This is a genomic window from Pirellulales bacterium (assembly GCA_036267355.1).
GTDB lineage: Bacteria > Planctomycetota > Planctomycetia > Pirellulales > DATAWG01 > DATAWG01.
In genome coordinates, this window is record DATAWG010000028.1 from 1 (window position 1) to 115,343 (window position 115,343).

A 115,343-nucleotide genomic window follows, 5' to 3' on the forward strand; every position below is an offset into this window, starting at 1 on the left:
TCATGAGCCTGATCCACACCTGCGAACTCGGCAAAGCCAATCCGTTCGACTACCTCACGCAACTCAATCGGCATGCGGTCGTAGCGGGCCAGAACCCGCGGAATTGGATGCCGTGGAACTACCGGGAAACGTTGGCGGGAATGGGAAGTGAAAATGGCCAAACGGCGTCCGAAGAATGTTGCCAAGTCGACCGATGCTGCGCAGCGGCTCCGTACAGCGCTGGCAAAACGCACGAAAGACGACCTGATTGACGTCCTTGTGGAGGGGCGGGCAAGGATCGCGACATTCTCCGCCGCCTTGCCGCGCGCATCGAGTTGGAAGCCTCGCCCAAAGAGCTCGTTGCGGCGACGCGCCAAGCGATCGCCGGCGCGACCGACTTCGACGAGCGAGACATCAACCGCAACTTCAGCTACGACTACGCAGCCTACAGCAAAGTGAAGCGCAATTTAGGCCGCATGATCGCCCTCGGAGAGTTTCGTCTGGCGAGGGAACTTTCGCTGGAGTTGATGAAGGCTGGCAGCTATCAGGTCGAGATGAGCGACGAGGGAATGATGACCGACGATATTCAGGAATGCTTGATGCCTGTTCTTCGAGCCCTCAAAAAGTGCGACCTGCCGTCGGACAAGGTAGTGGCTTGGTGCGAGGCGATGAAGAAGAGTGACCGCGTAGGATTCATCTGCCAAGGGCAACTTCAATCGCTGCACGACCGCTTCAAGAAATAGCGGCCGCAATAACCTGCGATTGACGCCGTTGGCGACCTCGCTGTCTCCGCGTGGTCCAAGTCCGCGCCACAATTACACCGCGGACGTACGGCCCCGCCGCCCCGTGACCGATTTTTCACGCTTGCCGGAAGGACACCGTTAGTTGATATTCGACTTGTCGGGAAGAGCCGAACGCCATGTCGAGAAAACGGCAGTAGTCCGCGTGCGACGATCGTGCAGAGCCTTCCACGATGTTCGACGCGATGGAAACGGCAGACCGGCGCAACTGCGAAGTCAAACCGAATTGCTCATCCTCCGGAAAGTTCTTTGTAGCGCGGTAATATAGATAGCGCCAGCGAGTGGGCCAGTTCAAACGCGCGAAGTTTCCGATGATCTCTCATACGCGAGATTCTGCCATCGTCTGCTTCGTACCTCAAGCCTTCAGTCTGTAGCCTGTAGCCTTACTCCAGCCACCGCTTGTTCGTGAAGCTCCACCACACGGTGCGGCGCAGCGATTCGTCGAAGCTGATCTTGAATTCGAAACCCATCGCGCTCAGCTTCGTGTCGCGAAGGGCGTAGCGTAGGTCGTGGCCGGGGCGGCTGGAATGGAAGTCGATCAATTCGTAGTTGAGCGGTTTGCCGAGAATGTCGGCAATGGCCTGGGCCATTTCGAGATTGTTCAATTCCTGATGGCCGACGATGTTGTATTTTTCCCGCTTGTGGCCATGCTCGCAGAGAAATAGCACGACGTCGGAAACATTGCGTGCATGGATATAGTGCCGGCTGCCGGGAGCGCCTTCCTTGCTGCAATGGATCAGCAGCTTTTCGCCCTGCAAAACTCGCTTGATGCACATCGGCACGAATTTTTCCGGATGCTGCCGTTCGCCGAAAACGTTCATCGAGTGCGTCGTGATGACGGGCAGGCCGTAGGTGTTGGCGAAGGCGAGGCCGAGCTCTTCGGCGCCGGCTTTCGTGGCCGAGTAGGGATTGGTTGCGTCGTAGCGATCCCATTCGCTGTAGAACGTGCCGTGCGGGGCCGGGCCGAACACCTCGTCGGTCGAAAAATTGATCAGCTTATCGAGCGAATCGATATCCCGGGCGTAGCACAGCAAATTGCCGGTGCCGACGACGTTGTCGTACACGAAGGCCATCGGATCGGAGATGCTGCGATCGACATGCGAGGCTGCCGCGAGGTGGAAAATATATTTGATCGGCCCGATCGCCGACGCGATTTGGCTGTTCACGGCCGCCTTCAAATCGTGCCATACGAACTGAAATCGTTTTTTGTAGTCGGGCGTGCCGTCGAGAATTTCGGTCAGACGATTGAGATTGCCCGAGGTGTCGAGCCGGTCGAGACAGACGATATGCCAATCGGTGTTCTTGAAAAGGTGTTCGATGAGATGATGGCCGATGAAGCCGGCTCCGCCGGTGACCAGGGCTCGGGTCATTGCTTGTATTCGCTCCGCAGAAGGGACATGAGGATCGAGTCTTCGTACATTCCATTTCGGAAAACCCGCTGCCGCAGCCGGCCATCGACGCGGAATCCAAGCCGCTCATAAACATGCTGCGCGCGGGTGTTGGATTCGAGCACCTCGAGATAAACCAGGTGCATGTTCAATTGACGGAACAGATAGTCGAGCAGCCAGGCATACACTTTTTTCGACAGCCCTTTGCCGCGCTGGTCGGGCACGAGATCGAGGCCCACCGCGCAATTGCGGCTCACCGCGTCGATGCGGTCAATTCGCACCAGGCCGATGAATGGGCCGAGTTCGGCGGGCGTGGTGGGTGAGTTCGTCCACGGGAACACGGAGTATCGCTTCGACGTGGCAGGCAAGTGGTGGAGCCAGTCTTCCGTTTGGGCTTCGTTGTATTGGTTCGGATCGTGGAGGTGCAAAAGAGTCGCCGGGTCGTTGCGCAGCGCGACAATCGCCGGCACGTCGGCCAGTTCGCTCGGCTTGATCCAAAGTTCCATCACACATGTCCTCGAGTTGCGTTCGGCATTCCATGCGGTTGCAAACGCACCGAAATAGGAGCCGATCTCGCGGTGCGCCGATTCACCAACCCTGCCGCACGGCGTCGACAACGTGTTGTCGATCCTCGTCCGTAAGCCACCAACCGACCGGCAAGCAAATCATCGCATCGGCAACTCGGTCGAGTTGCGGAAGCGGTGATTGGAATTCTGCGAGCGCGCCGTATTTGTCGTTACGCGTATGCACCTGGTTCACTTGCAGGCCGCGAGCAATCATTGCCTCGACAAACGCGGGCCGATCGGCGACGAGCACCGTGAACAACCAATACGAACTGTCGCAATCCGGCCGCCGCTCGAGCAGTGTCAGTCCCGGCGTGCCTTGAAATTGATCGTAATAATAATGGGCGTTGTTTTTCTGCTTGGCGACAAGCGCGGCGACATGCGGATAATTGGCCAAACCTAGGCTCGCCGCCAGATCGTTCATGTGAAACTTGAATCCCCACTCGGGAATATCCTGCGCGCTGCGGAAATCGAGCTTGTTGTCGCGATCAAGGCCAAACCATCGCGCCATTCGGGCGCCGCGCCACATCGTGCCGGGCGGCGTGATCAGCAATCCGCCGTCGCCCGTGGTCAGCGATTTAATGGCTTGAAAACTGAATGCCGCGAAATGTTCTTCGCAAGTGCTACCGACGAGCCGTCCTCGGAATCTCGATTCCCACGCATGGGCACAATCTTCGACGACGATCAGGTCTTGCCCGAATCGCCGGCGATATTCGGCGGTTAGTAGCGCCATGCGATCGTAATCGATCGGGTAGCCGCCCCAATGCACAAATAGCAGAACGCGAGTTTCACGGCTGAGCTTTCGCGCAGCGTCATCGAGGTCGATATTCAGCGTGCCGGGATCGACATCCACCCAGCGGATTGCGAAGCGATTGGCGACGGCGGGAAAATTCGTCGCGGCGCAAGTCATGGGCGACGACAAAATCTCCGTGCTGTCGCTTAAGCCATATTCGCGTTTGATTAAATGCAGCGCGAGATGAATGGCCGAGGTGCATGAATTGACCGTCACCATGCGCGGGTTGCCGAAGTGAAGAGCGAGCAATTGCTCGAACTGATCGACTTGCGGTCCTTGGGCGATGTAGCCGGAACACAGTGTCTTCGAGACTGCCTGTTGGGCCTCGGGGGCCACGAAAACCTTGAACAATGGAATCATGTTTGCCGGGCCTGATGGAGGATCTTTCGCACCACTGCCAGATCGGCCTCGGCTTCGCGGTGTGCGGCCTCTTCGCCCACTGTGGGCAAATGAATATGCAGCTTCATGTGGAGATGAATGCCCCATAAGTGATCGTCGAGGAAGTAGGCGTCGGTGCTGGCTTTGGTCAGGCGGTCGGGGCAGATATCGCTGAGCTGCCGGCGGCTGTGGCGAAACGGCGTCGGCCCGCCATAGGCCGGAAGCGCGATGTCGTGCGGCTGATCGGCATAGCGGGTGTAAATATGAAAGCCGGTGTCGGCCATGATGTCGGTCCGGGACGAATCGGGAAGAAAGTTGAACCGCGCGATGTCGACTTTTTTCGTGTCGACAAACATGCAAAAGGCGCAGGGAAAATCCTGCCGCCTCCGCTTGTTCGGATCGATGGCATAGGGAGCGCCAAAGAAGGCCAGGCCGCGGCGGTCGATATAGTCGAGCACTTCGGCAATCGGCGGCACGATGAAAAAATCGGGATCCATAAACGCGGCGAAACGCGTGCGAATGTGTGGCAGCGCGAGGTTAAGACCCATGGCATGATGATAACTCACCGCCTTGATTGCCGGATTTCCGGCCGGAATCGACGTCGGGCGACTCGCCCCAGGGACCACGCTGAATTGCGGCAAATCTTCGACCGGGCCGTTCTGAACCACGAGCCAGCGAAATCGGTCGCCCGGCCGACGTGTCAGTTCGTCGTTCATCGCCAAGTGAAAGCGGCTGTGGTAGGAAACCGAGCAAAGCGTGAGGTCCTCGGTCATGGGAAAATCCGGGGGAATGGAACGCGGACGCGGCGCGGGCGAGCGTAACCGGAAAAATTGCGCGGGTTGCGAAACAACGATGGCTTTCCGGCCGCGAATATTGAACGATTTCGGCGGTCGCGACAAGTTCAGCCGAAAGCGGTCGGAAATTTTGGCGACCCGATACATCTTGCCTGGCCATCCAAGCCCCTAGAGTTCCCGATTTCTTTCTCATCTTGCCGAGACTTTTTCTCTTTTGCAGTCGGCCATCCGACCGATTGTAGGCTGTATGAACTATCCGAGCGGTTTTAACGACCTCGGACGCAAGAGTTAGCATAATTGCCCGCCGTTTTGGCGGTTTGGAATCGTCGGCGGATCAATGGAAGCGGCTCGCGAGAGCCGCATAATTTCGACCGGCCGCGATAGCAATTGGGCTAGAACGAGCGCGTGTTTGCAGGGAGGCCACCATGTTCATTCAAACGACACGCTTTGGACGCCTGGAAATCGCACCTCACGACGTGCTGATTTTTCCGGCCGGGATTCCCGGTTTGGAAGACTGCCGCGAATGGGTGTTGCTGGCTGATGCAAGCAACGACGCCCTTGGTTGGCTGCAATGCACGACGCGGCGGGAAGTCGCATTTGCGGTCGTCAGTCCGCGGCGATTTGTCGCTGGCTATCAGATCCGGCTCGCACGGAGCGAATTGGCTCCGTTGGAGTTGAACGACGTGCGGGATGCCCAGGTGCTGGTGATCGTCGGGAAGAATGAACGTGGCATTACGCTGAATCTCAAGGCGCCGCTGGTGATTCATCTCGCACGGCGTCTGGGGCGGCAGGTCGTCGCTAACGGAGATCAGCCGATCCAACACGAGTTGGGGTCGCCGGCAATTGCCGAGCGTCCGCGATTGAAGACGGCCGGCTGAGGATGTCAGCGCCGCTGTTTTTTGCAAAAGGAAAAGTTCCGCTGCCCGCTTGAGGACGGATGGCTCGAGCGGAATTGGTTTGTATTGCGAATCTTCGATTTGGACAATTTGCCGCCGCTGTCGAAATCGGCGGGGAAATCGCCCGCATTTGGACGGCTTGAAAGTTTGTAATCGCGGCAATCGGTCTTGATGCCGGTTGCCGGAACGTACTTGGATTTTATCCGGATCATCGCCGCTTCACACGGCCGGCCGATCGCCCAAATCGGCCTCTGATAGGAACAAGGAAGGAGCCAGAGATGCTTGTTTTGTCGAGGCAACGCGACGAAAGCATCATGATCGGTGACAATATCGTCATTACGATTGTCGATATTCGCGGAGACAAGGTTCGCTTGGGGATCAACGCCCCGGCCGAAATTCCGGTCCACCGCCAGGAAGTCTACGAGGCGATCCAGAGGGAAAATCTGCGGTCGAGCCGGCTCGACCCGCGCGATGCCCAGGCGCTTGGCAAACCCGGCGCTCCGAGGCCCCCATCGGCGCCCAAGCCGTAGGCTCGGTTGATCGTGAACCAGCATGCGGCGAAACACGTAGCGGATCGGCGCATAGCTCGGTTATTGCCGGCGACCGCACGAAGCACGCGCGTCGCCGCAAATCGGGTCGTGGCGCGTTTTCCGTTCCGACATGGTTCACTAGGGCCCCTGGGCGGCGCGAAACCACGGCAACTTTGTCGGCAATTCCGGAAAAACGCCGGCCAAGACCATGGTTGTAGGCAAAATGCTGGTTGTTTTGCTCGCAACGGCAGTCAATGGATGCCGAAGAAACAAAACAGCGGACACAATGTGGAAGTTGCTCAAATTACCTAAAGCTCCCACTTACACCGGTCGATACTTCCCCTAGGGATTGCTAGCGCGACGGAGGTCGCCGCAGCCGGTGGCGTTGGTTTGCCGGCGCAGTTTTGGGCAATGCCGCCCCGGGAAGGGCGGAACGGGACGCCCGGTGGAGACCATGCGTCGAGTGATATTGGTGCGGGCCGCGGACAGGGGAGTATCCCCCGAGCCGGGACACCGCTGAGTGCGCCGCCGCGCCGCGGTGGTCGTGGGCAAATTTTCTAACCATTCAATGGGTGTCAGGCATGTCCCGGATCAACACGAATATCAGTTCACTACTCGCGCAGACGGCGTTGGCCAATTCACAAACCCAGTTGCAAACCTCCCTCACTCAGTTGAGCACCGGTTTCCAGATCAACACCGGCGCCGACAACCCGGCCGGTTTGATCGCCAGCCAAGTGTTGCAAACCAACATCACCGGGGCGAATGCCGCCATCACCAACAGCCAGACGGCCGACGAATTGATCGCCACGGCCGATAGCGCCTTGGGCCAGATCAGCTCGCTCTTGGACTCGATCAATGGGCTGGTGTCGAACTCCGCCAACACGGGTGCTGAAAGCGCCTCGGAAATCGCGGCCAATCAACTCCAAGTCGACTCTTCGCTCCAAGCCATCGATCAGATCTCGCAAACCACGTCGTTCGGCGGCGAGAACATTTTGAACGGCAGCCTCAACTTCCTCACCAGCTCGGCCGGCAATGCCCTCACCACGGCCACCGGCACGTTTGGCACCCAAGCCGCCAACGCCGAAGCGACCGGCAACTTCGCCGCCTCGCCCGACGCGTCGCTCACCCTGACCGGCACGGCGACGGGCGGCGGTGCAGTGACCTTTACCGCCGCGACCCCCGGTACGGCGAACGGCTACAGCATCCAATACACCTTCGCGTCAGCCGGCCCGACGTCCGCGTCGATCGACACTAGCGCGAAAACCGTGACGATCAATGTTGCCAGCGGCGCCACCGCGGCAAGCGTCGTCGCCGCCGTCGCCGCCAGCACGGCAACCTCTGCCGTGTTCAATGCAGCCTCCGCGAGCTCGGGCGCGATTTTCACTTCGACCGCCGCCAACGGGGCAGCCGTCAGCGGCACAACCGCCGGCGCCGGAACTGCCACGATCGTCCTCTCGGCAACCAATGCCGGCACGGCCTATAACGGTGTCAACGTCACGATCACGCAGAACGCTACATCGGCCGGCGCCATCACGGCGACCTATACGACCAGCAGCAAGACGCTGACCTTGAGCACGGTCGCTTCGACGACGGCGAACCAGATCATCAACAAGATCAACGCCACCGGCCTGTTCAGCGCCAGCACCACGAGCGACGGCACCAGCACGCTGGCCGCCGCGACGTTCAGCGGCGTGACCTCGGAAGGGGCCCAGTCGAACCAGATTCAGATCACCGCCGTCAACGGCGGCACGGCCTACAACGGCGTCAACGTCGTGCTCACCAGCGGTGCGGCCGCCGGGCACGAAACGGCCAGCTACACCACCAGCACCAAAACGTTGACCATCGCAACGAATGCCAACTCCACCACGAGCGACTTGGTGACCGCGATCAACAACACCGGCTTGTTCACCGCCAAACCGACCGTCGCCGGAGCAACCGGCTCGTACGCGTTGGGCGCGACTTCGGCGGTGACAGCGGGCGGGGCGTCGGCCGGTGCCGCGATCAGCAACTTGCAGATCAACCAGGCCAATTTCGGCACGCAAACGTCGCTGGCGGTGAACGTCGATGTAACCCAGCAGGCCAAGCAAGCCGCGCTGGTCTACTCCGGCGGGGCCCTTGCTTCCGCCACGGTGCTTCAGCTCGGCGGCGACAACGGCTATCAGGTGCTCAACTTCGCGGCCGGAACCACGATCAGCCAGATCGAATCGGCCGTCAATCAGTCGAGCGATTCGACGGGCGTCAGTGCGTCGGTCAACGGTTCGCAGCTCACGCTGAGTTCGACCGACTACGGTTCGAATTCATTCGTGTCGGCCCAGGCCTTGAGCGGTTCGTTCGCCACGCACACGATCAGCGGCAACACCCATACCGATGCCACTTACACCACCGGTGTGGATACCGCTGGCACGATCAATGGACAAGAAGCGACCGGCAACGGACTGAGCCTGTCGCTCAACAGCACCGACCTGAACGTCAGTTTCAACGTCAACTCGAGCCTGGCCAGCAACACCTCGTTCAGCTTCGACATCACGGGCGGCGGAGCCAACTTCCAGTTGGGACCGAACGTCGTGTCGGCCGAACAGATTCGGCTGGGCATCCCCAGCGTCAGCTCCGCCAACTTGGGCGGCACCTCCGGCAGCCTTTATACCCTTCAGTCCGGTGGAGCAAACGCCTTGGCGACCAATCCCGACACCGCGTCGGCGATCGTGCAACAGGCCATCAATCAAGTGGCCGACCTGCGAGGTCGGTTGGGTGCGTTCCAGTCCGATACGCTCCAAACCAACATCAACGCTCTCACCAACACGGTCAACAACCTGACCTCGGCCCAGAGCAACATCCAGGACACGAACTTCGCCACCGCAACGGCGAACCTGACGCGTGCTCAAATCCTGGTGCAATCGGGCACGTCGGTCTTGCAAATTGCCAACCAACAGCCGCAGCAAGTGCTCGCCCTGCTGAAGGGCGCCGGCGGCTAATAACCGCGGCGGCTTGAGACAAGGCGGCTTACGATAAATTGCCGGTCCGCCCTTCCTTCGGAATGGGCGGACCGGTTCGTTTTGGCAGCCGGTTTTTCGAGGCGAAACCGCAAGCGAGGGTTGCCGCAAAGCGGAGAACGAAGCTCGCTTGCGGTTTCGCGCATTCGCTCCAGTCAAACCGGCGGCCCAACGCCGCGGTAGCTCATATCGAGCACGTCGATCGGATGCGCGATCCACAACCGCTCGTTTTGCCGGCGAGCTTCACGGTCAATTTGCAGCAGGCAGCCGGCATTGGCGGTGAGGACGGCGCGAGCGCCGGTTTTCAAGACATTGGCCAGCTTGCGCCGGCTCAATCGGTCCGACAGTTCCGGCTCGGTCAGATTGTAGGTGCCGGCGGCGCCACAGCAAATTTCGGTTTCCGGCAAGTCTTTCAACACCAGCCCCGGCACCTGCGCCAGAAGGCGCCGCGGCGCTTGGCGGATTTTCTGAGCATGCGCTAAATGACACGCGTCGTGATACGTCGCCACAAGCCCGATTCGCCCGGTTGGAGGCACGATGCCGAGTTGGTCGAGAAACTCGTGAATATCTTGCACCTTGGCGGCGAACGCAGTCCGGTCGATTTGGCGATCGTCGTGCCAGTGATGGCCGTAATCTTTCAGCATTGCCCCGCATCCCGCCACGTTAACCACGATGGCATCGATCTGTTGAAAATCGAAGGCCGTAAGATTCGCATCTGCAAATTCACGCGCCGGTTCGCTCGCTCCGGCATGGAAATGGATCGCCCCGCAACAAGCCTGATTTCGCGGCACGAGCACATCACAGCCATTTTTTTGCAGCACGCGAGCCGTGGCCCAATGCGTGTGGCGAAACATGGTGTCGGCCACGCAGCCGGTGAATAGCGCCACCCGTGCCCGCCGCTTACCCTCGGCGGGCAGAAATTCCGGAAGCCGACGGGCCGGCTTTCGCAGCCGCGGAAGCATGCCGGTGAGCCGTTGCAAAGGCTGAGGAAGGAGCTTTAGCAAGCCGGTCTTTTCGGCTAGCGCGATCAATCCCAATTGCTGCGCAATCCGGGCCGGCCGCAAGAGCCGTCGCATCCGGTCGGGATACGGAAACACTCCAAACAGAATCCTGCGACGGAACCAATCGCCGCCTGCCGACGGTTCTAACCTTTCGTGTTTGTCACCGGAAACATCCGGTTCAGCCGGCGCCGCCCCTGAGAGGTGTTCCGCGGACAATTGCTCCATTGCCACGCGGAAAGGCTCGATCAACCGGCCGTATTGCACGCCCGATGGACAAGCCGTCTCACAAGCCCGGCAATCGAGACACAAATCGAGGTGCCGGCGAACCGACGCCGTCAATTCCAAGCGACCGTCGGTCACCGCCCGCATCAAATAGATACGTCCGCGCGGACTATCGTTTTCATCACCGAGTTCGAGATACGTTGGGCAAGCGGACGTGCACAATCCGCAATGCACGCAATCCAGAAATCGCCGATAATCGATTCCTTCGCCCGGATTCGTGGGCTTGGAACTCCGTAGGTCAAGCTTTCCAGCCTGACTTGCCGGCCGTATCTCGGTCAATGCTCCAACGGCGCCGCTCAAGGGTTCCGGGGCGCTACTCGAAGGTTTTACCGCACTGCTCATAGCGATACCGTCAGGCTCAAAAGCCCGGCCTACGAATAAACAAATCTTCCCGGATTCAACAAATTCTTCGGATCGAATTGCCGATGGACGGCTTCCATCAGCATAGCAGCCTGGGCGGGGCGGCCCCAGACGGCCTGCCGAGTCAATTCGCTCACTTGCGAACACGACAAGATCACGGCGCTGCCGCCGACTTGCTGCGCTGCCGGCTGCAATCGGCCGATCCAAAGCCGCGAAATCCCGCCGCTGGGAAACGACGGCATTCGCACCACGATGACGCCGTTGCCGGCGTGGGCCTGCACCGAGCAGTCGGGCTGAATTTCGCCGGCCAGCCGAATCATCTCGATCGTCCGGCTAGCCGGCACGTTGATCTTTGCCACCAAACCAGCATTGGGGACTGGCTCGTTTTGCGGTGCCTTGGGAGCAAAATGTGGCTGTCCCCCTTCGCGCGCGGCCGGAAACTCCCGCAGCCGCTTCCACAGCGACTCGGCCCGCTCGGGTGGCAACACATGCGCCGCCACACCGAACGCCCGCCATTCGTCGGCCAGCGTCGCCGTCATCGATTGCACTTCGACCGCTGTTCCTTCGAGCGCGATGACCAGTTGACCAAACCCGCTGCCAGTTTGTGCCGGTTCGATTGGCTCGAGCGCCGGCTCGTCCTCCCACGCCGGTCCGGCAAGAAGCTCGATGGCCGTGGGGCTGGTGCGCGATGCAACCAATCCAGCCAGTAGCTGTTCGGCCTGCTCGTGATCGCGCAATCGGCAGGCCACGAGTGCCGAACTTTCGGGAAGCGGCTTCACCTTCAGCGTCGCCTGCGTGATGACGCCGATGGTACCCAAAGATCCGACGAGCAGCTTGCAAAAATCGTAGCCTGCGACATTTTTGACGACTCGCCCGCCCCCTTTGAATTCCATTCCGCGGCCGTCCACCACCGAGATGCCGATCACGTAGTCGCGGATCGTGCCATGCCCGTAACGCAAGGGGCCGGAAGCGTTCGTCGCGATGACGCCGCCGAGCGTCGCTCGTTCGGCCTGCGGCACGTCGACCGGCAGGCGTTGCCGCTGCTCGGCCAGCGCGGCGGCAAGGACCGACATCTTGATGCCGGCTTCGACCGTGATCGTCATATCCCTGGCGGGATAGTCTACGATTCGATCGAGCCGGGCGAGCGAGAGCCCCAAGCCGGGCGCTCGCGCCGGCAAGCCGTAATCCAGGCTTGTGCCGCCGCCGATCGGATAGAGTGGTGTGCCATCGGCGGACGCCTGCCGCAGCGCGCCGGCCAGCGCCGCTGAATCGGGCGGCGCGACTGTTCCGGTCAATGGCAAAAGCTCGCTGGCGGTGTGGCTCATCGGTCGGCCTGCGGTTTTTTATAGCGCCGCCCGGCGACCGGGACGGATTTGTTCCATGCCGCAGCCGCCGGCCGTCGGCAACATTTTGCATGGGTTCAGGCGGTTTTCGGGATTGAACGCAGTCCGCAAGTGCTCCATCGCGGCAAGATCATCGGCGGTAAACATTTTTGCCATGTAGCGAATTTTTTCCACGCCGATCCCATGCTCGCCGGTGACGCTGCCGCCGCAGTGGATACACTCATCCAGAATTTCGCCGCTGGCTTGAAGCACTCGCTCGATCGCCCCCGGCTCGCGCTCATCGTAAAGAATGATCGGGTGAATATTGCCGTCGCCGGCATGAAACACGTTTACGATCCGCACGCGATGTTTCTCGCCAATCGCAAGAATGCGCCGCAAGATATGAGGCAATTTGGTCCGCGGCACCACACCGTCTTGCGTGCAATAGTTCGGGCTCAACCGGCCGATCGCGCCGAAGGCTTGCTTGCGGCTCTTCCACAATAATTGCCGCTCGGTTGCATCGGCCGCGAACTGCACATTGCGGGCACCGCACTGCCGGCACAACTCGGCCACGACGTCGCGCTGCGCGTCCAGGCCCGCCTCAAGCCCATCCACTTCGATCAGCAGCACGGCCTGCGCATCGAGCGGAAAACCGAAATGATACGCCTGTTCAACCGCTGCGATGATCCCCTGATCCATCATTTCGATGGCTGCCGGAATGATCCCCGCGCCGATGATTTGGCTGATCGTGTCGGTGGCTTCATCGATCGTATCGTACACGGCCAGCATCGTCCGGCAGCCCTGGGGATTGCGGGTGAGGCGGACCCAGATTTTGGCAACAATCGCGAGCGTCCCTTCGCTGCCGACCAACGCGCCGACCAGATCGAGTCCGGGTGAGTCTTCTGCCGGACCGCCGCACTGGATCACGCGCCCGTCGGCCAAGACGGCCTCGAGCCCCAGCACGTGGTTGACCGTCACGCCATATTTCAGCGTATGCGGACCGCCAGAATTGGTCGCCACGTTGCCGCCGATCGTGCATGCCCCTTGGCTCGATGGATCGGGCGCGTAGTGGTAGCCGGTTCCAGCGAGCGCTTGATTCAGCCAGGCGTTCACCACGCCGGGCTCGACCACGGCATAGCGATCGCGGAGATTGATCTCCAAGATGCGTTTCATGCGCGTCAGCACGATCATCAGGCCGCCGCCGACCGGCAGGCAACCGCCCGCCAGACTCGTGCCGGCCCCGCGCGGCACGATCGGGATTTCGTACCTCGCCGCCGCCCGCACCACGCGAGCGACTTCGTCGGTCGAACGCGGAAACGCCGCAATATCGGGCGAATTCTTTTCGATCTGATATCCGTCGCACTCGAAAACGAGCAAGTCCGATCCGGCATGCAACACGCCGCTCTGCCCGACGATTGCGCGCAGTTCGTCGGCAAGCGAAGCAAGAGTCGTGGGAGATCGCATGACCGGCACCGGGGAAGGCGTGACTCATAGATTATAGAGTCACACGGCGATGCCGCCAGCGGTGGAGCGATGCGAATCGGTGCCGGTGGTCCTACCAGATTTCCGGCACGAATGTCTGGTCGTTGATTGGCGGACGGACGTAGTGGCCTTGGCGAGGCCGCGGCGGCAGCTTGGCCGGCGTCGGCGTTAGGTCTTTGTAGGGGATCATGCTCAGCAAATGCGCAATGCAATTGAGCCGAGCACATTTTTTCGAATCTGCCTTGACGACATACCAGGCGGCTTGTTTGATGTCGGTGTGGGCGAACATCGCGTCCTTGGCCATCGAATATTCGATCCATTTCGCCCGCGATTCGACATCCATCGGGCTGAGCTTCCAACTGCGCGTCGGGTCCTTCATGCGCTTTTGGAATCGCCGCTCCTGCTCCTCATCGCTGACCGAGAACCAGTATTTGATCAATATGATTCCCGATCGGCAGAGCATCCGCTCGAATTCGGGACACGAGCGGAGGAACTCTTGATACTCGCCGTCGCTACAGAATCCCATCACGCGTTCGACGCCGGCGCGGTTGTACCAACTGCGGTCGAAGAGGACCATTTCGCCGGCGGCGGGAAGGTGCGGCACGTAGCGCTGGAAATACCAGCTCGACTTTTCGCGTTCCGTGGGCGTGCCCAGCGCGACAACCCGGCAGATACGGGGATTCAAACTTTCGGTGATGCGCTTGATGACCCCGCCTTTTCCGGCAGCGTCGCGTCCCTCGAAAATCACGACCACTTTCAAGCGCTCGTGCTTGATCCATTCTTGAAGTTTCACCAACTCGATCTGCAGCCGGGCAAGTTCCTTTTCGTAGACCTTTGTGTCGACTTTGTGCGGCTTGAGCCGGATATCGCTGGTGCCGAACGTGTCGTCGTCGTTCGGCCTTCCGTCATCACCGTCGGCCGATGGATCGCGATCGAGCAAGCCAACCTGCGAATTGGCGTTGGCGCCTTCGCCCGCGTGTTTGCCTTTCTTGTGTTGCTTATGCTTTCCCTTTTTCTGCTTCTTGTGCTTCTTGGCGTCAGTGATTTTTGCGATGTGTTCGGCAATTACGTCCATGGATTCACACTCTCTATGTTTTGAGCGATTGGCCGCGCGTGAAATCGACCGTGGCGAATGGGCTGGGTCGTCAAGGGGCGGAAAAAGCCGATTGCAAACAGTTGGTGGTCCGCCAGGTTGGCAGCCTATTCGAACGCGCGGGGTTGGCCGGTCGACTCCAATACGGCATCCCACAAATCGCCATGCGGATCGACCGTGTTTCGCTGGCGGATGGCAAGCTGCATGGGAACGTGCACGAATCGCCCGTGCCATCGGCCGACGAGCATCTCCGTCCGTCCGCACATCGCGGCGTGCACGGCGCCATGCGCCAAGCGGATGCAATAGCCGCTGTCGTAGGCGTTTGCCGGAACGCTTCGGATGGCGTAGCTGGGGTCGATATATTTTAGGTTTAGTTCGAGGCCCCGGCCGGCGAAATCTTCGGTGATCCGCTGTTTCAAAAGCAATCCCACGTCGTGCAATCGCGGATTGCCGGAAGCATCGGTTTGGCTGCTCGCCGAGCCGCACAACTCCTGCCCGGCTCCCTCGGCCGCGACGATCACGGCATGCCCGCGCTGCTCGATTCTTTTCCGCAGCGCCGCGAGCAGGCCGCGTTCTCCGTCGAGGCGAAATGGCACCTCGGGAATGAGCACGAAATCGGCATCGTTGATCGGCAGCGAGGCATAGCAGGCGATGAAGCCGGATTGCCGGCCCATCAGCTTTACCAGCCCGACGCCGTTCGGGGCCGACTTGGCTTCGACGTGCGCGATGCGAATTACCTTGGCCGCTTCGGAAAACGCGGTTTGAAAGCCGAAACTATGGTCGATGTACATGATGTCGTTGTCGATCGTCTTCGGGATTCCGACGACCGCGATTTTCTCGCCGCGGTTGGCGATCTCGGCGGCGATATTGATCGCGCCCCGGATCGTGCCATCGCCGCCGATGATGAACACGATGTTGGTGCACATCCGTTCGAGGCAATCGACCACCTCGGCGGCATCTTGCTGCCCGCGCGACGTGCCCAGCACCGTTCCGCCCGAGTCGTTGATATCGCTGACGCTCTCGGGCGTAAGATCCAAGACGCTGCGGCCATATCGTGCCACGAAGCCCTGGAAACCGTTGGAAAACCCATGGATTCGTCGCACGCCGTAATGAAACCATAGTTCCATCACCAGTGCCCGAATCACATCATTGATACCTGGGCAAAGGCCGCCGCAGGTGACGATTCCGACTCGCGTTTTCGAGGCGTCGAAAAAAATCTTCTTTCGCGGTCCCGCCGGCTCGAAAGAGGGCAGGTTGTCGATTCCGCAGCGCCGCTCGAGCAGCACTGAAACCTTATCGTCGAACAATACTCGGTCCGACTCGTCGACGTTGTGCATCGTCGGCCCACGGCCATTCAGGCGTTCCGCCAGCGGCGAATCGATCCGGCACGGGCCCAGCGATTTTACGACTAAATCTTGCGGTTCGACCACGACCATAGCTCCACCGAAAGCGCCGGCACGATGGAAACACTCTTCCGCCTTTTGCGCACCGAACCGGAAACGGCTTGGCAAACGACATGCCATCGCTGTTCGCGGACGCCGCCGACCGCAACCGGCCGCTCGATACGAAACGCTACGAGCCGGCATTCCCCGGGAAAAATCGGGATTCGGCCACGACGAATCGTCGTGTTTATTGAACCGCGTTGGCTCGCTTATTGGTCGGAGGGGCAACCGTGGCGCTGGGCCTTGTTCCTTTCGCGTGCATCGAATGCCGCAACATGTGGCAAGCCGCGATGCGAGGAGAACGTCCCACGAAGCAAAACCAATCGAAAATAGCGGCGATTGGCCTGCTTTCCCGCCATCGGCACGCCGCATGCCAAAGCGGCATGTGAATTGCCTTTACGCCGCCACGGCGGAGCTTTCTGGGCGGCGATACGCGCGCCCCCTTGCGCTCACGCCCATCCCCCTCTGGAATCGTCGCATCGAGAAGGCCCTTCAATCTATGAGCACCAATGTCATTCCGGCGGACGGATCGCTTCTTTGGACTCCCGAGGAAATCAACCACCTGGTGTCGCATAACGGCACTCCGGCAAAGACGCTCGACAACATCGTGCAAATGATTCAGCACCGGTTCGAAACCGATGTATGCTCGGTCTATCTGCTCGAGCCGGACCGGGCAAATCTTGTCCTCGCCGCGACGGTGGGATTGCGGCCCGACAGCGTCGGCCGGGTGCGGATGCGATTGGACGAAGGGCTGGCCGGGCTGGTCGCCGAGCAGTTCAAGCCGCTCATGGTGGAAGATGCCGCCCGGCATCCGCGATTCAAATACTTCCGCGAATCGGGCGAGGACCAGTACCGCTCGTTCTTGGGCGTGCCGCTGGTCGACCGCGGGCTGTTGCAGGGCGTACTGATCGTGCAAACCGCCGAATCGCGCACATTCTCGGAAGAAGAAATGCAGTTGATGGTCGACGCCGGAGCCCAACTCGGGCCGCTCATCAGCGAAACGCGGATGCTCGAGCAGTTCGTCGCTCCGTCGTACCACCGCTTGTGGGCCTTGGCGCGAAACCTTTGGTGGAGTTGGGACCATGAATCCGCGACGCTGTTTCGCGATCTCGATCCCGTGCGCTGGCGGCAGGTGGATCACAATCCGATCGCTCTGTTGGAAGGCATGTCGATCGAGATGCTCGAGCAGCGGGCTTCGCAATTGGTGCTCCACAGCCGCATCAACTACACGTTTCGCCGGATGCAGGAATATTTGAATTCGACAAAAACCTGGGGCGCTCGCCATGCCGGAGTTCTTTGGGCTCGCCCCGTGGCGTATTTCTCGGCCGAGTTCGGGCTGCATGAATCGGTGCCGATTTATTCCGGCGGCCTGGGGATCTTGTCCGGCGACCATATCAAGAGCGCGTCGGATTTGGGAATTCCGCTGATCGGCGTCGGGCTCTACTACAACCAAGGCTATTTCCGCCAGCGGCTCGATATCGAAGGCTGGCAGCAAGAAGACTATCTCCATGTGAACGACGCGATGTTGCCGGTGCAGCCGGCCATGGGCAAGGACGGGCAACCAGTGCTCGTGCGGATTCAAACGCGCTCGGCGGAGATCACCGCGCGAGTAATGCGTGTGTCGGTCGGCCGAAATGCACTACTCCTGCTCGATTCCGATGTCGACGGCAACCAACCAGAGGACCGCGAACTCACAAGCCGGCTTTACGGCGGCGATAATCGCGTGCGCATCCGCCAGGAGTTGCTGCTCGGAGTCGGCGGCGTGCGAGCGCTGCGGGCGATGGGGATTTCGCCCGGCGTGGTGCATCTCAACGAAGGGCACAGCGCCTTTGCCTCACTAGAATTGGTCCGCCAGCGGATGGCCGAAGAGGGGTTGCGGCTCGACGAGGCGATCCGTCGCGTCGCCTGCCAGACCGTTTTTACCACGCACACCCCCGTTCCTGCGGGGCACGACCGCTTTTCGGCCCATCTGATCGACGAGCATCTCGGCCCGATCCGCGACGCCATGGGGATGGCCCACGATCATCTGATGGCCCTGGGCCGCGTCGATCCCTATAACCCGGGCGAGGATTTTTGCATGACCGTCTTGGCGCTCAAGCTTTCGCGCCGGGCCAATGCCGTTTCTTCGCTGCATGGGCAAGTCTCGCGAAGCATGTGGACCGGTCTGTGGAGCAATCGGCCGGAGGAGGAAGTGCCGATCGGGCACATCACCAACGGCGTGCACGTGCCCACTTGGCTCGCGCCGCAGATGCGGCAGGTCTATGATCGCCATCTCGGTTCCGATTGGCCGGTGCGAGCGAGCGAGGCCTCTTTGTGGGACACGATCGACACGATCGACGACGGCGAACTGTGGGAGACGCATCAGGCGCTCAAAGCACGTTTATTGAACTTCGTCCGCCGCCTTGCCGTGCGCCAGGCCGAACGGCGCGGCGAAGGGGAAGAAGCCCTCGCCCAGTTGCGGCGTGCGCTCAGCTACGATGCCCTAACGATCGGCTTCGCCCGCCGCTTCGCCACATACAAACGGGCGACTCTGATTTTCGAAGATATCGAACGGATCGCGGCGCTCGTGAACGATCCGCAAATGCCGATTCAATTCGTTTTCGCCGGCAAGGCGCATCCCCATGACGGACCCGGCAAGAAGCTACTGCAATACATCGCCCGGCTGACGCGCGACGCTCGCTTCCTCGGCAAAGTGGTGTTCGTCGAAGATTATGACATCAACGTCGGCCGGCATTTCGTGCAAGGCGTCGACGTATGGCTCAACAATCCGCGGCGACCGCTCGAGGCCTCGGGCACGAGCGGCGAAAAAGTCGTGCTCAACGGTGGATTGAATCTTTCGATTCTCGACGGCTGGTGGGCCGAGGCCTACGACGGCTCGAACGGTTTCGCGATCGGCGGCGGCGAAACGCACACCGTCACCGACGTTCACGACTCGCGCGATCAGGCGGCCCTGCTCTCGACGCTCACGAATGAAGTGATTCCGCTCTATTATCGCCGCGACCGCGATGGCATTCCCCGGGCCTGGATCAAACGCATGAAGCGCGCCATTCGCACGATGGGCTGGCGCTTCAGCGCCGACCGCATGGTGATCGACTACGTGCTCAAAAGCTACATCCCCGCCGCCGGCGGCACCAGCAGCGACATGACGCGGATGTAGGCATCCCCGAGCCCGCAGCAAGGATGGAACGTGTTTTCGTCCTTGCTAGCGCGGCGGGCTCGGCGGCCCCGCGGGATTTGCGAGCAATTCGATCTCGCGCACATATTCCTCCGGGAGGCCGTGTTCGTTCGCGCCCGACAGGATTATCTGCAAATACCAGTCGCTCGGGCGGCGGCCTTCGACCATGAACCGCTCGCCGCCGACGTATACTTGAGCCTGCAATTGCTCGCCCGCCGCCGTCTGGACCTCGACCACTTCGCGTGAATAGCAGCCGTCGGACACGCATTCGTACTCGTCGAGCGCTGCCAGCGCCGCTGGCGCGCATCGGTAAACAACGCCCCACACGACGCCGCCCGGAGTTGGCATGATATTCGCATACGTCTCGACGCCGTCCGTATCCGTGTTGTTGAAGACCAGGCGGAAGTCTTTCAACTGGGCAACACTTGCGTCGCGGATCGGTCCTGTGCGCCTCTGCATCCGCTCCATCGATAGGTTGCTCCCGTAGGCGAAATACCATCGATCGGCGGTTGTCATGCGATCTCCTTGTCGGTCGTAGAGCCTTTAACCTACCGCCCGCCACCAATTCCTCAAGCCTTTCATCGAGACACGTGCGACTATGTTGATCCGAGTTGGCTCCGAAATCGTATTCACCTATCCCGCCCCCACGGCCGTGCTCTTGATGCTTCATACGCATCCGTCGCGAGCGCCGACCATCCGCAAGCCGGAGCATTTGGAAATCGATCCCTACGTGCCGGTTGAAGAATATTTTGACTCCTATGGGAATCGTTGCTGTCGGGCGGTCGTGCCGGCCGGGCGCGTTGTCTATCGCAACGGCGCGATCGTGGAAGACTCGGGGCTGCATGATTTGCAAGTTCCCACGGCGAGACAAATCGCCGTCGAAGATCTGCCGTTCGACACATTGCGGTTTCTGCTGGCGAGCCGCTATTGCGAAGTCGATAGCGAGTTGAAAGACATGGCATGGCAGTTTTTCGGGCAGATCACACCAGGTTGGCCGCGCGTGCAGGCAATTTGCGATTTTGTTCACCAGCACATCCGTTTCGATTATCAGCAGGCGCGATCGAGCCGGACAGCGCTGGAAGCGTATCGCGAGCGAACCGGTGTCTGCCGCGACTTCACACATTTGGCGATCACCCTTTGCCGTTGCTTGAATATCCCGGCCCGATATTGCACGGGCTATTTGGGCGACATCGGCGTGCCGGTGATGCCCTATCCGATGGACTTCAGCGCTTGGTTCGAAGCCTATTTGGGCGGCAATTGGCATGCGTTCGATCCGCGCAATCATATTCCGCGGATCGGACGAATCTTGATGGCCCGCGGCCGCGACGCCGCGGACGTTGCCATCACGACCACGTTCGGGCCCAATCAACTTCAAACTTTCCAGGTCTGGACCGACGAAGTTTCGGAAGTGCCGGCATATGCGCAATGACCCCTGTGAAGCCCGCAGTTCGGATCGAGCGCCGTAGCCCGAAGCGTTGGCGAGGACGACCGGCGACAGCCCGCGACGTTCGCTGCCACTTACGCGGATCGATTTCGCGTGCTAGCAGCGGTTCTGTATCCGTTCAGACATTCGTCATTGGTGCTTCGTCATACATATAGACATTTGGTCATTCGTATTTCCCTGCTGCCGTTGCGTGAATTGCCGAAATCTTGTATTCTTCCGCGCCGAATGGAGGCGTCGGTCAGGCTTTCTAGCCTGACATTTGCGGCCGGCCACGTCAGTCTAGAAAGCCTGACGCAAGGGTGGCGCGATTCAGGGAGGAATCTGTATGCGATATTTTGCCGGGATGGCGTGGGCGGCGGCGATTTCTATTGCGATTTTATGGGGCGTGTCGGCCAACTCGGCGCCGCCGCCGGATCCGGTGCCCGACACCTCATCCGCTGCCGCACTGTCGCCGCGATCGGCGCCCACGTCCCCGTCCGTTTCAACTCCGAGGACGGCGTTGCCGGGTTCGCCATCGAGTTCGACGGCGGCCGCGGCCCCGAAAACCGCGATTCACGAAGCGCAATGGATCTGGTCGCCCGCCGCCGATGAGCATCCAAAGTCGAGCGTGCCGCTGGGCACTTGCTATTTCCGCCGCAGCTTTGAGATGACGCAGCCCGAGGCGGGCGAAGTGCAAATCACCGCCGACGAATCGTATGAATTGTATGTCAACGGCCGAAAGGTCGGCGAAGGCCACAACTGGCACGTGATGGATGTCCACGATATCACGCGCTTTCTAAAGGCCGGCCACAATACGATTGCCGTGCTGGCCAACAAGACCGACTTTGGGCCGGCCGGATTGGCCGCTCGCGTGTTGGTCAAAAGCGCCGGCGACACCTGGGTGTCGTATCTGACCGGTTCGTCGTGGAAGACGAGCCAGAAGGAATTCGTCGGCTGGGCACAAACGCGATTCAACGAAACGCAGTGGCTGCCGGCCCGCGAAATCGGGCAATTTGGTGTCGTCAAGCCGTGGCTCGACGAAATGCAATTGGCGCATGGACTGGGAAGCCGGTTCAAGATCAGCGAAGAATTTCGCGTCGAGGCGGTCGTCTCATCGCAAGACACCGGCTCGTTGATCGCGATGGCGTTTAACGAATTCGGCGATATTTTGGCATCCCGTGAAGGGGGCCCGCTGCTGATCGTTCGGCCGGCGAAGGCGGGCCTGCCGCCGAGCAAAGTGTCGGTGTATTGCGATCAGGTGAAAAGCATCCAGGGAATCTTGCCATTGAACGGGCAAGTGTTCGTCGTCGGCGCGGGTCCGCAAGGAACCGGTTTGTATCGCATTTCCGAACCCGGAACCGCTCCGCTGGCGACGCCGCCCAATGAGACCAACCCCACGGCCGCCGCGCCCAATGCGCCGGCGCCGACCGCGGCCGCCCCAGCTACGCTGCCCGTGGATAAGCCATCTGGCGCAACTAGCGCGCCGTCTCCGGCCGCATCGATTCCATCGTCGTCGCGCAGGGGCCCTTCGAGTCCGTCCGCGCAAAATAGCCGACCGCATTCCGATAGCGGAGTGATTCTGGCCTCTGCGGTGGTGGAAGCGACAGACGAAGAGCCGGCCGCGGCAAACATAAGCGAACTGAAGCCACTCAAAGAATTGCCCGACGACAATCACGAGAAATTGGTCGCGCCGCCACACAAGGCTACCGTCGTTCGAGCCAAACAAGTCGATCTCGTGCTGAAATTCACCGGTGAAATGGCCGAACATGGTCCGCATGCGCCGGTGCTCGGGCCCGATGGGTTGATTTATGTCTTGATGGGCGACCACAGCAAGCCGGTTCATGCCGACGATCCGGCCAGCCCCTATCATCATCCGTATGAGGGCGATCTGATCTCGCCGCGCTACGAGGATCCGAACGGCTATGGCGTCGGCGTCAAAGCGCCCGGCGGAAGGATCATTCGCACGGATGCCTCGGGCAGCTTCTTCGAAACCTTTGCGGCCGGCTTCCGCAATCCCTATGGCTTCGCCTTCACGCGCACCGGCGAATTGATTACGCACGAGTCCGACATGGAATGGGACGTCGGCGAGCCGTGGTATCGGCCGACGCGATTGCTGCACGTCGTGGCCGGCGGCGACTACGGCTGGCGCAGCGGCTGGGGTGCCTGGCCAACTTATTTCTACGACAGTCTGCCATCGATCGGCGAAACGGGTCGCAGCTCTCCCACGGCCGTCGTGGCCTACAACCACATGATGTTTCCCCGCCGGTTCCAAAACACGCTGTTTGTCGGCGATTGGTCGCGCGGGCGGATTCTCAATGTTCGGCTTAAGCCGTCCGGGGCGAGCTACACCGCCGAGAGCAGTGTGTTTCTTGAAGGCAAACCACTGAATGTGACCTACCTGGCGATCGGGCCCGACGGAGCACTTTATTTCTGCACCGGCGGGCGCGACACGGAAGGCGGCATCTACCGCATCGTCTGGAACGGGAAAGTGCCGGAATCCGCGCTGCCGGTCCGCGAAGGAATGCGCGCGGCGATCCAGCAACCACAACTCGATAGCGCTTGGGCTCGGCAGCGCGTTGCCGTCATCAAGCAAAAACTCGGCGCGGCGTGGGATGCTGAGTTGCCCACGATCGCCAATAACGACAAAAACCGGCCTGAAAGCCGCTGCCGGGCGCTCGAGCTGATGCAATTGCTTGGGCCCTTTCCCGGCTCGGCAGAGTTGCTGCGCCTGTCGCGCGATCCCGACGATTCGGTTCGGGCGAAAGCCGTGTATCTGATGGGCATCCATGCCGATGAAGCCACCGGAGCTCGGCTTGTCGAACTTTTGCGCGACCCGAATCCGCTTGTGCAGCGAGTGGCCTGCGAGTCGCTGGTGCGCGCCGGCCAGCGAGCGACGTGGGCCGATCTCGTGCCGCTTTTGGTGTCGCAAGATCGATATGTCAGCTACGCGGCAACCCGAGCGCTCGAGCAGATTCCGAAGGAAGGCTGGCAAGCCGCGGCGTTGGCGGCCAAGAACCAGCGGCTGTTTCTCCAAGGCGCGTTGGCCCTCGTAGTAATGGACCCCGATCGAGCCACAGTCGACGCGATATTGGCCCGCGTTCAGAAGACTCTGGACGGCTATGTCACCGATCCCGATTTCCTCGATCTGCTGCGATTGACCGAACTCGCGTTGGAGCGCGGCAAGCTCATGCCGAGCGATGTGCCCACGCTCGGCGCGCGGCTTGCCAACGAATATCCCGCGGGCGATCGCGTGATGAATCGCGAATTGATTCGGCTGATGGCATTTTTAAAAGAACCGTCGGCCAACGCGCGGATGATTCAGCAGTTGCAAGATCCGGATCTGCCGGCGGAAGAAAAGCTGCATCTCGCGCTCATGGCCCGGTTCATTCCAAACTGGACTACGTCGCAGAAATTCGCGCTGTTGAAATTCTACGAATCGGCCCGTTCGCTGCCCGGCGGCCATAGCTTTACGGGCTATGTCGAAAACGTCTCGCGCGATTTCTTCGTCAGCCTCACCGACGACGAGCGAGCCCAAGTGCTCACGCAAGGAACCAAATGGCCCAGTTCGGCATTATCGGTGCTCGCGAAATTGCCCGACGACCCCGGCGCCGAAACGCTGGCCCAGCTTCAATCGCTCGATCGCAATTTGGAATCGATGAGCGGCGAGCCCGTGCGCCGGCTGCGAATCGGGATCGTCGCCGTTCTTGGGCACAGCGGCAATGCGGCCGCGCAGGCTTATTTGCGAGAGCTCTACGATCGCGATCCGGAGCGGCGCGGATTCATCGCCATGTCGCTCGCCGAGCATCCCAATGGCGACAATTGGCCGGTGCTTGTTAAGTCGTTGTCGATCGTCGAAGGCGCATTTGCCCAGCAGGTGCTCTTGAAATTGGCCTCGGTGGATCGTAAGCCCCAGGGTTCGGAACCGATGCGGCAGGCGATTCTCTGCGGACTAAAGCTCGGCGACAACGGCGGCAAACTGGCCGTGCCGCTCCTGGAGCGTTGGGCCGGCAAGAAGCTCAGCTTCGCCGAGGACAAATGGGACACGGCGCTCGCCGCCTGGCAAGCATGGTTCGCCTCGAAGTATCCCGATCAGCCCGAGGCGAAGCTGCCGCAGGATTCGAACGCCAATCGCTGGACGATGGAAGAATTGCTTAGCTACCTGTCGTCGCCGGAAGGATCGGCCGGCGATGCTCAGCAAGGGGCCACCGTGTTCGAAAAAGCGAATTGCGTCAAATGCCATCGCTTCGGCGAACGAGGCGAAGGCGTCGGGCCGGATCTGACGAATGTCAGCCGCCGGTTTCAGAAAAAAGAAATCCTCGAATCGATTCTCTTTCCGTCGCAAGTGATTTCCGATCAATACGCCAGCAAAACGATCGTGCTCACCGATGGCCGCATCATTTGGGGCCTCGCCTCGACCCAGCCCGACGGTTCGATCGTCGTGTTGCAATCGAATACTCAACGGATCACGATCGCCAAGGACGAGGTCGACGAGATTCGCGCGTCGAAAAAATCGGCGATGCCCGAGGGCCTGATGAACGCCCTGACGCTCGAAGAAATCGCCGACCTGTTCGCGTATCTAGAACAATCCCCCGACGCGAAAATCAGCAACCGCCGCACGCAAGCGGAGCGATAAGCCACCGATTCGGTTCCGACCGCCGCAGTTTTTTTCGTAGTCCAGGCGTTTTACGCCTGGGTCGCCGTGCCAAAAAGAGTTTGCGCTTTCAGCCCCGTTTCACGGGGCTTACCCCCGCCGGGCTTCACCCATCGGATGTTGAAATCGCGCGGTCGGCGATTGGCTAAAGCCGCGGATCGAGAAGCCCGCTAGAAGCGGGCTGAAATCGGCGTTGTGGCGATTCGCGAACCCAGCCGTGAACGGCTGGGCTACGCAAAAAAATGCGCGTCGGGCCGCGACAGTTTCGCGGCCGCCTTAGCTGAGCAGCCCGCGAACGACGTTGCCATACACGTCCGTCAGCCGGAAGTTGCGGCCTTCGTGGAGGTAGGTCAGTTTCGTGTGGTCGAGGCCCATGCAGTGCAGGATCGTGGCTTGGAGATCGTGCACGTGCACCTTGTCTTCCGCGACATGATAGCCCAGGTCGTCGGTCGAGCCGTAGGTGAAGCCGCGCTTGACGCCGCCGCCGGCCATCCAGATCGAAAAGCAGTGCGGATGATGATCGCGGCCCAAGAATTTTGATCCGCCGCGGGCTTCGTTCATCGGCGTGCGGCCGAATTCGCCTCCCCACACGATCAGCGTGCTATCCAGCAGGCCTCGTTGCTTCAAATCCTGCACCAACGCGGCGCTTGCGCGATCGGTTTGCCGGCAGCGCTCGGGAAGCGAATGGATGATGTCGTCGCCGGGGTTCGTGCCGTGGCTGTCCCAACCCCAATGGTAGAGCTGGACGAATCGCGTCCCACGCTCGACAAGCCGCCGGGCCAGCAGGCAATTGTTCGCGAACGACACCCTGCCCGGCTCCGTGCCATAGAGCTCGTGGATGTGGGCCGGCTCGCGGCGGATGTCCATCAACTCGGGCACCGAGCTTTGCATGCGGTAGGCCAGCTCGTATTGCTGGATGCGGGTAAGCGTTTCAGGGTCGCCGATCTCGGCCAATTGCATGCGGTTCAGATCGCCGAGCGCATCGAGCGAACGGCGGCGGCGCTCGGCATCCATGCCCGGCGGGTTCGACACATACAGCACCGGATCGCCTTGCGAGCGGAATTGCACTCCCTGATAAACGCTCGGCAGAAAGCCGCTTCCCCAAAGCGACGTGCCGCCATCGGGCCCGTTCGGCCCGGAGAGCAGCACGACGAAGCCGGGCAAATTCTGATTCTCCGTGCCCAAGCCATACGTGAGCCACGAGCCCATGCTGGGCCGGCCGATCGTCGCCGAACCGGTGTTCAAAAAAATCTGGGCCGGGGCATGGTTGAATTGATCCGTGACCATCGAGCGGACGACCGTGATATCGTCGGCCACTTTCGCCAAGTGCGGCAGCAATTCGGAAAGCTCGACCCCGCCGCTGCCGTGCTTCGTGAATTTGTACGGCGTGCCGAGCATCTTGGGCACGCCGCGGATGAACGCGAACCGCTCCTTCTTGTAGAGCGATTCGGGGCACAATTGCCCGTTCAATTCGATCAGCTTGGGCTTGTAGTCGAATAGCTCCGGCTGCGACGGAGCGCCGGCCATGTGCAGGTAAATGACGTGTTTGGCCTTGGCCGGAAAATGCGGCGGCTTCGGCGCGAGCGGATCGGCGGGCAGTTGTGGAACCGGCGGCGGCTCGGCAAACAAGCGATCATTGGCCAGCGCGGCCAAAGCCAATGTGCCGATGCCGGCGCCGCTGCGCTGAAAGAAATAGCGGCGCGTGATGGCCTTAAGTTGCTCGATATGCGGGTCCATTTTTCGCTCGGTCTTTCAACTCATGTTCAGCGTTTCGTCCAAATTCAAGAGCACATTGGCGACGACAGTCCAGGCGGCGAGTTCGGCGCTGCTGGCCGCAGAGCTTGCGGTGGCGGCTGAGCCGGCCATTTCGCGCGCCGCCTTTGGATCCTTTGCAAAACGCTCGACCTCCGCTCGATACAGCGACAACAGGCGATCGAGTTCGGCTGAGGTCGGTCGGCGAGCGAGCGTGAGCCGGAAACCGTATGTCGCTTCGGCCGCCGGATCGTTCGAAATCTTCGCCATTCGCGCGGCGAGCGCTTGTGCCGCTTCGATGTAGACCGGATCGTTCAACACCGTGAGCGCTTGCAACGGCGTGTTGGTTCGCGGCCGGCGCACGGTGCACACTTCGCGGCTCGGCGCGTCGAAGCTCATGAACGATGGATACGGACTCGTCCGCTTCCAAAACGTGTACAACCCGCGCCGATAGCGATCTTCGCCGTTGCTCGTCGACCAACGATCGCCGCTGTAGGGCGAATTCCAAATCCCGTCGGGCATCGGCGGCATCACGCTCGGCCCGCCGATCTTCGGGCTCAATAATCCCGACACGGCCAGCGCTTGATCGCGGACCATCTCGGCCTCGAGCCGCACCCGCGGTCCGCGCGCCAAAAGCCGGTTCTGCGGATCGCGGGCAAACAACTCGGGAGATACGCGCGGCGATTGCCGGTACGTGGCCGAGGTGACAATCAGCCGGTGCATCGCTTTCATATCCCAACCGCGGCGGACGAACTCCGTCGCCAGCCAATCGAGCAATTCGGGATGCGAGGGAGGGTCGCCTTTGGTGCCGAAGTCTTCCACCGTGGCCACGATGCCGGTGCCGAAATGGGCCGCCCACATGCGATTTATTGTCACCCGGGCCGCCAGCGGATTGCCGGGCCCGACGAGCCAGCGGGCGAGATCGAGGCGGGTCAAGTGCGCGGAGAGAGGGCGCGCGGGGAGGGGGACAGGCACATTTTTCTCACCGGGCATCGAAAAATGAGCCAGTCCCCGAGCGCTGATCGAACCAATTGCGGCGGGAACGCCCGGCTCGACTTCCTCGCCCGGATTCAGAAAACTTCCGCCGACGAACACATGCGTTTTTCGCGGCGCCGGCAATTCCTGCATCACGAGCGTGGTCACTCGCTCGGCTGCGATTTTCTTTCGTAGCGCGGCAATGCGATTTCGAGCCGGATTCAATTCGGGCGCGATCGAACGGTAGAACGCGGCCCGGCCATCCTTTTGGTGCACTCCTTCAAGGTCGCGCGCCGCGGCGACCGTCGAAGCGAGCCACACTGGCAACGGCGAAAGCGTCGCGCGTTCGAATTCCGCCTGGCCGCTCGCCAATTCGGTCGTCGGGGTGGAAATCGCCTGCTCAAGCCGCGCGAGTTCGGCGCGATCGGTTTTTTCCGCTGGCGAGGGGACTTCCAACTCCGGCGCGGGGCTCGAGCCGGAATCGGCCGTGTTGTTGAAAAACGCCATGAATTCGTAGTATTCCTTCTGCTTCAGCGGATCGTATTTATGGCTGTGGCATTGGCAGCAGCCCAGCGTCGTGCCGAGCCAAACGGTCGCAGTGGTGTTCACCCGGTCGATGATCGCGTAGACGCGATATTCCTCGGGATCGACGCCCCCTTCGGTGTTCGTCATCGTGTTGCGGTGGAATCCTGTGGCGATGCGGTCTTCGAGCGTCGCCCCGGGAAGCAAGTCGCCGGCAAGCTGCTCGATCGTAAAGCGGTCGAAGGGCATGTTTTGGTTCAGTGCGTCGATCACCCAATCGCGATAGGGCCACATCGAACGGCGCGGGTCTTTTTCATATCCGTCGGTGTCGGCATAGCGAGCCAGATCGAGCCACGGCCTGGCCCAGCGCTCGCCATAATGCGGCGATTCGAGCAGCCGATCGACCACTCGCTCATAGGCATCCGGCCGAGTGTCGGCCACGAACGCATCGACTTCTTCCGGGGTCGGCGGCAGGCCGATCAAATCGAGCGACACGCGGCGGATCAAGCGCGGCCGATCTTCCTCCGGCGACGGCGAAAGCTTTTCGCGCCCGAGCCGGGCGAGAACGAAGCGATCGATCTCGTTTCGCGGCCAATGAGCGAATTTGCCGGAACCGTTGATGACCGGCAGCGTCGGGCGCACCGGTCGCTTATACGACCAGGGAATCGCCGCTGTTGCCGCCACTGCATCGGCCTGCTTCGGCCATTTCGCTCCTTGATCGATCCATGCCCGCAATAGCCCGACCTGTTCGGCCGAGAGCCGTTCGCCTTCGCCGTCGGGAGGCATGAGCGTGTCGGAATCGAGGCCCGAGACGTAGTGGATCAGCCGGCTCTCCGCGCTTTTGCCCGGCTCGAATTCCTTGCCGCTATCGCCGCCGGCGAATGCCGCGTCGTGCGTGTGCAGGCTCAAGCCGGATTCGTGCTTGGCGGCGCCGTGGCATTTCCAGCAATGCGATTGGAAAAGGGGCTGAATGTCGCGGGCGAAATCGATTTGACGGTTTGCCGGCGGAGGCAGTTTCGAAACGTCGATCGTCGATCCCTTTGCCGCAGGCCGCTTGCGGGCCGCGTGCACTTGGACGGTCCCACAACATGCAAGAATTGCGGCAACCGCAGCGAATCTAAAGATTGCTCGGCAGGCGACCCGTGAAACAGCCATCAATGCAGTCTCCGGCAACGAGAGCAATCGCGGCAGCGAACCGAGGCGGGATAGAGCGGCAGGGATTCAACCAAATCGCCGAACACAGCCCCCGGGCGGGCCCCGGTAACTCCGACAACCGGCGAATCATTACTGTTATACCCCAAGGCGCGGCGAGAGGCGAACGTTTTGTCGGCCGAAGCGGGGCCGGCCGGGAACATTACGGCTCAAGCCAACGCCGTCCGCGCCACGGGAATTTCCCGCATGCTTGTCGCGGGATTGTTGCTGTCCTGATTTTGGCGCATGTAGACCGTCACCATCACAACCGCCAGCAGCACGCACAGCAGGATCAAGAAGATGCTGACGATCACAATCGTGTTGCTTTGCTTTCCCTTCGATCGAGCCGAATGAGCGAGGCCGCGAGGAGCGACGGCCGGCTTGGTTTCGATCAAAGCTTCAACCCAATCGTCGTCGGCAGCGAATGCCGGCGTTGCGACCGCTCCCTGAGTTGCGGCTGTATTTGCCGCGGGGACAGGGGCTAGCGAAGGAAACACCGCCGACGCACGCTTCCAATCGGGCCAGCCCTCTCGCCAAACCATCGAATCGGCCCCAATGCGGCGCTGGCCGAGCCATTGCCGCATGACGTCGCCTGCCGCCGGACCGAATTGTCCGCCCGAAGCAGGACGCACATACCAGACGGCCGCGGGCGCTTCGGCGGTCGGGTCGACGGCGCTGGCTGCGACTGCCGGCGACTGGGCGGTGTTGGGATGTGTGCCCATGATTGCCCCCCCGGCCAAATTCGGCGTGGCGCTCGAGGGAAATCCAGCTGCGGGCGCGACGGCTTGTCCGCCCGCTGCGCCAGGCGTGTTCAAACCCAATGGATTTAGCGCTGCCGGCGTCAATGGGGCGAACGACCGCACGAATACACCTGGCTGCATGGGGAGAGGTGTCGCAAGGCCTCGATTGGCGATGTTCTCATCGTGGCTTGAGCCGGCGCCATTGGTCGTGGGCCGGTTCGGCAAGTCTGCGACGGCTTCTGCGTTGAGGGACACAAGCGGCTGTTGAGCGGCGTTATCTGACGCGCTCGGCGCGGCCACTGCATCCGCTTCCGTGACGGCGGTGGCCATCCGTTCGCCCGGCGCGCGCACCGATTCCAGCGGGATTTCGAATCTGGCTCCGCAACGAGGACAGATGCCTCGCTTGCCGGCCAAAAACGTCTTCACGTTGAGCTTGTGTCCGTTCGGACAATAAAATCGTATGCCCATCGCGCCACCGAATCAGCATTGCAGAAGAGCGCTTTGAGGTGCGACAGCGGGCGCAGGAGGCGGCGTTGAACTTTTCGCTCGCCGCTCACCGCGTGCGTGCGACGTATGCCAACCGGCATTGCTGTCCAGTGCCTTTACCCGCGATCACGCCGGCGACGAATTGTATCGAAATCCTGCCGTGCCGGCCGCCTCTGCGCATCTCTTTACCCATTATACTGCCGAACGTTGCTGCAACAAATGATCGCCTGCTGCGGCGGCGGCAAGCCGCAGCACCGCTACCACCGCGACATTCCGAACATCTCTGGCTTTACTAGGCGAGTCGCCGGGCCGCGATTCACGCTGATCAACTCGGCTTGATTTGACAAACCCAGTCTCCTTGTAGAAACTAGATTTAGCTGCGAAGCCGTTCCGCGACTGCTCAGGGCGAACGTCGGATGGTGCCGTAGCCATTTTCGGGAAGCTCACGGCCCAGTTCAACTAGCCGCCAATTTCGGCTCGAACAGCGTTCATTCTCGCCGGTTATCGAGCGGGGGTTAGAAGGGCGAAACTGCACGGCCACACCGGCTGCCGGCCCCCTGCCTTGAGGCGGCAAGGTTCCGTCGCTCAGAGCAAGCACCCGTCCTACACTTTTCATCGTCGAGCGACAATTCACAGGAAATTTATTTGATGGAAGCGCAATCACGTCAGGGACCGATCGAGATCGCGTTCGTCGGTGATCTTACCGATAACGAAGCCGATCTCACCGACAAGCTGCTATCCGTCGAGCCGGGCGGGGAATGTACGCTGTATATCGATTCGCCGGGCGGAAGTCCGTATTGCGCGATGTCGCTGGTGTCGCTCATGCTCTTGCGGCGGATTCACGCCACCGGGATTGTGACCGGCGAATGTTCGTCGGCGGCGCTATGGCCCTTTGCGGCCTGTAAGCGCCGGCTGGTCACCCCGTATAGCGTGCTGCTGTTTCATCCGATGAAATGGCAAAGCGAAGAACACGTGGGGCTGTCCGAAGCCGCCGAATGGGCCCGCCATTTCGGAACGCTGGAAGGCGAGATGGATCAACTGCTGGGCGAGCTATTCAATGGCGCTGCCAATGGCGAGGTGAATCAGTGGATCGTCGCCGGCCGTTATGTTTCCGGCCGCGAATTGGCCGAGGCCGGCTTGGCCGAATTGATCGACGTTCGTTCCTTCAGCTTGCCGGAGACGAACGGTGCGGCTCAATTTCTTGCCCCCTCGAGCCGCAAGCGGCCCGCCGCGGCCCCCAGCCGCAAACGCCGCGGGCGGAGCTAAGGCTCGACGGAACGATAAGCCTTCCGTTTTTCAGCGCCTTCACCCTGCCCTCTTCCCTGCTTGCGATTACGCACAATATTGACGCGGGCCAGAAGGAAACATCTCGGCGAAATATCTCGGCCTGAAAGGCCGATTCTGCCAGCTGAGGGCGGAGCCGCGCACGCGGCAGAGGCCTGGGGCAATCGCCCGCACGACGCGTCCGCCCTGACGGGGCGGTTCAAGTAGGCGCCGCGAATTGCGGGAATGGCCCCTTCTGGGCCAGGCAACGCGTTGTATCACGTTCCCGGGGCTATGCCGCTCACGCGGCTTCGCCCTGGCCTGACGGAATGAGCCTTTCAGGCTCAGGTGTCACCGGCCCCAAAGGGCTTGCGAAAAACAGAAGTGGTTGCTGTATCGCATGAAGATGATGGGTAATCGTAAGATTCCCCGAGGCGGGGGATTGCCGCGTCTTGCCTTGTCGCTTAATTGCGGAAGCCGCCGTGGCAGTTATTGCAGGCTTGGGCGATCTTGCCGGCCGCGGCGCGGGCCTGGTCGTAGTTTTTCGCCTTTGCGGCCGAGGCAAGATCGATCGCTTGGTTTTCCATCTCGCGGGCAAAGCCCATGTAGCTCTTGTCGTCGGTGAAGTCGTATCCGTCGCGCTGGATCACCTCGCCGATCATGGCCACGATTTCGGCCTCATGCAGCACGCCGTCGAGATGTTTTGAGAAGTCGCCGGCGTTTGAGGTCCAGGGAGCCAGTCGGCCTCCTTGGGCAATATCCAAGCGGTGCATCAGGGGCGGGCGATTTGCCACCTTTGGCCAATTCGCCTTCGGCTCGGCCCCCGCCTTGGCGGGCAACGAGTCGCCGCGAATCAACGCCGCCAGATCGTCGGCCCGCAGCTTCGCATCGTTGAACGATTGGTCGGTGGCCACCTTGCAATTCACTCCCGATTGACCGAACACATCGCGCGCCGTAACGGCCTGGTCTTTCCAGCGCACATCGCCATCGTATTCTCCGATAACACCGAAGACGGTCGCCAAAATGCTGAAATCATCGCGTGCCCGTTTGAACAGATTTCCCTTAAAGTCGCTGGGGGTTTTGACGTTGTCTTTGACTTCGTTCTGGTAGTTCTTGATCTCATCCTGAAGCGTGTCGGCCGACACGATCTTGGACCAGGGCATTGCGCCGCCGGCCGGTGGCGCGGCGCCACCGCCGGATGGCGTCGATGAATTGCCCGCAGGGCCGCCGGGAATGCCGGCCGTTGCCGCGGGGCCCGAGCCGGCACTGAAATTCGGCCGTTCGCCTTCGAGCGTGCTGCGGGCATCGGAAAAAAACGCGTCGCGCACGCGATCGTCCCATTTGGGCGGCAAGGCTCGCTTTCGCGCAACGCCCGCCGGACCCTCGGCCACCAACCACCGGCCAGCAATGATTGTTCCCGAAATAGCGACCGCGAGCGCCATGCGGAAGAGCAGAGATTTCATAGTAGGCTGCGATCGTGGTGAAGGACCAGAATTCGATTGGCCTCGGCCGAAAACAACTCTCCACAGACCCTCTCCCCTTGCGGGAGAGGGCAGGGTGAGGGGGATTCAAAAAGCGGAAGTTATTTTTCGGCCGAGCCTTACCCGTAATGGTAATCGGCCGTTTGTTCTCCAGCTCTGATTATCCACGCTCGACTGCGGCGCGGCAAGTTGGATGCGGCAAACTCCTTTTGCGTATAATCGGGCATGATGAAGCGATCGCAATCCAATCGTCGGGAGTTTTTGCAAGGGAAGGCAGCCGCACGCGCAATCGCCGACGCGGCCCAACAAATCCCGCTCGGCGAACCAAGATCGCCCTCGGCGGGCAGCGCCGCGAATCCGGCCCGGAGCGACGCGCCAAGGCCTGTTGCAAATCCTGCCGCGGCGTCCGGCTATCTGCTCCGGATCGGTCGGCGGGCGATGGCCTGCGAGTTCGAAGTGTTGATCGGAGCGGGGCCCGATAGCGACGGAACCGAATTGGCCGTCGCGGCCTTGGATTTGGTCGATCGGCTCGAAAGTCAATTGACCGTTTACCGCGACACAAGCGAAATCAGCCGGTTGAACCGCTCGGCCTATGATCGCGATGTCGAAGTCGAGCCTCGGCTGTTCGAATTGCTTTCGACCGCGGTGGAAATACATCGGCGCACCGGCGGAGCTTACGACATCACGAGTGGACCGCTATCGCGGGCGTGGGGCTTTTCCCGCCGCGCCGGGCGAATGCCCGACAATGCCGAACTGGCCGCCGCGCTCGGCCGAGTCGGTTCGCAGCGGTTGCTGTTCGATCCCGCACGCCGCACGGTTCGATTCTCCGTGGCGGGCATGGAGTTGAATCTTGGCAGCATTGGCAAGGGCTACGCCTTGGACCGCTGCAGCGAATTGCTGGGAGCACGCGGGCTCGGCGATTTTTTGCTACATGGCGGACAAAGCAGCCTATTGGCCCGCGGTTCGCGCAATTCCCCCGGCACTGAAGGCGATACGGGATGGTGGATCGGCGTGCGCGATCCACTTCGGCCGGGCGGTCGGCTAGGCCAGATCCGGCTTGAGAATCGGGCGATGGGCACTTCCGGCACCGGAACGCAGTTTTTCTATCACGCCGGCCGCCGCTACGGCCATATCCTCGATCCGCGCTCAGGCCGGCCCGCCGAGGGCATTCTGTCCAGCACGGTTCTTGCCCGCACGGCCGCGGAGGCCGACGCGCTTTCGACCGCATTCTACGTGCTTGGCCCGGCCGCGGCACTCGACTATTGCCGTAGATATGGCGAATCGCACGGGAATTTGTCGGCTCTGATGGTCGTGGCGGGTTCGGCGCCCGGCCGAGTCCAAGTGGTTAGCTACGGCCTTGATGAAGCCGATTGGCGGCCGGTTCAACGATGATCCGGACGAGGCTCGTCGGTTGCAGTAACCGCGATTTCGGCCGAATTTAATTGCATTTTTCGGTCAGTTTTTGCTGGAAAGTCGGGTGCCGCATTTTGAGATCGGCCGCTAGAATGCGGCGATTACGCGGCCTAAGACCGCTGTTCCTCGAGCCGCCGGATTCAGCCAAAGTTTGCCCGTTCCATGCTCTACGCCCTGCTGCATATCAACGACCTGCTGGGCTATGGATATGTTGGAATCATCGTGTTTCTGATTCTCACCGGTTGCGGTCTTCCGATCCCCGAAGAAGCGGCGATCATCGCCGCCGGGGCGCTCTCGGCCAGCGGACAGCTCGATCCCTGGCTGTCGCTGCTTTCGTGCATCGTCGGGGCCGTGGCCGGCGATAGCGTGATGTATTGGATCGGCCGCCATTTCGGGGCGGCCATCGTACACAAACATCCGTTGTGGATGCGCACGCTTACGCCCGAACGGGAACAGCGCGTCGAGCATTTATTGAAAAAGCATGGGGCGAAAGTGCTGCTTGTCACCCGCTTCATGGTCGGCCTGCGCCTGCCGATCTATCTGACGGCGGGGCTTTTGAAAATGTCGTATCCGCGATTCTTGCTGACCGACTCGATCTGCGCGTTGTTTGTGGTCACGTTGTTCTTTGGGCTAACCTATTTCTACGGCGGACCGATCTTGGCGTGGCTGAAAGACGCCGAACGCGGCCTGACCGTGGCCGTTGTCGCGCTTGTGTGCGTCGGAGGAATCTATTTATATCGCCGCCAAGCCCGCCGCGCGGCCAAGAAAGACTCGCCGAAAAAGCCGGCTGCGTAGCGACGATGATCTGGGCACGCCGCGAAGCGCGGACCGGTTGCGCATGCTTCGTCCGCATTCCGGGTTTCTTCCTTGCGATGCTTGTTGCACAACTGAACGGGACTAAATCATGCTTTCGGCGAGTAAGCGGCTGCGGCCGAAACAATCCATCGGACGCCCGCTGGCGATAGCCGCCTTCGTCGTTCTCGCGCTTCCGTTGAATCGCGCCGCGGCCGACGACAAGGCGCAGCCGAATGGCCCCTTGCATGATTCGGCAACGGTTTCGCCAATTGCCGAGAAAGTCGACTGGCTCGTCGATCCGACGCCATTTCAATCGCGCGTCGTCGCCGACGAGCATCGGCATGAAATCGTGCTTGCCAATGGGCTGGCGCGGCGGGTGATTCAACTCGCGCCGAACGCTGCCACGGTCGACCTGCAAAATCTCTCGAGCGGCGAACATCTGCTGCGCGCGATTTCGCCCGAAGCCCGGGTGACGATCGGTGGCGTGGAGTTTCGCATCGGCGGGTTGGAAGGCCAGCCGATCGGCAACTATCTCAAGCCCGAATGGTTCGCGACGCTGCGCGATCGCCGGGACGCATACCACTTCGTCGGCTGGAGCGCTGGGCCGATTGAAGCACGATTGAAATGGAAGAAGCACGTCGAGTGGATGGGCAAGGATTTACCATGGCCTCCGCCTGGAAAGCACGTCGTCATGCGCTACGCGCCGCCGGTGGCTCCAAACAGCGCAGCGTCGCCACGCACCGATCTGCCCGAAGTGGAAGTGCACTACGAAATTTACGACGGTCTGCCGCTGTTTTCGAAATGGCTGGTGGTAAAGAACCGTTCGAGCAAGACGGTGCGCGTGACGACCTTCGAGGCGGACGAACTCCGGCTTTTCGAGGCGGAAGCACGCGGAGGCGACATCCATGGCCCCGGCAGCGAACGCGAACGGCCGAATATCTACGTGGAAACCGACATGGCCTTCGGGGGGCGGATGTATGCAGCCGCCGACAACCATGCGGTGAAACTCGCGGGCGACCCCGAATATTCGACGCACGTCAACTATTCGTATTCTCCGCCGACGCTGTTGACCGTCGCGCCGCGGGCGTTTCTCTTGCCGGGCGAGCCGATCATGGGGCCCGACCAGGATGTCCCGTCCGGCGGGTCGTTCGAATCGTTTCGCACCTTCGAGTTGCTCCTCGATTCTACGGACCGCGAGCGCCGCACGCTTGCGCAGCGCCGCATGTATCGCACCATCGCACCCTGGACGCAAGAAAATCCGTTGATGTTTCACAAAGTGCAAGCCAGCCCCGCGGCGGTTCGCGCCGCCATCGATCAGGCACACGACGTCGGCTTCGAAATGGTAATCATGTCGTTCGGCTCGGGCTTCAATTTAGAAAGCCGCGATCGAAAGTATTGGGCCGTCTATAAGCGATTGGCCGACGAGGGCCGGGCCAAGGGCGTCGCGTTGGGGGGTTATTCGTTGCTCGCATCGCGCGGCGCCGGCGATCCGAAAGACAATGCCACCGGCCCGTGTGTCTATGGGACGATGCCTTGCCTGGGCTCGCGGTGGGGGCAAGACTATTTGGCCAACATCAGCGCGTTCATGAAATTCGCCGGTTTCCAAGTGTTCGAAAACGATGGCTCCTATCCGGGCGACCTATGCGCGTCGCACGATCACCCGGGCCACCACGGCCTCGAAGATTCGCAATGGGTGATGTGGCGGGCAATCACCGACATGTATAAGCATTGCCGCGCGGAAGGCATTTTTCTCAATGTGCCCGACTGGTATCAACTTTCCGGCTCGAACAAATGCGCGATGGGCTATCGCGAATCGAATTGGTCGCTGCCGCGGGCCGAGCAGGTGATCATCGAGCGGCAAAACATCTTCGATGGCACCTGGAGCAAAACGCCCTCGATGGGCTGGATGATGGTGCCGTTGAGCCAATATCAGGGCGGCGGGGCGGCGGCGACGATCGAGCCCTTGCACGAACATCTCGATCACTACGATGCCCGGTTTGCCGATCTGCTCGGGGCCGGGGTTCAGGCATGCTACCGCGGCCCGCAACTGTTCGACACCGATCCGACGCGCGATTTGGTGCGCCAATGGGTGCAATTCTACAAAACCCATCGCGAGGTGCTCGACGCCGACATCATTCACCTTCGCCGCCCCAGCGGACAAGATTGGGACGGCATCCTGCACGTGAATCCGCAAGGCGCGGAACGGGGACTGGCGTTTTTCTACAATCCACTCGCCGTACCGATCGACCGCGACATCCGCGTCCCACTGTATTACACCGGGCTGAGCGACAAGGCGCTGGTGTCGGTCAATGGCGGCGAGCCGACGCCGATCACGCTCGATCGCCACGAAATTGCCGAAGTGCATTTAAAAATTCCCGCCGGCGGCTACCGCTGGGCATTGTTCACGGCCGAAAAACTGCGATAGGATAGCCTTGATCTCCTCCCGCGGAAATCGCGCATGATCCGAGTCGTCGATATCGTGCAGCACTACGGCGTTCGGCCGGTGCTAAAGCAGATCAGCCTGGATATTGACGCGGGCCAATTGGTAGTGTTCGTCGGACCCAATGGCATGGGGAAGACGACACTGCTAAACGTCATGGCCGGGGTGTTGTCGCCGCAGCGTGGTTACGTCGAGTTCGACGGCTTGCGGCGGCGTGGCTCGGCCGACGATGAAATTGAAATTCGCCGCCGGGTCGTGTTTCTGCCCGATCATCCGTGGCTGCCCAATAATTTTACGGGGCGCGAGTTCTTGCAGGCTGTCGGCCGGCTGTACGACGTCGAAGACACTCGGCTCATGGATCATGTCGAACGGTTGTTGACGGTGTTCGAATTGTTGAAGGAGGGAGATTGGCCGATCCGCAGCTATTCGAACGGCCAGCAGAAAAAAATCGCGATTTGCTCGGCGCTTGTGACCGAGGCGCCGGTGCTGTTGTTGGATGAGCCGTTTGCGGGCGGCCTCGATCCGGCCGGGATCATGGCCCTGCGGCGTATCTTGCGGCACCATGTCGAGCATTCGGGCGCGACCGTGATTCTCACCACGCCCGTGCCGGAATTGGTCGAGGAACTAGCGGATCGAATCGTCGTGATCCGCGATGGGGAACTGCTGGCCTACGACACGCCCGAGGGCTTGCGGCGGCAAACGCGCAGCGGCGGCTCGCTCACCGAAGCGCTTCAGCGGCTAATTTTTCCCGAAGCGATCGGCAATATCGAGCAGTATTTGAAAGAGGCGCGCCGGTGAACCGCTTCTGGCGAATCCTGCAAAATCGAGTTCGTACCTGGATCCAGCCGCGCCTATTCTTGCAGCTGATGGCGCTGACGTACGTGATATCCGAAGGATTTATGGCCTACGAGCGATGGTTCGATCACCTTCGGCCGGTCGATCTCGAACCAATTGTGGCCTGTCGCGACGTACTGGTGTTGGGCTTCGTCTTCTTCGCGGGCGTACTCCGGGCAAAGACGAATCATCCATTGTTTTGGATCGATTACGGCCGCTGGCTCGCTCGGTCGCCGTGGCGACTGCCGAAGCCGCTGCCGATGGGGCCAGTTCATCTGGCGATCTCGGACGTGGTTTTCAATTTGATCGTCATGGCGCTGCTGCACGACACGGCATTCAATTTGGTGCGCGTGCCGCTCCTGTTTCTGATCGGTTATCTTGGCGTCGCGTGCGCAGGCCTGTGGCGAACGCATGTCAAAGCGTTTGCCTATATTCTCGCCTTTGGGTTGGGCTTTGTGGCGCGGGTTTGGCTGAACCCGTGGATCGCCATCGAGGCGGCTGCCGTTCTATACCCGGTGGCCTCGATGGGATTATGGCGATCCTTGCGAAAATTTCCCTGGTCGATTTCCATCGCTCCGTCCGAGCTTGCGGCGCCGATCAAACTGACGATGTCGATTGATTTGAATCAGTGGATGGCCCAACAAAGGCCGAAGACGCTCGGCTGGCCTTTCGAATTGCTACGGCCGGAATATCCAGAAACCGGAATCCAGCCTGGCGATGGCATGCTCTTGAGCCTGTTGCTGGGATGGTGGCTCTATGCCGTTACAGCGCAGATGGAAGACATCGCACGGCGTCCGCTGCTGTATCTGGCTCTGATCATCATTCCGGCTTCGATGAGCGTCGTACGACTGCAACGCTACACATATTTCTGCCATTCGCCGATCAATTCTTGGGGCCGGCTCTTTACACTGCGCTGGATCATCCCCGGCTACGACAAGGTGTTCGTGGCGCCGCTGCTGACCGCCGCCGTGCCGGGGATCGTAATCGTATGGATCGTCAAGAACCCGGCGGTGGAACCATTGGCCGTGGTTCCGGTCGCAATCGCACTCGCGTCAATGGCGGCGCTCAATCTCGGCCCGACCCTCCATGCTTGGCGCTACACGGGCCAGCATCGCATGGCGCCGCGATACGCTTCGGCAACGCATCTGCGGCTTTAGGGGCGCGTGGGGCCGACATCCGCGGTCCCGGCAGCGAACGCGAACGGCCGAATATCTCGGCATATTTCCCCTAGAATTCGCGGATGGTACGGGGCTTATCCTCCGGGGCCTGTTTAGGGCGCGATGTTCGGCTCGTGCGACTCGCCGCTACGATCCGCGTGCGCACGCTCTCCTCAATGTGCGTCCTCGACCGTGTTCTTCTTGCGCCTCGGAGGCGAATACCGCTACTCAGCCCGGTCGACTACGCTTTTCCACGTCCCGCAGCGCTCGTTTCAAACGCGAGCGGTTCTTCCGACTCCGGATCGATGATCCGGATGCTGGTGCGGCCGGCGAGCAGGTCGTCTAACTGTTGGCCAACCACCTCCGCCCGCCAGCCACGGGCCAATTGCGGTGGCTCGTCGGGGCCATAGCCAAGCCGAAACGCAATCAAATCGCGCACATCGCTCGCTGAACCGACCAAGCTGGGAGCGAGCCGGGCGGCGCGGCAAATGCTCGTCAGCGCCGTGGCCAGAAACTGACCGAGCACGTTGATCTGCTGCGGCACTTCCCGTCGCTCGAATTGCGGATAGTCGCCTTCCGGCGAATGCAGCGCCATGTCGATGTGCCGGGCGATCTCGGGCAAGAGCCTCTTCAAATCGCCGCGCTCCAATCCGCGCACCGCCTGGATTCGCTTTGCGTCGGCCGTTTGTCGCCGCGCAAGCTCGACGATCAAATCGTCGCGCAGCACGCGGCGCACCGGCAAATCGCGGCGCTCGGCTTCCTTCTCGCGCCATCGCCACAACTCGCGCACGATCGCTAGCGACCGCGCCGAGAGGCCATTGATGCCCGACACTCGTCGCCATTTTTCCCGCGTTCGCGATGCTTCGACGTCATCTTGCCAGGCCGCCATCTCCGCTTCCATCCAAGCCGTGCGGTCGAGTCTTGCAAGCTGCTCGAACAGCCGATCTCGTAGCGGACCCAGATATCGAACGTCGTCGAGCGCGTAGTCGATCTGATGGCTACTGAGCGGGCGCCGGCGCCAGTCGGTGCGCGTTTCTCCTTTTTGCGAGGCCTGGCCGAGCAACCGGTTCAACAGCGAACCATATCCGGCCGGATAATCGTAACCGACCAATCCCGCCGCGATCTGCACGTCGAACAATCGCGCCGGTCGGCGGCCGATGATCGATAGCGAAAACACCAATTCCTCGCGGCCGGCATGCACGATGGTCTCGTGTCCTTCCGCCGCAAGCCGTTCCCAAAACGGCGCCGTCTCTCCGACCGCGATCGGATCCACGACCGCCAAGCGTCCTGCCGCCGCCACTTGGATCAAACACAACTCAGAGCGATATGTGTCTTCCGATACGAACTCGGTGTCGAAGGCGATCGAATCGGCCGCGGCCAATCGCTCGACCAATGCGGCAAGCTCCGGAGCAGTGGTAATTAATTCGTAGGACAAAGTTCTTGCGACCGATGTTTGCGTGCGCTCCGTAGCTCAGGCTTTCCAGCCTGACGGTTCGGCGCACCCAGCATTGAATCCATGACAAGTCGTCCATCGTACCCACGCTTCATTCCGCCGCAAGCCGCCACGCTAGTCCGAAGCGTCAGCGACGGAGGCCGCAAAGCGTTAGCGAGGGACGCCGCCAAAGCGGATGGCAACTCCGAGATTGCCTTCCCACAACCCGCCTCATTGTCGAACCTAGCTTCGCCCGCTAGAACGTGAAGATATGAACGAGATCTGGTTGCGAGCGAACCGCCGAGCGCTGTGGATGGGCCTTTTGGCACCGGGCTCGCTCGCCGCCGTTGCGCTCGCCTGCGTCTTCTTCGGCTCCGGGCCGCTGCGCGTCCTGGGTTGGGCCGGAGTCGTCGTGGCCGGGTGCGTGGTCGGCCTGATCCTATGGCTTATGCGCCAGCCGCGTCTGGCATATCAGCCCGGCTATATGCTTGTTTATTTGCGGCTCGGTCCGCCGATCCGCCTGCCGATCGAGGTCGTCGAATGTTTCTTTCTCGGCAGCGGACCGATCAAATTGACCGACCATATCGATGCTCCGTATCGAGCGGTGGGCCTGGTTATTCGGCTTGCGGAAAAGGCCGCCGAATGGGCCGACCGGCCGGTCAAGCCCGCGCTCGGCCGCTGGCACGAAGGGTACATCCTGATCCACGGAGCATGGTGCGAGCCGCTTTCGCTGGAGGTCGTTTCGCGGTTGAATGTCCGCTTGCATCAAATTCAGCACCCCAGCGACGACCGTTGCCAATCGACGAGCGCCGCGGTATCCGTGGCCACGGATTCAATCGCCGAAGCGCCTTCGGGCCTGGCAGGGCAAACGGAGCACCAGGCATGACTCGGCTGCTGGTCAGCGTCCGCAGTGCCGACGAAGCCCTCGATGCCGTATCGGCCGGGGCCGATCTGATCGACATCAAAGAACCGAATCGCGGTTCGCTCGGCGCGGCGGCGGCGGAAGTCGTCGCCGCGGCGATCGATGCCGTGGCCGACCGCCGGCCGACGAGCGTCGCCCTCGGCGAACTGACGGACCCAGTTGCCGCGTGGCCCGCAATCGCAAAATTCTTGCGGCCGCAGCAATTGCCGCAATTTGCGAAATTCGGTTTGGCCGGCTGCGCGCTCGAGCCCAATTGGCCGGATCGATGGAGTGCGGCGCGGGGCACGTTACCCGCCGCCGTAGCAGCCGTCGCTGTGGTGTATGCCGATTGGCAGGTTGCAAAATCTCCTGAGCCGGAATCGGTGCTGCACTATGCCGAGCGGCTGCGTTGCAGGGCGGTGTTGATTGACACGTTCGACAAGCACGGGCCCGGCTTGCTGGCGCTTTGGTCATTCGACTTACTGGCCCGCTTCGTCACTGCCGCCCGCGGCGCCGGCATGTTGGTCGTGCTCGGCGGGCAAATCAGGGCGGAGCAATTCGAGAGCTTCTTGCCGCTTGCGCCCGATTTTATCGCCGTTCGCGGCGCGGCGTGTTGCGGCGATCGCGCTGGCCGATTGGACCCGCGCCGCGTCGAGCGGCTTCGCGGCTTACTGCCCGCAGTCCAATTAGCGCAAACGTGATATTGCAAGGTGGCGAAGCGTCCGCCTCGCCCCCTCGTCCCTCGCCCCAAATTCATCCGGCGAATTTGCTTGACAGCACTGCAATCAGGCTCAATACTGGCGGCGTGATTTGCCGACAGTCTGCGGCCAGGACGCCGCAATTTTCCGAACCTGAAAGCCGGCAAGGAGGGGCTTTTCATGGAACAGGTTCGGCCAAGGCAGGAAAGTCGCAGAGGAGTCTAGCCGTGCCTCAGTCCGTTCTGGAAGCGATCAAGCAGGGATTTTGGGACTTCGAGCCGCCGATCGTGAACGACGGCCAATTCGACGCCACCCGGGCCGTTCCAGGCAGCAACGAAAAGCTCGCCATCTTAGCCGAGCGGCTCCGCCAGGGCTTGCCCCTCTGGCACCCCGCCGATGTCCTCGATTTCGAGCATCTCGCCGACCGGCAAGATTGAATCCACGCACCGAGCGCCAGATTGCCAATGCGGCGGAATCGTATCGACGAGCCCGCAGTGCCAGCAAGGAACTGTTGGCATTTTTGCTTGCTTGCGTTGCGGGTTCCTATGCGGCTGTTTGCTTTTCGGCAGACTCGGCGGTCGCTTTTTGTGCCGCCCCCTTTGGCGACGCCTGCGTCGGCTTGAGCAGATCGAGCGGCGAGAACCATTGCTGCAAGCTGTTCCAAACCAGCGCCGCGCGCAACGTCGAAAAATATTCGCTCACTCGCTGCCGCTGCTGGGGAGCAACATCGGCCAGCCAGCGCTCCAGCCGTCGCGCATTGTCGGCCATGGCCGCCATTCCCGCCGAGGCCGTGCCTTTGGGGTGGCCCTCCAGAGCTGAAATCTGGTCCAAGATGCCCAACTGCCGCACCCGCTCGGCCTGCCGCTTCACCAGCGCTATTCGCCCCGTTTCCGGCTCCGAGAAATATCGGTCGGCCTCGCGGAAGAACCAGCACTCGGCCAACAGATCGACATTTTCCAGCAACCGAGCCCGCTGCTCCTTGTCGATTTGCGTTAGACACTTCGTCAAATCGATGCCGTGCGCCAGTTCTTGTTCGACCCGATTCAACAGCCGCTGCTGGATGTCGGCCGGTTCGTCGCGCAAGTGCGTTTGCACCAGCCAACGAAATAGCCCCTGCTGATCGGCCTGTTCGGGCTCGGGCAACCGCTGGATAAACGCGGCCACGGCCACCACGGCAATCGACGCCGTCGCCGCGCCGATAATCGCCAGGCCAATCAACAATCCTCGGCGCTTCATAGTTTGCTTCTCGTTGGTGATCGCGACGCAAATGTTGGAATCGAGCGTTGGCGTGGGCAAAACAGGAGGCGATGCCCGCGCCCCGCCCGCGCAAACGGCAACAAAACCTCCCTGTCCATTCATACCCGCTGCCGCGCCGATGGGTTTTCAATTCCGGCGCCCAAGTATACGATGGTCTGGCCGCAGGGTGAAAGAGGAGAGTGCAAAACAACCCGCATCCGCCGGCCGTGCATTTTCTCCCGCCGCGGCAAAGCCCCGTGCTTACGCTGGCAGCGTGAGTGCCCGCTTCCCTCTGTTCGCAATCCGAAGAGCCTCGAACCATGCCCAGCGTGCAGCTCACGATTCCGCACCATCTGAGTCAGGAAGAAGCGCTCGAGCGCCTCAAGGGTTTGCTCGCCAAGGTGAAGGCCCGCTATCAGAATCAGGTCAGCGACCTGGAAGAAACCTGGACCGACAACGTCGTGCAGTTCGGCTTCAAAACCTACGGCTTCACGATCGCCGGCAGCATGAGGGTCGAGCCATCCGAGGTGCGATTCGACGCCAAGGTGCCGATGGCCGCCATGATGTTCAAGGGGAAAATCGAACAAACCCTTCGCGACGAAATCACGCGCGTGCTGGAGAAGGCTTGAGGCCGTAGGCTACATGCTGAAGGTACGAAGTCATCCGCAGTCACCATTCTCGTCCCAGCCCGCAGCTGGCTTGCGGTTTCGCGCGTTCTGTAGCCTGTAGCTTCTCTCTATTCCCATTCTGCCGATTCTGCCGCCTCATTTTCTTGCCCTCCCGCTTTGCGCGGGCAATAATCAGGTGAACGGTTCTGTATATTTGAGCAGGCTTTTTTGGCGCGCATGCCGCGCGCTGCTCCGGCATTCCGGCGAGGTGGAACACATGGATACATCGACACTGCATACGGCGGCGCTGCATCCAGCGGCGCTTCGGCAACTGAAATCGCCGTTCGGCAAAGCGTTGGGCGCTCTGGCGTTCACGGCGATCTTCGCCATGCTCGCCCCGAAGGCGATGGCCCAAGCGACGACGCAATCGGCCTTGCCCCCGCCCACCGCTCGGACCGCGCCTGCCGACGACCCCTTCGCCGAAACTCCGCCGCCGGCGAAAGCCGCACAGACGAAATCGCAACTCACACCGGGCGCTAGCTCGCCCAAGCCCGACACGACAGCCATGCCCGGTCCCGGCGCATCCCAAACTCCTGCCGCCAGATCGCCCGACGACCTCAGCTTCCCCAATGCGATTCCAAGCGCGACTCCGGCAACCGCTCCGCAATCTCCCGCCGCCAAATCGCATGCCGGCAACAATCCGTTTGGCGACGACACCGGCGTCGACACCGAGCCGGGCAAGCTCACGCCCGTCCCCCGCGCAAACCACGACACCACCGTTCCCACGCCGAATCCTCCCGCCAGCCCGAGCACGGAATCCACTCCTCTCGTTCCCATGCCGCCGAGCGATTTGAAATCGACCGAAACCGAAATGGCCCCCGGCCAAGCCGAATTCAAGCAAGGCCAGGATCTCGCGGCAGCCGGCAAATATGCCCAAGCCATCGAGGCCTATAAGAAATCGCTCAAGCTCGCGAAAAACGAAGCCAGCACTTACGAAGCGCTCGGCGTTGCCTATCGCATGCTCGATCGCTACGACGACGCGGTCAACGCATTCACCGACGCCATTCGGCTCGAGCCGGAAATTGCCGAGCCTTATCTGCGCCGCGGGATCTGCTGGTTCCACAAAGGTGAATACGGCCTGGCGATTCTCGATTTCGACGACGCCGCCGGCATCGATTTCACCGATCCCCGCGCCGCTACCTGGAAAGGCATGACGCTGGCCAGCGAAGGACGTTTCCTCGATGCCGTGAACGCCTATTCCACGGCCATCCGCTACGACAATCGCTTCGCGCTGGCGCACATCAATCGCGGCTTGGCCTATGCCGCATTGAAAGATTACACGAAAGCCGTCGTCGATTTCAATTCGGCAATCAATGTCACTCCCAACGACCCGACGCTCTATTTCAAACGCGCGGTGGCTCAGTCCGGCGGAGGCGATTGGAATGCCGCGATCCTCTCCTACAACGAAGCGATTCGCCTCGACAAGCAGTATGCCGCGGCCTACAAGAATCGCGGCGAGGCTTATCAACAACTCGGCGACACGGCCCGCGCCCAAGCCGACGCCCGCCGCGCCCAAGAACTCTCCTTGGCCGCCGACCATAAAACGGCCAGCGCACGATGAATCTCGACACCCCCGCCCGGCCACTGCCCCCGCAGCCCGGCCACTGCCCCGCCCGGCCACTGCCCCGCAGCACGGGGACTGTCCCTATTTTTCGGAATCTTCGGAGAAAAACAGGCCCTGTCCCCACCGCAAGGCGAGGCCCTGTCCCCCTGCCCCAGCCGCAAGGTGAATGACGAATGTCGAACCACGAACGCTTGGCCAAGCTAAAGCCATGTCCTCCATTCGTGCTTCGTCACTAGACATTAGACATTTGCCACCGCTCGTTCCATGCCCGACCCCGTGATCTTGGCCGGTTTCCCCGTCGTCGTCTCGCTGCCCGTGCAGTGGGGCGAGCAAGACATGTTCGGCCATGTGAACAACGTCGTCTATTTCCGCTGGTTCGAATCGGCGCGGATCGCCTATCTCGATCGCGTCGGCCTGTCGGAGCTGATGGAGCGCGAGCGGATCGGGCCGATTCTCGCGGCAATTTCCTGCAGTTATCGCCGCCAGCTTACGTTTCCCGACACGGTCGACGTCGGCTCGCGGATCACGCGCATCGGCCGCACCAGCCTGACGATGACCCACGCGCTGCACAGCCGCGCTCAAGCGGCGCTCGTGGCCGAAGGCGAATCGACAATCGTCGTCTTCGACTACCGCGCGCAAAAACCGTTTCCGGTCCCCGCAGAAATCCGCGAAGCGGTGGCAAGCCTACAGACTGAAGGCTGAAGGACGAAGGCTGCCGGCTGAAGGACGAACCCCATCCGCTTGCGCGTCCCTAACCCCTCACCCTAACCCCTCACCCTCCCTCCCCCCTTCCTACCTCGGCTTCGGCCGCGAGCACATCACGGCGTCGCCCCGATCGCGATAGTTCGGCAATTGGCCGGCGAGTTGGCAGCAGCGCAGCACTTCTTCATTCGTGCTCGACAGCCCGCAGATGCGCAGCACTCCGCCATGCGTGTGAATCCGCTTGGACAGCAGAATCAATTGCCCGACCATATAGCTCCGCAACAATTGGATGCGATCCAATTCGAGCACGACGCGATACACGAACGTCTGCTCCAACAGCGCCCAAACGGCCTCGGCCAATTGCGGTGCGTCGACCGCCGCTGCTTCGGGCGGATTCACGCGCACAAAAACCCAATCCGGTCCACGATCCACTTCGAAGCTCAACCCACTCGACGAAGCTTGCATGGCCGCGCTCCTTGCAAGAGCCCATCCGAACAGAGAGGAAAGAGACACCCGCCGCAGGTCCATTCCGCAGCTTATGATAAGCGTTTCTAATGCCAATGCAAGAAGGAGGGCGAGGGACGAGGGACGAGGGGGGGTGTCGCGAGCAACCGGTTCCCCTCTCCCCGTTGCGGGAGAGGGTTAGGGGTGAGGGGAAAATCGCCAAAGCGTCAAGCCATCCGACCGAGCGCAGCCTCTCGCTGGCGCGTACTCGCCCCTCGCCCCTCGCCCCCTGGCCCCTGGCCCCAGGCCCCTGGCCCCTCGCCCCTTTGCTTCGTCCCTAGCCCCTCGTCCCTCTGCCGTTTATACTTTCCTTCCCCACACCATCCCCCTTTCCCCGAGGCTCGAATCATGGCACGTTCTGGCGCAGTGACGTTCAAAGGCGCTCCGATGACGCTCGTCGGCGAACCGGTTCAGGTCGGTCGGCCCGCCCCCGATTTCACGCTCCATTATTTCGAAGGCGGACTGAAAACCCTCCAACTCGCCGACCTCAAGGGAAAGCCGACGCTGCTCAGCATCGTTCCTTCGCTCGACACGGGCGTTTGTCAGATTCAGACCAAGAAATTCAACACAGCCCTGGCCGCGATGGGCGACAAGATCAATGCCGTCACGGTGAGTCTCGATCTGCCGTTCGCGCAAAATCGTTTTTGCGGCGCGGAGAATATCAAATCGCTGCGTATGGCCAGCGATTATCAAGACCGCAATTTCGGCCGATCTTGGGGCCTTCTGATCGACGAATTGAAGCTGCTCGCCCGCAGCATCTACGTGCTCGATAAAGATGGCAACGTCGTTTACGGCGAGTTGGTGAAAGAAGTCACGCAAGAGCCGAACTACGACGCGGCGGTAGCGGCGCTGATGAAGGCGGCTTAGGCTCGGCCGAAAAACGACTTTTTCACAGCCCCCCTTTCCCCTTGCGGCGCTAAGTGGAATACGCGCAAGCAAAGGCCGCCCCGGTTGGGGCCCCGCAAACTCCCATCAAGCCCAGGGAAGGCCCCCAGCCGCATCCTCTCTCCGCTGCGTATCGCCGGCCTTCCCTGGGCAGCCCTGCCAATCCCGCCTCCACCGCAAAAAATTCCTTCCGCGCCCCCACGCCCGCTCCGCAAGCCCGCCGCCGATCACCGTTTTTCGACCAGCAAAAACCCCCAATTTCCGAATTCCCTCGCCCTAGCCCCTAGCCCCTAGCCCCTAGCCCCTCGCCCCTAGCCCCTCGCCCCTCGCCCCTTCCCCTCGCCCCTTCCCACCCACCGGGTTATTTTCACCGTTGTAACGCGGAAGCATACTGGCGACACGAATGCGTGCCAACCAAACTGCTCGCCGGGGCGGGAACTAAAGCCATACTGCTTTTCTCCCTCGGTAGCGCCTCTTCCCCCGTCCTTCCCCCCTTTGAAGATTTTCTCATTGACAATTTGCTTGCGTTACTCGTAGCGCCTGATTAGACTAGCCCTCACATGCGGAAGGAGTAGCCACTGAGTAGCCGAAGCATGAAGGCTCGGCTCGCCAACTTATCGAAGTGCTATTCCGGCGAGACGTGAAGTCGGTTCTTCGACTTCGCCACTCGCTGCGAGGGGCCGCATGTGAATTTGCAGTGTAGGCAATTGCGATGTAGGCAATTGCGATGCAGACGAGCCGGCTAAATGGCGTAGGCGAGATTCATCCAACCGTTGCAGCCCAGCAGCGACGACCTTCCAGCGACAATTCCCACACACATTGACTTTGCCTAGCCCGCATTGTCAGCCCAGCCGAGCGAACGAGCGGGATGAATTCGTAAATCAATCGCGGGCCGGCCGGCCCGAATAGCGTTCGAAACCAACACGAAGCCTAAAGTCCTAACCGCAAGCAACCACGCCTTCAGCACAAAAATCGCGGCGATTCCCGCCAGGAGTTGGACTAATGTTTAAGCGTTGCCTCATCCGGAGCGTCCCGGTTGCACTCGTGTTGAGCGTCGGCTTTTGGACGAGCGCCAGCCATGCAGACACGATCATCGGCGGCGTGATCAATTGGACGGCGACCGACCCGCTTTACATAGCAAGCACCCTATATCCGACTGAGGCGCAATACTTGTCGGCTGCCGCGACTGCGGGCTACGCAAGCGACCCAGGTGCCTGGGTGGCACCGGCTGGCCAAACGTATACCGGAACTCTAAATCTCACCAACAACGCGGTGATCATACAGGCAGACAACTCGACGGACGCAGTCGCAGCGTACCAGAATGTTTTGAACATGGTTGAATCGGGATACAATGGCGGCGAGTGGACCGGCACGGGGATTACGAGCAGCTACGCCGCAGCCGACGTCGCCGCTCACTATCCGGTCACCGGCATCGGACTCGAGATCAACGATGGCCCAAGCGGGCATATTCCCTTCGACGTGCAGTATGCGACGTACGACGGGGTGACGTTGAACACTAACTCATTAATTATGACATACACGTACCAGGGCGACGTTAACCTGCAAGGTTCGGTCAGCTCCGACGATATCAACTCAACGTTATCCGGCTACGACGACTCCCGTAGCGGGTGGGCGAACGGTGACGTCGCGTACGGTCCTTCAACGACCTCGGACGACATCAACGCGGTACTGACCGCTTTTGGCCGGCAGGGAACGGATCCGGATCGGCCGGAGGTTCCGACGTACACATACCCGACCGAAGGTGGCGCGCAACCCGCGTTCGCCCCGGTCGGTGTTCCCGAGCCAAGCACCGGAATCATGTGGTTGCTTGGAGTGGTTGCCGCAGCCGGAGCTTCGTTCGTGCGACGACGGAAGATTGTCGGAAAAAAGGAAACCTTGTTACAGGGTTGCTGCTAATGACGAGCTGACACGCTTTTCTCGCCAAAGATGAACTCAATCTGCGGCAAAATAACGTGAATTTGTGTGATCCAATCGCATGAACCCGACAACAAGCAATCCGACAAATTAAATAAAGGCTCCACAATGAAGTACCTTCCCCAAGCAACGCCACGGCAGCGTGTGAGCGTTGCGGTGCTAATGCTCGGCTTAGCACTCGCGGTGCTCACTCCGCGCCGCGCCTTTGCCCAGAATCTGTACATCGATTTTACGACCAGCAACTCCGCTCCGACGACGAGCAGTGGCACCACGGCAGTGACAACGACTGCGGGTGCGTCGACGACGGTGTACGTCTGGGCGGTAGTCTCGGATCCGGGTGTGGCGGATTCCACCCTTGGGCTCCAACTAGCGTACTTCGACGCGGTCCCAGTCGCTGGGACATCTGGCCTCGCGTTCTCAGGTGGTGGTGTCACACAAGGAAGTGTGTCGACGGACATCATGAACAACTACATCAACGGCCCAAACATCACTGGTTTTCAGAACCCGTGGAACACTTCCGGATCGCACGCGGGCGCACCGCAAGCGGTTAACAGTACCGGAATTACCGGTGTCGGCAACCTGGAATCTGGCTCAAACGGGGCGAACACGGTAAGTCCGTCAAACACGTATTACGGCACCCTTACCGCGCAGAACGGGGAAGGCCCAATAACTTACTCGACTCCACAAGCCGCCAGCAATGTCATCTCGACGGGGGGTAATACCTATGAGTTCGGCAACACTGCGGGGGATGGCGGCGTTGCATACGGTTCGGGTGCAGGCACGAGCACCGGTGGATGGGCATGGCTCGTTGGCACATTCCAATTCACAGCAGGGACTGCCACAGGAATCTCGGGTGGTCAAACGATCTTTGAACCAATCGTGCCCGAGTGGAATACAACGACCCCGGATCAATACACGGTTTCGGCCACCGGTGGCCGCACCTCAGCGCCGATTCCAACATCGCTGGGATACGGTTCGGCGGCGAACTCGGCATACGCGCTAGGTGCGGTCGCAGGTTCCAGCGTCACCTTCCAGGCGCAGGCCGGGGTCGGTACCGTCGCCAGCCTAACGCTTGCTCCGACGAGCGTGCCTGGTGGTACCAATAATACTTCGACGGTGCTGAATTTCACCAATTCGTCCTCGTCGCCTACGACTGGCTATCTCGTCGGAGCGACCATTCCGACGCAGACACTGAGTATCTCCAACAGCGGAACCTCTACCGGTAATTACACCCTTGGCACCGTGCCGAGCTGGATGTCGATCACCGATAACAACGCCGGCTCGGTCGGCGCCAGCGGCACCTCGACCCTCACCGCAGGTGTCACCGCCACCACCGCCGGCATGTATACCGGCACGTTCCGGATCAACGACACCACCTCCGGCAACTCCGGCACCGATGGCAACTTGCAAGTGAGCGTCAACGCCGACATCGGGAACGTCAGCACTGCCAACATTGACACCACCGGCGGCACCGGCTACACCGGCGGCACGCGCCCCACGGGCACGTTCGGCGGCATGGTCATGTCGTCGCCCAACATGACCGCCGGCACCTACGCCGGACTGTCGTCGAACACCGGCGCCACGCCAGTCAACAACCCGACCGGCACCGTTGGTGCCAACCCCGGTATCGAAGGCACCACCGCCACGATCCTCTTGTGGAACGACACGCAAACCAGCTCGAGCCCGAGCATGACGTGGCGCGCACGGCTTTCGACCGAAGTGCCGGCCAACGACAGCTCCAACAACAGCGTCTACGGCGTGTCGTTTCCCAATGGTCCGAGCTACACGGCCGGCAACTCCGCGTCCAACCAACGCTTGCTCAGCGACGTGGTCAACCTCTACGGCATGGGCAACGGTACGAACGGCGCCGGCACGAACCAGACTCAGCCCACCGGTTTCAGCCTTCTAAACACCACCACGGTCGATCCCTTCGTGTTCCAGATGTCGTACAATCCGGAAACAATGTTCAACGAAGGCGCGACGAAGGCCGACATGGCTACCCGAGGAAACTTGTTCTTGGCTTCGCTGGTCAACACCGGCTGGGAGAACACGATTCTCGCGAACGTGGCGAGCCCCAATGGCACCTACTCGACGACCAGCGCGAGCTACACCCACACGGGAAGCCCGCAGCCGCTCAACGTCGGCATCTACGCCGCTGCGTCGATGGGCGGGGCCTCCACCGCGTTCAATACGCCCTACGAGGGAACGTTCGCGGCGTGGGAGGCCGGCCCGGCCTTGACGGCCTACAACACAGCGACCAATTCGACCCTTACGTCTACCACGTTCGAGACCGATCTCGCCAACGGCACGATTCCAATCGGCGATTTTCTCGGCGCCTGGGGTGTCGACACGACGGGCTACGACGCTTGGGCTGTGGTCAACCACAACAGCGAATTCGCCGTGGTGCCCGAGCCATCGACGATCGTGTTGGCCGGCTTCGGCCTGCTCGGCGGCTTCTTTGCCCTGCGACGCCGCAAGAACTCCGCAGCCGCCTAAGCTGCGGCCTAGATTCGCCACAGTTCGTTGATTCGATTGCTTGTCGATTCGGATTGCACCAAGCCCAGGGCTAGCCCCCCTGGGCTTTTTTTGCGCGAGTAACGTAGCAGGCATACTCCGTATGCCGTCGGCCACTTGAAACGCGTGCCATAATGCCCGTTCGAGCTTTTCGATCGCGAGCAAGAATGGGGCAAAGCGGAGGATTGAAAGAAAAGGCCTTTGGATTTAGCGGTGCCCGCCGCGAGCGTGGGCGAATTGGCATCGCCGCCGGCACACGGAGTGTGCCTACTACGTAGCAGGCATACTCCGTATGCCGTCGGCCACTTGAAACGCGTGCAACCATGCCATTCGAACTTTTCGATCGCGAGCAAGAATGGTCGATGCGACTGGGCAACCTACCTCATTGGTTCCAGCCCGGTGTAACGTATTTCGTTACGTTCCGCACCCACGATTCGTGCCCCAGCGCGCTGGCCGCACAGTGGCAAAGGCGCAAAGCGAAATGGCTGCGCCAAAATGGCATCAACCCAGAGTCAGCCGACTGGAACATCGCCCTCATGCGGCTCGCTCCGCAGGCGCAGCACGAGTTCCATCGCATGTTCACGGCAGAGTTCGACGGCTATCTCGACCGTGGCCACGGGGCATGCGTGCTCCGGCAGCCGGCGTTGGCCGCAGTTGTGGCGGAAAGTCTGCACCGATTCAACGACGTCCGCTACCGCTTGGGCGATTACATCGTGATGCCGAACCACGTGCATCTGCTCTGCTGTCTGCTGGACGGGACGGCCATCGAGGCGCAATGCAAGTCGTGGAAGCGGTTCACGGCCCGCGAAATCAACGCGCGGCTGGGCGCCTCGGGCCGATTCTGGCAGGAAGAAAGCTTCGACCATTTGGTGCGCAGCCCGGAACAGTTCGACCATTTTCGGGCCTACATTGCCGACAATCCGTCACGTGCGAATCTGAAGGAAGGGGAATTTTTGCACTACCGGTGTCCGCCGCGAGCGTGAGCGAATCGGCATCGCCGCCGGCACACGGAGTGTGCCTACTACGTAGCAGGCATACTCCGTATGCCGTCGGCCACTTGAAACGCGTGCCATAATGCCGTTCGAGCTTTTCGACCGCGAGCAAGAATGGTCGATGCGGAGGATTGAAGAATAAGGGCTTTGGATTTAGCGGTGCCCGCCGCGAGCGTGGGCGAATCGGCATCGCCGCCGGCACACGGAGTGTGCCTACTACGTAGCAGGCATACTCCGTATGCCGTCGTCCACTTGAAACGCGTGCCATAATGCCGTTCAAGCTTTTCGATCGCGAGCAAGAATGGGGCAAAGCGGAGGATTGAAGAAGAAGGCCTTTGGATTTAGCGGTGTCCGATTGCGAGCGTGAGCGAATTGGCATCGCCGCCGGCACACGGAGTGTGCCTACTACGTAGCAGGCATACTCCGTATGCCGTCGGCCATTTGAAACGCGTGCCATAATGCCGTTCAAGCTTTTCGATCGCGAGCAAGAATGGGGCAAAGCGGAGGATTGAAGAATAAGGGCTTTGGATTTAGCGGTGCCCGCCGCGAGCGTGAGCGAATTGGCATCGCCGCCGGCACACGGAGTGTGCCTACTACGTAGGGGGCGTGCCGCGCTGTTTCCCTCGCCTCTAACCGTTAACGACCAGCCTAAACGTGGTCCAGTCGCTCAGCGGCACGGCCCCGAGGCGGCGATAAAAATCGATCGCCGAAGCGTTCCAATCGAGCACGGTCCATTCCATCCGTCCGTAGCCGCGTTCGACGGCGATGGCGGCCAGGCGGTCGAAGAGTGCCCGGCCAATGCCGTGCCGCCGGAAGGCCGGCCGAACGAAGAGATCTTCGAGCCACAGGCCGGGCCGGCCGACGAACGTGGAAAACGTCTGAAAATAAAGGGCGAAACCGGCCGGCTCGCCATCGAATTCGGCCAAAAGCGCCTCGGCCGAGCGCGGCTCGCCGAATAGCGCCTGCCGCAGGCCGGCCTCGGTCGCCACCACCGCATCGAGCAGGCGTTCGTAGTCGGCCAGCTCGCGGATCATCGCCAGCAAATGGGCCACGTCCGTTTCGCGGGCAGGGCGAATCAGGGGCGGCGGCACATGCGGCGGGTGCGGCTGCGGCGGCTCCATCATAATGGATCCCCTCTTCCCATTGTGGGAGAGGGGCTGGGGGTGGGGGGGTATTGACGCAGAGAGGTGCCGGCCTCCAAACCGCCACGGATTGGGGCGAAGAGGATTCGCCACGCCGTGGTGGACCAAGTCGAGTTTCAGGAATCAGTGTCGCACGCTTGCGCGTCTCTGGCCGCCGACGCCTGCCGTCTGTCTCTTGGGCGTCGGTCCCTTGGCGTGTGTCCCGGGTGCATCAGTGCGGTTTTTTCGAAACGATCACTTGTGCCGGCCGCACGACGCGGTCGTGCAGGGTCAGTCCCTGGCGGGCGACGCCGACCACGGTGTGCTCCGGATGTTCTTCGCTCGGCTGCTGCATCACGGCCTCGTGCCGGCTGGGGTCGAAGGGTTCTCCTGCAGCGGAAATCACTTTCGCATGATGCTTTTGGAACACCTCATTCAATTGCTGCCGCATCATTTTCAAGCCCGACAACAGCAAGTTGGCATCCGCTTGCTTTTCCGCGGCGGAGATCGCGCGATCGACATTGTCTAGCAGGGGCAAGAGATCGCGGATCAAATCGATTTCAGCATAACGCCGCTGCTCGTCGAGTTCGCGGCGCGAACGCTTGCGATAGTTTTCCAACTCTGCTTGCGTTCGCAACAGGCGGTCTTGCAACTCGGCGGCCTTGATTTGCAGAGAATCGATATCCTGCGACCCGGCATCCTGCGATTTGTTGGCGGCCGACGATTCGTGGTTGCCGGATTGCGCCGTGTCTGCCGCGGTTCGACTGGTTTCGTCGTCGGCATCGAAATCTTGATCGTTGGAATTCATGGCTGGCGACCTCCCTCGTTTAATTCTGATCGGGCGCCGCTTCTTCCGCGGGCACGAAGTATTCCTTCAGTTTTTCGAAGAATTTTTTCCGTTGCGGGGTGACATGGGTGTGTTCCTCCGTGGCGAGTTGGCGCAGCAATTCTTCTTGCTTTGTGCTCAGCGATTTTGGCACCTCGACGAGCACTTCGACCAGTAGATCGCCCTTGCCGCGGCGGCGCGGGTCGGGCATTCCTTTTCCGCGGAGCCGAAACACGTCGCCCGATTGCGTTCCGCGCGGCAGCTCGAGCGGATCGCGGCCATCGAGCGAGGGCACCTCGACCGTCGCTCCGAGCGCCGCTTGGCTGTAGCTGATCGGGAGCCGGACGATCAAATCCTGGCCATCGCGTTGGAACAGGGGATGCTCATCGATTTGAATGACGCAGTAGCAATCGCCCGGCGGGCCGCCATCGGGGCTCGGCTCTCCTTCGCCGGTGAGCCGGATGCGCATCTGATTATCGACACCGGCGGGAATAATCACATCGCGCTTCACTCGCCGCGGCAGCATTCCGGCGCCTCTGCATTTCGGGCATGGATCTTTCACGACTTGGCCTGCGCCGCGGCAGGCGGGACATGTGGTTTGCACGCGGAAAATCCCGGTCGATTGCACCACCTGGCCGCGGCCGCCGCAATACGTGCAGGTTTGCGGCCGGCTGCCGGGCTTGGCGCCGCTGCCGTCGCAGGGGGTACATTTCTCATGCCGCTCGAATTCGATTTCGCGGGTGATGCCCTTTGCGGCTTGGAGCAGGTCGAGCCGCACTTCGCAGCCCACATCGGCCCCTTTGCGGGCTCGCCGCCTTCCGCCGCGCCGCGAGCTGCCGAAAAGATCGCCGAACAGGCCTTCGCCAAAGACATCGCCAAACGATTCGAAGATCTCGTTGATATCGGTGAACTGATGGGCTCCGCCTCCGGCTTCGACGCCGGCATGGCCATAGCGATCGTAGCGAGCCCGCTTGTCGCCGTCGTGAAGGACCTCGAAGGCCTCGGCCGCCTCCTTGAATTTGGCGATCGCCTCGTCGTCTCCCGGGTTCTTGTCGGGATGGAATTTGATCGCCAGCTTGCGATATGCGTCGGCGACCTCTTTGGAGCTCGCTTGCCGGGCGACCCCAAGAACCTCGTAGTAATCGCGCTTAGCTGACATCTGCACCATGGCCGACGAAGGGGAAATGAGTTAGGGAAGCCAACCCCCAATTGTACGCCATCGGGTCGAATCGGGATGCACCACTTGAGCCGGCGAATTTGCGCCCCGTCCAAGCGCCCATACGCGAAACCGCAAGCGTCGCATCCCTGCCGTTCGGCTTGGACGCTCGCTTGCGGTTTTGCGCGTTGAATTGTCCTTACCGGACACTTCCCTCGACGCGGTTCTTTTCCTTGTCGTCCTTGTCGAATGTGGTCACGAGCGCTTCGGTCGTCAGCATCAGTCCGGCGATGCTGGCGGCATTGGTGAGCGCGGCGCGGACGACCTTCACCGGGTCGATGATTCCGGCTTTGAGCATGTCGACATAGTGCTGCGTGTTGGCGTCGAAGCCTATGTTGCCCGATTTCTGGCCTACTTCATCGGCCACGACCGAGCCGTCGATGCCGCAGTTGTCGGCGATCTGGCGAATCGGGGCGTCGAGCGAATGGAGCACGATGTCGACGCCGATTTTCTCATCGCCCTTGGCCGAATTCCGGACCGCTTCGACAGCCGCCTTGCATCGCAGCAGGGCCACGCCGCCACCGGGCAAAATGCCTTCTTCCACCGCGGCGCGGGTAGCGTGCAAAGCGTCTTCGACACGAGCCTTCTTCTGCTTCATATCGCTCTCGGTTCCGGCTCCGACCGAAATGATCGCCACTCCGCCGGTCATTTTGGCCAGCCGTTCCTGATACTTTTCCTTGTCGTATTGGCTTTCGGTCTGCTCGATCTGATTTCGCAATTGCTGGATGCGATTCTGAATGTCGGCCGTCTTGCCGGCGCCCTGCACGATCGTCGTGTTGTTGCGATCGACGGTGATTTTCTTCGCCCGTCCGAGATGTTCGAGTGTCAGGTTTTCCAGCTTCAAACCGAGGTCTTCGCTGATGAGCGTGCCCGCCGTCAGCACGGCGATATCGCCCAACATCGCCTTGCGTCGGTCGCCGAATCCAGGGGCTTTCACGGCACAAACGTTCAGCACGCCGCGAAGCTTGTTGACCACCAGAGCGGTCAGCGCTTCGCCGTCGACATCTTCGGCGATGATCAACAGCGGCTTGCCGACCCGCGCGACGGCTTCCAGCACCGGCACCATTTCGCGCAGGTTCGACAGCTTCTTTTCGTAAATCAGGATATAGGCATCGTCCACCTCGCAATCCATCTCGGCCGGGCGATTGATGAAATACGGCGAGATGAAGCCCTTGTCGAATTGCATGCCGTCGACGAACTTGACCGTGGTCTCCATCGACTTGCCTTCTTCGACGGTGATCACGCCGTCTTTGCCGACCTTCTCGAGCGCCTCGGCCAGCAGTTTGCCGATCGTCATGTCGTTGTTGGCGCTGATCGCACCGACCTGGGCGACTTCTTGCGGATTCTGCACCGGGCGGCCCAGCTTTTTCAGTTGCTCCAGAGCCGCTTCGACGGCCTTATCGATTCCGCGGCGGACGGCCATCGGATTGCTGCCGGCAGCGATATTGCGCGTGCCTTCCTTGAAAATCGCTCGAGCGAGCACGGTGGCGGTCGTGGTGCCGTCGCCGGCGACGTCGGACGTTTTGCTGGCCACTTCATTGACCAGCTTGGCGCCCATGTTTTCAAAACGGTCTTCGAGCTCGACTTCCTTCGAAACCGTAACGCCGTCTTTGGTCACAGTCGGCCCGCCGAACGATTTCGAAATGATCACGTTCCGGCCGGTGGGGCCCATCGTCACCGCTACGGCATGGGCCAGTTTCTCGACCCCTTTGAGCATGCGGGCCCGAGCTTGATCTTGAAAAAGCAATTGTTTTGCCACGAGTGAGAACTCCTGATTGGAGAAATTGTGCTGTTCGTGAATTCGTTCGCCCGATCGTAGCAGGCACACTCCGTGTGCCGCCCGCCGCAAACGAGGCGACTGCTAACCAGACAGTGGCGGCACGCGGATCGTGCCTTGTTGCGCTACGCGATCACTTTCGCGAGGATATCGGTCTCGCGGAGGATTTTCACGTCGTCGCCGTTCAATTCGATGTCGGTGCCGGAATACTTGCCGTAGATCACCACATCGCCGACGGAGACCGACAGTTCGCCGCGATTGCCGTTTTCCAAAAGCTTGCCCGGGCCGACCGACACGACGGTGCCGCGTTGCGGCTTTTCTTTGGCGGTGTCGGGGAGCACGATGCCTCCGGCGGTGACTTGCTCGGCTTCGACAGGTTCGACGACGACGCGATCATCCAGCGGACGCAGCTTTGCATTTTTCATGTTCGTAGTCCTGCAATTATCGTGTGGAGGGTTGAAATTTTCGTTTTGATGTTTGACGAGTTGAGGATCAAGCGGAAGCGCCGCGCGAAGGGGACGGTCTCCTTTTGCTTGGCGCCGTTTTGCTCGGCGGGCTCCGCGCCGCGGGAAGGGGGACAGCCCCCTTTTGCTCCGCGGACTCCGCAAAAGGGGACAGTCCCCCGAGCATTTCGGCGTGCTTACATCATTCCCATGCCGCCCATGCCACCCATGCCGCCGCCCATGCCGCCCATGCCACCCATGCCGCCCATGCCACCGCCCATGCCATGATCATGGGCGTCGTGATCGGAATCCTTCTCTTCCGAGGGGATTTCGGTCACGAGAGATTCAGTGGTGAGCAGCAGCGACGCGACGCTGGCCGCGTTTTGCAGAGCGACGCGGACGACTTTTGCCGGATCGATGATTCCTGCGGCAACCAAGTCGCAATAGGAATCCTTGTCGGCGTCGTAGCCGTCGTTTTTGCCTTTCATCTGCCGCACGCGATTGACGACGACCGCGCCGTCGTGCCCGGCGTTTTCGGCGATCGCGCGGAGCGGATAGTCGAGCACATGGCGAACGATATCGACGCCATGTTTTTCATCTCCCTTGGTTTCGACCTTATCCAACGCCTTTTCGGCGCGGATCAGGGCCACGCCGCCGCCGGGGACGATGCCCTCTTCGAGCGCCGCTTGCGTGGCGGCCTTGGCATCTTCCAAAAGGGCCTTGCGCTCCTTCATTTCGGTTTCCGTGGCCGCTCCGCAATTGATTTGGGCCACGCCGCCGGCCAGCTTGGCGAGCCGTTCTTGCAGCTTTTCGCGATCGTAGTCGCTGTCGGTGGCGTCGATTTCACGGCGAATTTGGGCCACTCGGCCGTCGATCGCATCTTTCTTGCCGCCGCCGCTAACGACGGTCGTCTCTTCGCTAGTGACGATAATCTTCTTGGCCCGGCCCAAATCGCTTAGTTTCACCGAATCCAATGGGATTCCGAGGTCCTTGAAAATCGCGGTTCCGCCGGTGACGCTGGCGATATCGCCCAAGATCGCCTTGCGGCGGTCGCCGTAGCCCGGCGCCTTCACGGCACAAACGCTCAAGATGCCGCGCATCTTGTTAACCACCAGGGTCGCGAGGGCTTCGCCTTCGACATCCTCGGCGATGATCAACAGCGGCTTGCCCGACTTGCTGACCGCTTCCAACAGCGGCACCAAGTTCTTGGCGCTGGAGATTTTTTCTTCGTAGATCAGAATCTGGCAGTTTTCCAGTTCGACCGTTTGCTCGTCTTGATTGGTGACGAAGTGCGGGGACAGGAATCCGCGGTCGAACTGCATGCCTTCGACGACTTCGACGGTGGTATCCGAATGCTTTCCTTCCTCGACCGTGATCACGCCGTCTTTGCCGACCTTGAGAAATGCTTCGGCGAGAACGCTGCCGATCGACGGATCGTTGTTTCCGGCGATCGTGGCGACCTGCATGATTTCTCTCTTGTTCTTTTCATCGATTGGCGTGGCCGACTTGCCGATCGCCTCGGATACGGCCGCAGTTGCCTTGGCAATGCCGCGAGAAAGGGCCATCGGATCGATGCCGGCGGAGATACGCTTGAGGCCTTCCTTGAAAATCGCTTCGGCCAGAACGGTGGCGGTCGTGGTGCCATCGCCGGCGACGTCGTTGGTCTTGCTGGCGGCTTCTTTCACCAACTGGGCGCCGAGATTCTCGAATGCGTCGTCCAGTTCGATGTCTTCCGCCACCGTAACGCCGTCTTTGGTCACCTTCGGCGACCCCCAGCCCTTGTCGAGCACGGCGTTTCGGCCGCGTGGGCCAAGCGTGCTGCGGACGGCCTGAGCCAACTTTGAAACCCCGGCCATGAGCGGCTGCCGGGCTTCATCATCAAACACGATTTGCTTTGCCACAGTCGATATCCTCCTGTTGATGGCCGGATCGAATCTATTCAGCAGAGTTCCAAAAAGTTTCCCAGCGGAAACGCAATTGAGCAGGCGTAGTTAGAGTTGAATCAACCTTGTTTGGCAGCCTTTGAGCCGCCGCACGCGTGGTTGAAGCAAGCTCCGTGCCACGATGCGGGGCGATGCCTCTAACAGCAAGCGAGGCAATGGCTTGTGGAGAAAATTGCCTTACAGTCGAACCGATCCAATCGGAACCCTCGAACGGCCGAGGGTGCCACTTTGACAGGTCGGTAGAGACAAGCCGGGAGCCTCTGGCTACGCCAACACGTCGTGAACCACCTCGCCGTAGACATCCGTGAGGCGCATATCGCGGCCGCTGAAGCGGTAGGTGAGCCGCTTGTGGTCGACGCCCAAGAGATAGAGCATCGTGGCGTGCAGGTCGTGGATCGTCACTTTGCCATCGATCGCTTTATAGCCGTATTCGTCGGTCGCCCCGTAAATGGTGCCGCCGCGAACTCCGCCGCCTGCCAACCAGATCGAAAAGCCGAAGGGATTGTGGTCCCGCCCGTCGGTGCCTTGAGCAAACGGCGTGCGGCCGAATTCGCCGGACCACACGACCAAGGTTGTTTCCAACAGGCCGCGGGCCTTCAAATCGGTCAACAGCCCGGCGATCGGCTGATCGACGGCCAGCGCATTGTCTTCGTGGCCCCGCTTCAGGTTGCCGTGCTGATCCCAGCGATCGTTGCCGGTGTTGGGGCAAGTGAGCTCGACGAACCGCACGCCGCGCTCGATCAAGCGCCGGGCCAGCAGACATTCGCGGGCATAGATTTGCGTCGGTGCGTATTTCGCATCGAGCCCGTAGAGCCGTCGGGTCGCGGCCGATTCGCCGGAGATGTCGGTCAGCTCGGGCACCGAGGCTTGCATGCGAAACGCCAATTCGTAGTTGGCGATCGCCGATTCAAGTGGATCGACGTGCCCCATTCGGTCGAGCACGTGGGCATCGAGCTTCCGCAGCAGGGCGAGCTTGTTGGCTTGCAATTCGGGCCGCGGCTCGGTGGGACGGATATTGGCCATCGGCTCGGCTTGCGGCTGAAAGATCGAAGCTTGATACGTGGCCGGCAAAAAGCCGTTGCTGAAATTATCCAGCCCGCCGACCGGAATCAGCCCGCCGTTGAGCACGACAAACCCCGGCAGATTATCGCATTCGCTTCCCAAGCCGTAGGTGGCCCAGGATCCCATGCTGGGGCGGCCTTGCTGGCCGTTGCCCGAGTGCAAAAAATAGTTCGCATTGCTATGGGTCGAAAAGTCGGACGTCATCGAGCGGATCAGGGCCAGATCGTCGGCGCAGCGGCCGATGCAGGGAAACAGATCGCTGACCGGCATTCCGCAGTTGCCATACGGGCGAAATTTCCACGGCGAGCCGAGCGTATTGCCGTTGCTGTTGAACTGCGTCGCCTCCATTTTCATTTTGAAAGGCTTGCCGTTCTCTTTTTGCAACAGCGGCTTGGGATCGAACGAATCGACATGCGACGGCCCGCCGTCCATATAGAGAAAGATGACGTTACGGGCTTTGGCCGGAAATCGCAGCCCGTTCAACCTTTCGGCGGCGGCGCCGAACGAACGCTCGCTCGTCAGCGCCGCAAGCGCAATAGCGCCGAAGCCCCCCGCCGTGGTTCGCAACATATCGCGCCGCGAAAGCGGAGCGTCCGAAAATCGCCGGCAGTGTGCCATCGTCGTCTCGCCACAGTGTTACGAACCACGAACCACGAGCCACTAGTCGATAAAAATAAATTCTTTGACGTTGAATAGCACATGGCACAAGTCGGCCCACGGCTGCTCGGCGGTTGGACGGTCGGCCGGCTTGATGCCGAGCGATTCCGCTTGCGAATCGAGAAACGCCAGATCGTCGGCCAACTCGGCGTCGCTCGGAGGCCGGGCAAACGCCGCGAGATACATCCGCCGGATTCGCTCTCGCGGCGAAAGCCCTTGGCCAGCCAACACGCGCCGCGCCCAAACGTGGCTCTGCTCGACCACCAGCGGATCGTTCAACATGATCAATGCCTGTGCCGGTAGATTCGACGTGCCGCGATTGCCGACCGTATTGAACGGCTCGGGCATGTCGAACGCCGTCATCATCGGCGAAAGGAAATTCCGCCGCACTTTGATGTAGATGCTCCGCCGGCCGTCGCCATCCAGCGGGCCGCTCCCGGGACGACCACGACCCTCCATGAACGCCGTGAGATGCACTTCTTCGCTCGGGCCACCCATCCGCAGGTCGAGCCGGCCCGAAACGGCGAGCATCGCATCGCGAATCGCTTCTCCCTCCAGCCGCCGCACCAGCGCATGATGCCACAACAAATTCTGCGGATCGCTTTGCCGATCGGCCGCGCTTTCCGCGGCCGACATTTGATACGAACTCGACAGCATGATTTCACGAATCAATCGCTTCACCGACCAACCTTCGCGAATGAACCGATCGGCGAGAAAATCGAGCAATTCCGGATGCGTCGGCCGTTGCCCGAGCACGCCGAAATTATCCGCCGTGGGCACGATCCCCCGGCCGAACAAATGCTGCCACACTCGATTGACCATCACGCGCGGCACAAACGGGTCCGACGGATCGATCATTCGCTCGGCCAATTCAAGCCGGCCGCTGCCGTGCTCGATCGGCGGTTGATGCGGTCCGGCGATGGCTTCCAAAAACCGCCGCGGCGCAATTTCGCCCGGCGTTTTGTGGCTGCCGCGCAACAGCACATGTTCGTCGAAGCCGTTGCCGTCGAGCATTGCCATCGCCGTGGCCGATGGTTTTAGTTCGGCAACCGCCGCCTTCCGTTCGCGATGGTGTTCAGCGAGTTGCGATTCTCGTAGGTCAGGCTTTCCAGCCTGACGGAACGCAAGCGCATCGGCATGCCCCAAAAGCCAATTGGCCAACAGCGCGCGATCCGGAGCATCGGGCTTCTCGGCAAGCCGGTTCGCCGCCAAGTCGTCGGCCACCGCCGTCACGAGCGACTGATAGCGCTCAGCCAGGCGCTCAATCGCGGCAGACGACGGCGCGGCGTCGTGCGCCGACGGTGCTGCGTTCGACGGTGCCGCGTTCAGCGACGACAAAATATTCGCCATCTCGGCCGACAGCAGCCGATCGGCGCGGCTTGGTTCCGGCGGAGCGCTTGGGGACTGAATCACTCCTGCGACGCCGATGAATCCCGATTTGCCGGTGGGCGTGAATTCGATGTGTGCATGTTGTCCGACGTAGTCGCTTACATTGTGCGAAATCCATGTCCAGCGTTCGCCGGCATCGACATGCCGTTTGGTGCTCCCGTGCAGTGGCCCGGCCACCATCCGATGCGAATCGACCACGACGAACACGTCGCCCGAACCACAGATGCGGTACCACAATTGCGGCGATGCAATCTTGAATTCCGGAGTACGCAGCATGCCATGCAGGGCGGTGCTGATCAGCCCGCTATTGGCCATTCCCTCCGGGACGACCGCCACCAACGATCGTCCTGGCAGCTTGAGGCCGCCGCCGCCCGCGATGCTTTGCCCAATTGCATCGAGAGCGAGAAAGATTTCGCCGGCATGCGCCGGCCGATCGCCGAATGCCATGCCATCGGTGATCCAATCGGCCGGTGCTGCATGGCCGTAATCGACGATCCACGCTGCGCCGAGCGGCAGCGTTGCGGCGCGCGCCGATGCGGCGCGCCAATCGGCCGCGATCGGCCGCAGGAGCTGCGCGATTCGCTCCAGGCTTTCCGGTTGCGAGTCGAGCGAAAGCACGGCCCATGGATAAAGCGGATCGAAGGCATCGGTATGCGCTTTCTGCACCATATCGACGATGCGCGCAAGGCGGACCGGATCGAGATGACGATGGTCGGCGATTGCCGCGACCGCCTCTCCGCCCGCGTCGCTAGCGGCGCGCGGCGCAAGGGGGAGGGGCACAGTCGCATTTTGTTCACCAGGCATCGCAAGATGAGCCAGTCCCCGGCCGGTTCGAAGCACGGAACGAGCGGCAAGCAGATAGTCGCCGAAGCGGCCGATCGTCGGCCGAACGCCGTCGACAACCGTCCGCACGATTTTCGTCCGCGCCGTGTCGTCAATCGCTTCCAGTCGTTCGACCGTCGTCCGATTCTTGCGTTCCCACTCGAAACGCACGTCGCGAAAGCTGCTGCTTTCCAACATGCCTGCGACCGCGTAATAGTCCTTCGAAGAAATCGCATCGAACTTATGATCGTGGCAGCGGGCGCAACCGAGCGTGAGTCCTAAAAAAGTCTTGCCCATCACATCGATCTGATTGTCGACGCGATCGAATTCGTCTTGGCGAATGTCGACCGGCGAATGGAGCCATTCTCCCAGGTGCCAAAAGCCGGTGCCGAGAACCGATTCGTTGATTCGGCCACTCGGGTCGAATCGCGGCGCGGGAAGCAAATCGCCGGCGATCTGTTCGGCGACGAATTGGCTGTAGGGCACGTCGGAATTGAATGCCCGAATCACGTAGTCGCGATATTGCCACGCGTCGGGAATCGCGTAGTCGAACTCGTGGCCCCGCGTTTCGGCATACCGGGCCAAGTCGAGCCAATGCCGGGCCCATCGCTCGCCGAATTGCGGCGAAGCCAATAGCCGGTCGACTACGGTTTCCCAAGCCTTCGGCGAACGATCCCCGATGAACGCTTCGACATCGTCGGCGGTCGGCGGCAGCCCCACCAAGTCGAAGCTTGCCCGGCGAATCAATGCCCGTCGGTCCGCAGTCGGCGGCGGCCGCATGCCGGCAGTTTCCCAGCGGGCCAAGAGAAAGTTGTCGATTGGGTCATTCGCCCAGGCCGGATGCTTCACCGCCGGCGGAGCGACGGCATGAATCGGCTGCCATGCCCAGTGCGCCGCGCGACGGGCCGCCAGATCAAACTTCTTCTTTGGCGATGCGGACGCGGCCGAATGGCCTCCTTCGGTAATTGCGGCCGGCGTGTCAGGCCAGGGAGCGCCAAGTTCCACCCAGCGGGCAAGCACGGCGACTTTGTCGGCCGGCAGTCTCTTCTTGGGCGGCATCTGCAAGTCAGGGTCTTGGTAGCCGACCGCTTCGACGAGGCGGCTCTTGGCCGGTTGCCCCGGCACGATCGCCGGTCCGCTATCGCCGCCCGTGAGCAATTGCTCCCGGCTATCGAGTCGCAGGCCCCCTTTGATTTCCTTCGCCGCGGCCGAATGACACGAATAGCACGAATTGGCCAGTAGCGGCCGCACCTGCTTCTCGAAAAACTCGGCCGAAGCGTCGCTGCCGGCCGAATTTTCCGCAGCAAACAGCGGGGAAGTGACAAATGCCAGCGCAGCCAAGCTTAGAAATGCGATTAAAGCAGTGACGAACCGCACAGAGGCGATGGTCAATCCTCGGCGCATACGGTTCGTCCTCCCGACGCGACTGGCGATCGAGCCGCGCAAGCCGCCGCACAATCATGCCGCACAATCACAATCATATTGTCTAGAGGCAATTTCGAAACCGCTGGGGATGTCCCCCCCTCCTTACGGTCTTGAAAGGACTTCTCGACGAAAATCGCAACCTCAAATCTATTTTGGCGGATGTGTTGCGTCAATACTTGCCGCAGGCAAGCGCCGCTTGGCCGAGGCAAATGCCGCCGTCGTTGACGGGAACGGCTTCGTTGGTGAGCACCCGCAAGCCTGACATGCTTGCGAGCTGCTCGAAAACCGAATCGAGCAAGAGTTCGTTTTGAAAAACGCCGCCGGAAAGGGCGACGGTGCGGATTTCGCCGCCGCCGGCTCGATGTCGCGAAATAATCTTGCCCACCTGCTCGACCACCGCCGCCGCGACGGCAGCATGAAAGGCGGAGGCGATTTCAGCAACCGCTCGGCCGGCGATTCGATCACGAACGATCGCTTGCAATAGTGGCCGATGATCGAGACCGGAAAATGGATAGCGGGGCTGAGGCGCCACGCGCGCGGCTTGATTTTCGAGCCAAATCGCCGCCTGGCCCTCGTAGGTCGCCTCGCGCAGGAATCCCAAGATCGCGGCGACCGCGTCGAACAATCGGCCCATCGAGCTGGAGCGAAAACATCGCACGCCACGCGCGACCATTTTCACGGCATCCCAAAATCGCTTCGGCATCGGTTGCGGCAAACGGGCAAGCTCCGGCAACTTGGGCAGATCGGCCACGAATGCCGCCGCCGCTTGAGCGGGAAATCGCGCCGCCGCATCGCCCCCCGGCATTTGCACCGGCCGCAACCACGCGACTCGCTCAAACCCATCGCGAACGCTGCCGACAAAGAATTCGCCTCCCCAAATCGAACCGTCGCGTGCATAGCCGGTGCCGTCGAATGCCACGCCGACCGCGGGTTCATCCAACAATCCGTGCTCCGCCATGACGCTGGCCACATGGGCTTCGTGGTGCTGCACGCCGAATCGCCGCGCGGCCGGCAGCGCCGCAGCAACGCGCGTCGATGTGAACTGCGGATGCAGATCGTGGACGATGGTTACCCGTTCGATCGCGATCCGGTACATCGCCAGCAGATCGCGGATCGTCTCTTCGAAAGCCGCGTCGGTTTCGGCATCGCCGAGGTCGCCGATATGCTGGCTCACCAACACTTCGCCATCCACCACCAGCGCGATCGCGTTTTTCAAATCGCTTCCCACGGCGAGAATCGGTTCGCGGACCGGCAAGCGGCACACGACCGACGGCGAATAGCCGCGGCTGCGGCGAAACATGAACGGCCGTCCGCGGCGAACGGCGACGACCGAATCGTCGATCCGCCGCGCAATCGGACGCCCGCCGATCAAGAACGCATCGGCAATGCCGACCAATCGATCGAGCGCGTCGGCATCGCGGTAGGCGATCGGTTCGCTCGAGCGATTGGCACTGGTCAGCACCATCGGGCTCGGAGCGCCGAACTTGATCAGCAGATGGTGCAGCGGCGCATACGGCAACATGACGCCGAGCGAAATATTGTCCGGCGCAACGCCATCCAGTTCTGCCCGCGCTCGGCCAACTACGATCGGTCGGGCCACGTCGCACAGCAATCGGCGGTGCTGGTCGGTCAGTTCGATGAGCGTTTCCGCCTGCTCAAGATCGGCTGCCATCAGGGCGAACGGCCGTTCCTTGCGAAATTTTCGCGATCGCAGTGATTCGACCGCCGACGGATTGCGTGCATCGCACGCCAGATGGTATCCGCCGATCCCTTTGACGGCCAAAATTTTTCCGCCGCGCAGCAATTCGGCCGCCCGTGCGATCGGTCCAAGATTTTCCTTGCCGCCCGAATTGGCGGTGGCTGAATCCTCAGCGGCTGAAGCATTTTCCAGCAGCCGATACGCAGGTCCGCATTGCTCGCAAGCCACCGGTTGCGCATGGTAGCGGCGGTCGAGCGGGCTCTCGTATTCCTCGCGGCACTGCGTGCATAGCGGCCAATCGGCCATCGACGTGTTTGCTCGATCGTACGGCAGCCGGACGATGATCGAATATCGCGGGCCGCAATTCGTGCAATTGATATAAGGATATTCGAACCGCCGGTCGGCCGGATCAGCGAGTTCTTTCGAGCAATCCGCGCAGATCGCCAAATCGGGGCTGATTCGTACCGTCGGCGCGTGTACGGCATGGCTGTGGCGAATTTGAAAATCGGAAAGGCCCAACGGCGCCGTCGCGCGAACCTCGAACTGAGATACTCGAGCGGCAGGCGGCGGATGGCTCCTCATGTGATCGACGAAGGCGGCCAAATTCGCGGCAGATCCGGCGGGAATCTCGGCATGGATTTCAACGCCCGCTTCGCCGTTGAGCACCCAACCGGCGACACGGTGTGCCGTTGCGGCTCGGGCAACAGACGGGCGAAATCCGACGCCTTGCACGACGCCGCGAATCGAAATCCGCACCGCCGCAGCTTCGCCGTTCGCCGAGTTGTCGTCCATTTGCAGTGGCGGCTCTCTTGGAGACATTGTGGAATTCGCCCGCGCCCATTGTAGCAGGCACGCTCCGTGTGCCGTCCGCCACTTCTACCGGCCAGCGACTGCAACCGGTTTTTCAACGCCCATCGAGATCAAACGCGTGTCGTCGCGCCGACGGCACAGGGAGCGTGCCTGCTACGTTGGTTGCATGGTCGCAGCACTCTGCCGTTCCGTGCCTGGGCGTAAAACGTCAATCGCCCTTAAGCCGGCCGAGCGCGAGCCGCAGGGTGTGATACATCGCCGCCTGCACCTCTTGCAGCCGGGGAATATAGTCCGATGGGACAGTGAACGCATGATCGGCCAGATGGTCGCGAAGAATATCGCCGCCCTGCGAGCCGAGCAGCGCGAGCGTCAGCATGCCGCGCTTTCTTGCCTCGACCAATGCGGCGATCACATTCTTTGATTTCCCGCTGGTCGAAATTCCGAAAGCGATGTCTTGCGGCCGGCCACCGGCGATCATCTGCCGCATGAAAACCAGTTCCACGCCGACGTCGTTGGCGATCGCGCTGATATTCGCCGGCTCCATCGACAGCGACACGGCCGGTAGCGGCGCGATGCCTGCCGGCGGGACAACGCAGTCGAGCACGAAATCGTTTGCATCGGTTGCCGAGCCGCCGTTGCCGAAGGCCAGAATCGTACCGCCGCGAATCAATCGCTCATGAATCGCGAGCGCGGCCGCGGCGAGTGGTTCCGATTGTTCTGCAGCCACTAGGCTTCGCAGCCGTTCATCGTCAGCCGCTTTATGTTGTATGGAAAGGGCCACTTCGCTCAGCGTATCAGCCGGCGGCTTTTCTCCTTCGCCCAAGAAGGGATACAGGAATGCCGACGCCCCGACATCGTGGCCGATGGTTTGCTGCTCGAGGAAAACATGCACCGTCTCCCACAGCGTGTGGTACATCAGCTCCGTAAGCTCTTGATGAATGAACGGATCGCTGGAAGCCGCGGGCAGATCGTGCGCGCCCAGCCGTCCCGGCCACTCGCAAACGAGCGCTCCGCGCCGCCGGCAAACGTCGAGCCAACCGTGAACTCGTGCATTGCCTTCGGGCGGACCGAAGCCCATCACGATGTCGTCGGGCCGAAGAATGGCCGCCAGCCATTCCTCCGGGGCCGCGGAGAGATCGAGCGCCGCCAGGGCCCGCTTGCCGACAATCACCGGATGCACGAACTCGACCGACACATGTTGGGCATCGGTGAGATAGGGCCCGACGCCAAAGGCGAGCAACCGGCCGCCGCGCAAGAACCGCTCGGCCATTTCCTTGCACACCGCTGCCAGTGCATCGCAATGCCGCGGAATATATTCGGCCGAAACGAGGTTCCGCGCCAGCAACTGGGCGCGGATAAATTGAACGAGATCGGCGTGCGAGACCATATGGCCATCTTGCCAGCGGCGTGGCCGAATCGCAATAGACGGCTCGGCGCCGGCCGTCCGTGAGCTGCCCGAAGTAGTCGCGAGATGGAGCGATCGCTGAGAATCGCGGGCGAACTCTAATTACTGCCGGAATTCGCCGAGCCGCCTGTCCCAAGATTTTTCGCGTCGGCCGATTCAGTCGACGAAGGTGGTTGCGAGAGCAACCGCGTCAGCGTGTTGGGATGAACGCCGAGCAGTTTTGCAGCCCGGCCTTTGTGCCCTCGAGTCACTTCCAAGGCCTGCCGCACTGCTTCATCGCGCAAGCGGCCGAGATTGAAAAATGGCAGGCACGATGGAATGCGATTCACTCGGTCGATATTCGGCAGGCTCGGCGCTGCATCGAGCACATACGATTGCTCGATGACGTGCGACAATTGGCGCACGTTGCCCGGCCAATCGAATTCGCAAAAATCGCGCAGCGTGTCGGCATCGGGTCGCCAGACGGGGCGCTGATACTTTGCGGCGAATCGCATGGCGAAAAACTCGATCAATTCCGGAATGTCTTCCACGCGTTCGCGCAACGGCGGCACGCGCAGCTCGACCATGTTCAGGCGATAGAACAAATCTTCGCGGAATCGACCCGCGGCAACCTCTTTTTCCAAATCGCGATTCGTGGCGGCGAGCACTTGCACTCGGATCGGCACTGGATGGGCGGCCCCGACCGGGGTGACTTCAGACTGCTGCAAGACGCGAAGCAGTTTCGGTTGCAACTCGGCTGGCATTTCCCCGATTTCATCCAGGAAGGCAACGCCCTCTTCCGCCGCACGAAACACGCCCAGCGAACTGCCGAGTGCGCCGGTGAATGCGCCCTTTTCATGGCCGAAGAGTTGGCTTTCCGCCAACGTTGAGGTCAGGGCGGCGCAATTGACGGGGATGAAGGGCTTCGTGGCCCGCGGCCCTGCGCGGTGCAACGCGCGCGCCCAGACTTCCTTGCCGGTGCCGGTTTCGCCGGAGATGAGAACGGTGCATTCGACTTCGGCCGCTCGTTCGACGTGCTGCGCCACTTGGCGCATGCCGAGACTGCGTCCAATGACCCACTCCTGGCCGAATGAGTCGGCCGTGTCAAGAAGTCGCGAAGAAAGACCGCTGGCTTGCTCAGATGGTATACGCATAAATCGTTTTGGCCCACGACGTTAACGAAAGCCGCCGGAGCCGCTAGGGAGCGTTTGCCGAAGACCGTGGCTTGCTCCCGGAACTAAATCATTAGCTGTTGATCCTAGCTGCAAAAATGGCTTCGCACGCCCTGCGAACCCCCCGCTTCAAGGCAATTCTCTCCGCCTATTCCCAACTTCAACTACGGAGTTCCATTATATGTACGACTCGCAGGGTTGCAATGAATTTGTTGGTTAAAGTTTGCCAATGGGGGAATAATTTCTTACCGCGAGAGGGGGGCGAGCGAGCGGAACGACGCTTTCGGACCGGGATCGCGACACAGTGGAAACCGTTTGATGGCAGGCGAGGCGACCGGTCGCGAGCCGCAGCCTGCCCTCTCTTGTCGCCCCTACGGATCGAGATTTTCCAATTCAGAAACTCATTTCGGCGGCGATATTGTTTCGGGTTGCTTTGCGTCGGAAACAAAGAAAAACAAGTGCTGCCAGGGGAGTTTTTCGAAGTCTTCAACCAACTTAAACCCGTTCGATGGAAGCTCTTTGAGCACCTGCTCCTTGCTCATCTTGTGCAGCGGCTTAATGGGCACATTTCGGTCTTCGGCCCGAAACTCGGCCAACACCAGCTTTCCCCCCGGTTTCAAGCTTTTCCGCATCGCGGCGAGCATTTCCTCGGGGTTCGAGAACTCGTGATATACGTCGACGCAAAGAATCATGTCGACGCCCGCCGGCGGCAGCTTCGGGTCCACGGTCGAGCCGAGAATAAGCTCGATATTGTCGAGCTTCGCATTCTTGGCGCGTTCTTTGAGCAGGTGGAGCATTTCGGGCTGGATGTCGACGGCGAGCACTTTTCCGGTCGGGCCGACGATCTTGGCAAGCCTGAGCGTATAAAACCCATTGCCGCAGCCCATATCGCAAACTACTTGGCCGGGCTTGAGGTTGAGCGCTTTGAGCATGGTTTTGCAATCTTCTTCCCGTTCGCGCGACTCGCGAGTGAGCCAGGGCGCGCCGAGATAGTGCATCGTTTGGGCAATTTCCCGCCCTTTGTAGAACTTCAACGGCGGCGGAATTTTTTGGTCGGCCTGCGCCGCCTGCTGCGCCCATGCCGCGCCCGGCGCACTGCCAATCGCCACCGCGACAAGCAGCGCAGTCGCACATGCAGCCAAGCTCCACGCACCACCAGCGGACGGATTTCTGGTCATCGGACGAACTCTCGGTTTTGCCTGCGGAATCGCCGCATCTTCGCCCCGCGTTATTCTACCAACCCGCCGCCCGTCGCACACTCACTCGCCCCTCGCCCCTCGCCCCTCCACCCTTCCCCCTGCTACAATCCTGCCCATCGGATCCACAACCATTTTCAGGCGGAGACCATTGGGCAATGAGCGCTTTTTTGGGCATCGATATCGGCACCTCGGGCACAAAGGCGTTGGCCATCGATCCCAAAGGAAAAATCCTGGCCGAGGCGACCCAATCGTATCCGGCCTATCATCCCAAGCCGCTTTGGAGCGAGCAAGATCCTGAAGATTGGTGGCAGGCCACGGTGGCTACAGTTCGCTCGGTCGTGCAAAGGGCGAAGCTCAAACCAGCCGATGTGAAATCGATCGGCCTCTCGGGCCAGATGCACGGCTCGGTGTTTCTCGACAAGCAGAATCGCGTCGTGCGCCGAGCGCTGCTTTGGAACGATCAGCGAACGGCGGCCGAATGCGGCGAAATCGAGCGCCGCGCCGGCGGCCGGCGGCAGTTGATCAAAATGGTTGCCAATCCGGCGTTGCCCGGCTTCACCGCTCCCAAAATCCTCTGGTTGCGAAACCACGAACCGCGGAATTTCGATCGCACGACCAAGATCCTGCTCCCGAAAGATGATATTCGTCGTCGGCTGACCGGTGAATTCGCCACCGAAGTGAGCGATGCCAGCGGAATGCTGCTGTTCGACGTTGCAAAGCGAACCTGGTCGAAGCCGCTGTTGTCGAAGCTTGAATTGGATATCGATCTGTTCGGCCGCTGCTACGAATCGGAAGATGTCACCGGTCAGTTGAGCCGTGCCGCGGCAGAAGAACTTGGCCTGACGGCGGAGTGCCTCGTGGTGGGCGGGGCCGGCGATTGCGCTGCCGGAGCGATCGGCAACGGCATCGTCAACAGCGGCACGCTTTCCACGTCGATCGGCACCTCGGGCGTCATGTTTGTGCATAGCGACCAGCCGCAGATCGATCCCGAAGGCCGGCTGCACACGTTTTGCCACGCCGTTCGCGGCCGGTGGCATATGATGGGCGTAATCCTCGCGGCCGGCGGGGCGTTGCAGTGGTTTCGCAACCGGCTTTGCCAAGCCGAGGCCGAAGCGGCCAAGAAAGCCGGTGTCGATGTCTACGACGTTCTGGCGGAGGAGGCGGCCACGACGGAACCGGGATGCCAGGGTTTGTTTTTCTTGCCGTATCTCTCCGGCGAGCGCACGCCGCATGCCAATCCCGATGCCCGCGGCTGCTTCATCGGCCTTACGCTGGCCCACGGCCGAGGCCACATCGTGCGCGCGATCCTGGAGGGAGTCACGTACGCCCTGCGCGATAGCCTGGCGATCATTCGCGCGTTGGGCGTGCCGGTGCGGCAAATTCGCGCCAGCGGCGGCGGATCGCGAAGCGCGCTGTGGAAGCAGATTCAGGCCAACGTTTTCGGTCAGAAGGTGGTCACACTCAATGCCGAAGAAGGGGCCGCCTACGGAGTCGCGTTGCTGGCGGCAGTTGGAGCCGGGGCGTTCAAAAATATTCAAGAGGCATGCGCCGCGACGATCCGTGTCGTCGATCAAACCCCTACCCAACGCCGTGCCGTGGCGTATTATGATCGTGGATTTGCCGAATATCAGCAACTCTACCGTTCGCTGGAGAACGATTTCCATCGAATCGCGGAGCTCGAAAAGTAGCTGTGGCTCGACCTCTCACGCCATGTTTGATCTCGCATTGCTTTCGGAGCGATCGCCATGCCGCCGTTGTATCTGAGCGAATCGGATGTGAAGAAGTTGCTCGATATGCGCACGGCAATCGAAGTGGTGGAAGAAGCGTTTCGCCAATGGGCCGACCACAAGGTGTGCAACGTGCCGCGAACCCGCGCCAAGGGCGCCGGCATCGTGGTTCACACGATGAGCGCCGCCGCCGACTATCTCGGCCTGGCCGGTTGGAAATGCTATGCCACGACCCGGGCGAACGCGGATTTTCATGTCGGCCTCTACGATAGCCGCACCGGAATGCTCGTGGCCCTGATCGCCGCCGAATTTCTCGGTCGGCTCCGCACCGGCGCGACCACCGCAGTGGCGGTCGAATGGATGGCCGATGTGGCGGCGCATGAGGTCGGCGTCTTTGGCGCCGGCCGGCAAGCGCGCACGCAGCTCGAAGCGATCCGCCTTGCCCGGCCGATCAAGCAAGCATTTGTATACAGCCGGGATGAAACGCGGCGAAAGACATTTGCCGTCGAGATGAGCCGCTCGCTGGGGATCGACGTCGTGCCGGTGGATCGCCCGCACGAAGCGGCCGAAGAACTGCCGATCGTCGTCACCGCCACGACGAGCTCGGTGCCGCTGTTCGACGGCAAATGCCTTGCCGAGGGAACGATGGTTGCCGCGATCGGATCGAATTGGCTGAACCGCGCCGAGATCGACGTGAACGTCGTCCGCCGCGCCGACAACATCGTGTGCGACAGCGTCGAGGCATGCCGCAACGAGGCCGGCGATTTCGTCGATGCCATTGAAAAGGGCGTTTTCGATTGGTCGCGAGCCGTCGAATTGGCCGACGTCGTCGCCGGGCAAGCCGTCGGCCGCAGCAGCCGATCCAGTGTCACGCTGTTCAAATCGGTCGGCTTGGCAATCGAAGACATCGCCCTTGCCGGCAAGCTCGTCGATCTTGCCCGTGCCCAAGGCGTCGGTACAGAACTCGGTGTCGCCGAATCCGAGGCCGCCGGCGGCGAATAAACCAAACGAAACCGCGGCAACTTGCCCGACGCGCGAAACCGCAAGCGAGCCGCAATCCCCCGCTTAGTAATGAAGCTCGCTTGCGGTTTCGCGCGTCCGCCGCCGTATTCCTCACCACCACCCTCACCACCACCCTCACCCTTCCCCGCATGCGTATCCAACTCTACGACACCACCCTTCGCGACGGCAGCCAAGGCGAAGGAGTGAATTTCTCGCTCCAAGACAAGCTCCAGATCGCCCGCTGGCTCGACGAGCTGGGCTTCGACTATATCGAAGGGGGCTATCCGCTGTCGAACGAGAAGGACGCCCAGTTCTTTCAGCGCGTGAAAGACCTGCGGCTCAAGCATGCCCGGGTGTGCGGGTTCGGCATGACGCGGCGCAAAGGCGTTCGGCCTGCCGACGACCCGGGCATGAAGGCCCTGCTCGATTGCGGCGCCGCAACGCTCACGATCGTCGGCAAGACTTCGGCGTTCCATGCCACCGAAGTGCTCCGCGTCTCGCTGGAAGAAAACCTGGCGATGATCGAAGACACGATCCGCTACTTGCGCGAGTCGGGCCGCGAAGTCATCTACGATGCCGAGCATTTTTTCGATGGTTGGAAATTCAATCCCGAGTACGCCCGCCAGACGATCCAAGCCGCCGCGGCCGCCGGCGCCGGGCGGATCGTGCTCTGCGACACCAACGGCGGCAGCATGCCGAACGAAATCGGCGATCTCACCCGTGCCGCGATTTCGGCCGTCGATGTGCCGGTGGGCATCCATTGCCACAACGACTGTGAACTGGCGATCGCCAATTCGCTGGCCGCCGTCGACGCCGGCGCCACCCAAGTGCAAGGCACGATCAACGGCTTCGGCGAACGCTGTGGCAATGCGGATTTGATCTCGACGGCCGCGAATCTCGCCGTGAAGCGGAACGGCCTCGAGGTGCTCGCGCCCGGCGGAGTGCAACGGCTCACCGAGCTATCGCGCTTTGTCTTCGAAACCGCGAATATGAACTATCGCAACAACCAGCCGTTCGTCGGGCCGAGCGCGTTTGCCCATAAAGGCGGAATGCACGTGCACGCCGTCAATCGCGTCGCCGCCAGTTACGAACATATCGATCCCGCCGCGGTCGGAAACCAACGGCGAATTCTCGTTAGCGAACTTTCGGGCCGGTCGAACATCATCGCCATGGCCACGCGGCATAATCTGCAAAACGATCTCCCGCTCATGGACAAGATTCTGGCCCAGGTCGTGTCGCTCGAAAACAATGGGTATCAATTCGAGTCGGCCGAGGCGTCGTTCGATTTGCTCGTGCGGCGCTGCGCCGGCACGTTTCAGTCTCATTTCGAGCGGCTCAGCTACCATGTCGACATGGGCTGGGACGATCATCATGGCCTTCAAACCGAGGCCACGATCAAGCTCCGCATCGGCGACGCGCTGCGCCACGAGGTGGCCGAGGGGGATGGCCCGGTGAACGCGCTCGATGCGGCGTTGCGAAAGGCTCTTGAAGTGGCCTTTCCCAATTTGGCCGAAATGCACTTGGTCGACTATAAAGTTCGCGTCATCAATTCCGAGGCGGGCACCGCCGCGGGTGTGCGAGTCGTGATTCAAAGTCGCGACCACGATGTCGACTGGGGTACCGTCGGCGTCAGCGAAAACGTGATCGAAGCAAGCTGGATCGCACTCGTCGACGCAATCGAGTACAAGCTTTGCAAAGACGAAGCGCGAGAGCCGCAGAAGATCGCCGAGTGACGACGCCGATTCAAGGATGCGACGCGCGAAACCGCGAGCGAGCTTCACTGTCATGCGGCGGACTGAAGCTCGCGTGCGGTTTCGCGTCTGATTCAAACTCTACCCCGTTGCCAAAATCATGACCGAATCCGCGGCGGCCGCCGAGCTGCCAAAACAATACGACCACGTGCAGGCCCAACAGCGATGGTATCGCTTCTGGAATTCGCACGGCTATTTCCACAACGAACCCGATTCGCGCAAGCCCTATTCGATCGTCATCCCGCCGCCGAATGTGACCGGTGCTTTGCATCTCGGCCATGCCCTGAACAACACGCTGCAAGATATCTTGATCCGTTTCAAGCGGATGCAAGGTTTCAACACGCTCTGGATGCCCGGCACCGACCACGCCGGCATTGCGACGCAAGCGGTCGTCGAGCGACGGCTGATGGAAGAGGAGAAACAGAGCCGGCACGATTTGGGCCGCGACGGTTTGGTCGCGCGCATCTGGCAGTGGAAGGACCAATACGAAGCCCGCATTCTCGACCAACTCCAGCAAATGGGAATGAGCTGCGATTGGCAGCGCACGCGGTTCACGCTCGACGCCATTTGCGCCCGGGCCGTGCGGCACACGTTTTACCGCATGTTCACCGACGGCTTGATCTATCGCGGCAAGCGGCTCGTGAATTGGGACCCATTTCTGCAAACCGCCGTAAGCGACGACGAGGTGTTTCACGAAACCGTGAAGGGCCACTTCTGGCATTTTCGCTATCCGGTCGTCGATCCGCAGCCGGGCGAGCCCGAGTTGGTCGCGATCGCCACCACGCGCCCGGAGACAATGCTGGGCGACACGGCCGTCGCCGTGCACCCCGAACCCGCCGCGGCGCTCGACAAAGCGGAGCGCGAGTTGGAAGCGAAATTGTCAGCGGCCGCGCAAAAAGATCGGGCCGACATCGAATCGCAATTGGCCAATATCCGCGAGCGCCGCGAAACCGTGTTGCCGAGGCTCATCAAACTGCGCGACATGGCCCGCGCTGGCCGGCGGTTGCGCTTGCCACTATTGAATCGAGAGATTCCCCTCGTGGCCGATGAATGGGCCAAGCCCGAAATGGGCTCCGGCTGCGTGAAAATCACGCCCGCCCACGATCCGAACGACTACGAAGTCGGCCGCCGCGCGAATCTGCCGAGGATCAACATTTTGAACCGCGATGGCACGCTGAACGAAAACGCCGGCCCCTACAAGGGTCTCACGGTGGCCAAGGCCCGGCAGCGCGTCGTCGCCGACTTAGAAGCCGCGGGTTTGGTGGAACAGATTGAAGACCGCGAAATCGATCTGGCCCATTCCGACCGCTCGAAGACGCCGATCGAGCCGTTCTTGGCCGATCAATGGTTCGTGCGGATGGAGGATCTCGCCCAATCGGCGATGGATGCGGTCACGACCGGGCGGGTGCGAATCATTCCCGATCGCTATGCGAAGGGCTATTTGGATTGGCTCGGCGAGAAACGCGATTGGCCGGTGAGCCGGCAATTGTGGTGGGGCCATCGCATTCCAATCTGGTATGCGCCGACCGCTTCGGAAGCCGATTTGAAAAAAGCGTTTGCCGATCGGCCGGATGTCGCCTGGCGGCGCGACGAAGAAAATAATCAATGGCTGATCTGCGCCCAAGAAGCCGACCTGCCGGCCGACGCCATTCCGGGCCACACGATTTCGCAAGATGCCGACGTGCTCGACACTTGGTTCAGCTCCGCGCTCTGGCCGCATTCGACGCTCGGTTGGCCCAATCAAACGCCCGATCTGGCTTACTATTATCCCACCCGCGCTCTGGTGACCAGCCGCGACATCATTACGCTGTGGGTGGCCCGGATGGTGCTCGCCGGCCTGTACAACCTGGGCGAGGTGCCTTTTCGCGATGTGTTCATCCATCCAAAGATTTTGGATGGCAACGGCGAAACAATGTCGAAGACCAAGGGCAACGGCGTCGATCCGCTCGATGTCGTCGGCAAATTCGGCGCCGATGCGCTGCGATTCGGCCTCGCCTATATGGCCACCGAAACGCAAGACGTGCGCATGCCGGTCGAATTCGAATGCCCGCATTGCCGCAAAAACGTCGGGCAGACGCAGAAGAACCGCGTCCTGCCGCGCGTGAAATGCACGCACTGCGGCAAAGAATTTTCCACGCAATGGGCCTCGAAGGCCGACGACCTCGCCCTGCCGCGAGCGATGGTCACCAGCGAACGATTCGAGTTGGCCCGCAATTTCTGCAACAAGCTGTGGAACGCGGCGCGGTTTGCGCTTTTGAATCTCGAGGGTTACGAGCCTGCGCCGATCTGTCTCGATGCCCGCTCGCCGATCGAAGACCGCTGGGTGCTCAGCCGGCTGTCGAGCGTTACGGTTGCGGTGACCGATGCGCTCGAGGCGTATAAATTCGCCGAAGCGGCGCGGATGCTTTACGACTTTGCCTGGGATGAATTCTGCAGCTTCTATGTCGAGATGATCAAGACGCGGCTCGCCGAGCCGGGATCGCGGCCGGAGGCACAGCGCGTGTTGGCGCATGTGCTCGACACACTCGCCCGCCTGTTGCATCCGATGACGCCATTCATCACCGAAGAGATTTGGCAGCGACTGACGGAAGCGGCGCCGCGGCGCGGCTTTGCATCGCCCGAGCCGCCCGCCGAAAGCGTGATGATCGCGCCGTGGCCCGTGGCCGATGGGCAACCGATCGACGCGCGGATCGAAACGCAGTTTGCAAAGTTTCAAGCCGTGTTGGCCGGCTTGCGCGAAGTGCGCAGCCGGCAGAATATCGCCCCGAAAACGCCGATTCTTTTTTCCGTGCGTACCGATGCGGAAACGCAGTCCCTGTTGGAACCGATGGCGGCGTATTTCCAATCCATGGCCGGCGCAACAGCCACGGCGTGGGGCCCGGCGGTGCAATCCCCTGCGATGTCGGCCAATTTCAGCGCCGCCGGCTGCGAAGTGTTCGTCGATCTGGCCGAGCATATCGACGTGGAAACGGAAATCGCGCGGCACGAAAAAGAAATCGAGCAGTTCCGCACTCAGATCGCATCAAAAGAAAAGCAATTGGCGAACGAAAACTTCGTGCGCCGCGCCCCGGCCGAGGTGGTCGCGAAAGAGCGCGCCGCGCTCGACGAGCTCCAAAGCCGTCTCGCCGCCGCAATCGCCATCCTGCAAAAACTCCTGCGCCGCTAGCGCTTCCTCAAGTCCAGGGAAGGCGCGCGAACCGTCTCCCACTGGCAATCGCCCCCCGGGCCCTCCCTGGGTGCCCGGCGCGCCGATCACCACCCGCGCAATCGCTCTCGCGCGCCTCTGCCACCGATTTCCCCGCGCCCTAGCCGCACGCCTGCGCCGCGATTTATAATCGGTGCTGAAACTTTTCTCCGGCCCGACAAGCAAGAGGTTCGGCCATGCCCGTGCAGATGGAATTATCGCGAATCATCATCAGTGAAATCAACGACCAACAAGTCATCTACCTGAAAGAAGTCGATGGCGACCGAACCTTTCCGATTCTCATCGGTTTTTTCGAAGCTTCGAGCATCCATCGCCGCGTGCGGCAAGATCGCTCGCCCCGCCCGCTGACGCACGATCTGCTGGTGAGCGCGGTCGAGCGGCTCGACGGCGAATTTCAAGACGTCGTGATCAGCGAACTGAAAGACCACACCTACTACGCCGTGCTGCGCATCCGCCACGAAGGCGAATTGGTCGAAGTCGACTCGCGACCGTCCGACGCGATCGCGGTGGCCGTTACCTGCGACCCGCCGCTGCCGATTTACGTTTCGGAAGAAGTGCTCAACGACGTGCTCGGGCAGTGAGGGAAGAGGGGCCAGGGGGCAGAAAACGACACTGCGGCAACGAAGTAGTCGTGATCTTGCGTGCGATTGCGCGTCGCGGAACATTGCGCACAGAACAGCGCAGACGGCACACGGAGAGCGTGTGAAAGAATGCGGACTGGCTCCGAACTCGCTTGATCAAACACCGGCAAAAACGGTCGCCGCGAGGTGCCTGTCCCCATTCTTTCACATCCTCGGAGTGTGTTTGCCACGTAGCAGGCATACTCCGTATGCCGTCGGCCACTTGAAACGCCTGCCATCATGCCGTTCGAGCTGTTCGACCGTGACCAAGAATGGACAATGCGGCAGGGCAATCTCCCCGATTGGTTCCAGCCCGGCGCTACTCGTTGTACTATCGGTATCCGATGGTAGCGTGAGCGAATCGGCGTCGCAGACGGCACACGACTGTGCCTACTACCTAGCAGGCATTCTCCGAATGCCGTCGGCGCGGTGACATGCAATCCATACCGGAAAAGGTGGGAAGCCAGTTCGCGGTCCTGCCCGCAACGGGTGGCAGACGGCACACGGAGTGTGCCTGCTACGCTGGTGAATGCGGACGTTGCTCGGACGGAATGGCGCTTACGTGCATTCGACCGTGGTCAGGTCGACGGCGCCTTCGGCGGGCAGCGATAATTGCTCGATCAATCGCAACACGCATTGCAACGCCATCAGCAGATCGCTGGTCGTTACGATGCCGATCAGTTTGCCGTCTTCGACAACCGGCACGCAGTTGATCCGTTTGGCGAGCAGAATCGTCGTGGCGGCCGCGACGGGCATGTCGGGAGTGACCGTGATCGGATTGGCGGTCATGATGTCGGCGACGGTGTCGCCCCCTTCGCCCTGAATGTCTCGATCACTGACGATGCCGACGAGCTTTCCGCCGGTCGCGCAAACGAGCAAATGCCGGATCACGCTCTCCTTCATTAGTTGGCGCAATTCGTGAACGCTGTCGGTCGGCTTCCGCGTCAGGACCGAAGTGGACATAACCTGCCGCACCGTCATCTTTCCATGCGCAAGTTGCTGCGATTCGGCCGACAAGAAATGCAGGATCGCCTGCCGCTTGACGACGAATCTCGCCTGCAGGTCTTTCGGCACCGGCGCCGGTTCCGGCGCCTCGCTCGTTTTCGCACGAACCATATTGCGGCGCACAAGCCAAAGTGTGGCAATGGCCGGCACGATTCCGGCAATGCAAATCGGCAGCCACACGGCCCAGGGGCTCGACGGGTACGGCGAGGCCTCGGCGACCGGCGCCTTTGCGGAGCTAATCGCGGCATTGTGGTTCGTCGGACCCGCTGTCGCTTGCTGGATCGCCACGGTGCCCAAGAAGGTGTTCTTGAGCGGCGTGCCGATGAACATTCCGACGGCCAGGATCGTTCCGACGATCAACGCGATGCAGACCGCGTATTCAACAACGGCGCTGCCGGCGGAAGAACGTGCAAATGCGAAAAAACGACGCGAAGATCGCTTGGCCATGTCAACACCGGCTCCCTGTGTTGGCAGTCCCGCCCGGAACCCGCCGAGAAATAGTTGATAGTTCGGACCCACGATATAGATAGGTTGGACACGGGGACCGGTCAAACCCTCGTGGGAAAACTAACTTCGGCGCGGATCGCGAGGCGTATATTTCTATCGCTTTGGCGTCTTTTTCTTCGCCGGAGCCTTTGCTTTCTTAGCGGGTGCGGCCGCAGCCTTGATTTTCCCGCTCTTTGCCGCGGCCGATTTGGATGCCGCCTTCTTCGATTGACCGCCGCTCGCCGCAGCTTTCTTCCCGCTGAACGCCGAGGTCCAGCCGTCAGCATATTTTTGCGTCGTTCCCACGCGAATAATCGTCACGTTCGTTCCTTTCTCGAAACCCAATCCGACCAATAGTTCATTTAGAAAAACGCGGTTTGCCCGCCCAGTTGCACAACCGAAGCGATTGCGCAGTCTTTGTTACCGCAATGCGTCGTTATGGTCAAGGGTTCATCCGCGACGGTTCGCTGCAAATTCTCCGACAATGCCGTGTTCGATTGCCGTGCAAATTCGGTCGAGCTCTTCAAGCGTGATCGCCAGCGGCGGCATGACGACAATGACATTGCCCAGCGGGCGCAGCAGCACACCCTCGGCCCGCGCACGCTCGCAGACGCGCAGCCCGCGCCGCTCTTCCCAAGGAAACGGCTCGCGCGTGAGCGGATCGCGAACCAGTTCCACTCCGGCAATTAACCCGCGCTGGCGAACATCGCCCACGCTCGGCAATCCAGCGATTCGAGCAAGGTGTTCGGCAAGCCGATCGATTTTCGGCCGCAGCCGCGCGAGCGTTTGTTCGTCGGCGAAAAGATTAAGCGACTCGAGCGCCACCGCGGCCCCGAGCGGATTGCCGCCATAGGTGTGCCCATGAAAAAACGTCCGGTTCTCGGAGTAATTGCCCAAAAACGCGCGCCAGATTTCATCCGTCGCCAGCGTCGCCGCGAGCGGCAGATAGCCGGCCGTGATGCCTTTGGCGAGGCAGAGCAAATCGGGCGACACGTTTTCTTGCTCGCAGGCGAACATCGTGCCGGTTCGGCCGAAGCCCACCGCCACTTCGTCGGCAATCAGCAGCACGCCATAGCGGCGCGTCAACTCGCGGACCCCTCGCAAATAGCCACGCGGATGCATCACCATTCCCGCCGCGGCCTGCACCAACGGCTCGATCACCACCGCCGCAATCCGCTCGTGATGCTCGGCCAAAAGCCGCTCCATCGCCGCCAGATAATGCTCGCACGCCGCGCCGGTGGAAGCACCAGGAGGCAAGCGATACATATCCGGAGCGGGCACCCGCAACACGTCGAACAAAAGCGGCCGGAACATCGCATGAAACCGTTCCACCCCGCCCACGCTGACGCTGCCGAGCGTGTCGCCGTGATAGGCATCGCCGAGAGCGACATAAAGATTCTTGGCCGGCTTCGGTTCCGAGCGCTGCCGCCAATACTGAAACGCCATCTTGAGCGCCACTTCGACGGCCGTCGCACCGTCGTCGGAAAAGAACACGTGTTCCAAGCCCGCGGGGGCGATATCGACTAGCCGCTTGGCCAGTTCGATCGTGGTGGGATTCGACGAACCGAGCTGTGTCACATGTGCGACCCGATCCAATTGCCTGCGCAGCGCCGAATCAAGCCGCGGATGGCAATGGCCGTGGATATTGCACCACAAACTGCTGACACCGTCCAAATAAGCTCGGCCGTCGATGTCAAACAGCGTGCATCCCTCGGCCCGCTCGATCACCAGCGGCTCGTATTCGGCCATCTGCGTGAATGCATGCCAGACGATTTCTCGGTCCCAGCGGAGGAGTTCGTCGCGAGAAGGCATGGGGAAGGGGCGAGGGGCGAATACGAAGCAGGGAGCGGTCGCGCACGAAGAGTCTCACAGCGGGAGTGGCGCGGTGGATTATTGGGGTGGGCGTTGGCCGACGGTGATGTCGAGTTTCTTTTCTTCGCCGTCGCGGATTACGGTGGCCTTTACCGTCGCGCCGACCTTGCTTTTCGCAACCAATAGCCGCAAGAGCGTCGGGTCGTCGACCGCTTCGCCGTCCCAGGAAGTGATCACATCGCCTGGTTTCAAGCCCGACTGATCGGCCGGTGATCCGGCGACGATGCCGACGACCAGCGCCCCGTGCGTGCTTTTTAGGCCAAGTTGCTGGGCATCGGCCCGCGACAACGGCGCCAATTGCACGCCGAGGTAACCATACGCCTGTCCGACTTTCTGTCCCTTCTTCAGCTTTTCATACACTTCCTTGGCTGTCGAGCTCGGCAGCGCGAAGCTGATGCCTTGATAGCTTTGGCCGTAGATGGCCGTGTTGATGCCGATCACTTGCCCTTGCATGTTCACCAACGGGCCGCCGCTATTGCCGGGGTTCACGGCCGCGTCGGTTTGCAGAAAATCTTGCGTCGGCGAATTCTCGAACCCGCGGCGATCTTTCGCGCTGATGATGCCGAACGTGACGGTGCGGTCCAAGCCATATGGATTGCCGATCGCCAGCACCCATTCGCCGACTTCAAGCTGGCCGCTGTTGCCCCACGTGGCCGCGATCAGATGCGTCGCGGGGATCTTGATTACGGCCAGATCGGAGCCCGGATCGGTACCGATCACCTCGGCCGCGTATTGATGGTTGTTGGCGAGTGTGACTTTGATCGATTGCGCGTTTTCCACCACGTGGTTGTTGGTGACGATGTAGCCGTCGGGATCGATGACCACTCCCGAGGCTTGCCCCTCGACGTGATACATCGCGTTGCCGAAGCCGGCGTTGCCCAATCTGGTTTGTGCCGTATCGATGAACACTACGCTTGGGCCGACTTTGCTCGCGATCACGCTGAACGCCTTGCTCAAGGCTTCGAGCTTATTGCCCACTTGCGGCAACACTTCGTCGATGGCCCGCACCTGGCCGGCCATCTTTTTATATTCGATCTGCTCGAAATACGTGGGCAGATACCAGAGCACCGCAACGGCGATCAACACACCGATCAACATCGGCAATCGCGAAGCGGGATGCGGCGGCGGTGGCACGGAGCGATTCGGATTGGCTGGCGGATAGGCAGGGCCGGGCGGATAGCTGTTCGGGTCCATGGCGATCTGCTTTGACACTTAATGTTGGTGGTCGATACGATAGGCAAGCGCCGACTCGCGGATGCACTGTTACTATAACGTTTTTGCCGAACTCAAACGACCGGCTCTCGCGGCCTCGATCATGCCGTGGTGGGGCGGTTGAGTTGGTTGTTGCAACCCCTGCGCCGTACGCTACCGCCGACCATCGCGGCGAATGCGAATTCCAAACCGCTAGCGAGTCTGTAGATCGTATGCCCTCGCGTTTTCCGCCCGCCGAACTGGCCGAACCGATCGGTCTTGTGTTGATCGGCGGCACGCTCGGTCCGGAATGGCTGCTCGATGCATATCGGCACGGGATTTTTCCCTGGCCGATCATCAGCGGTTGCCGGCAGGTGCAATGGTGGTCGCCCGACCCGCGAGCGATTTTCGAGCTGGATGGTTTTCACGTGTCCCGCCGGCTCGAGCGCACGTGCCGAAGCGGTCGCTTCAGAATCACTTCGGATCGCGACTTTTCTGCCGTCATCCGCGGTTGCGCCACCGCGGGGGCTCGTGCGCGAGCCACTTGGCTATCGCGGGAGATGATCGCCGCCTACCAGGCGCTGTTTGAATTGGGCCATGCGCATAGCATCGAAGTGTGGCGCGAAGATCGGTTGGTCGGCGGCACGTACGGCGTCGCCATCGGCGGATTGTTTGCCGGCGAATCGATGTTCCACTATGAGCGCGACGCCTCGAAGGTGGCGCTTGCGAATCTGGTGTCCCATCTGCGCCAGCGAGGCTACCGCCTATTCGACATCCAAGAGCTAACGCCCCACACGGCCAGCCTTGGAGCGATCGAAGTCCCGCGAAGCGAATATCTCAAGCGGCTGACCCAAGCCGTCGATTGCCCGGTGACATTCGGAACGCTCGCAACAAATTGACGGAGCCCGGGCGAGAATCAGCTGCTGGAAATGGGTCATAGATAGCTGTGCGCCGTGTGCGATTCCGCACGGGGCGAATGCCCGTTTCGCTCACTCTTCCAGGGATGGCGTTGCGGAATTCGCCGCGGCCTTGCAGACAACGTGGCGAGCCACGCTCGGCGTGCCGGCTGTGCTGCTGTGTGGCAGCGCGCCGTGAAGCGCCGATGGCACACGGAGTGTGCCTACTATCCTGGCATCGCCGGAGGCGAGACGAAAGGATGGTCGGGCGTGGACCAATCGTGCCTGGGGACGGCCCGGCTGGGCGTTTCGCCAACCGGGGCGTTGACGAGGATTATCCCCAGCAGCAGCACGCCGGCCGAAAGCGCGCTGCCGATCATCGACCAGCGCATGCCGATCTTGCCGCTATACAGGCCGCGGATGATGCCCGCCAGCCCGGCCACGAGGCCGCACGAAGAAATTGGGATGCTCAAGATCGGCAGGAAAAATAGCATCAGAGCGATGCTTCCCAAGCACGCCGAGCAAACGCCGAATTCGATCGACGGCGCGAATTGGCGTTCGGGACGCGAAATCGGCTCCTCTTCCCTTTCGACCAGCATGGAGGGTTCGATGGTGTTCATGGTTGGCGTATCCGCATTGGTTCCACGAGGCCCATACCGGCGGCTAGCGCCTTGCCGCTCACCGACGGACAGCCCGCCCGTTGGCGGCAGGCGCTAGCCGCCGGTGTTTTCACTCCTCAATGCCCTGGCATATGGGGAATCAGGTTCCGGGAAAAATAATCCGTAAAGGTGAGCGATAACAACACCACCAACCACACAATCGCCACCAACACGATCAACCACGTCAGCCGCGGAGCGTGAATCACATGCATGAAAAACAGCACCACCAGCGACGCTTTCACCAGCGCGATCAACAGCCCGATCGTCTCGTGCGACGCCGGCGAGAGCGAAATGAACGACACGGCGACCGTCAGCACGGTCAGCACCAGCAGGGCCGTGAGCACGATGGCATACAAGCGAACCGTCAGCATTGGTTCATACGACATTCTTCCGCTCCGCTCAAAATCCAATGTGGGTGTGGGTCCCTTGCAGATAAAGCATCGGCAGCAGGAAAATCCACACGATGTCGACGAAATGCCAATACAGGGCCAACACTTCGACCGGCGTGTAATAAACCGGCGAAAAATGCCGGCGAAAGGCCAGGGTCATCACGATCAGCACCGCCACGATGCCGAGCGTCACGTGCAGTGCGTGAATCAATGTCATCACCCAGTAAAACACCAGGAACAACTGCACGTGCGGCACCTGGTCGGGCGATAGATGCTCTTTATCGACCCATTCTTGCGGATTGAATCGCCAGCCGGGAATAAGGAATTCCTTGTAGTCGAGGTAGTATTCGATTCCCTTGAACACCAGAAATAGCAATCCCAGCGCCGCCGTAGTCGCCAGAAACCACGCGGTCTGCTTGTTGGCGCCGAGCTTCGAATAATGCACGGCCAGCACGATCGTAAAACTGCTCAAGAGCAATACGATCGTGTTGGTGCCGCCGATGATCCACTCCAGCTTTTCGCTCCCCTTCTCGAAGGCATCGGTATACATGTGGTGGTAGACGGCCAGCGCGAGGAAGATCGCGCCGAAGAACATCACCTCGGTGGCGAGAAAGACCCACATCGCGGTCGTGGCGGCGTGGTATTGATGCTCGAGGTTTTCATATTGCTCCTCGAGCCGATGGCGCACCAGGATCGAGTGGTCGAGCATGTGGCGCTCGTCGGCCTTGAGCAGCGTGTCGTCAGAGCTCATTTTGCGCCTTCTCGAGGTGGTATTGATACGGATCGCGCACGACGATCGGCGTTTCTTCGAAGTTGTCTTTCGGCGGCGGCGACGGGGTTTGCCATTCCAAGCCGGTCGCGCGCCATGGATTCGGGCCGGCCCGTTTGCCGTAGCGCAGCGAAAGAAGCAGATAGCCCAACGGCAACACGTAACCCACTGCCAGGATCGAGGCTCCGGCGGTGGAAAGCACGTTCCACACCTGAAATTCCGGCGGATAGCTGTGATACCGCCGCGGCATGCCATTGTAACCCAGCACGAACTGCGGCAAGAACGTGAGGAAGAAGCCGAAGAAGATGATCAGCGCGCTCATGCGCGACCACCATTGCGAATACATCCGCCCGGTCATCTTGGGCCACCAATAATGCAGCCCGCCCATGTAGGCCATCACCATCCCGCCGACCATGATGAAATGAAAATGTGCGATGACGAAGTAGGTATCGTGCACGTGGATATCCATGCCGAGCGTGGCCAGAAACAGGCCGGTTAGCCCGCCGATCGTGAACAACGCCACGAACCCGAGGGCAAACAGCATCGGCGTGGCGAATGAGATCGAGCCCTTGTAGAGCGTCGCCGTCCAGTTGAACACCTTGATCGCCGACGGCACCGCCACCAGAAAGCTCAAGCTGGAAAACACCAGCGCCGCATACACGGAAATCCCGGCCACAAACATATGATGCGCCCAAACCAAGAACGCCAGCGCGGCAATCCCCATGCTCGAATAGGCGACGAACGTGTAGCCATATAGCTTCTTGCGGGCGAAGCAAGGGATGATCTCGCTGACAATGCCCATCCCGGGCAGGATCATGATGTACACGGCCGGATGCGAATAGAACCAAAACAAATGTTGAAACAACAGCGGATCGCCCCCCAGCGCCGGGTCGAAAATTCCGATGTGCGTCACCCGCTCGACCACGACCAAGATCAATGCCATCGCCAACACGGGCACGGCCAGCAGAAAGATGATGCTCGTGGCATACAGCGTCCACACGAAGATCGGCAGCCGGAACCAGGTTAGCCCCGGCGCGCGCATCCAGTGCACCGTCACGACGAAATTCAACCCCGTGAAAAGCGACGAAAACCCGGCGATCACCACGCCGATCATCGTCGGCACGATGTCGTAGTGCGAGGCCTGCGAACTGTACGGCGTGTAAAATGTCCAGCCCGTGTCGATGCCGCCGGCGATCATGGCATAGAGCGTCCAGCAGGCGCCGATGATATAGAGATACCAACTCAACAAGTTGATCCTCGGCAGCGCTAAATCCTTGGCCCCGATCATCAGCGGCAACACGAAATTGCCAAGCGCGGCCGGCACCACGGGCACGAGAAAGAAGAACACCATGATCACGCCGTGTAGCGTGAACAGGCGATTGTAGGTGTCGGCGGGAATCAGGCTCCCCTCGGGCGTCATCAGGTTGAGCCGGGCGACGGAAATCGCGAAGCCGCCGATGAAAAACATCACCGTCACGCTCACCAGATACAGAATGCCGATGCGCTTGTGGTCTTTCGTCAGCAGCCACGACAAGATACCGCTCGTGAAATTGAGATACGTTTCCGGCTGGACGACAGCCGGCGCTTCGGCGATCTGCGATTCGAGAATCTCGGTGCTCATAGTTTTTGATGACCTGCCGTTCGTAGTAGGCACACTCCGTGTGCCGTCTGCCCCGGAACCGGCTCGGCTCCGGCGGAAGGGTGGCCCGCTGTGGCCCGCTCCCTCGCTAACGCTTCGGGCTAGTGTCCTCCACGCTTGCGCGTCGGGCGCTCGTGTGCCGCGCACACGAGCCCGAAGCGCCAGCGAGGGAGCGTCAGCGAGGATGTTCTATGTTGTTGGACTTGGAATTGCCTGCATTCGTGTTGTCCGATTTGCTGTTGTCCGTATCCGGCACCGCTCCGAAGGGGAGCTTTTGCGGATCGCCATCCGGCGGATTGACCGGGGGGGGAAAGCTTTCCACCCGCGGCGGCGTCTCGTTCGGCTTCAGCGTGCGAATGAATTCGATCACCGCCATCAGGTCTTCCGCGCTGATCACGCCTTGAAAGGTGGGCATGATCGGATCGTAACCGGCCACGACTTTCGCCGCCGGATTGAGGATCGACTCGCGAATGTAGTTTTCGTCGGCGATCACCGTCCGCCCGTCGCGCAGCGGCACCGGCTGGTTGTAGAGCCCTTCGAGCACCGGGGCCCGGGCGTTTTCGTTGGCGCTGTGGCAACTGATGCAGCGATATTTTAGAAAAACCTTGCGGCCTTGCAGCGCGAGCGAGCCTTCGGCCGACGATTGCAGCCAGCGGCGATAATCGGCCGGCTCAAGCGCCACCACGGTGCCGATCATGCTCGCATGGCCGGTGCCGCAATATTGCGAGCAAAACAGGTGATATTCGCCGGGTTTGCTGGCCTGAAACCACAGCGATGTGAACCGCTGCGGCAAGACATCCATATGGATGCGAAACGCCGGCACGAAAAAGCTGTGAATCACATCTTCCGAAGTGAGCAGCAGACGCACGGAGCCGCCCACCGGCACATGCAAGGCATCGATCTCGCGCTGCCCCTCGGGATGCTGAAATTTCCACATCCATTGCTTGCCGATCCCGTAGATGACCGTCGAATCGTCGGGGGCATGGTAGGCATCGATATAGACATGCGCACCCCAGATGAACATCACGACGAAAACGAACGCCGGCGCGATCGTCCAAGACCACTCCAGCTTGTGCGAGCTATGCGTTTCCGGAGGCGGAGCGACCTGCCCGGGACGCCGACGATACTTGATCGAAAAGTAGATCAACAAAAACGCGACCAATAACCCGACGCTCCCGCACACAACGACCAGGAACAGCAATAGCTGATCCACCGAGTGGGCATTGGTCGAAGCTGCAGCCGGAAATATGGCAACGCTGGGCATTGGTTAGGGTGAGGGGTTAGGGTGAGGGTGAGAGGCGGGTGCGGCGAGCGTTAGAGAATTTCGCTTGCGGCGTTCGCGGCGAAGTTGTGTCACGACGAAAATGCCGAGGCCTGCCATGCAGAGCAGTCCTCCCAGACGAATGAAATTCATGATCGCCACGCCGTATCGCCCAGTCGTGGGATCGTAGTGAAAACAGAACAACAGCGCCTGATACACGGGAGTGCTGATGCGATTGCCGGAAGCTTCGACCAAGGCCATGCCCAAATCGCGCCCTGAGAATTTGAGGTCCAGTAGGTATCGGGCAAGCTTCCCCTCGGGGGTCAGAACCGTGATCCCTGCGGCATGCGCATACGTTCCCGACGCAGGATCGAAGTGATAGCGGAAGCCGATGGCCTGCGCGAGCCGGCGAATCGATGGTTCTTTACCGGTGAGAAAATGCCAGCCGTCGGCAGCGCCGGCCCGGCCGTAGTGCGAGAGGTACGTCGCCTTTTTTTCGGCGGCCAATTCGGGCGTCTCGTGCGGATCGAAGCTCACGGTGAGCACGGTAAAATCCTTGCCCGCGCTAAACGGCATGTCGATCATCCCTTGCACCAGCCCGTTCAGCACCAGTGTGCAAAGCATCGGGCAATGGTAATACGCCATCACCAGAATCACCGGCTTTCCGTGGAAATAATCGCCGATCCTGACTTGCTTGCCGTTCTCGTCGAGAAACGCCGCGTCGAGCGGAACTTGATTCCCGAGCCGCTGATCGAAGCCGACGGTTTGCAACTGCGGCGGAAGCTCATTGTCAGCGGCGGCACGCTGGGCAGCACCAATCAGCACAACCGCAACGGCCGCGAGAATAAGACGCACCCTTCGTATGCCGCTGGCAAGCAACGTCTGCCAGTGGGGGCGGCTGGCGGTGGTTCGGCACTGGCAGACTGCGCTTGCCAGTGGCACAGGCCCCAGTGGCACACGCTCCATTCCTCGTGTGCCACTGGCTATGCCCTTGCGGACATCTCGGTTGGCGTGACTCAGCATTGTCATTTTTCCGTCTCCTCGAATACGCGTCCGGAATTCGGTCCGCCGCCGTAGCGCAGGCCATTGTCTTTGCCCGCAGCCGGATCGGCCTGTTTGCGCACCGGCAATCGCGGCACGACGAGCTTCATCGCCTCTTGAATCGGAATCCGAACAAACCCCTGTTCCTTGGCCGGGCCGACTTGATTCAACTGCGCCAAATCGTCGAGTTGGGTTTGAAACACATTGGCCTGCTCGTTGCCGACCATGCGGTTCAGCGGGTCGAGCCGTGGCTCGCTCGGCAATGCGATCGACGGCGCCGGCGCGAGCGGATAGGTCGACGCTTTGATCGCCGCCTCCTTGGATTCGTCATGCAGGAAAAAGTGCCAAACGACAAAAAAATCAAGCCCGCCGACACACACGCAGCACAACAGAATCGTGATGATCCGGGCCGGCCAGACGTCCTTCGACTCGCGTTTGACCGACGGATGCTCGATGCGGCCGTCGTCGTGGCGAATCTCCTCGGGCAACGGGCGCTCCGCTTCAGCGCCAGGCGTGGCGGAGCCGGGAATTTTCGCGTCAGGATTGCTCGCGCCTGGATTACTCATGAACGAGCGACTCCTCCCACGCGGCTTCGTGCTCGTCGGATTTTCGCAAGTGGACAGCTTCGAATTCGTGCGGATCAGCCAGCGGCAAGAGAGGTAGACTGCGCACGCGCAGCACGTAATAGGCAAACCACAAGCCACCCAATCCCAGCGGCGCCACCAGTGACATCCACCATGTGCCGAATGTTGTCGGCCGGAACGACGGCAGAATCTGCCAATGCACGAACAGCAATTGCATCACGAGACATAGCCCCGCCACGGCCCGTAGCGTTCTTGGATGCCGCTTCACCGTCCGCTGCAACAACAGCACGAACGGCACGATGAATTGCAGCACCGCCATCGACACCAGCAGCCAGCCCCAAAAGCCTTGCGTGCGCACGCCATACCAAACGATGTCGACCTGCATATTGGCAATCCAAGTCAGCATGAATTCGAACCACAGCAGGTAGCTGAAGAGGATCACGAAGGTCATCATCAGGTTGCCCAGATCGTTGAGCGTTTTCGGGCCGACGATCGCTCCCAGCGGCGCGCGCTCGCAGAACGTCGTAAAGATTATCAGCGTCAGCGCGAAGCCGGACACCAAGCCTTGCCCCGCCAGCAGCGGGCCTGAAATCGTCGAATGGTATTCGGGCTCGAGCGCCAGAATCCAGTCGATCGATGCGAAATGGAGCGAAACACCGCACAGCACGCCGCCCAAGCCGCTGACGCCGTTCATCGCCCGGCCGAACCACGAATCGGCGGTCCGGTCTTCGGCCGTCGACCAGCGATTCAGCAATAGCGCGATCGCCAGCCAAGCCGCGAAATACATTGCCGCCCGCGACCACCAGAATTGGTCGTTCATGTAGCCGTGCTGTTCTTGTAGCAGTTTGTTGCCGGCAACGAGGTCGGGCCGGGCGAAGGGATAGAGATAGCGAAGGCCGGCCGCGATCGGAACGAACCCGAGGGCCAAGAGCGGCAATGTCTGTGATGCCCCTTCCAACATCCGCCGAGCCAAATAGCCCCACGCGCCGCCCGTTAGGTGATACATGATTAGCACGATCATCGAGCCAATCGCGATATTGAAACAAAACAACCATGCGGCCAGGTAGGCGCGAAAGAACTGGGCCGGATCGAGAATCCCGCCGACGATCAACACGGCCGTGCCCACGATGCCGACCGCCAATGCAATGAGAAACCAGCGGCGCATTTCGGTCGGAGCGATTTCGGCAAGCGACGCCATCCGCGGTCCGCGGGGTGTATTGCGAGCGTTGCTGTTCACGGCCCACCTCCGCCGCTCGCCGGCGTTTTGGCGGCCGGCGCACTTGCGGCCGACAATCGATCGCGGACGTCTTTCGGCAATTTGTCTTCATCCGCTTCCGGATAATGCTGGCTCAATTGCATGGCGCGAATGTAGGAGATGATTGCCCAACGGTCGCGTGGCGGCACCTGCGAAGCGTAGGATGGCATCGAACCATAGCCGAGCGTGATCACGCGAAAAAAATGTCCGACCGGGGCGTTCCGCAGCCGTTCGACGTGGTACGACGGCGGCTGCGTGTAGCCCCGTTCGACGATCTTGCCGTGCCCCGTGCCGGCCGCATCGTGGCAAACGACGCAATAGATCATGAACCGGTCCCGGCCATGCTCGACCATCTGCTCGGTGACGGGCGTCGGGAATTCATCGACCACGTCCTTGTAGCTTGCCAACTCGGCAGTAAGCACGGCCTGAGCGCCTCGCGCTTGGCGTGCGGCCGGAGGACTGGTTGTGGAGGAGCCGCCAGGCGTGGTTGGATTCGTGGATGCGCCGGGTGCGGCTCCGGGGATCGGCGCTTCCGGCGTCGCCGATCGGGGGCCTTCCGGCTCGAGCTTGTTCGATTCCGAAGTCGTTTCATTCGCGCCCATCACGGTCGGCGCCCGAGCCGCCTTGCTGCGGCCGGTGAACAGCGCCCAATCGGTGTGCAGATGTCCGCGGGCCACCGTGCCGGCGACCGGCTCTCGGGCCGAGCCGGCGGCCTGGCCATAAACGGCCGGATCGAGCGGCTTGAGGCTCGGTTGATCGGCCATTTTCTGCTGGCAACCGTTGAGCAAACAGAGAACCACTACCGCAATCCAGGGTCGAGGATGCGGTGCGAAAGCAGCGCGCGTACAGTAGCAAGCACACTCCGTGTGTCGTCTGCGCGGTGCGCGGCACCGCGCAACGAGCGGCACAAACGGCACACGGAGTGTGCCTGCTACGTTGGCCGCACGCAGCGTCGGCAGTCGAGGGTGGACGATCATGTCGGCTGCTCTCCCACCTGCATTTCCGTGTGCGGCTGCGGCACGGTTCCTTCGAGCGCCGGTCCTTCAAGTTCCACGGGCGGCCCTAACTGGTCGCTCGGCACTTCGATCACTTCGCCGATATGCGCGAGCGAAAGCAGAAACCGCGCAGTCTCATCCCGATCGAATTTCGGATCGGCCGCTTCGATACACAAAAAAAACCGCTCCTGGCTGGCCAACTCGAAACCGGGCACGTTGAACACCGGATGGTGCGGCCGCGGCAAGCCGTTCAAAAACAACATCGCGAAAAAAGCCGTGAAGGCCGCCACCAACACGAGCACCTCGAACGTGATCGGAATGAACACCGGCCAACTGTTGTACGGCCGACCGCCGACGTTCAGCGGATAGTCGATGCCCATCGAGTAATACTGCATGAAAAAGCCAAACGCCGCGCCCACCAGCCCGCCGAAGAAAACGATCGACGGAATCCAATTCCGCTTCAGGCCCAAGCACTGCGCCAATCCGCCCACGGGATAGGGCGTGTATGCATCCATCTCGCGGTAACCGGCGTTCCAAGCACTCCGCGTCGCCTCGAGGATCTTCGCCGGCTCGGCGAATTCGAGCATCAAGCCGTGCAATGCCAGGCCATGCACGCCGGATTCGCGCGCCGCGGAAGTCGGTGCGGGCGCCCCGGGCAGCGGCGCCTCGTGCAGCAAAGCTTCGCGATGCTCAGCTTCCTTTTCCGGCGATTCGCGAGATGGGCGTTTCTTGCTCATCGTCCCTCCTCATGCGCCAGTGAGCCGGGAAGCTGCGCTCGCAATTCCGCCATCGACAACATCGGCAGCGTGCGGGCGAACAGCAAAAACGCCACGCCAAACAACCCGATCGATCCGAAATACGTCAGATAGTCGTAAACCGTCGGCCGAAACATGCCCCACGACGACGGCAAATAATCGTGGTGCAAGCTTTGCGCGATGATCAGATACCGCTCGAGCCACATCCCCCACAGCACGAACAGCGACACGATCGCCAGCACCCATTCGTTGCGGCGCAGCTTGGGGATCCAAAGAATTTGCGGCAGCAACACATTGCACCACACGATCGCCCACGACACGCCCGCGTATTGCCCCCAGCCGATCAGGCGGTTGAAATATGTGTAGTGCTCGGCCCCCTCGTGGCCATACCACGACAGCGTCTGCTCGCTGAGATAGCCGAACGAAGTGAGCAAGCTCGTGGTGAGCACGATCCGCCCCATCACTTCGAGATGCGCAATCTTGATGAATTCTTTCAGACCGTAGATATGGCGGATCGCGATGCACAACAGCAGCACCATCGCGAATCCGGAAAAAATCGCCCCGGCCACGAAATACGGCGGAAACACCGTTTCGTGCCAGCCGGGCACGTTCGAGATGGCGAAATCCGAGCTCACCACCGAGTGCACCGAGATCACCAGCGGCGTGGCCAATCCGCCGAGCAGCAAATAGGCCGATTCGTAGCGATGCCAGTGCTTTGCCGAATTCCGCCAACCCATCGCCAGCATGCCGTAGATCATGCGCCGCCTTCCTGGGGCGCAGCGATCGCGCAGCGTCGCCAGATCGGGGATCATGCCCATGTACCAAAACACGAGCGAAACCAGGAAATACGTGCTCACCGCAAACACATCCCACACCAGCGCGCTGCGAAACTGCGGCCAGAGCCGCATCGTGTTGGGATATGGCAATAGCCAGTAAAAAAACCACGGCCGGCCCAAATGCAGCAGCGGAAAAATTCCGGCGCACATGATCGCGAAAATCGTCATCGCCTCGGCAATGCGATTGATCGACGTGCGCCATTTCTGATGCAACAGCAGCAAGATCGCGGAGATCAGCGTGCCGGCATGGCCGATCCCGACCCACCACACGAAATCCGTGATCGTCCAACTCCAGGCCACGGGAATATCGATGCCCCAGATGCCGATCCCCTCGATCAGCAGATAGATAATGACGCCGCCAAAGATCATCAGCAGAAGGCTGGCGAAGCCGAAGGAGGTGAGAAACCCCCATCCGGTCGGACGCACGAGCACGATGTCGCTGATCTGGCCGGTCAGCGAGCCCATCGTGTGGCCGCGCGCCACGTAGTCGGGCGTGGCGGGATTCAGGCCCTCGCTCGGCAGTTGCGGCGGAGCTAGTATGCGTTGCTCGTCCATTTCGTTCGTGCGCGGTTAACGTCTTGATCAATGGCTGCCATGCCCACGTAAGGCCGTGGACAGGGCGCCCGTTCGTTCGTTATCCGATCTCCGGATTCGGGTTCCGCAGTTCGGCCAGATACGTCGTGCGCGGGTTCGTGTTCAAGTCTTCCAAAAGCGAATAATCGAGCGGCAGGCTTTTGGCGTGTGTCACCTTGGCGGCCGGGTCGTTCATGTTGCCGAACACAATCGCTTGCGTCGGGCAAGCCGCCTGACAAGCCGTCAGCACTTCGCCGTCGGCGAGCTTTCGATGCTGCGTTTCCGCTCCGATTTCGCCTTCGCGAATCCGCTGCACGCAATACGAACATTTCTCCATCACGCCCCGGGAGCGGACCGTCACATCGGGGTTGTATTGCATCCGCCGCTCGGGGCTTTCGAAATCGGCGTAGAACAAAAAGTTGAAGCGGCGGACTTTGTATGGGCAGTTGTTCGAGCAGAACCGCGTGCCGACGCAACGGTTGTAGATCATCTCATTCAGCCCATCGGGGCTATGCACCGTTGCCGCGACTGGGCAAACATATTCGCACGGTGCGTTTTCGCAGTGCATGCAGGGGAGCGGTTGGAAATGAAATTCGTCGGGGGCCTCGGGCGATCCGCTGATGTAGCGATCGACGCGGATCCAATGCATTTCCCGCCCGCGCGACACCTCGTCTTTCCCCACCACCGGAATGTTGTTTTCCGCTTGGCAAGCGACGACGCACGCATTGCAGCCGATGCACGATGTGAGATCGATCGACATGCCCCACTTGTGCATCGGCGGCTCGTCGGCAAAGGGGCCATAGAGGGCCAGCGGCGGCTCGATCCCTTTTTGGCGCTCGGTGTTGGCCGATGGATGCTCCGCGGGCGGGAACAGCTTCAACCCATGCTCGGCGGCATTGGCTTTGTTCGAGCCACTCTCCGCAGCGGGGTTTTTCTGAAATTCGCCGAGCGATAGCGAGCGAACCGGCGCTCGCTCTTCCATGCTATGGTGCGCTTGCGTGCAGGCGACAAGCTCAGTGCCCCCGGTGCCCACGACTTCCACTCCACCGGCGAACCAAAGCGCGTTGCTGCTGCGCAGCGGATAGGCATTGAAACCGACCGACTCGCCCGGCATGCCGCCGACTCGGCCGGCATATTCGCGGCCGTAGCCGAGATACACCGTGACGGTGTCGTCGGCATGGCCCGGCATGATCCACAGCGGAGCCGTCATGTTCCGATCGCCGGTCCGCAATTCCACGACGGGCATATAGTATCCGCCATGCTCGCCTCCATGAGCATATTTGCCTTGGCCAAGGCCGAGCCGCTCGGCGGTCGCGGGGCTCATCATGGCGGCATTGCCCCAGGTTAATTTTGAAATCGGCTTTGGCAGTTCCTGCAGCCAGCCGTTGTTGGCAAACCGGCCGTCGTAAATCGACGGATCGGGCGTAAACACCAATTCCAGTTCGCCTGTCGTTTTGCCGCCAGCGTTGGCCGGCGCGGAAACGGCCCCGGACGCGGCTGCCGCACTGGCAGCGCTTGACGGAGCGCCGGCGGCCAAATGCTCTTGCCAATTCGAGGCCAGCGAAACACTTTTCGCAGCGGCGCGCGAGCCCGCAACGACGCCGTCGTGCAAGGCGGTTTGCCAGCGGGCTTCGAAATCGCCGGCGCTCTGCTCCGGTTGCCATTGCTGCTGCCAATTGTCGCGCACGATTCCCTGGCCGGGGATTTCGCGCAGATCGGTGAATAGCCCCAACACTTCATGCACCGAACGGCCGCCGTGCAACGGCTCGATCATCGGTTGCACGATCGACGCCGTTCCGTCGTGCGCTCGCGTGTCGGACCATGCTTCGAGGAAATGGGCCTCGGGAAGATGCCAGTGGCAGAGCCGGGCCGTTTCGTCCTCATACAGGCCCAAATGAATCCGCTGCCGCACTTTTTCCAATTGCGCGACCAGTGGAATATCGGCCGGCGCGGTCAGCACCGGGTTGCCGCCGAGCACCAGCAAGCAATCCACTTCGCCGCGGCCGCAGGCGTCGGTCAATTCGCGGAGCGATTGAGTGCGATCGACCGGCCGGGCCTCGATCGGCTCGATGTATTCAACCGTCTTGCCGACATTGCCAAGATGATCGTTCATCGCGTAGGCAAGCAAATGCACCGCCGCCGGCTGCCGATCGCCGGCGATCACGAGCGAAGTGCCATGATGTGCATTGAGATCCTTGGCCACGGCGGCGATCCAAGCGGCATGATCGCCTTGCGCGACAGTGCCGGCCGCCGCATTGCCGAGCGAGAGCCCGACGGCTGCCGCCAGTTGCCGGGCGAGCGGCTCGATCTCGCGGCCCTTGATCGCCAGCCGATGATCGGCCTTGGCCCCCGTGCAACTCACGCCGGTTTCGACGACATAAAGCCGGTTCATCTCCGAACCTGTTGCATCGCCCTCTGGCCGCCCCGTCGCGCCCGATTTTGCGCGAACCGGCGCCCGCCGCCGCGCTATGAAATCGCCTGCATTCCGCAAATGGCCGGGGCCGCTGACCAGAAAATCGGAGTCCAGCGAAACGACCCTGTCGGCCTGCGTGAAATCGTAGCGCGGGATCACCGGTTCGCCGAAGGCCCGGCGCGCCGCCTGATAAGCCGTGTCGCGATTGATCGCTTCGTAGATATGCCACTTCGCCTCGGGAAATTGCCGCAGCAACGTTTCGATCTGTCGGCGGAGGGTGGGCGACACGACCGCTTCGGTCAACAGCCGCAGCCCTGCGCCGCGCCCTTGGCGCTGGCTCTCGACAACTTGCCGGATGGCCGCGGCCGCGTCGGCCCAAGTGCGCGCCTGCCCACGCTCGCGGACCGTCTGCGAGCGATCGGGATCGTAGAGTTCGAGCACGGCCGCCTGGTGCAGCGGGCTGGTTGTGCCGCGGCTGGCGGGGTGTTCGGGATTGCCTTCGATTTTGGTGGGTCGCCCCAGATGCGTTTCCACGAGCAAACCGACCGCGGCCCCGTCGAGCGTCATCGCCGTGGCATAGAACAGTGGCTTGCCGGGAATGATGTCTTCCGGCTGCCGCACGTAGGGGACGATCTCTTTGGTGGGCGCCGGTTTCACCGAGCAGCCGCCCACCCCGGCCAGCGCCAGCGAGGCGCCCATCAGCGTGAGAAATTTTCGCCGGTTGACCGGATCGAAAGCGACATGGATCTGGCTGGCGAATTCACGCTCGACCATTTGGCGGAATTCTGCGGTCTCGCTTAGTTCTTCGAGGCTGCGCCAATAGCGCCGCCCGGCGCTAACCGCGGAGTCCGCGGCCGGCGGCATTCCAGAACTAAGATCCTTGCGGCAACTCATCGGTCGGATTTCCAACGGTTCGAAGTGGCCGCAGTCCGTGAAAGAATGGGGACGGGCACCTCACGGCAACCCGTTCTTGCGGCATCTCGCGGTTTGGGTTCGGAACCGGTCCCCATTTTTTCACTCGCCCCTCGCCCTTGCTTCACTGACCCCTGACCTCTGACCTCTGACCCCTGACCTCTGGCCCCTGCTCTTCACCTGTGGCACGTCGTGCAGTTGGTGATCTCCAGCGGCGATTTCACGCCATATTCCTCGACCAACCGCCGGCCCAGTTCGAGCTGATCGTCCGGCTGTTGATAACGCATGTTGAACACTTCACCGCGCGGCCGGATGTTCTTTGCCGGATTACGGTGGCAATCGAGACACCAATCCATCAGCAGCGTCGGCTCTTGATAGGTCAGCGGCATGTTGTCGATCTGGCCGTGGCAGCTTGAACAGCCGATTCCCTTTTGCACATGGATGTGGTGATCGAAATAAACGAAGCCAGGCAGATTGTAGACGCGATGCCACTCGATTGGCCGATTCGCGCGGTAACTGGCCCGCACCGGTTCGAGCATCTGGCTGCCGACCCACATTTGCGAATGGCAATTCATGCAGATTTCGGTGGCCGGCAACCCGGCGAACGACGACTTCTCCACCGATGTGTGGCAATAGCGGCAATCGATTCCCAGCACGCCCACATGATGTTGATGGCTGAATGGAACCGGTTGCTCGCGCATCACGCCGGCATTCGTGCCGTACGACGAGTGCGAATACATCAGGCAGAACCACGTGAACAGCGGCAATCCGAAGGCGCCGGCGATGATCGTCAGCCGCGCCAAATAGTTCGTCTGCTGAGGAAAGAGCTGCGCCACTGGCTTGGTCCACCATGCCGCGTTCCGATACTAGCCCGAAGCATTTAGCGCAGGAGGACGGGGGCCAAACGCCGAAGGTTTCTTCGACGCCACCGACCGCCGGGTCATGAAGGGGAAGCATCTTTCGTCCGGTCGCAACCGCGCGCAAAAACACCGCTCCACGATTTCATTGGCGTGCGGCTGGAAATCACTCAAGCCAACTTTGCCGCCGCTGGCAGAGCAATTGACGTACCGCGAATGGCAGGCGACCACGCCCCAAGCCCGCAACGCAAAAACGTGGCGCCGCAAGCAGCGGACTCTGCGATCTTGGTGCCAAATGCCCCATGCTGAACGCGCATGACGCAGTAGCATACTAAACCCCGAATGGGGAGTCAGACCTCCGCTCCGAAACAAGCTTCGGCAACCGAACCCGTAGTATTTCGTAAATATTTGACACCCATTTTTCTTGCATCGCGATTGGCCAAGTGTTAGGTTCACAGTCGGCAGGGTGATGGGCCAAGTCTCAGAAGGAGAGAGGCATGAGACGCTTTGCACTCTTCGCATGTTTTCTTTTGCCGACAGCGACGCTCGTTGCCGCGCCGCGTGGCCCGGGCGTTTCCCGCGGTGGCGGCGCTGTGGGTCATTCCTCGGTGCGCAGCAATTCAAGCGGGCGAACTCGATCCTCGGCTGGAGCCAGTTCGCGATCCGTTCGCCAATCGACGAGCACTACATCGAGCACCAGCAGTGGCTCCTCTTCGTCGGGCTCCGGCATGTGCGCCGGCTCGACAACTGGCTCCTCCACCGGCACATCAAGCGGCACATCAAGCTCGCTGGCCAAAAGCCTCGGCAACAGCCGCATTTCGATCACCGGCTCGTCGGGCACGACTAGCGCGACGGGCAGCAACTCCACGGGCAGTTCGATGACCGGCGGATGCATGAACTCGGGCACGAACGGCTCGGGCAGCAACGTTTCGGCATCGCTCGGAACGATCGGCTTTGGCGGCACCGCAGTGGGTTTCGGTTACAGCGGCTATGGCGTTGGCAACTATGCCTACAACGGATACGGCGGCAACAACGGTGGATTCAATGCGAATGGTTCCGGCAATGCGAACATGGCAAATGGCCAAGCCGCTGGCGGCGGAAATAATCCGCTCGTCAAATTCAATCCGCAAGCGGCTCAGCAGCCGCAACCCAATGTGGCGGCCACCGACGCACCGAATTCGCCCCCGCTCGATCTCCCGGCCCGAAACTGGACCAGCTCCGAAGGCGACATGGTTCTCGAAGGCAAATTCGTCGGCGTGCTGGATGGCAATGTTGTCGTGCGAAAATCGAGCGGCGGCATCACGCTTCTATCGCTCGCCAATTTAAGCGACGGCGATCGAGAATACGTTTCGAGCGTTGCCGGCCACAAAGCGCCGTCCGCCGAAGTGGCCGCCGATTCGCAGTAAGCCTGCGAAGCGACCAACCCGTTGAGCCCCGCTGGCAACGCCTTTTTCGTAAGCGTGTGCCACTGGCAAGCGCAGTCTGCCAGTGCGAACTGCCCAATCCGGCGTCGCTCTGAATCTCAGCCCAGTCGCTTCCACGTCTGAGGGTCGGTCGCGGCGGTTCGACGTCCTGTGTGGCGCACACTGGCCGACTGCGCTTGCCAGTGGCACACGATTTACAGAGCCGGACTGGACCACTCCAATGGCGCACGGCTCTGGCTACTTCGGCTCGACCTGCCATGCTTCGACGTGGCCGGCGGTCGAAACCAAAAGCAGGGTTTCATTACCTGCCTCAGCGGCGGCGAGCCCTGTGAGTGCCGCGCCGTAATGAAAGCTCTCAGTCGGTTTGCCGTCGAAAGCCAGGATGTTGATCGAGCCATCGGGCCCGGCGATCAGCCATTGCCGGCCGTCTTTCCCCAACGGAATTGTGGCAAGCTGTTCGACGGGCGTCGTGTAGATCGTTTGCGACAGTGGGTAGTGCCATAAATCCTCGCCGCCGGGTCCGAGCCCCACGGCAAGCAGTTCCAGCCGCGTATTGCGCGCGAGAGCGCAGATCTGCGTCGCATGCTTGTCCGCCGTGTCGCACGACAGAACCGTTTCCAACATCAGTCCGGGCAACAGCCATTCCGCGCCCGGCTTGCCTTCCGCATCGACCGGCACCAGCGAACCCCGGCTATTGGTGCACAACAGGCGACGGCGTCCTTTCGCATCGGCCGCGCTCGTGGCCAGGCGAAGCACATTCGCCATCGATCGGTCGCTCCACAGCCGGTGCCCTTCGAGCGACACGCCCTGCACGCCAACGAGTTGCCAATACCCGACCGCGAGTGTCGGCTTTCCGCCGCCGAGAAGATCGACCAATTGCACGTCTCCGATTCCGGCATGCTGCCCCTGATCGGGTTTTGGGAAATCGACCAGCAGCTTCCAATTCTCGTCGAACAGATAAAGTTGCTGCTGTCCGCTTCCCGATCCGGCGTAATACCGATGCCCCGAGCCGTCAATCGCCGTTCGCAGAAATGTGATGACCGCTTCTTGGGGAATCGCCAGTTCATGGCGCGCAATGACTTTGCCGGCGGTGCTGAGTTCGACGACCGTGTGTGGTCCATCGAGCACCAGCAATTTCGGTCCAGTCTTTGGAACTCGCGAATCGTCGACCACCAGGATATTTCCCGGCGCCCGCATTTCGCCGCAATTCCACAGCCGACAGAGCCGCAACGATTTTGGATCGTCGTGTGGAGCGATCTTTGCTTGCGGCAAGGGCACGACGCTGCTCGAGGCCGGCGGCTCTTGGATCGCCCGATCGTATTCTTCGACGAGTTGCCGGTAGCGATTTTTTGCGTCGTCGGCCGTGGATTTTCCGGCCAGCAACGCCTCGATCGTGGCCGGCAGATCGGCGGCCAGGCGCGGGTCGAAGCCCGAATCCTGGTCCTGGACGGTGCCGTCGGGTCCGAGCACCATGAGTGTCGGGGCGCCCGGCACTTGCAGTTTTGGATAAACTCCGGCGGTATCGCGGGCCAAGGGAAAACTGCCCCCCCATTTCTTGGAAGCGTCGCGAATTTGGGCATCGCCGACTTCGCTGGAATCGATGCTCACGGCGACAAACGCCACTCGGTCGGACGTCTTGTATTTTTCGTAGACCGAATTTAGCAAGGGAAAACTCTGTTGGCACGGGCCACAATCGGTAAACCAGAAATCGATGACGGCCACCTTTCCGGCCAGCGATTTCAGGTTGACGGCCGGGCCGTCGACGCCGGTAAAGTTGAAATCGGGGGGCGCTTTGCCGAGCAAGTTCGACGGCGGCGCGGGAGGCGGACCGATCAGCCGTTTCACCAGCTTTGTCCCCTCCGGCACCGGAAACTCGAACGCCACCGCGGGCACAGGCGAATTCAACCGTGCCCCGATCAGTTCCAACGTCTCGCTCACTCGCTGCACCGGACCCTTATCGGCTTCGATCTGCTTGTGCAAAGCGTCGGTGGGCAGTTCCACCATTCGCAACGTATACGATTGCGGATCGATCCACAGCACCTCGGGGCCATACTCGGTCGTCACGCGCACTCGCCGGCACTCGTGGTCGTCGAATTTCGCATCGTCGAGCAGCTCGGCTTTGCCGGCGTCGCTCAGATGCGCGTTCTCCGACAACAATAGCAGCAACTGAATAGGAAACGCCGCTGGTCCGCGGGCGAGCCCCTCTTCCAACGCGGGACCCGAATAACCGGCAAATAAATCTTCCAATGAAAGCTTCGCCGGCGCATCGATATCGAGCATTTGGCCGGGAACCGATCCGACCGACGCCCGCAGCCGCTTGCCGTCGGATGCCAGAACGGTGTCGCCGTATTGAATCCGCACTTTGTTGGGTCGCTCGAACGTCACAAGCGCGTCGATCGGATCGGGGGCTTGCTCGGGCTGGCCGATCGGTTGCACCTTGATTCTCACCCGCGCGACGTCGGCATACGATTTCGCTTCGCGGTAGGCATTTGCCGTGCGCTCGAGAAGTTCGTGGGCAGAGAGGTGCGCGGCGTTTGCATCGGTTGATGGATTCGCGTTGGCCGGTGAATTCGCGTTGGCCGATGCATCGGAGGCAGTTGCCGTTGCGGGCGGGGCGGCCGCGGCGATGTCGGCTTGCGAATGGTTGCAGCCGAAGGTAGCGGTCGCGAGCAGTGTGGCGGCGGCGGACAGCAACGTGAGTCGGCGGATTTGCATGCGTGCTTTGATTTCGGGGGTGGGATGGCGTGAGGAAGCAGCCGAATTATCGAAAACTTCGGCCGATGGGTAAAGCTCGACTTGTCGGTGCTTGCAGCCATGCCCTTGGCGCTGCGCGGGCTGCGAGCGGCTTGACCCGCCCTTTGCGCGCGACATAAGATGCCAGAGCGATCTACTGTTTTTCGCGACACGGCCCACCATCCCGCGGTTGCCATCCATGTCATCCACCCTGCGATACGGCGCCGATTCGACCGTCGAGGTCGACATCGAACCGGAGCGGCTGCTAGCGACCTGCGGCGCGCCGCTGCCGGGCGGATTGGCTGATCCGGCCGCGGCACTGGCCGCGGCGGTTGCCGCGCCGTTGGATTTTCCGCCGCTGGCGCAAGCCGTTTTTCCGGGCGATCGCGTTGTGATCGCCGTCGAGGGAGCGCTGCCGCAATCGGCAACCTTGGTGGGATCGCTGGTGCGAGCGCTATTAGCTGCCGGCACATTGCCGGGCGATATATGCCTGCTGCAAGCTCGTGCCGAAGATGATTTTGCAGCCGCCGAGTTTCGACAGCAGTTTCCCGAGCACGACGGCCGGCGAGTGGAGGTCGTGGTCCACGATCCGACCACTCGCGAGGGGCTGAGCTATCTGGCAGCCGACGAATCCGGCGCGCCGATCTACGTCAATCGCCGGCTGGTGGATGCCGACGTGGTGCTGCCCATCGGTTGCCTGCGATTGGAATCGTCGCTGGGATACTACGGCGTGAACGGAACGCTTTATCCCGCGTTCTCCGACTTGCCGACGCAAGAGCGATTTCGGGCGACGGGCGTCGATCCCAGCGAAGACGAAATTGCCAAGCGCCGCCAGGAAGCCGACGAGGTGGCTTGGTGGCTGGGTGTGTTGATGTCGATCCAGATTGTGCCAGCCGCGGGCGGAAGCGTGTTGCACGTGCTGGCGGGCACGCCCGAATCGGTGCATCGACGCGGCAATGCGCTTTGCCGCGAGGCGTGGAGTTGCGCGGTTCCACGACGAGCGGAACTTGTCGTGGCCGCCATCGAAGGGGATCGCGGACAGCAAAGCTGGGAAAACGTGGGCCGGGCGCTGGCCGCCGCCAGCCGAGCCGTGACCGACGATGGCGCGATCGCGCTGTGCACCGAATTGGCCGACGGTCCTGGCCCGGCGCTACGGTGGTTGGGCCGATCGAAAGACCTGCCCTCGGCGATTCGCCATATTCGCAAGCAGCGCACCTCCGACGCCGGCGCGGCGAATGAGTTGGCCCGGGCGCTGGAGCGTGTTCAGGTGTATTTGCTGAGCCGGCTCGACGAATCGGTGGTCGAGGAATTGGGCGTGGCGCCGGTGACGGCGGCGGCGGAAATCGCGCGCCTCGCCAGTCGCCATCGCTCGTGCATCCTACTCGCCAACGCCCAGTTCGCTTCGCCCACGGCGGCGGGCGATTAGTGGCTCGTGGCTCGTCCTGGCACCTCACCCTCACCCTCACCCTCACCCTTTCCGCCGTGCCCTACGACGCATTGACTGCCGGGGCTGGTTTTGTCGACGTCAGCGGTCGCGCGCAGATCGAGATTAGCGGCGACGATCGGGCGCCGTTTCTGCACAATCTCACGACGGCTGCGATTCGATTGCTCGAGCCAGGTCAAGGATGCGAAGCGTTTGTGCTCGATGTTCGCGGGCACACGCTCGGCCACCTGCTGGTGTTTTGCACCCCGCAATCGCTCGTGATCGATTCGGTCGCCGGAGAAAACCAGCGGCTCGCAGCGCATTTCGAGCGCTATCACATTCGCGAGCACGTGGAAATCCACGATCGAACGGCCGGGTGGGGCGAACTGCTTTTGGCGGGTCGGCGCGCGGCGGAAATCCTTGGGGCGATTGCGCAAATTTCGAGCGGCGATTTACCGAGCAAGCCGCTTGCCCATCGCGAGGCGCGCATCGCGGAGCAGACCGTTTGGCTTCGGAGCGTCGAATTGGCCGGCCAAGGAAGCATGTTAATCTCGACGGCGCGCGAGTCGATCGGGCCGGTTGCCGCTACGCTGACGGCAGCGGGGGCGGTGCGGTGCGATGCCGCTGCGCTGGAAGCCGTTCGCATCGAAGCCGGCTGGCCCACGTTCGGGATCGACATCACCGACAAGAACTTGCCGCAGGAAGTCGGGCGGAACGATCGAGCGATCAGCTTCACGAAGGGCTGCTACTTGGGGCAAGAAACGGTGGCGCGGATCGACGCGTTGGGACACGTCAATAAGACTTTGTGTGGCGTGCGGTTCTCGGGTCCGGAAATTCCGCCTGCCGGATACGAGCTTCGCTCGGGCGACACGATGGTCGGAGCAGTGACATCGGCCGTCTTTTCGCCCCGTTTGTCGGCCCCGCTGGCGATGGCCTATCTGCGCCGCGGCTTCAACACGCCCGGCACCAAGCTCGCCGCTTTGTCCGGCGAAGCGGCGGTGGTGCCGCTCCCTGTAATCTGATTTCGCCGGCCCGGCCCGCAGCTCGCTGGCGGTTTTGCGCGGCGGCCGTTCGCCATCGCGTACCGCAGCACGTTAGTGCATTCGGGCTAGCTCTTCGGGCACACCATCCATGTCGCCATCGCGGCCGCAGATTTGGCGGATCTTGTCGCGCACGCGGAAGAATGCCTCGACGACGCTGGCATCCCATTGCTTGCCGGCTCCGTCGCGCAAGACGGCGTCGAGGCGATCGTCTTCCATTCCCTTTCGATACGGCCGATCGCTCGACATCGCGTCGAAAGCGTCGGCCACGGCTACGATTCGCGCCAACTGCGGAATCTCGTGCCCGGCCAAACCGAACGGATAGCCGCGGCCATCCCACGCTTCATGATGATGCCGCACGACGGGCAACACTTCGCCGAGCTGTTTCAAATCGTGCAGGATGCGGTAGCCGATCTCGGGATGCATCTTGATATGTTCGTATTCCACATCGCTCAACTTGCCGGGCTTGCGAAGCACGCTGTCGTCGATGCCGATTTTGCCGATGTCGTGGAGCAAGCCCGACAGGTAGAGGATTTCCAACTGTTTGCGATCGCAACCCATTTCGGTGGCCAGGGCCACGGAAATGCGAGCGACGCGATCGCTATGGCCGCACGTGTAGGGATCCTTGGCGTCGATTGCGGAGGTGAGCGCACGCACGATGCCCGAAAGCATCTCGGCCTGTTGGCGGTAGAGCGCCAAGTTGCCAGCGTGGATGCCGAGGATCGCGCCGACACTGGCGAGCAAGCTGGCCTCGGGCGAACCAAATTCTTCCCCATCGCAATGATTGACCGCGGCGAGCCAGCCGATCAGGTTGTCGCCGGCCGCCAGCGGAACGATGATCAACTGCTGCAGGCCGGGAAAATCCGCCAGCCGCGTTTTGGCAACGTTCGGATTGATGATGACCGTCTGTACTTCCTCGGCCAAGCCAAGCGAGCGGATCAATCGGTCGAAGGTCTGTTCTTCCAGCGGATAGATTCCGCGGGTCAGAAACACGGGGGCCGAACAAAGCTGCCGGCCGTTGCCATCCGTGTCGCAGAGCAATTGCAAGGCGAGCGACTCGGCCGGTACCGTGGCCGAGAGCCATTCCAGAGCCATGCGGCCGAGTTCTTCTTCGTTTTCCGAGATCCGCAAGTGGCGCGTGAGCCGATGCCAAAGGCTGATTTCCTCATACAGGTCGGTCAAGTGGGCCGACATGCGAGTCGTTTCCTGCGTCAGCGATGCCTTGTTGCATTCGGCGGCGCGGTGCGACATCACTAATTCAGCGACCGCCATTAACCGCTCGGCCGGCCAAGGAATTTGCTGATCGAGCCAACGCGCTGCATTGGCCGGCTGCCAGCCGAATTGCTGCTCGAGCAAGTCGAGGGTCCGCAGATCGAATGCGGCGCCGTCGGCTGCCGTGCAATTCACTGCCGCGCGATTCACTGCCGTGCGATTCACAGTAGTGCGATCCATCGTGGCGCGATCCACCGTGGCGCCGCTGGCGGGTGCTGCGATCGAGAGAAACAGTCCCACGGCAACATGCCGCGAATCGGCACTATCGGCAATCGGCACCGCCAAACCCAAGAGCGGTCCGTCATCGCCGATGAATTCGGGCTTCCCGCGGCGTGCGACTTCGCCGCACAGCGCCAGCCAATGTGAAGGGAGCCGATCGGCGTTTTGTCGTTGCAAAGCGGTGCGCCCCTCCGCTGCCGCCGCTCGATCGGCCACGACGTCGACGATCCACCAGGTGCCCCCGAGCGCGCTACGAAGCGACGCGAGCATCTCGGGCACGGCAGCGCTGGTTGCGACGCTCGATTCCACCTTCGCAGGCACGGTGAGAACGCTTTGATTTTCAGCGAGCATCGTCGTAAAGTTGTTGTTCTGAAGGTCCGGACGATACGTTTGCCAGGGAGGATTGCCGCATCTCTTCGAGAATCTACGTCACTTTTTCGCCAATTCATTGCGAACGCCGGCGCGAACCGTGGCGAGTAGAATCGCGCGCCGGACTAGTAGGTTCGAGGAATTCCAAAAAAAGCGGTCGTAGCAAAGAAACCGCCGAGCCGTGCGTCGTCCAATGATCCCACGACCATTTTTCTCGCCCGGTGCGGCCCTTTCATCGGACACACGGGCCGAAAGCCGAGCCTACGCCGCCCGGCCGACGCGCTTCGTATGCGGTCGCCGCTTGGGGAACCAGCCTTCGCCCAAGACCGACAGTGCGACACGGTCTTCCAGATTCGGTCGGAAGATCGTCAACAGCAAAAGCGGCAAATACCAGCCAAGGAAAAGGCCGCCGCGATGGGCATCCCAGAATTGGGTCGCCAGCATCAATGCCGCCGAGCAACTAATCAACGAGCCCAGATTCTTTTGGGCCGGCCAGATCGTCATCGTTGCCGAAAGCGCGACAAACGCCGCGAGGATCGGCATGCGGTAAACGGGATCCAGAAGTGCCAATGGCTGGCCCCAAAAACCTTCGAAGTTCTCGCGCTGCATCTGCGGAATGATCCAACCGAATGTCTGTTGGACATCGGCAAAAAACGCTTCGCGGCCCGGAGCCCAGATCGCCAACAGCCCCACCAGCACCCCGAGCGCAGGCAGCAAGCCGGCCAGGAAACGCGCTAGCCCGCGCTGCCAATAAAAACTAAACCATAACGGGAGCAGGAATAACGGATAATACGACAGCCCACACGCCAGACCGATAAACAGGCCCGACAACGTCGGCCGGCGATACGTCACCAGTGCCCAAACCAGCGGCGCGGCGGGGAGCACATGCCGCAGGCAACCGGTGAATTGGGCCGTATAAGGAATCATCAAATACAACACCGCCGCCGCAATGCCCGTCTTCACGTTGTCGAAATGCCGATAGCCGATCAGCACCAATCCGATCACAACCGAAAGGTGCAGGAGCACGAGGCCAATGCGCACGGTCAATAGGTCGCCATGAAATTGCGGACTCGGCTGCGGTTCTTCGGCCTTCGCCGGCTTGATTTCATCGTCGCGCAAAATCATCCGCTGGGTGACGATGTTGGGAACGTGAAACAGCGGCGGATAGCCGGGCCCCTGTCGCGCGATTCGCTCGGCTTCGGTAATGGGCGCCGGGGCGGGAGGCGGCTCCGCGGGCACCGCCGAATGCATGTCGCTTGTGCCCGCCGCCGCTAGATCGGGGGGCTCGATTGCTACCGATGTCGCCGGGGCGGTGCCGTCGTCCGCCGTGCTCGGCAATGGTTCGGTGTCCGAGGCGAGAGAAATCGCGGCGTCACGCTCTGGCCGATTACTCGCGCCGGCGATTGTGGCGTCGTTGCTGTTAACCTCCGCGCCCGCCACCCCATTGATTCGGGATGCATAGCCGATCAGTTTGCTGCCCGCTGCGGCATCTGCGGCAACGGTATCGCCGGCATCACTGCCGACCCGATCACTGCCGGCATTCTCGCTACTTCCGACTTCCGTTGGGCTGGCGTCGACGCTCTCCGCCGCCAAGCCTTTGCTTGCCGCGACCGTTGCATCGCGTTCCACCGGCGCCGCTACGCCCGTAAGCACGTTCGCCATCAAGAACACAAACAGGGCGATGCCCAGAAATGTCAGCCCCCCGACCGATAGGTTCGGTTCGAGCAGTGGGCGGCGCACCATCATCGGATCCAACAGCGTGCGGACCAGGAACCACAGCGTGGACACAAATAGCCAGAGATAACCGGCTTGCTCGGTGGGTACCGAGTGGATCACATGGCCATACTGCGCGGCAAGCAAGCCGGGCGCGACCAGAATCAGCGCAATCAGATCGAGATTCCGCACGCTCCACAACCGGCTGAACTTGAAGAAGATCGCAATCGTCAGAAGCGACGACAGATGGACCCAGGTGGTTGGGCTGACACGGTTATAAAAGAAGGGCAATTCGTTCATCGGCACGACGCCCTGGGTCTACCCATTTCACCGCTGAGTCAAAATCATGCCGAGCCAAAGATTCCGCCAAGCCGAAGGACGCGCCGACCCAGCCGCTACAGGGGTAACGAACTGTTTCTAAGATACGCAAATTACGCAGATTTGCAAGGCCAGGGCACCCTGCGGCTAGCCGACCACTAGTCTTTGGACCGCTCGATTTGTTGCCGGCCACAAAGCGATCGTCACAATAATAAGGCGGCGGCGATGGCCACTGCGCGGCCGCACGGCGATCGTCAAGATTCCGCCAGGCGGCGGCGCGCCGTTTCTGCCCAGGGGCTTTCGGGAGCCAATTCTAGGAAGGCCCGCCAATGCTCGTCCGCCTCGGCGCGGCGGTCAAGATCGTCGAGCGTTCGGGCCAGGTGATAATGCACGTCGGGATACTGGTCATGAAACGCCAGCGCCCCTTCGAACGCGGCGACGGCCAATTCCCGCTCGCCCGTTTCGGCCAGCACGCAGCCGAGATTCGCTCGGGCCTCGACATATTCTTCGTCTAATTCGATCGCCATATAATAGCGCTCGCGGGCAGCGGAGATATCGCCCATGCGGTAGAGCAATTCGGCCAGCGCAAAACAAACATCCGGCATCGGCCCGCCCCCCATCAACGCGGCTCGATACATCTCCGCGGCCGCGGCGAACTGTCCTTCATCTTCGAGCGCGGCGGCTTCGTGGATCATTTCCGGCGGCGATACAGTTTCATTCCGCACCAGCGGCAACGCGATCGGTCCGGCGGCATGGTCAGCGGTCAGCTCCGCGGCACGGCCGGCCGCCACCGTTGCGCAGGTCGGGCAATCGCCACCCTCTGAATTGATGTCGTCGGCGAAGGGCGAAATCGGCTTCGATCCGAATGTGAACCAAAGTTGGCCGCCGGGCCCGATCAGCCCATCCCCCTGCCGTAGCAAAAGCTTTTTTCCTTCGACGATCACCGACAATTGTGCCAATGGCCGAGCGACGCCGGGCACATAGCGGGCGAGTTCGGCGAGTTTGTTTTCGATCGTTTGCGGCGACATTCCTGTTGCCAGCAATTCGGCGAGCCGCCGCGCGGTGGCCACTTCTTGAAAATCGAAATACGGCAGCCGCCGCACCTCGCGCCGCGGCACGATCAACCCCCGTCGATGCCATCGCCGCACCGTCGCCAGCGGCACCTGCAAAAGCTCGGCCAACATGGCCGGCGTATAAAGCGGATGCACATGCTGCTCGATTTCAACCAATCCGAGCCGCTGCCAGAGCTGCGTTTCAGTGATGACTTCGATACGGCCTTCGTCGATGCCCAAACGAGTTGCGTCGTCGAGTTCGTTCGTTCGACTGTCGATCGCCAGCGGCAATTCTCTTTCGCCGACAACGATGATTTGCACGTCGGCCGCCGGAACGTCTGCCGCTGGCATATCGACGACAGTGCCTCCATGCTTGCGGATCAACTGCTGCGCATCGCGCCGCGGCATGCCGGCCAGTTTGCCGGCGATCGCCACGCGTTTTCCGGCAAGCGATTCCTCGTGCTGCTCCGCAGGCGCTGTGGTGGAATTCGAGGCCATGATTGTAGAACCCGCCCGTTTGCTTCCTGCCAGGTTGTGGCCAGAGGCGATCCATCCGCGTCTCCGCAGTCTAGCGGACCAGCGACGGGTGTCAATTCAGCGAAAATATCATTCGGCGCGGCTTCGTGAGACGCCGACAACCGGCGGATTTGTTCGTCTCATTGGATTCCGGCCATTCTCCGCAGCGCGACCTTCAAAAAGCCCTTCCGTTGTTCGCCGGAATCTTCGAGAAGCTTGCGGAGCATTTTGATTGCCGGCGCACTTTCCAGGCAGTTCCTTGCCATCGCCCCGAGATAGCCCATCTGGATCGTCGCAAGCGGCCTCGAACCGAAGGGAGTCGCTCGGTGCGGCCAGAGCCTCGACGAAAGTGGCGATTGCTTCGCCTCGCAACGCACCGAGACCGCCGGGAGCTTCGGATTCGATCCAACAAGCCGTTCCGCCGCGCTCGCCTTGCACGGAAAGTCAAAACCCGTCCGCGGAACGCCGTTCTTTGCGGTCCTGCGGCTACGCCAACAACGCATCGATTACATTGCCATGCACGTCGGTTAATCGGCGGTTTGCGCCGTTGTGGCGAACGGTGAGTCGTTTGTGGTCGATGCCCAATAGGTGCAACACCGTGGCATGGAAGTCGTAGGTGGTCGTTACGTCGCGCACGGCTTTCCACGACCATGGGTCGCTCTCGCCATAAGAGGTTCCGGCCCGCACGCCGGCGCCTGCCATCCAGCCGACAAACGTGCCGCCATTGTGGTCGCGGCCATCGCTTCCCTGCGAAAAAGGCATCCGGCCGAATTCGGTGTTCCAGAGCAGCAGCGTATCGTCCAACAAGCCGCGCTGCTTGAGATCGACCAGTAGCGCCGCGATCGGTTTGTCTGTCGAAGCGCACATCGGCGGCAGCTCTTTGAAAATGCTGCCGTGGTTGTCCCAATTGTTGACGGGTCCGCCGGGCCCGCTCCAAAGCTGCACGAATCGCACGCCGCGCTCGACGAGCCGCCGGGCCAGCAGACATCGGCGGCCGAAGTCGGAAGTCGTTGGCTCATCGAGCCCATACAGGGCATGCGTTTGGGCAGTCTCTTGCGTCAAATCGAACGCCGCAGGAGCGCTCAACTGCATCCTGGCCGCCAACTCGTACGACTGGATCCGTGCCTCCAGAACTCCATCGCCATCGTTGGCGGCAGCATGCTCGCGGTTGATTTTCGCCAACAGGGCCAATCCGTCGCGCTCC

At 61.3% G+C, this 115,343-nt stretch carries 88 protein-coding genes (1 of these 88 running past the window's edge); 34 read left to right on the plus strand and 54 right to left on the minus strand.

Features of this window, described 5'->3' with window-relative positions:
- Both VHX65_04515 and VHX65_04520 read left to right on the plus strand, forming a co-directional pair.
- Positions 1–251 (plus strand): hypothetical protein (locus VHX65_04515; GenBank protein ID HEX3997791.1); only part of this gene is annotated, 251 nt, incomplete at its 5' end.
- Positions 252–314: 63 nt separating this feature from the next.
- Positions 315–722, plus strand: coding sequence for a hypothetical protein (locus tag VHX65_04520; GenBank protein HEX3997792.1), 408 nt, complete (start codon positions 315–317; stop codon positions 720–722).
- Positions 723–837: 115 nt separating this feature from the next.
- On the opposite strand, the gene VHX65_04525 is transcribed toward VHX65_04520, so the two are convergent.
- The 5 genes from VHX65_04525 to VHX65_04545 form a co-directional block, all read right to left on the minus strand.
- Positions 838–1,074 carry a four helix bundle protein gene (locus VHX65_04525; GenBank protein ID HEX3997793.1) on the minus strand — a complete coding sequence of 79 codons (237 nt, stop codon included), beginning with the start codon at positions 1,072–1,074 and terminating at the stop codon, positions 838–840.
- 88 nt (positions 1,075–1,162) lie between these two features.
- The gene (locus VHX65_04530; protein ID HEX3997794.1) at positions 1,163–2,149 is read right to left on the minus strand and encodes a GDP-mannose 4,6-dehydratase; all 987 of its coding nucleotides are present in this window, start codon (positions 2,147–2,149) and stop codon (positions 1,163–1,165) included.
- Positions 2,146–2,673 (minus strand): GNAT family protein, encoded by a 528-nt coding sequence (locus tag VHX65_04535; GenBank protein HEX3997795.1) that lies wholly within the window; start codon positions 2,671–2,673, stop codon positions 2,146–2,148. The genes VHX65_04530 and VHX65_04535 overlap by 4 nt, the downstream gene beginning before the upstream one ends.
- An 82-nt stretch (positions 2,674–2,755) precedes the next feature.
- Positions 2,756–3,883, minus strand: a complete 1,128-nt coding sequence (locus tag VHX65_04540) for a DegT/DnrJ/EryC1/StrS family aminotransferase (GenBank protein HEX3997796.1) — start codon at positions 3,881–3,883, stop codon at positions 2,756–2,758.
- Complete coding sequence (locus VHX65_04545) at positions 3,880–4,674, minus strand: hypothetical protein (protein ID HEX3997797.1); 795 nt, start codon at positions 4,672–4,674, stop codon at positions 3,880–3,882. Before VHX65_04545 ends, VHX65_04540 begins: the two co-directional genes overlap by 4 nt.
- A gap of 446 nt (positions 4,675–5,120) precedes the next feature.
- Between VHX65_04545 and fliW the strand changes: the two genes are divergently transcribed.
- The 3 genes from fliW (at position 5,121) to VHX65_04560 (ending at position 9,093) form a co-directional block, all read left to right on the plus strand.
- Positions 5,121–5,573: a flagellar assembly protein FliW gene (gene fliW / locus VHX65_04550; protein HEX3997798.1), complete on the plus strand. Its 453-nt coding sequence runs from the start codon at positions 5,121–5,123 to the stop codon at positions 5,571–5,573.
- A 296-nt stretch (positions 5,574–5,869) separates the two neighbouring features.
- The gene (gene csrA / locus VHX65_04555; protein HEX3997799.1) at positions 5,870–6,121 is read left to right on the plus strand and encodes a carbon storage regulator CsrA; all 252 of its coding nucleotides are present in this window, start codon (positions 5,870–5,872) and stop codon (positions 6,119–6,121) included.
- Positions 6,122–6,702: 581 nt separating this feature from the next.
- Positions 6,703–9,093, plus strand: coding sequence for a flagellin (locus tag VHX65_04560; GenBank protein HEX3997800.1), 2,391 nt, complete (start codon positions 6,703–6,705; stop codon positions 9,091–9,093).
- A gap of 173 nt (positions 9,094–9,266) precedes the next feature.
- On the opposite strand, the gene VHX65_04565 is transcribed toward VHX65_04560, so the two are convergent.
- The 5 genes from VHX65_04565 to VHX65_04585 form a co-directional block, all read right to left on the minus strand.
- A complete protein-coding gene (locus tag VHX65_04565) occupies positions 9,267–10,694 on the minus strand; it encodes a (Fe-S)-binding protein (protein ID HEX3997801.1) in 1,428 nt (475 codons plus the stop codon).
- A 71-nt stretch (positions 10,695–10,765) separates the two neighbouring features.
- Entirely contained in the window at positions 10,766–12,079 is a 1,314-nt protein-coding gene (locus VHX65_04570) for an FAD-binding oxidoreductase (protein HEX3997802.1), read from the minus strand.
- 18 nt (positions 12,080–12,097) lie between these two features.
- The gene (locus tag VHX65_04575; GenBank protein HEX3997803.1) at positions 12,098–13,540 is read right to left on the minus strand and encodes an FAD-linked oxidase C-terminal domain-containing protein; all 1,443 of its coding nucleotides are present in this window, start codon (positions 13,538–13,540) and stop codon (positions 12,098–12,100) included.
- Between the two features lie 91 nt (positions 13,541–13,631).
- Positions 13,632–14,633, minus strand: a complete 1,002-nt coding sequence (gene ppk2 / locus VHX65_04580; protein HEX3997804.1) for a polyphosphate kinase 2 — start codon at positions 14,631–14,633, stop codon at positions 13,632–13,634.
- A 125-nt stretch (positions 14,634–14,758) separates the two neighbouring features.
- Positions 14,759–16,081: an ATP-dependent 6-phosphofructokinase gene (locus VHX65_04585; protein ID HEX3997805.1), complete on the minus strand. Its 1,323-nt coding sequence runs from the start codon at positions 16,079–16,081 to the stop codon at positions 14,759–14,761.
- Positions 16,082–16,592: 511 nt separating this feature from the next.
- Here VHX65_04585 and glgP point away from each other — a divergent pair.
- Positions 16,593–19,250, plus strand: a complete 2,658-nt coding sequence (glgP, locus tag VHX65_04590; protein HEX3997806.1) for an alpha-glucan family phosphorylase — start codon at positions 16,593–16,595, stop codon at positions 19,248–19,250.
- Positions 19,251–19,295: 45 nt separating this feature from the next.
- Here glgP and VHX65_04595 read toward each other — a convergent pair whose 3' ends face one another.
- Positions 19,296–19,784, minus strand: a complete 489-nt coding sequence (locus VHX65_04595; protein HEX3997807.1) for a gamma-glutamylcyclotransferase family protein — start codon at positions 19,782–19,784, stop codon at positions 19,296–19,298.
- Between the two features lie 82 nt (positions 19,785–19,866).
- Between VHX65_04595 and VHX65_04600 the strand changes: the two genes are divergently transcribed.
- The 3 genes from VHX65_04600 to VHX65_04610 all read left to right on the plus strand — a co-directional run bounded on the left by VHX65_04600 (position 19,867) and on the right by VHX65_04610 (position 25,324).
- Positions 19,867–20,697 (plus strand): transglutaminase family protein, encoded by an 831-nt coding sequence (locus VHX65_04600; protein HEX3997808.1) that lies wholly within the window; start codon positions 19,867–19,869, stop codon positions 20,695–20,697.
- Between the two features lie 174 nt (positions 20,698–20,871).
- Complete coding sequence (locus tag VHX65_04605; protein HEX3997809.1) at positions 20,872–21,303, plus strand: hypothetical protein; 432 nt, start codon at positions 20,872–20,874, stop codon at positions 21,301–21,303.
- Entirely contained in the window at positions 21,212–25,324 is a 4,113-nt protein-coding gene (locus VHX65_04610) for a HEAT repeat domain-containing protein (protein ID HEX3997810.1), read from the plus strand. Before VHX65_04605 ends, VHX65_04610 begins: the two co-directional genes overlap by 92 nt.
- A gap of 294 nt (positions 25,325–25,618) precedes the next feature.
- Here VHX65_04610 and VHX65_04615 read toward each other — a convergent pair whose 3' ends face one another.
- From VHX65_04615 to VHX65_04625, 3 genes are all read right to left on the minus strand, one after another.
- Positions 25,619–27,079, minus strand: coding sequence for a DUF1501 domain-containing protein (locus VHX65_04615; protein HEX3997811.1), 1,461 nt, complete (start codon positions 27,077–27,079; stop codon positions 25,619–25,621).
- Between the two features lie 15 nt (positions 27,080–27,094).
- A complete protein-coding gene (locus VHX65_04620; GenBank protein HEX3997812.1) occupies positions 27,095–29,662 on the minus strand; it encodes a PSD1 and planctomycete cytochrome C domain-containing protein in 2,568 nt (855 codons plus the stop codon).
- 290 nt (positions 29,663–29,952) lie between these two features.
- Positions 29,953–30,504 (minus strand): DUF4339 domain-containing protein, encoded by a 552-nt coding sequence (locus VHX65_04625; protein ID HEX3997813.1) that lies wholly within the window; start codon positions 30,502–30,504, stop codon positions 29,953–29,955.
- Between the two features lie 1,152 nt (positions 30,505–31,656).
- Between VHX65_04625 and VHX65_04630 the strand changes: the two genes are divergently transcribed.
- Positions 31,657–32,274 carry an ATP-dependent Clp protease proteolytic subunit gene (locus VHX65_04630; GenBank protein ID HEX3997814.1) on the plus strand — a complete coding sequence of 206 codons (618 nt, stop codon included), beginning with the start codon at positions 31,657–31,659 and terminating at the stop codon, positions 32,272–32,274.
- 461 nt (positions 32,275–32,735) lie between these two features.
- On the opposite strand, the gene VHX65_04635 is transcribed toward VHX65_04630, so the two are convergent.
- On the minus strand, positions 32,736–33,734 hold the full coding sequence (locus VHX65_04635) for a cytochrome c (protein ID HEX3997815.1): 999 nt from the start codon (positions 33,732–33,734) through the stop codon (positions 32,736–32,738).
- Positions 33,735–33,977: 243 nt separating this feature from the next.
- On the opposite strand from VHX65_04635, the gene VHX65_04640 reads away from it, so the two are divergent.
- From VHX65_04640 to VHX65_04660, 5 genes are all read left to right on the plus strand, one after another.
- Complete coding sequence (locus VHX65_04640) at positions 33,978–35,144, plus strand: FAD:protein FMN transferase (protein ID HEX3997816.1); 1,167 nt, start codon at positions 33,978–33,980, stop codon at positions 35,142–35,144.
- 183 nt (positions 35,145–35,327) lie between these two features.
- Positions 35,328–35,960 (plus strand): DedA family protein, encoded by a 633-nt coding sequence (locus VHX65_04645; protein ID HEX3997817.1) that lies wholly within the window; start codon positions 35,328–35,330, stop codon positions 35,958–35,960.
- 109 nt (positions 35,961–36,069) lie between these two features.
- Positions 36,070–38,385 (plus strand): hypothetical protein, encoded by a 2,316-nt coding sequence (locus VHX65_04650; protein ID HEX3997818.1) that lies wholly within the window; start codon positions 36,070–36,072, stop codon positions 38,383–38,385.
- A 33-nt stretch (positions 38,386–38,418) separates the two neighbouring features.
- The gene (locus tag VHX65_04655; GenBank protein HEX3997819.1) at positions 38,419–39,198 is read left to right on the plus strand and encodes an ABC transporter ATP-binding protein; all 780 of its coding nucleotides are present in this window, start codon (positions 38,419–38,421) and stop codon (positions 39,196–39,198) included.
- On the plus strand, positions 39,195–40,391 hold the full coding sequence (locus tag VHX65_04660; GenBank protein ID HEX3997820.1) for a hypothetical protein: 1,197 nt from the start codon (positions 39,195–39,197) through the stop codon (positions 40,389–40,391). The genes VHX65_04655 and VHX65_04660 overlap by 4 nt, the downstream gene beginning before the upstream one ends.
- A gap of 241 nt (positions 40,392–40,632) precedes the next feature.
- On the opposite strand, the gene VHX65_04665 is transcribed toward VHX65_04660, so the two are convergent.
- Positions 40,633–41,826 carry an HRDC domain-containing protein gene (locus tag VHX65_04665; protein ID HEX3997821.1) on the minus strand — a complete coding sequence of 398 codons (1,194 nt, stop codon included), beginning with the start codon at positions 41,824–41,826 and terminating at the stop codon, positions 40,633–40,635.
- 268 nt (positions 41,827–42,094) lie between these two features.
- Here VHX65_04665 and VHX65_04670 point away from each other — a divergent pair, with 268 nt between their 5' ends.
- From VHX65_04670 to VHX65_04680, 3 genes are all read left to right on the plus strand, one after another.
- Positions 42,095–42,709 carry a hypothetical protein gene (locus tag VHX65_04670; GenBank protein ID HEX3997822.1) on the plus strand — a complete coding sequence of 205 codons (615 nt, stop codon included), beginning with the start codon at positions 42,095–42,097 and terminating at the stop codon, positions 42,707–42,709.
- Complete coding sequence (locus VHX65_04675; GenBank protein HEX3997823.1) at positions 42,706–43,425, plus strand: (5-formylfuran-3-yl)methyl phosphate synthase; 720 nt, start codon at positions 42,706–42,708, stop codon at positions 43,423–43,425. The genes VHX65_04670 and VHX65_04675 overlap by 4 nt, the downstream gene beginning before the upstream one ends.
- Before the next feature lie 224 nt (positions 43,426–43,649).
- The gene (locus tag VHX65_04680) at positions 43,650–43,859 is read left to right on the plus strand and encodes a hypothetical protein (protein ID HEX3997824.1); all 210 of its coding nucleotides are present in this window, start codon (positions 43,650–43,652) and stop codon (positions 43,857–43,859) included.
- A 106-nt stretch (positions 43,860–43,965) separates the two neighbouring features.
- Here VHX65_04680 and VHX65_04685 read toward each other — a convergent pair whose 3' ends face one another.
- Complete coding sequence (locus VHX65_04685; GenBank protein ID HEX3997825.1) at positions 43,966–44,658, minus strand: hypothetical protein; 693 nt, start codon at positions 44,656–44,658, stop codon at positions 43,966–43,968.
- A 320-nt stretch (positions 44,659–44,978) separates the two neighbouring features.
- Here VHX65_04685 and VHX65_04690 point away from each other — a divergent pair, with 320 nt between their 5' ends.
- The 3 genes from VHX65_04690 (at position 44,979) to VHX65_04700 (ending at position 47,592) form a co-directional block, all read left to right on the plus strand.
- Positions 44,979–45,287, plus strand: coding sequence for a polyhydroxyalkanoic acid system family protein (locus tag VHX65_04690; protein ID HEX3997826.1), 309 nt, complete (start codon positions 44,979–44,981; stop codon positions 45,285–45,287).
- 256 nt (positions 45,288–45,543) lie between these two features.
- On the plus strand, positions 45,544–46,887 hold the full coding sequence (locus VHX65_04695; protein HEX3997827.1) for a tetratricopeptide repeat protein: 1,344 nt from the start codon (positions 45,544–45,546) through the stop codon (positions 46,885–46,887).
- Between the two features lie 267 nt (positions 46,888–47,154).
- Positions 47,155–47,592, plus strand: a complete 438-nt coding sequence (locus tag VHX65_04700; GenBank protein HEX3997828.1) for a thioesterase family protein — start codon at positions 47,155–47,157, stop codon at positions 47,590–47,592.
- Between the two features lie 90 nt (positions 47,593–47,682).
- On the opposite strand, the gene VHX65_04705 is transcribed toward VHX65_04700, so the two are convergent.
- Positions 47,683–48,057 (minus strand): STAS domain-containing protein, encoded by a 375-nt coding sequence (locus tag VHX65_04705; protein HEX3997829.1) that lies wholly within the window; start codon positions 48,055–48,057, stop codon positions 47,683–47,685.
- Between the two features lie 387 nt (positions 48,058–48,444).
- On the opposite strand from VHX65_04705, the gene tpx reads away from it, so the two are divergent.
- Together tpx and VHX65_04715 are read left to right on the plus strand one after the other, a co-directional pair.
- Entirely contained in the window at positions 48,445–48,963 is a 519-nt protein-coding gene (gene tpx, locus VHX65_04710) for a thiol peroxidase (protein HEX3997830.1), read from the plus strand.
- A gap of 1,020 nt (positions 48,964–49,983) precedes the next feature.
- On the plus strand, positions 49,984–50,898 hold the full coding sequence (locus tag VHX65_04715; protein HEX3997831.1) for a PEP-CTERM sorting domain-containing protein: 915 nt from the start codon (positions 49,984–49,986) through the stop codon (positions 50,896–50,898).
- Between the two features lie 926 nt (positions 50,899–51,824).
- Here the strand turns inward: VHX65_04715 and VHX65_04720 are convergent.
- Complete coding sequence (locus tag VHX65_04720; protein ID HEX3997832.1) at positions 51,825–52,046, minus strand: hypothetical protein; 222 nt, start codon at positions 52,044–52,046, stop codon at positions 51,825–51,827.
- Here VHX65_04720 and VHX65_04725 point away from each other — a divergent pair.
- Together VHX65_04725 and VHX65_04730 are read left to right on the plus strand one after the other, a co-directional pair.
- Complete coding sequence (locus VHX65_04725; GenBank protein HEX3997833.1) at positions 52,033–53,412, plus strand: PEP-CTERM sorting domain-containing protein; 1,380 nt, start codon at positions 52,033–52,035, stop codon at positions 53,410–53,412. The genes VHX65_04720 and VHX65_04725 overlap by 14 nt on opposite strands.
- Before the next feature lie 341 nt (positions 53,413–53,753).
- Positions 53,754–54,413 (plus strand): hypothetical protein, encoded by a 660-nt coding sequence (locus VHX65_04730; protein ID HEX3997834.1) that lies wholly within the window; start codon positions 53,754–53,756, stop codon positions 54,411–54,413.
- A 638-nt stretch (positions 54,414–55,051) separates the two neighbouring features.
- On the opposite strand, the gene VHX65_04735 is transcribed toward VHX65_04730, so the two are convergent.
- The 12 genes from VHX65_04735 to VHX65_04790 all read right to left on the minus strand — a co-directional run bounded on the left by VHX65_04735 (position 55,052) and on the right by VHX65_04790 (position 73,346).
- Complete coding sequence (locus VHX65_04735) at positions 55,052–55,546, minus strand: GNAT family N-acetyltransferase (GenBank protein HEX3997835.1); 495 nt, start codon at positions 55,544–55,546, stop codon at positions 55,052–55,054.
- Between the two features lie 229 nt (positions 55,547–55,775).
- On the minus strand, positions 55,776–56,351 hold the full coding sequence (gene grpE, locus VHX65_04740) for a nucleotide exchange factor GrpE (protein ID HEX3997836.1): 576 nt from the start codon (positions 56,349–56,351) through the stop codon (positions 55,776–55,778).
- 19 nt (positions 56,352–56,370) lie between these two features.
- The gene (dnaJ, locus tag VHX65_04745) at positions 56,371–57,528 is read right to left on the minus strand and encodes a molecular chaperone DnaJ (protein HEX3997837.1); all 1,158 of its coding nucleotides are present in this window, start codon (positions 57,526–57,528) and stop codon (positions 56,371–56,373) included.
- A 196-nt stretch (positions 57,529–57,724) separates the two neighbouring features.
- Positions 57,725–59,344, minus strand: a complete 1,620-nt coding sequence (gene groL, locus VHX65_04750; protein HEX3997838.1) for a chaperonin GroEL — start codon at positions 59,342–59,344, stop codon at positions 57,725–57,727.
- Between the two features lie 143 nt (positions 59,345–59,487).
- A complete protein-coding gene (groES, locus tag VHX65_04755; GenBank protein HEX3997839.1) occupies positions 59,488–59,787 on the minus strand; it encodes a co-chaperone GroES in 300 nt (99 codons plus the stop codon).
- 215 nt (positions 59,788–60,002) lie between these two features.
- Positions 60,003–61,706, minus strand: coding sequence for a chaperonin GroEL (gene groL, locus VHX65_04760; GenBank protein HEX3997840.1), 1,704 nt, complete (start codon positions 61,704–61,706; stop codon positions 60,003–60,005).
- A gap of 306 nt (positions 61,707–62,012) precedes the next feature.
- Positions 62,013–63,380, minus strand: a complete 1,368-nt coding sequence (locus tag VHX65_04765; GenBank protein HEX3997841.1) for a DUF1501 domain-containing protein — start codon at positions 63,378–63,380, stop codon at positions 62,013–62,015.
- Positions 63,381–63,470: 90 nt separating this feature from the next.
- Complete coding sequence (locus tag VHX65_04770) at positions 63,471–67,070, minus strand: PSD1 and planctomycete cytochrome C domain-containing protein (GenBank protein HEX3997842.1); 3,600 nt, start codon at positions 67,068–67,070, stop codon at positions 63,471–63,473.
- A gap of 202 nt (positions 67,071–67,272) precedes the next feature.
- Positions 67,273–69,594, minus strand: a complete 2,322-nt coding sequence (gene hypF / locus VHX65_04775) for a carbamoyltransferase HypF (protein ID HEX3997843.1) — start codon at positions 69,592–69,594, stop codon at positions 67,273–67,275.
- A 226-nt stretch (positions 69,595–69,820) separates the two neighbouring features.
- Positions 69,821–70,999: an SIS domain-containing protein gene (locus tag VHX65_04780; GenBank protein HEX3997844.1), complete on the minus strand. Its 1,179-nt coding sequence runs from the start codon at positions 70,997–70,999 to the stop codon at positions 69,821–69,823.
- A gap of 116 nt (positions 71,000–71,115) precedes the next feature.
- Positions 71,116–72,150, minus strand: a complete 1,035-nt coding sequence (locus VHX65_04785; GenBank protein HEX3997845.1) for a sigma-54 dependent transcriptional regulator — start codon at positions 72,148–72,150, stop codon at positions 71,116–71,118.
- Between the two features lie 419 nt (positions 72,151–72,569).
- A complete protein-coding gene (locus tag VHX65_04790; protein HEX3997846.1) occupies positions 72,570–73,346 on the minus strand; it encodes a class I SAM-dependent methyltransferase in 777 nt (258 codons plus the stop codon).
- 176 nt (positions 73,347–73,522) lie between these two features.
- Between VHX65_04790 and xylB the strand changes: the two genes are divergently transcribed.
- The 5 genes from xylB (at position 73,523) to VHX65_04815 (ending at position 81,633) form a co-directional block, all read left to right on the plus strand.
- On the plus strand, positions 73,523–75,055 hold the full coding sequence (gene xylB, locus VHX65_04795; protein ID HEX3997847.1) for a xylulokinase: 1,533 nt from the start codon (positions 73,523–73,525) through the stop codon (positions 75,053–75,055).
- 57 nt (positions 75,056–75,112) lie between these two features.
- Positions 75,113–76,096 carry an ornithine cyclodeaminase family protein gene (locus tag VHX65_04800; protein HEX3997848.1) on the plus strand — a complete coding sequence of 328 codons (984 nt, stop codon included), beginning with the start codon at positions 75,113–75,115 and terminating at the stop codon, positions 76,094–76,096.
- Positions 76,097–76,245: 149 nt separating this feature from the next.
- Positions 76,246–77,829, plus strand: coding sequence for a citramalate synthase (gene cimA, locus VHX65_04805; protein ID HEX3997849.1), 1,584 nt, complete (start codon positions 76,246–76,248; stop codon positions 77,827–77,829).
- 118 nt (positions 77,830–77,947) lie between these two features.
- On the plus strand, positions 77,948–81,013 hold the full coding sequence (locus tag VHX65_04810) for a valine--tRNA ligase (GenBank protein ID HEX3997850.1): 3,066 nt from the start codon (positions 77,948–77,950) through the stop codon (positions 81,011–81,013).
- Positions 81,014–81,228: 215 nt separating this feature from the next.
- On the plus strand, positions 81,229–81,633 hold the full coding sequence (locus VHX65_04815) for a bifunctional nuclease family protein (GenBank protein HEX3997851.1): 405 nt from the start codon (positions 81,229–81,231) through the stop codon (positions 81,631–81,633).
- A gap of 597 nt (positions 81,634–82,230) precedes the next feature.
- On the opposite strand, the gene VHX65_04820 is transcribed toward VHX65_04815, so the two are convergent.
- From VHX65_04820 to VHX65_04835, 4 genes are all read right to left on the minus strand, one after another.
- Entirely contained in the window at positions 82,231–83,124 is an 894-nt protein-coding gene (locus tag VHX65_04820) for a CBS domain-containing protein (protein HEX3997852.1), read from the minus strand.
- A gap of 153 nt (positions 83,125–83,277) precedes the next feature.
- Positions 83,278–83,484, minus strand: coding sequence for a hypothetical protein (locus tag VHX65_04825; GenBank protein ID HEX3997853.1), 207 nt, complete (start codon positions 83,482–83,484; stop codon positions 83,278–83,280).
- Between the two features lie 129 nt (positions 83,485–83,613).
- The gene (gene bioA / locus VHX65_04830) at positions 83,614–84,975 is read right to left on the minus strand and encodes an adenosylmethionine--8-amino-7-oxononanoate transaminase (protein HEX3997854.1); all 1,362 of its coding nucleotides are present in this window, start codon (positions 84,973–84,975) and stop codon (positions 83,614–83,616) included.
- Between the two features lie 78 nt (positions 84,976–85,053).
- Positions 85,054–86,229, minus strand: a complete 1,176-nt coding sequence (locus VHX65_04835) for a trypsin-like peptidase domain-containing protein (protein HEX3997855.1) — start codon at positions 86,227–86,229, stop codon at positions 85,054–85,056.
- 230 nt (positions 86,230–86,459) lie between these two features.
- Here VHX65_04835 and aat point away from each other — a divergent pair, with 230 nt between their 5' ends.
- Positions 86,460–87,125, plus strand: a complete 666-nt coding sequence (aat, locus tag VHX65_04840; protein HEX3997856.1) for a leucyl/phenylalanyl-tRNA--protein transferase — start codon at positions 86,460–86,462, stop codon at positions 87,123–87,125.
- Between the two features lie 224 nt (positions 87,126–87,349).
- Here the strand turns inward: aat and VHX65_04845 are convergent, their stop codons facing one another.
- The 14 genes from VHX65_04845 to VHX65_04910 form a co-directional block, all read right to left on the minus strand.
- Positions 87,350–87,742, minus strand: a complete 393-nt coding sequence (locus tag VHX65_04845) for a hypothetical protein (GenBank protein HEX3997857.1) — start codon at positions 87,740–87,742, stop codon at positions 87,350–87,352.
- 116 nt (positions 87,743–87,858) lie between these two features.
- A complete protein-coding gene (locus tag VHX65_04850) occupies positions 87,859–88,167 on the minus strand; it encodes a cytochrome C oxidase subunit IV family protein (GenBank protein HEX3997858.1) in 309 nt (102 codons plus the stop codon).
- 13 nt (positions 88,168–88,180) lie between these two features.
- Positions 88,181–88,921 (minus strand): cytochrome c oxidase subunit 3, encoded by a 741-nt coding sequence (locus VHX65_04855; protein HEX3997859.1) that lies wholly within the window; start codon positions 88,919–88,921, stop codon positions 88,181–88,183.
- Entirely contained in the window at positions 88,911–90,560 is a 1,650-nt protein-coding gene (gene ctaD / locus VHX65_04860) for a cytochrome c oxidase subunit I (protein ID HEX3997860.1), read from the minus strand. Before ctaD ends, VHX65_04855 begins: the two co-directional genes overlap by 11 nt.
- Before the next feature lie 193 nt (positions 90,561–90,753).
- A complete protein-coding gene (gene coxB, locus VHX65_04865) occupies positions 90,754–91,842 on the minus strand; it encodes a cytochrome c oxidase subunit II (protein HEX3997861.1) in 1,089 nt (362 codons plus the stop codon).
- Positions 91,843–91,845: 3 nt separating this feature from the next.
- Positions 91,846–92,694, minus strand: coding sequence for an SCO family protein (locus VHX65_04870; protein ID HEX3997862.1), 849 nt, complete (start codon positions 92,692–92,694; stop codon positions 91,846–91,848).
- A 170-nt stretch (positions 92,695–92,864) separates the two neighbouring features.
- Complete coding sequence (locus VHX65_04875) at positions 92,865–93,446, minus strand: hypothetical protein (GenBank protein ID HEX3997863.1); 582 nt, start codon at positions 93,444–93,446, stop codon at positions 92,865–92,867.
- Positions 93,439–94,701, minus strand: coding sequence for a hypothetical protein (locus tag VHX65_04880; GenBank protein HEX3997864.1), 1,263 nt, complete (start codon positions 94,699–94,701; stop codon positions 93,439–93,441). Before VHX65_04880 ends, VHX65_04875 begins: the two co-directional genes overlap by 8 nt.
- Positions 94,698–95,519 carry a cytochrome c gene (locus VHX65_04885; protein HEX3997865.1) on the minus strand — a complete coding sequence of 274 codons (822 nt, stop codon included), beginning with the start codon at positions 95,517–95,519 and terminating at the stop codon, positions 94,698–94,700. The genes VHX65_04880 and VHX65_04885 overlap by 4 nt, the downstream gene beginning before the upstream one ends.
- A gap of 173 nt (positions 95,520–95,692) precedes the next feature.
- Complete coding sequence (locus tag VHX65_04890) at positions 95,693–96,451, minus strand: DUF3341 domain-containing protein (protein HEX3997866.1); 759 nt, start codon at positions 96,449–96,451, stop codon at positions 95,693–95,695.
- The gene (nrfD, locus tag VHX65_04895) at positions 96,448–97,860 is read right to left on the minus strand and encodes an NrfD/PsrC family molybdoenzyme membrane anchor subunit (protein ID HEX3997867.1); all 1,413 of its coding nucleotides are present in this window, start codon (positions 97,858–97,860) and stop codon (positions 96,448–96,450) included. Before nrfD ends, VHX65_04890 begins: the two co-directional genes overlap by 4 nt.
- Positions 97,861–97,939: 79 nt before the next feature.
- Entirely contained in the window at positions 97,940–101,185 is a 3,246-nt protein-coding gene (locus tag VHX65_04900; protein HEX3997868.1) for a TAT-variant-translocated molybdopterin oxidoreductase, read from the minus strand.
- 194 nt (positions 101,186–101,379) lie between these two features.
- A complete protein-coding gene (locus VHX65_04905; GenBank protein ID HEX3997869.1) occupies positions 101,380–102,039 on the minus strand; it encodes a cytochrome c3 family protein in 660 nt (219 codons plus the stop codon).
- A gap of 619 nt (positions 102,040–102,658) precedes the next feature.
- A complete protein-coding gene (locus VHX65_04910; protein HEX3997870.1) occupies positions 102,659–102,967 on the minus strand; it encodes a hypothetical protein in 309 nt (102 codons plus the stop codon).
- Between VHX65_04910 and VHX65_04915 the strand changes: the two genes are divergently transcribed.
- Positions 102,954–103,466 (plus strand): hypothetical protein, encoded by a 513-nt coding sequence (locus VHX65_04915; protein ID HEX3997871.1) that lies wholly within the window; start codon positions 102,954–102,956, stop codon positions 103,464–103,466. The two genes, VHX65_04910 and VHX65_04915, sit on opposite strands and share 14 nt — an antisense overlap.
- Before the next feature lie 255 nt (positions 103,467–103,721).
- On the opposite strand, the gene VHX65_04920 is transcribed toward VHX65_04915, so the two are convergent.
- A complete protein-coding gene (locus tag VHX65_04920) occupies positions 103,722–106,199 on the minus strand; it encodes a redoxin domain-containing protein (GenBank protein ID HEX3997872.1) in 2,478 nt (825 codons plus the stop codon).
- Between the two features lie 217 nt (positions 106,200–106,416).
- Here VHX65_04920 and VHX65_04925 point away from each other — a divergent pair, with 217 nt between their 5' ends.
- Together VHX65_04925 and VHX65_04930 are read left to right on the plus strand one after the other, a co-directional pair.
- Positions 106,417–107,643 (plus strand): lactate racemase domain-containing protein, encoded by a 1,227-nt coding sequence (locus tag VHX65_04925; protein ID HEX3997873.1) that lies wholly within the window; start codon positions 106,417–106,419, stop codon positions 107,641–107,643.
- Positions 107,644–107,699: 56 nt separating this feature from the next.
- Positions 107,700–108,662: a glycine cleavage T C-terminal barrel domain-containing protein gene (locus VHX65_04930; protein HEX3997874.1), complete on the plus strand. Its 963-nt coding sequence runs from the start codon at positions 107,700–107,702 to the stop codon at positions 108,660–108,662.
- A 72-nt stretch (positions 108,663–108,734) separates the two neighbouring features.
- On the opposite strand, the gene VHX65_04935 is transcribed toward VHX65_04930, so the two are convergent.
- From VHX65_04935 to VHX65_04950, 4 genes are all read right to left on the minus strand, one after another.
- Positions 108,735–110,522, minus strand: coding sequence for an HD-GYP domain-containing protein (locus VHX65_04935; GenBank protein HEX3997875.1), 1,788 nt, complete (start codon positions 110,520–110,522; stop codon positions 108,735–108,737).
- A 279-nt stretch (positions 110,523–110,801) separates the two neighbouring features.
- The gene (locus VHX65_04940; GenBank protein HEX3997876.1) at positions 110,802–112,553 is read right to left on the minus strand and encodes a hypothetical protein; all 1,752 of its coding nucleotides are present in this window, start codon (positions 112,551–112,553) and stop codon (positions 110,802–110,804) included.
- A gap of 272 nt (positions 112,554–112,825) precedes the next feature.
- Positions 112,826–114,121, minus strand: a complete 1,296-nt coding sequence (locus VHX65_04945) for a MerR family transcriptional regulator (GenBank protein ID HEX3997877.1) — start codon at positions 114,119–114,121, stop codon at positions 112,826–112,828.
- Between the two features lie 504 nt (positions 114,122–114,625).
- A protein-coding gene (locus VHX65_04950) for a DUF1501 domain-containing protein (GenBank protein ID HEX3997878.1) crosses the window boundary here: on the minus strand, positions 114,626–115,343 show its 3' portion. Its footprint extends 752 nt past the window's final position; only the last 718 of its 1,470 coding nucleotides appear in the window; its start codon lies beyond the right edge, outside the window; the stop codon is at positions 114,626–114,628.

What these genes read in the sequence shown, in the direction of transcription:
- VHX65_04530 (HEX3997794.1), bottom strand. Translation starts at nt 2,149, where the DNA reads ATGACCCGAGCCCTGGTCACCGGCGGAGCCGGCTTCATCGGCCATCAT.
- VHX65_04535 (HEX3997795.1), bottom strand. Translation starts at nt 2,673, where the DNA reads ATGGAACTTTGGATCAAGCCGAGCGAACTGGCCGACGTGCCGGCGATT.
- VHX65_04540 (HEX3997796.1), bottom strand. Translation starts at nt 3,883, where the DNA reads ATGATTCCATTGTTCAAGGTTTTCGTGGCCCCCGAGGCCCAACAGGCA.
- VHX65_04545 (HEX3997797.1), bottom strand. Translation starts at nt 4,674, where the DNA reads ATGACCGAGGACCTCACGCTTTGCTCGGTTTCCTACCACAGCCGCTTT.
- fliW (HEX3997798.1), top strand. Translation starts at nt 5,121, where the DNA reads ATGTTCATTCAAACGACACGCTTTGGACGCCTGGAAATCGCACCTCAC.
- csrA (HEX3997799.1), top strand. Translation starts at nt 5,870, where the DNA reads ATGCTTGTTTTGTCGAGGCAACGCGACGAAAGCATCATGATCGGTGAC.
- VHX65_04560 (HEX3997800.1), top strand. Translation starts at nt 6,703, where the DNA reads ATGTCCCGGATCAACACGAATATCAGTTCACTACTCGCGCAGACGGCG.
- VHX65_04570 (HEX3997802.1), bottom strand. Translation starts at nt 12,079, where the DNA reads ATGAGCCACACCGCCAGCGAGCTTTTGCCATTGACCGGAACAGTCGCG.
- VHX65_04575 (HEX3997803.1), bottom strand. Translation starts at nt 13,540, where the DNA reads ATGCGATCTCCCACGACTCTTGCTTCGCTTGCCGACGAACTGCGCGCA.
- ppk2 (HEX3997804.1), bottom strand. Translation starts at nt 14,633, where the DNA reads ATGGACGTAATTGCCGAACACATCGCAAAAATCACTGACGCCAAGAAG.
- glgP (HEX3997806.1), top strand. Translation starts at nt 16,593, where the DNA reads ATGAGCACCAATGTCATTCCGGCGGACGGATCGCTTCTTTGGACTCCC.
- VHX65_04595 (HEX3997807.1), bottom strand. Translation starts at nt 19,784, where the DNA reads ATGACAACCGCCGATCGATGGTATTTCGCCTACGGGAGCAACCTATCG.
- VHX65_04600 (HEX3997808.1), top strand. Translation starts at nt 19,867, where the DNA reads ATGTTGATCCGAGTTGGCTCCGAAATCGTATTCACCTATCCCGCCCCC.
- VHX65_04615 (HEX3997811.1), bottom strand. Translation starts at nt 27,079, where the DNA reads ATGGACCCGCATATCGAGCAACTTAAGGCCATCACGCGCCGCTATTTC.
- VHX65_04625 (HEX3997813.1), bottom strand. Translation starts at nt 30,504, where the DNA reads ATGGGCACACATCCCAACACCGCCCAGTCGCCGGCAGTCGCAGCCAGC.
- VHX65_04630 (HEX3997814.1), top strand. Translation starts at nt 31,657, where the DNA reads ATGGAAGCGCAATCACGTCAGGGACCGATCGAGATCGCGTTCGTCGGT.
- VHX65_04635 (HEX3997815.1), bottom strand. Translation starts at nt 33,734, where the DNA reads ATGAAATCTCTGCTCTTCCGCATGGCGCTCGCGGTCGCTATTTCGGGA.
- VHX65_04640 (HEX3997816.1), top strand. Translation starts at nt 33,978, where the DNA reads ATGATGAAGCGATCGCAATCCAATCGTCGGGAGTTTTTGCAAGGGAAG.
- VHX65_04645 (HEX3997817.1), top strand. Translation starts at nt 35,328, where the DNA reads ATGCTCTACGCCCTGCTGCATATCAACGACCTGCTGGGCTATGGATAT.
- VHX65_04650 (HEX3997818.1), top strand. Translation starts at nt 36,070, where the DNA reads ATGCTTTCGGCGAGTAAGCGGCTGCGGCCGAAACAATCCATCGGACGC.
- VHX65_04655 (HEX3997819.1), top strand. Translation starts at nt 38,419, where the DNA reads ATGATCCGAGTCGTCGATATCGTGCAGCACTACGGCGTTCGGCCGGTG.
- VHX65_04670 (HEX3997822.1), top strand. Translation starts at nt 42,095, where the DNA reads ATGAACGAGATCTGGTTGCGAGCGAACCGCCGAGCGCTGTGGATGGGC.
- VHX65_04675 (HEX3997823.1), top strand. Translation starts at nt 42,706, where the DNA reads ATGACTCGGCTGCTGGTCAGCGTCCGCAGTGCCGACGAAGCCCTCGAT.
- VHX65_04685 (HEX3997825.1), bottom strand. Translation starts at nt 44,658, where the DNA reads ATGAAGCGCCGAGGATTGTTGATTGGCCTGGCGATTATCGGCGCGGCG.
- VHX65_04690 (HEX3997826.1), top strand. Translation starts at nt 44,979, where the DNA reads ATGCCCAGCGTGCAGCTCACGATTCCGCACCATCTGAGTCAGGAAGAA.
- VHX65_04695 (HEX3997827.1), top strand. Translation starts at nt 45,544, where the DNA reads ATGGATACATCGACACTGCATACGGCGGCGCTGCATCCAGCGGCGCTT.
- VHX65_04700 (HEX3997828.1), top strand. Translation starts at nt 47,155, where the DNA reads ATGCCCGACCCCGTGATCTTGGCCGGTTTCCCCGTCGTCGTCTCGCTG.
- VHX65_04705 (HEX3997829.1), bottom strand. Translation starts at nt 48,057, where the DNA reads ATGCAAGCTTCGTCGAGTGGGTTGAGCTTCGAAGTGGATCGTGGACCG.
- tpx (HEX3997830.1), top strand. Translation starts at nt 48,445, where the DNA reads ATGGCACGTTCTGGCGCAGTGACGTTCAAAGGCGCTCCGATGACGCTC.
- VHX65_04715 (HEX3997831.1), top strand. Translation starts at nt 49,984, where the DNA reads ATGTTTAAGCGTTGCCTCATCCGGAGCGTCCCGGTTGCACTCGTGTTG.
- VHX65_04730 (HEX3997834.1), top strand. Translation starts at nt 53,754, where the DNA reads ATGCCATTCGAACTTTTCGATCGCGAGCAAGAATGGTCGATGCGACTG.
- VHX65_04735 (HEX3997835.1), bottom strand. Translation starts at nt 55,546, where the DNA reads ATGATGGAGCCGCCGCAGCCGCACCCGCCGCATGTGCCGCCGCCCCTG.
- grpE (HEX3997836.1), bottom strand. Translation starts at nt 56,351, where the DNA reads ATGAATTCCAACGATCAAGATTTCGATGCCGACGACGAAACCAGTCGA.
- dnaJ (HEX3997837.1), bottom strand. Translation starts at nt 57,528, where the DNA reads ATGTCAGCTAAGCGCGATTACTACGAGGTTCTTGGGGTCGCCCGGCAA.
- groES (HEX3997839.1), bottom strand. Translation starts at nt 59,787, where the DNA reads ATGAAAAATGCAAAGCTGCGTCCGCTGGATGATCGCGTCGTCGTCGAA.
- VHX65_04765 (HEX3997841.1), bottom strand. Translation starts at nt 63,380, where the DNA reads ATGTTGCGAACCACGGCGGGGGGCTTCGGCGCTATTGCGCTTGCGGCG.
- hypF (HEX3997843.1), bottom strand. Translation starts at nt 69,594, where the DNA reads ATGGACGACAACTCGGCGAACGGCGAAGCTGCGGCGGTGCGGATTTCG.
- VHX65_04780 (HEX3997844.1), bottom strand. Translation starts at nt 70,999, where the DNA reads ATGGTCTCGCACGCCGATCTCGTTCAATTTATCCGCGCCCAGTTGCTG.
- VHX65_04785 (HEX3997845.1), bottom strand. Translation starts at nt 72,150, where the DNA reads ATGCGTATACCATCTGAGCAAGCCAGCGGTCTTTCTTCGCGACTTCTT.
- VHX65_04790 (HEX3997846.1), bottom strand. Translation starts at nt 73,346, where the DNA reads ATGACCAGAAATCCGTCCGCTGGTGGTGCGTGGAGCTTGGCTGCATGT.
- xylB (HEX3997847.1), top strand. Translation starts at nt 73,523, where the DNA reads ATGAGCGCTTTTTTGGGCATCGATATCGGCACCTCGGGCACAAAGGCG.
- VHX65_04800 (HEX3997848.1), top strand. Translation starts at nt 75,113, where the DNA reads ATGCCGCCGTTGTATCTGAGCGAATCGGATGTGAAGAAGTTGCTCGAT.
- cimA (HEX3997849.1), top strand. Translation starts at nt 76,246, where the DNA reads ATGCGTATCCAACTCTACGACACCACCCTTCGCGACGGCAGCCAAGGC.
- VHX65_04810 (HEX3997850.1), top strand. Translation starts at nt 77,948, where the DNA reads ATGACCGAATCCGCGGCGGCCGCCGAGCTGCCAAAACAATACGACCAC.
- VHX65_04815 (HEX3997851.1), top strand. Translation starts at nt 81,229, where the DNA reads ATGCCCGTGCAGATGGAATTATCGCGAATCATCATCAGTGAAATCAAC.
- VHX65_04820 (HEX3997852.1), bottom strand. Translation starts at nt 83,124, where the DNA reads ATGGCCAAGCGATCTTCGCGTCGTTTTTTCGCATTTGCACGTTCTTCC.
- bioA (HEX3997854.1), bottom strand. Translation starts at nt 84,975, where the DNA reads ATGCCTTCTCGCGACGAACTCCTCCGCTGGGACCGAGAAATCGTCTGG.
- VHX65_04835 (HEX3997855.1), bottom strand. Translation starts at nt 86,229, where the DNA reads ATGGACCCGAACAGCTATCCGCCCGGCCCTGCCTATCCGCCAGCCAAT.
- aat (HEX3997856.1), top strand. Translation starts at nt 86,460, where the DNA reads ATGCCCTCGCGTTTTCCGCCCGCCGAACTGGCCGAACCGATCGGTCTT.
- VHX65_04845 (HEX3997857.1), bottom strand. Translation starts at nt 87,742, where the DNA reads ATGAACACCATCGAACCCTCCATGCTGGTCGAAAGGGAAGAGGAGCCG.
- VHX65_04850 (HEX3997858.1), bottom strand. Translation starts at nt 88,167, where the DNA reads ATGTCGTATGAACCAATGCTGACGGTTCGCTTGTATGCCATCGTGCTC.
- VHX65_04855 (HEX3997859.1), bottom strand. Translation starts at nt 88,921, where the DNA reads ATGAGCTCTGACGACACGCTGCTCAAGGCCGACGAGCGCCACATGCTC.
- ctaD (HEX3997860.1), bottom strand. Translation starts at nt 90,560, where the DNA reads ATGAGCACCGAGATTCTCGAATCGCAGATCGCCGAAGCGCCGGCTGTC.
- coxB (HEX3997861.1), bottom strand. Translation starts at nt 91,842, where the DNA reads ATGCCCAGCGTTGCCATATTTCCGGCTGCAGCTTCGACCAATGCCCAC.
- VHX65_04875 (HEX3997863.1), bottom strand. Translation starts at nt 93,446, where the DNA reads ATGAGTAATCCAGGCGCGAGCAATCCTGACGCGAAAATTCCCGGCTCC.
- VHX65_04890 (HEX3997866.1), bottom strand. Translation starts at nt 96,451, where the DNA reads ATGAGCAAGAAACGCCCATCTCGCGAATCGCCGGAAAAGGAAGCTGAG.
- nrfD (HEX3997867.1), bottom strand. Translation starts at nt 97,860, where the DNA reads ATGGACGAGCAACGCATACTAGCTCCGCCGCAACTGCCGAGCGAGGGC.
- VHX65_04900 (HEX3997868.1), bottom strand. Translation starts at nt 101,185, where the DNA reads ATGAGTTGCCGCAAGGATCTTAGTTCTGGAATGCCGCCGGCCGCGGAC.
- VHX65_04915 (HEX3997871.1), top strand. Translation starts at nt 102,954, where the DNA reads ATGAACTCGGGCACGAACGGCTCGGGCAGCAACGTTTCGGCATCGCTC.
- VHX65_04920 (HEX3997872.1), bottom strand. Translation starts at nt 106,199, where the DNA reads ATGCAAATCCGCCGACTCACGTTGCTGTCCGCCGCCGCCACACTGCTC.
- VHX65_04925 (HEX3997873.1), top strand. Translation starts at nt 106,417, where the DNA reads ATGTCATCCACCCTGCGATACGGCGCCGATTCGACCGTCGAGGTCGAC.
- VHX65_04935 (HEX3997875.1), bottom strand. Translation starts at nt 110,522, where the DNA reads ATGCTCGCTGAAAATCAAAGCGTTCTCACCGTGCCTGCGAAGGTGGAA.
- VHX65_04940 (HEX3997876.1), bottom strand. Translation starts at nt 112,553, where the DNA reads ATGAACGAATTGCCCTTCTTTTATAACCGTGTCAGCCCAACCACCTGG.
- VHX65_04945 (HEX3997877.1), bottom strand. Translation starts at nt 114,121, where the DNA reads ATGGCCTCGAATTCCACCACAGCGCCTGCGGAGCAGCACGAGGAATCG.